Source organism: Streptomyces sp. PH9007 (assembly GCF_059813725.1).
Window position 1 is genome coordinate 2,627,501 of sequence record NZ_CM187440.1, and the last position, 108,972, is coordinate 2,736,472.

Annotated in this window: 116 protein-coding genes (1 of these 116 running past the window's edge); 48 read left to right on the forward strand and 68 right to left on the reverse strand. The window is 72.8% G+C overall.

Annotated features, from left to right (window positions below; all coding sequences use genetic code 11):
• Positions 1-201: 201 nt before the first annotated feature.
• Genes ACTFAP_RS11925 through ACTFAP_RS11935 form a run of 3 tightly spaced genes read left to right on the forward strand, consistent with a single transcriptional unit; the run spans position 202 to position 2,813 of the window.
• Positions 202-1,011: an ABC transporter permease gene (locus ACTFAP_RS11925; RefSeq protein WP_500469038.1), complete on the forward strand. Its 810-nt coding sequence runs from the start codon at positions 202-204 to the stop codon at positions 1,009-1,011.
• Positions 1,012-1,042: 31 nt separating this feature from the next.
• The gene (locus tag ACTFAP_RS11930; RefSeq protein WP_500469456.1) at positions 1,043-1,807 is read left to right on the forward strand and encodes an ABC transporter permease; all 765 of its coding nucleotides are present in this window, start codon (positions 1,043-1,045) and stop codon (positions 1,805-1,807) included.
• Between the two features lies 1 nt (position 1,808).
• On the forward strand, positions 1,809-2,813 hold the full coding sequence (locus ACTFAP_RS11935; RefSeq protein WP_390118716.1) for an ABC transporter ATP-binding protein: 1,005 nt from the start codon (positions 1,809-1,811) through the stop codon (positions 2,811-2,813).
• Positions 2,814-2,888: 75 nt separating this feature from the next.
• On the opposite strand, the gene proC is transcribed toward ACTFAP_RS11935, so the two are convergent.
• Positions 2,889-3,695: a pyrroline-5-carboxylate reductase gene (gene proC / locus ACTFAP_RS11940; RefSeq protein ID WP_500469039.1), complete on the reverse strand. Its 807-nt coding sequence runs from the start codon at positions 3,693-3,695 to the stop codon at positions 2,889-2,891.
• A 197-nt stretch (positions 3,696-3,892) separates the two neighbouring features.
• Positions 3,893-4,396, reverse strand: coding sequence for a hypothetical protein (locus tag ACTFAP_RS11945; RefSeq protein WP_495684541.1), 504 nt, complete (start codon positions 4,394-4,396; stop codon positions 3,893-3,895).
• Positions 4,397-4,467: 71 nt separating this feature from the next.
• On the opposite strand from ACTFAP_RS11945, the gene ACTFAP_RS11950 reads away from it, so the two are divergent.
• Positions 4,468-6,609: a protein kinase domain-containing protein gene (locus ACTFAP_RS11950; protein ID WP_495684542.1), complete on the forward strand. Its 2,142-nt coding sequence runs from the start codon at positions 4,468-4,470 to the stop codon at positions 6,607-6,609.
• A 186-nt stretch (positions 6,610-6,795) separates the two neighbouring features.
• Here the strand turns inward: ACTFAP_RS11950 and ilvD are convergent, their stop codons facing one another.
• The gene (gene ilvD / locus ACTFAP_RS11955) at positions 6,796-8,640 is read right to left on the reverse strand and encodes a dihydroxy-acid dehydratase (RefSeq protein WP_495684543.1); all 1,845 of its coding nucleotides are present in this window, start codon (positions 8,638-8,640) and stop codon (positions 6,796-6,798) included.
• A 42-nt stretch (positions 8,641-8,682) separates the two neighbouring features.
• Positions 8,683-9,630, reverse strand: coding sequence for a DUF3109 family protein (locus ACTFAP_RS11960; protein ID WP_390118702.1), 948 nt, complete (start codon positions 9,628-9,630; stop codon positions 8,683-8,685).
• On the opposite strand from ACTFAP_RS11960, the gene ACTFAP_RS11965 reads away from it, so the two are divergent.
• A complete protein-coding gene (locus ACTFAP_RS11965) occupies positions 9,629-10,573 on the forward strand; it encodes a Ppx/GppA phosphatase family protein (protein WP_495684544.1) in 945 nt (314 codons plus the stop codon). The genes ACTFAP_RS11960 and ACTFAP_RS11965 overlap by 2 nt on opposite strands.
• A gap of 81 nt (positions 10,574-10,654) precedes the next feature.
• Here ACTFAP_RS11965 and ACTFAP_RS11970 read toward each other — a convergent pair whose 3' ends face one another.
• Complete coding sequence (locus ACTFAP_RS11970) at positions 10,655-11,392, reverse strand: ABC transporter permease (protein WP_495684545.1); 738 nt, start codon at positions 11,390-11,392, stop codon at positions 10,655-10,657.
• Entirely contained in the window at positions 11,389-12,180 is a 792-nt protein-coding gene (locus ACTFAP_RS11975) for an ABC transporter ATP-binding protein (RefSeq protein ID WP_500469040.1), read from the reverse strand. Before ACTFAP_RS11975 ends, ACTFAP_RS11970 begins: the two co-directional genes overlap by 4 nt.
• A gap of 55 nt (positions 12,181-12,235) precedes the next feature.
• Between ACTFAP_RS11975 and ACTFAP_RS11980 the strand changes: the two genes are divergently transcribed.
• Both ACTFAP_RS11980 and ACTFAP_RS11985 read left to right on the forward strand, forming a co-directional pair.
• The gene (locus ACTFAP_RS11980) at positions 12,236-13,075 is read left to right on the forward strand and encodes a sugar phosphate isomerase/epimerase family protein (protein ID WP_390118769.1); all 840 of its coding nucleotides are present in this window, start codon (positions 12,236-12,238) and stop codon (positions 13,073-13,075) included.
• Positions 13,065-13,745, forward strand: coding sequence for a TetR/AcrR family transcriptional regulator (locus ACTFAP_RS11985; RefSeq protein WP_500469041.1), 681 nt, complete (start codon positions 13,065-13,067; stop codon positions 13,743-13,745). Before ACTFAP_RS11980 ends, ACTFAP_RS11985 begins: the two co-directional genes overlap by 11 nt.
• 35 nt (positions 13,746-13,780) lie before the next feature.
• On the opposite strand, the gene ACTFAP_RS11990 is transcribed toward ACTFAP_RS11985, so the two are convergent.
• A complete protein-coding gene (locus ACTFAP_RS11990) occupies positions 13,781-15,496 on the reverse strand; it encodes a BACON domain-containing protein (RefSeq protein WP_500469042.1) in 1,716 nt (571 codons plus the stop codon).
• A gap of 117 nt (positions 15,497-15,613) precedes the next feature.
• On the opposite strand from ACTFAP_RS11990, the gene radA reads away from it, so the two are divergent.
• The 3 genes from radA (at position 15,614) to ACTFAP_RS12005 (ending at position 19,721) form a co-directional block, all read left to right on the forward strand.
• Positions 15,614-17,059: a DNA repair protein RadA gene (radA, locus tag ACTFAP_RS11995; protein WP_500469043.1), complete on the forward strand. Its 1,446-nt coding sequence runs from the start codon at positions 15,614-15,616 to the stop codon at positions 17,057-17,059.
• A 40-nt stretch (positions 17,060-17,099) separates the two neighbouring features.
• Positions 17,100-18,254, forward strand: coding sequence for a DNA integrity scanning diadenylate cyclase DisA (gene disA / locus ACTFAP_RS12000; RefSeq protein WP_386540198.1), 1,155 nt, complete (start codon positions 17,100-17,102; stop codon positions 18,252-18,254).
• Positions 18,255-18,974: 720 nt separating this feature from the next.
• Positions 18,975-19,721, forward strand: a complete 747-nt coding sequence (locus ACTFAP_RS12005) for a TSUP family transporter (RefSeq protein ID WP_500469044.1) — start codon at positions 18,975-18,977, stop codon at positions 19,719-19,721.
• A 216-nt stretch (positions 19,722-19,937) separates the two neighbouring features.
• Here the strand turns inward: ACTFAP_RS12005 and ACTFAP_RS12010 are convergent, their stop codons facing one another.
• Positions 19,938-20,798 (reverse strand): hypothetical protein, encoded by an 861-nt coding sequence (locus tag ACTFAP_RS12010; RefSeq protein WP_500469045.1) that lies wholly within the window; start codon positions 20,796-20,798, stop codon positions 19,938-19,940.
• A 151-nt stretch (positions 20,799-20,949) separates the two neighbouring features.
• Here ACTFAP_RS12010 and ACTFAP_RS12015 point away from each other — a divergent pair, with 151 nt between their 5' ends.
• Positions 20,950-21,861, forward strand: coding sequence for an iron-sulfur binding domain-containing protein (locus tag ACTFAP_RS12015; protein ID WP_390118674.1), 912 nt, complete (start codon positions 20,950-20,952; stop codon positions 21,859-21,861).
• Positions 21,862-21,906: 45 nt separating this feature from the next.
• On the opposite strand, the gene ACTFAP_RS12020 is transcribed toward ACTFAP_RS12015, so the two are convergent.
• Together ACTFAP_RS12020 and ACTFAP_RS12025 are read right to left on the reverse strand one after the other, a co-directional pair.
• Positions 21,907-23,190: a sensor histidine kinase gene (locus tag ACTFAP_RS12020; RefSeq protein WP_500469046.1), complete on the reverse strand. Its 1,284-nt coding sequence runs from the start codon at positions 23,188-23,190 to the stop codon at positions 21,907-21,909.
• A complete protein-coding gene (locus tag ACTFAP_RS12025) occupies positions 23,181-23,843 on the reverse strand; it encodes a response regulator transcription factor (RefSeq protein ID WP_500469047.1) in 663 nt (220 codons plus the stop codon). The genes ACTFAP_RS12020 and ACTFAP_RS12025 overlap by 10 nt, the downstream gene beginning before the upstream one ends.
• A gap of 117 nt (positions 23,844-23,960) precedes the next feature.
• Between ACTFAP_RS12025 and ACTFAP_RS12030 the strand changes: the two genes are divergently transcribed.
• From ACTFAP_RS12030 to ACTFAP_RS12040, 3 genes are read left to right on the forward strand one after another with little or no spacing between them, the layout of a single operon-like run.
• Positions 23,961-25,202: an ABC transporter permease gene (locus ACTFAP_RS12030; protein WP_500469048.1), complete on the forward strand. Its 1,242-nt coding sequence runs from the start codon at positions 23,961-23,963 to the stop codon at positions 25,200-25,202.
• 18 nt (positions 25,203-25,220) lie between these two features.
• On the forward strand, positions 25,221-26,591 hold the full coding sequence (locus ACTFAP_RS12035) for an ABC transporter permease (protein WP_500469049.1): 1,371 nt from the start codon (positions 25,221-25,223) through the stop codon (positions 26,589-26,591).
• A 2-nt stretch (positions 26,592-26,593) separates the two neighbouring features.
• Positions 26,594-27,310 carry an ABC transporter ATP-binding protein gene (locus ACTFAP_RS12040; RefSeq protein WP_500469050.1) on the forward strand — a complete coding sequence of 239 codons (717 nt, stop codon included), beginning with the start codon at positions 26,594-26,596 and terminating at the stop codon, positions 27,308-27,310.
• Positions 27,311-27,319: 9 nt separating this feature from the next.
• On the opposite strand, the gene ACTFAP_RS12045 is transcribed toward ACTFAP_RS12040, so the two are convergent.
• Positions 27,320-27,994 (reverse strand): NADPH-dependent F420 reductase, encoded by a 675-nt coding sequence (locus ACTFAP_RS12045; protein WP_500469051.1) that lies wholly within the window; start codon positions 27,992-27,994, stop codon positions 27,320-27,322.
• Between the two features lie 70 nt (positions 27,995-28,064).
• Between ACTFAP_RS12045 and ACTFAP_RS12050 the strand changes: the two genes are divergently transcribed.
• Positions 28,065-28,424 (forward strand): winged helix-turn-helix transcriptional regulator, encoded by a 360-nt coding sequence (locus tag ACTFAP_RS12050; RefSeq protein WP_495684555.1) that lies wholly within the window; start codon positions 28,065-28,067, stop codon positions 28,422-28,424.
• Between the two features lie 164 nt (positions 28,425-28,588).
• Here the strand turns inward: ACTFAP_RS12050 and ACTFAP_RS12055 are convergent, their stop codons facing one another.
• Positions 28,589-29,494, reverse strand: a complete 906-nt coding sequence (locus ACTFAP_RS12055; RefSeq protein ID WP_500469052.1) for an alpha/beta fold hydrolase — start codon at positions 29,492-29,494, stop codon at positions 28,589-28,591.
• A gap of 564 nt (positions 29,495-30,058) precedes the next feature.
• Between ACTFAP_RS12055 and ACTFAP_RS12060 the strand changes: the two genes are divergently transcribed.
• Positions 30,059-30,274, forward strand: coding sequence for a DUF397 domain-containing protein (locus tag ACTFAP_RS12060; protein ID WP_436980249.1), 216 nt, complete (start codon positions 30,059-30,061; stop codon positions 30,272-30,274).
• On the opposite strand, the gene ACTFAP_RS12065 is transcribed toward ACTFAP_RS12060, so the two are convergent.
• Both ACTFAP_RS12065 and ACTFAP_RS12070 read right to left on the reverse strand, forming a co-directional pair.
• Complete coding sequence (locus ACTFAP_RS12065) at positions 30,265-30,846, reverse strand: DNA-3-methyladenine glycosylase I (RefSeq protein WP_500469053.1); 582 nt, start codon at positions 30,844-30,846, stop codon at positions 30,265-30,267. The genes ACTFAP_RS12060 and ACTFAP_RS12065 overlap by 10 nt on opposite strands.
• Positions 30,847-30,888: 42 nt before the next feature.
• Positions 30,889-31,122, reverse strand: a complete 234-nt coding sequence (locus ACTFAP_RS12070) for a hypothetical protein (protein ID WP_030734922.1) — start codon at positions 31,120-31,122, stop codon at positions 30,889-30,891.
• A gap of 84 nt (positions 31,123-31,206) precedes the next feature.
• Between ACTFAP_RS12070 and ACTFAP_RS12075 the strand changes: the two genes are divergently transcribed.
• A complete protein-coding gene (locus ACTFAP_RS12075) occupies positions 31,207-34,362 on the forward strand; it encodes an NACHT domain-containing protein (RefSeq protein ID WP_500469054.1) in 3,156 nt (1,051 codons plus the stop codon).
• A gap of 85 nt (positions 34,363-34,447) precedes the next feature.
• Here ACTFAP_RS12075 and ACTFAP_RS12080 read toward each other — a convergent pair whose 3' ends face one another.
• From ACTFAP_RS12080 to ACTFAP_RS12140, 13 genes are all read right to left on the reverse strand, one after another.
• Complete coding sequence (locus ACTFAP_RS12080; protein WP_030734928.1) at positions 34,448-36,976, reverse strand: ATP-dependent Clp protease ATP-binding subunit; 2,529 nt, start codon at positions 36,974-36,976, stop codon at positions 34,448-34,450.
• Positions 36,977-37,601: 625 nt separating this feature from the next.
• The gene (locus tag ACTFAP_RS12085; protein WP_390118644.1) at positions 37,602-37,943 is read right to left on the reverse strand and encodes a histone-like nucleoid-structuring protein Lsr2; all 342 of its coding nucleotides are present in this window, start codon (positions 37,941-37,943) and stop codon (positions 37,602-37,604) included.
• Between the two features lie 160 nt (positions 37,944-38,103).
• Entirely contained in the window at positions 38,104-38,649 is a 546-nt protein-coding gene (locus tag ACTFAP_RS12090) for an amino-acid N-acetyltransferase (RefSeq protein WP_078635645.1), read from the reverse strand.
• 9 nt (positions 38,650-38,658) lie between these two features.
• Complete coding sequence (locus tag ACTFAP_RS12095) at positions 38,659-39,081, reverse strand: BlaI/MecI/CopY family transcriptional regulator (protein ID WP_495684558.1); 423 nt, start codon at positions 39,079-39,081, stop codon at positions 38,659-38,661.
• A gap of 65 nt (positions 39,082-39,146) precedes the next feature.
• The gene (locus tag ACTFAP_RS12100) at positions 39,147-39,326 is read right to left on the reverse strand and encodes a hypothetical protein (protein ID WP_390118637.1); all 180 of its coding nucleotides are present in this window, start codon (positions 39,324-39,326) and stop codon (positions 39,147-39,149) included.
• Between the two features lie 69 nt (positions 39,327-39,395).
• Positions 39,396-39,647, reverse strand: coding sequence for a hypothetical protein (locus tag ACTFAP_RS12105; RefSeq protein ID WP_386540044.1), 252 nt, complete (start codon positions 39,645-39,647; stop codon positions 39,396-39,398).
• 86 nt (positions 39,648-39,733) lie between these two features.
• The gene (locus ACTFAP_RS12110) at positions 39,734-40,531 is read right to left on the reverse strand and encodes a type III pantothenate kinase (RefSeq protein WP_390118634.1); all 798 of its coding nucleotides are present in this window, start codon (positions 40,529-40,531) and stop codon (positions 39,734-39,736) included.
• A gap of 2 nt (positions 40,532-40,533) precedes the next feature.
• The gene (gene nadC / locus ACTFAP_RS12115) at positions 40,534-41,583 is read right to left on the reverse strand and encodes a carboxylating nicotinate-nucleotide diphosphorylase (protein WP_500469055.1); all 1,050 of its coding nucleotides are present in this window, start codon (positions 41,581-41,583) and stop codon (positions 40,534-40,536) included.
• Positions 41,580-43,322, reverse strand: a complete 1,743-nt coding sequence (locus tag ACTFAP_RS12120) for an L-aspartate oxidase (RefSeq protein ID WP_495684560.1) — start codon at positions 43,320-43,322, stop codon at positions 41,580-41,582. The genes nadC and ACTFAP_RS12120 overlap by 4 nt, the downstream gene beginning before the upstream one ends.
• Positions 43,319-44,320, reverse strand: coding sequence for a pantoate--beta-alanine ligase (gene panC, locus ACTFAP_RS12125; RefSeq protein WP_495684561.1), 1,002 nt, complete (start codon positions 44,318-44,320; stop codon positions 43,319-43,321). The genes ACTFAP_RS12120 and panC overlap by 4 nt, the downstream gene beginning before the upstream one ends.
• On the reverse strand, positions 44,317-45,240 hold the full coding sequence (locus ACTFAP_RS12130) for a DUF2520 domain-containing protein (protein ID WP_495684562.1): 924 nt from the start codon (positions 45,238-45,240) through the stop codon (positions 44,317-44,319). Before ACTFAP_RS12130 ends, panC begins: the two co-directional genes overlap by 4 nt.
• Positions 45,241-45,335: 95 nt before the next feature.
• Positions 45,336-46,016: a response regulator gene (locus ACTFAP_RS12135; protein ID WP_030734959.1), complete on the reverse strand. Its 681-nt coding sequence runs from the start codon at positions 46,014-46,016 to the stop codon at positions 45,336-45,338.
• A 119-nt stretch (positions 46,017-46,135) separates the two neighbouring features.
• Positions 46,136-47,353, reverse strand: a complete 1,218-nt coding sequence (locus tag ACTFAP_RS12140; RefSeq protein WP_495684563.1) for a DUF7134 domain-containing protein — start codon at positions 47,351-47,353, stop codon at positions 46,136-46,138.
• 140 nt (positions 47,354-47,493) lie between these two features.
• Here ACTFAP_RS12140 and ACTFAP_RS12145 point away from each other — a divergent pair, with 140 nt between their 5' ends.
• Positions 47,494-48,570 (forward strand): SAM-dependent methyltransferase, encoded by a 1,077-nt coding sequence (locus ACTFAP_RS12145; RefSeq protein WP_500469056.1) that lies wholly within the window; start codon positions 47,494-47,496, stop codon positions 48,568-48,570.
• On the opposite strand, the gene ACTFAP_RS12150 is transcribed toward ACTFAP_RS12145, so the two are convergent.
• Positions 48,490-49,632: an NADH-quinone oxidoreductase subunit D gene (locus tag ACTFAP_RS12150; RefSeq protein ID WP_030734970.1), complete on the reverse strand. Its 1,143-nt coding sequence runs from the start codon at positions 49,630-49,632 to the stop codon at positions 48,490-48,492. The genes ACTFAP_RS12145 and ACTFAP_RS12150 overlap by 81 nt on opposite strands.
• Positions 49,633-49,698: 66 nt before the next feature.
• Here ACTFAP_RS12150 and ACTFAP_RS12155 point away from each other — a divergent pair, with 66 nt between their 5' ends.
• Positions 49,699-50,178 carry a PH domain-containing protein gene (locus ACTFAP_RS12155; RefSeq protein ID WP_390118614.1) on the forward strand — a complete coding sequence of 160 codons (480 nt, stop codon included), beginning with the start codon at positions 49,699-49,701 and terminating at the stop codon, positions 50,176-50,178.
• 17 nt (positions 50,179-50,195) lie between these two features.
• Positions 50,196-51,551, forward strand: coding sequence for a PH domain-containing protein (locus ACTFAP_RS12160; RefSeq protein ID WP_390118612.1), 1,356 nt, complete (start codon positions 50,196-50,198; stop codon positions 51,549-51,551).
• Between the two features lie 63 nt (positions 51,552-51,614).
• Here ACTFAP_RS12160 and ACTFAP_RS12165 read toward each other — a convergent pair whose 3' ends face one another.
• Positions 51,615-52,109: a nuclear transport factor 2 family protein gene (locus ACTFAP_RS12165; protein ID WP_030734978.1), complete on the reverse strand. Its 495-nt coding sequence runs from the start codon at positions 52,107-52,109 to the stop codon at positions 51,615-51,617.
• A complete protein-coding gene (gene folP, locus ACTFAP_RS12170) occupies positions 52,106-53,002 on the reverse strand; it encodes a dihydropteroate synthase (RefSeq protein WP_500469057.1) in 897 nt (298 codons plus the stop codon). The genes ACTFAP_RS12165 and folP overlap by 4 nt, the downstream gene beginning before the upstream one ends.
• A 476-nt stretch (positions 53,003-53,478) precedes the next feature.
• Between folP and folB the strand changes: the two genes are divergently transcribed.
• The 3 genes from folB to ACTFAP_RS12185 are packed head-to-tail and all read left to right on the forward strand — an operon-like array spanning position 53,479 to position 54,999.
• The gene (gene folB, locus ACTFAP_RS12175; protein WP_500469058.1) at positions 53,479-53,838 is read left to right on the forward strand and encodes a dihydroneopterin aldolase; all 360 of its coding nucleotides are present in this window, start codon (positions 53,479-53,481) and stop codon (positions 53,836-53,838) included.
• A complete protein-coding gene (gene folK, locus ACTFAP_RS12180) occupies positions 53,835-54,446 on the forward strand; it encodes a 2-amino-4-hydroxy-6-hydroxymethyldihydropteridine diphosphokinase (RefSeq protein WP_030734985.1) in 612 nt (203 codons plus the stop codon). The genes folB and folK overlap by 4 nt, the downstream gene beginning before the upstream one ends.
• Before the next feature lie 46 nt (positions 54,447-54,492).
• A complete protein-coding gene (locus ACTFAP_RS12185) occupies positions 54,493-54,999 on the forward strand; it encodes a DUF3180 domain-containing protein (RefSeq protein WP_500469059.1) in 507 nt (168 codons plus the stop codon).
• Positions 55,000-55,008: 9 nt separating this feature from the next.
• Here ACTFAP_RS12185 and ACTFAP_RS12190 read toward each other — a convergent pair whose 3' ends face one another.
• Positions 55,009-56,139, reverse strand: coding sequence for an ABC transporter ATP-binding protein (locus ACTFAP_RS12190; RefSeq protein WP_500469060.1), 1,131 nt, complete (start codon positions 56,137-56,139; stop codon positions 55,009-55,011).
• A 40-nt stretch (positions 56,140-56,179) separates the two neighbouring features.
• Between ACTFAP_RS12190 and ACTFAP_RS12195 the strand changes: the two genes are divergently transcribed.
• The 5 genes from ACTFAP_RS12195 to ACTFAP_RS12215 all read left to right on the forward strand — a co-directional run bounded on the left by ACTFAP_RS12195 (position 56,180) and on the right by ACTFAP_RS12215 (position 60,058).
• Positions 56,180-56,875 carry an ABC transporter permease gene (locus ACTFAP_RS12195; RefSeq protein WP_200366341.1) on the forward strand — a complete coding sequence of 232 codons (696 nt, stop codon included), beginning with the start codon at positions 56,180-56,182 and terminating at the stop codon, positions 56,873-56,875.
• A complete protein-coding gene (locus ACTFAP_RS12200; protein ID WP_495684571.1) occupies positions 56,872-57,720 on the forward strand; it encodes an ABC transporter permease subunit in 849 nt (282 codons plus the stop codon). Before ACTFAP_RS12195 ends, ACTFAP_RS12200 begins: the two co-directional genes overlap by 4 nt.
• Entirely contained in the window at positions 57,717-58,706 is a 990-nt protein-coding gene (locus tag ACTFAP_RS12205; RefSeq protein ID WP_500469061.1) for an ABC transporter substrate-binding protein, read from the forward strand. Before ACTFAP_RS12200 ends, ACTFAP_RS12205 begins: the two co-directional genes overlap by 4 nt.
• An 83-nt stretch (positions 58,707-58,789) precedes the next feature.
• Positions 58,790-59,596, forward strand: a complete 807-nt coding sequence (locus ACTFAP_RS12210) for a hypothetical protein (RefSeq protein ID WP_500469062.1) — start codon at positions 58,790-58,792, stop codon at positions 59,594-59,596.
• 63 nt (positions 59,597-59,659) lie between these two features.
• Positions 59,660-60,058 (forward strand): SRPBCC family protein, encoded by a 399-nt coding sequence (locus ACTFAP_RS12215; protein WP_495684574.1) that lies wholly within the window; start codon positions 59,660-59,662, stop codon positions 60,056-60,058.
• A gap of 43 nt (positions 60,059-60,101) precedes the next feature.
• Here ACTFAP_RS12215 and folE read toward each other — a convergent pair whose 3' ends face one another.
• From folE to dacB, 6 genes are all read right to left on the reverse strand, one after another.
• On the reverse strand, positions 60,102-60,704 hold the full coding sequence (folE, locus tag ACTFAP_RS12220) for a GTP cyclohydrolase I FolE (RefSeq protein ID WP_390118588.1): 603 nt from the start codon (positions 60,702-60,704) through the stop codon (positions 60,102-60,104).
• Positions 60,705-60,769: 65 nt separating this feature from the next.
• Positions 60,770-62,788 (reverse strand): ATP-dependent zinc metalloprotease FtsH, encoded by a 2,019-nt coding sequence (ftsH, locus tag ACTFAP_RS12225; protein WP_390118761.1) that lies wholly within the window; start codon positions 62,786-62,788, stop codon positions 60,770-60,772.
• A 209-nt stretch (positions 62,789-62,997) separates the two neighbouring features.
• Positions 62,998-63,537, reverse strand: a complete 540-nt coding sequence (gene hpt, locus ACTFAP_RS12230) for a hypoxanthine phosphoribosyltransferase (RefSeq protein ID WP_030735016.1) — start codon at positions 63,535-63,537, stop codon at positions 62,998-63,000.
• Positions 63,538-63,580: 43 nt separating this feature from the next.
• A complete protein-coding gene (tilS, locus tag ACTFAP_RS12235) occupies positions 63,581-64,654 on the reverse strand; it encodes a tRNA lysidine(34) synthetase TilS (RefSeq protein WP_500469063.1) in 1,074 nt (357 codons plus the stop codon).
• A gap of 193 nt (positions 64,655-64,847) precedes the next feature.
• Positions 64,848-65,966 (reverse strand): zinc-dependent metalloprotease, encoded by a 1,119-nt coding sequence (locus tag ACTFAP_RS12240; RefSeq protein WP_390118582.1) that lies wholly within the window; start codon positions 65,964-65,966, stop codon positions 64,848-64,850.
• 256 nt (positions 65,967-66,222) lie between these two features.
• Entirely contained in the window at positions 66,223-67,665 is a 1,443-nt protein-coding gene (dacB, locus tag ACTFAP_RS12245) for a D-alanyl-D-alanine carboxypeptidase/D-alanyl-D-alanine endopeptidase (RefSeq protein ID WP_500469064.1), read from the reverse strand.
• Positions 67,666-67,756: 91 nt separating this feature from the next.
• On the opposite strand from dacB, the gene ACTFAP_RS12250 reads away from it, so the two are divergent.
• The gene (locus tag ACTFAP_RS12250; protein ID WP_030735028.1) at positions 67,757-68,251 is read left to right on the forward strand and encodes an inorganic diphosphatase; all 495 of its coding nucleotides are present in this window, start codon (positions 67,757-67,759) and stop codon (positions 68,249-68,251) included.
• Positions 68,252-68,255: 4 nt separating this feature from the next.
• Here the strand turns inward: ACTFAP_RS12250 and ACTFAP_RS12255 are convergent, their stop codons facing one another.
• Positions 68,256-69,935 carry a threonine/serine exporter family protein gene (locus ACTFAP_RS12255; protein ID WP_390118757.1) on the reverse strand — a complete coding sequence of 560 codons (1,680 nt, stop codon included), beginning with the start codon at positions 69,933-69,935 and terminating at the stop codon, positions 68,256-68,258.
• A gap of 230 nt (positions 69,936-70,165) precedes the next feature.
• Between ACTFAP_RS12255 and ACTFAP_RS12260 the strand changes: the two genes are divergently transcribed.
• A complete protein-coding gene (locus tag ACTFAP_RS12260; RefSeq protein WP_495684577.1) occupies positions 70,166-71,155 on the forward strand; it encodes an undecaprenyl phosphate translocase family protein in 990 nt (329 codons plus the stop codon).
• Between the two features lie 115 nt (positions 71,156-71,270).
• Here the strand turns inward: ACTFAP_RS12260 and ACTFAP_RS12265 are convergent, their stop codons facing one another.
• Together ACTFAP_RS12265 and sigJ are read right to left on the reverse strand one after the other, a co-directional pair.
• Entirely contained in the window at positions 71,271-71,720 is a 450-nt protein-coding gene (locus ACTFAP_RS12265) for a carboxymuconolactone decarboxylase family protein (protein ID WP_495684578.1), read from the reverse strand.
• 80 nt (positions 71,721-71,800) lie between these two features.
• Positions 71,801-72,679 carry an RNA polymerase sigma factor SigJ gene (gene sigJ, locus ACTFAP_RS12270; protein WP_500469065.1) on the reverse strand — a complete coding sequence of 293 codons (879 nt, stop codon included), beginning with the start codon at positions 72,677-72,679 and terminating at the stop codon, positions 71,801-71,803.
• 116 nt (positions 72,680-72,795) lie between these two features.
• Here sigJ and ACTFAP_RS12275 point away from each other — a divergent pair, with 116 nt between their 5' ends.
• Positions 72,796-73,836 (forward strand): phosphotransferase enzyme family protein, encoded by a 1,041-nt coding sequence (locus ACTFAP_RS12275; protein ID WP_500469459.1) that lies wholly within the window; start codon positions 72,796-72,798, stop codon positions 73,834-73,836.
• On the opposite strand, the gene ACTFAP_RS12280 is transcribed toward ACTFAP_RS12275, so the two are convergent.
• Complete coding sequence (locus tag ACTFAP_RS12280; protein ID WP_495684580.1) at positions 73,782-74,183, reverse strand: hypothetical protein; 402 nt, start codon at positions 74,181-74,183, stop codon at positions 73,782-73,784. The two genes, ACTFAP_RS12275 and ACTFAP_RS12280, sit on opposite strands and share 55 nt — an antisense overlap.
• 11 nt (positions 74,184-74,194) lie before the next feature.
• Positions 74,195-75,064, reverse strand: coding sequence for a phosphatidylinositol-specific phospholipase C/glycerophosphodiester phosphodiesterase family protein (locus ACTFAP_RS12285; protein ID WP_500469066.1), 870 nt, complete (start codon positions 75,062-75,064; stop codon positions 74,195-74,197).
• A gap of 57 nt (positions 75,065-75,121) precedes the next feature.
• On the opposite strand from ACTFAP_RS12285, the gene ACTFAP_RS12290 reads away from it, so the two are divergent.
• Positions 75,122-75,787, forward strand: a complete 666-nt coding sequence (locus tag ACTFAP_RS12290; protein WP_500469067.1) for a histone deacetylase — start codon at positions 75,122-75,124, stop codon at positions 75,785-75,787.
• Here the strand turns inward: ACTFAP_RS12290 and ACTFAP_RS12295 are convergent.
• Both ACTFAP_RS12295 and ACTFAP_RS12300 read right to left on the reverse strand, forming a co-directional pair.
• Positions 75,781-76,968, reverse strand: coding sequence for a MarP family serine protease (locus tag ACTFAP_RS12295; RefSeq protein WP_500469068.1), 1,188 nt, complete (start codon positions 76,966-76,968; stop codon positions 75,781-75,783). The genes ACTFAP_RS12290 and ACTFAP_RS12295 overlap by 7 nt on opposite strands.
• A gap of 106 nt (positions 76,969-77,074) precedes the next feature.
• Entirely contained in the window at positions 77,075-77,488 is a 414-nt protein-coding gene (locus ACTFAP_RS12300) for a DoxX family membrane protein (protein WP_495684583.1), read from the reverse strand.
• Between the two features lie 282 nt (positions 77,489-77,770).
• On the opposite strand from ACTFAP_RS12300, the gene ACTFAP_RS12305 reads away from it, so the two are divergent.
• Positions 77,771-78,610, forward strand: a complete 840-nt coding sequence (locus ACTFAP_RS12305; protein ID WP_043178101.1) for a SigB/SigF/SigG family RNA polymerase sigma factor — start codon at positions 77,771-77,773, stop codon at positions 78,608-78,610.
• Between the two features lie 228 nt (positions 78,611-78,838).
• Here ACTFAP_RS12305 and lpdA read toward each other — a convergent pair whose 3' ends face one another.
• Together lpdA and ACTFAP_RS12315 are read right to left on the reverse strand one after the other, a co-directional pair.
• The gene (gene lpdA / locus ACTFAP_RS12310) at positions 78,839-80,260 is read right to left on the reverse strand and encodes a dihydrolipoyl dehydrogenase (RefSeq protein ID WP_390118546.1); all 1,422 of its coding nucleotides are present in this window, start codon (positions 80,258-80,260) and stop codon (positions 78,839-78,841) included.
• Between the two features lie 62 nt (positions 80,261-80,322).
• Positions 80,323-80,877, reverse strand: coding sequence for a GNAT family N-acetyltransferase (locus tag ACTFAP_RS12315; RefSeq protein ID WP_400013104.1), 555 nt, complete (start codon positions 80,875-80,877; stop codon positions 80,323-80,325).
• A gap of 155 nt (positions 80,878-81,032) precedes the next feature.
• Here ACTFAP_RS12315 and ACTFAP_RS12320 point away from each other — a divergent pair, with 155 nt between their 5' ends.
• The gene (locus tag ACTFAP_RS12320) at positions 81,033-82,100 is read left to right on the forward strand and encodes a murein hydrolase activator EnvC family protein (RefSeq protein ID WP_500469069.1); all 1,068 of its coding nucleotides are present in this window, start codon (positions 81,033-81,035) and stop codon (positions 82,098-82,100) included.
• 97 nt (positions 82,101-82,197) lie between these two features.
• On the opposite strand, the gene crcB is transcribed toward ACTFAP_RS12320, so the two are convergent.
• The 11 genes from crcB to ACTFAP_RS12375 all read right to left on the reverse strand — a co-directional run bounded on the left by crcB (position 82,198) and on the right by ACTFAP_RS12375 (position 92,630).
• Positions 82,198-82,569, reverse strand: a complete 372-nt coding sequence (gene crcB, locus ACTFAP_RS12325) for a fluoride efflux transporter CrcB (protein ID WP_390118538.1) — start codon at positions 82,567-82,569, stop codon at positions 82,198-82,200.
• Positions 82,566-82,961: a DUF190 domain-containing protein gene (locus ACTFAP_RS12330; RefSeq protein ID WP_500469070.1), complete on the reverse strand. Its 396-nt coding sequence runs from the start codon at positions 82,959-82,961 to the stop codon at positions 82,566-82,568. The genes crcB and ACTFAP_RS12330 overlap by 4 nt, the downstream gene beginning before the upstream one ends.
• Positions 82,958-83,392 (reverse strand): fluoride efflux transporter FluC, encoded by a 435-nt coding sequence (locus ACTFAP_RS12335; RefSeq protein ID WP_500469071.1) that lies wholly within the window; start codon positions 83,390-83,392, stop codon positions 82,958-82,960. Before ACTFAP_RS12335 ends, ACTFAP_RS12330 begins: the two co-directional genes overlap by 4 nt.
• Before the next feature lie 41 nt (positions 83,393-83,433).
• Positions 83,434-84,456, reverse strand: a complete 1,023-nt coding sequence (locus ACTFAP_RS12340; protein ID WP_390118531.1) for a rod shape-determining protein — start codon at positions 84,454-84,456, stop codon at positions 83,434-83,436.
• Between the two features lie 259 nt (positions 84,457-84,715).
• Positions 84,716-85,669: a DUF3048 domain-containing protein gene (locus ACTFAP_RS12345; protein ID WP_500469072.1), complete on the reverse strand. Its 954-nt coding sequence runs from the start codon at positions 85,667-85,669 to the stop codon at positions 84,716-84,718.
• Positions 85,670-85,765: 96 nt separating this feature from the next.
• Positions 85,766-86,626, reverse strand: a complete 861-nt coding sequence (locus ACTFAP_RS12350) for a hypothetical protein (RefSeq protein WP_500469073.1) — start codon at positions 86,624-86,626, stop codon at positions 85,766-85,768.
• A gap of 38 nt (positions 86,627-86,664) precedes the next feature.
• Entirely contained in the window at positions 86,665-87,243 is a 579-nt protein-coding gene (locus ACTFAP_RS12355) for a hypothetical protein (RefSeq protein WP_500469074.1), read from the reverse strand.
• A gap of 212 nt (positions 87,244-87,455) precedes the next feature.
• Complete coding sequence (locus ACTFAP_RS12360; RefSeq protein ID WP_500469075.1) at positions 87,456-88,646, reverse strand: CHAT domain-containing protein; 1,191 nt, start codon at positions 88,644-88,646, stop codon at positions 87,456-87,458.
• A complete protein-coding gene (locus ACTFAP_RS12365) occupies positions 88,643-90,334 on the reverse strand; it encodes a hypothetical protein (RefSeq protein WP_500469076.1) in 1,692 nt (563 codons plus the stop codon). Before ACTFAP_RS12365 ends, ACTFAP_RS12360 begins: the two co-directional genes overlap by 4 nt.
• Positions 90,334-91,278 (reverse strand): hypothetical protein, encoded by a 945-nt coding sequence (locus ACTFAP_RS12370; RefSeq protein WP_500469077.1) that lies wholly within the window; start codon positions 91,276-91,278, stop codon positions 90,334-90,336. Before ACTFAP_RS12370 ends, ACTFAP_RS12365 begins: the two co-directional genes overlap by 1 nt.
• On the reverse strand, positions 91,278-92,630 hold the full coding sequence (locus ACTFAP_RS12375) for a hypothetical protein (protein ID WP_500469078.1): 1,353 nt from the start codon (positions 92,628-92,630) through the stop codon (positions 91,278-91,280). The genes ACTFAP_RS12370 and ACTFAP_RS12375 overlap by 1 nt, the downstream gene beginning before the upstream one ends.
• A gap of 96 nt (positions 92,631-92,726) precedes the next feature.
• Here ACTFAP_RS12375 and ACTFAP_RS12380 point away from each other — a divergent pair, with 96 nt between their 5' ends.
• Positions 92,727-93,566: a hypothetical protein gene (locus tag ACTFAP_RS12380; protein ID WP_500469079.1), complete on the forward strand. Its 840-nt coding sequence runs from the start codon at positions 92,727-92,729 to the stop codon at positions 93,564-93,566.
• A gap of 16 nt (positions 93,567-93,582) precedes the next feature.
• Here ACTFAP_RS12380 and rpsN read toward each other — a convergent pair whose 3' ends face one another.
• The gene (gene rpsN / locus ACTFAP_RS12385; protein ID WP_200366303.1) at positions 93,583-93,888 is read right to left on the reverse strand and encodes a 30S ribosomal protein S14; all 306 of its coding nucleotides are present in this window, start codon (positions 93,886-93,888) and stop codon (positions 93,583-93,585) included.
• Positions 93,888-94,124 carry a 50S ribosomal protein L28 gene (rpmB, locus tag ACTFAP_RS12390; protein ID WP_500469080.1) on the reverse strand — a complete coding sequence of 79 codons (237 nt, stop codon included), beginning with the start codon at positions 94,122-94,124 and terminating at the stop codon, positions 93,888-93,890. The genes rpsN and rpmB overlap by 1 nt, the downstream gene beginning before the upstream one ends.
• A 49-nt stretch (positions 94,125-94,173) precedes the next feature.
• Here rpmB and rpmG point away from each other — a divergent pair, with 49 nt between their 5' ends.
• The 5 genes from rpmG (at position 94,174) to ACTFAP_RS12415 (ending at position 96,451) form a co-directional block, all read left to right on the forward strand.
• Positions 94,174-94,338, forward strand: coding sequence for a 50S ribosomal protein L33 (gene rpmG, locus ACTFAP_RS12395; RefSeq protein WP_030735116.1), 165 nt, complete (start codon positions 94,174-94,176; stop codon positions 94,336-94,338).
• A 21-nt stretch (positions 94,339-94,359) separates the two neighbouring features.
• Positions 94,360-94,608: a type B 50S ribosomal protein L31 gene (locus ACTFAP_RS12400; RefSeq protein WP_030735119.1), complete on the forward strand. Its 249-nt coding sequence runs from the start codon at positions 94,360-94,362 to the stop codon at positions 94,606-94,608.
• On the forward strand, positions 94,605-95,819 hold the full coding sequence (locus ACTFAP_RS12405) for a GTP-binding protein (protein WP_495684596.1): 1,215 nt from the start codon (positions 94,605-94,607) through the stop codon (positions 95,817-95,819). Before ACTFAP_RS12400 ends, ACTFAP_RS12405 begins: the two co-directional genes overlap by 4 nt.
• Positions 95,816-96,061, forward strand: a complete 246-nt coding sequence (gene rpsR / locus ACTFAP_RS12410) for a 30S ribosomal protein S18 (protein ID WP_495684597.1) — start codon at positions 95,816-95,818, stop codon at positions 96,059-96,061. The genes ACTFAP_RS12405 and rpsR overlap by 4 nt, the downstream gene beginning before the upstream one ends.
• Positions 96,062-96,235: 174 nt before the next feature.
• Positions 96,236-96,451, forward strand: coding sequence for a DUF397 domain-containing protein (locus tag ACTFAP_RS12415; protein WP_390118751.1), 216 nt, complete (start codon positions 96,236-96,238; stop codon positions 96,449-96,451).
• 15 nt (positions 96,452-96,466) lie between these two features.
• Here the strand turns inward: ACTFAP_RS12415 and ACTFAP_RS12420 are convergent, their stop codons facing one another.
• The 3 genes from ACTFAP_RS12420 to ACTFAP_RS12430 form a co-directional block, all read right to left on the reverse strand.
• A complete protein-coding gene (locus tag ACTFAP_RS12420) occupies positions 96,467-97,006 on the reverse strand; it encodes a DinB family protein (RefSeq protein WP_500469081.1) in 540 nt (179 codons plus the stop codon).
• 82 nt (positions 97,007-97,088) lie between these two features.
• Positions 97,089-97,400, reverse strand: a complete 312-nt coding sequence (locus ACTFAP_RS12425; protein WP_451747899.1) for a hypothetical protein — start codon at positions 97,398-97,400, stop codon at positions 97,089-97,091.
• A 51-nt stretch (positions 97,401-97,451) separates the two neighbouring features.
• A complete protein-coding gene (locus tag ACTFAP_RS12430; RefSeq protein WP_495684600.1) occupies positions 97,452-97,898 on the reverse strand; it encodes an ATP-binding protein in 447 nt (148 codons plus the stop codon).
• 292 nt (positions 97,899-98,190) lie between these two features.
• Here ACTFAP_RS12430 and ACTFAP_RS12435 point away from each other — a divergent pair, with 292 nt between their 5' ends.
• The gene (locus tag ACTFAP_RS12435) at positions 98,191-99,060 is read left to right on the forward strand and encodes a Sco1979 family transcriptional regulator (protein WP_500469460.1); all 870 of its coding nucleotides are present in this window, start codon (positions 98,191-98,193) and stop codon (positions 99,058-99,060) included.
• A gap of 29 nt (positions 99,061-99,089) precedes the next feature.
• On the opposite strand, the gene ACTFAP_RS12440 is transcribed toward ACTFAP_RS12435, so the two are convergent.
• A complete protein-coding gene (locus ACTFAP_RS12440) occupies positions 99,090-99,710 on the reverse strand; it encodes a PadR family transcriptional regulator (protein ID WP_400013178.1) in 621 nt (206 codons plus the stop codon).
• A gap of 162 nt (positions 99,711-99,872) precedes the next feature.
• On the opposite strand from ACTFAP_RS12440, the gene ACTFAP_RS12445 reads away from it, so the two are divergent.
• A complete protein-coding gene (locus ACTFAP_RS12445) occupies positions 99,873-100,790 on the forward strand; it encodes an ATP-binding cassette domain-containing protein (RefSeq protein WP_500469082.1) in 918 nt (305 codons plus the stop codon).
• Entirely contained in the window at positions 100,787-101,587 is an 801-nt protein-coding gene (locus tag ACTFAP_RS12450; protein ID WP_500469083.1) for an ABC transporter permease, read from the forward strand. The genes ACTFAP_RS12445 and ACTFAP_RS12450 overlap by 4 nt, the downstream gene beginning before the upstream one ends.
• Positions 101,588-101,612: 25 nt before the next feature.
• Here the strand turns inward: ACTFAP_RS12450 and ACTFAP_RS12455 are convergent, their stop codons facing one another.
• The 3 genes from ACTFAP_RS12455 to ACTFAP_RS12465 form a co-directional block, all read right to left on the reverse strand.
• A complete protein-coding gene (locus ACTFAP_RS12455; RefSeq protein ID WP_030735170.1) occupies positions 101,613-101,810 on the reverse strand; it encodes a hypothetical protein in 198 nt (65 codons plus the stop codon).
• A gap of 115 nt (positions 101,811-101,925) precedes the next feature.
• A complete protein-coding gene (locus tag ACTFAP_RS12460) occupies positions 101,926-102,780 on the reverse strand; it encodes a fumarylacetoacetate hydrolase family protein (protein WP_500469084.1) in 855 nt (284 codons plus the stop codon).
• A gap of 18 nt (positions 102,781-102,798) precedes the next feature.
• Complete coding sequence (locus ACTFAP_RS12465) at positions 102,799-103,656, reverse strand: aldo/keto reductase (RefSeq protein ID WP_495684603.1); 858 nt, start codon at positions 103,654-103,656, stop codon at positions 102,799-102,801.
• 162 nt (positions 103,657-103,818) lie between these two features.
• Between ACTFAP_RS12465 and ACTFAP_RS12470 the strand changes: the two genes are divergently transcribed.
• The 5 genes from ACTFAP_RS12470 to ACTFAP_RS12490 all read left to right on the forward strand — a co-directional run bounded on the left by ACTFAP_RS12470 (position 103,819) and on the right by ACTFAP_RS12490 (position 108,548).
• A complete protein-coding gene (locus ACTFAP_RS12470) occupies positions 103,819-104,340 on the forward strand; it encodes a MarR family winged helix-turn-helix transcriptional regulator (RefSeq protein ID WP_500469085.1) in 522 nt (173 codons plus the stop codon).
• Positions 104,337-105,704 (forward strand): MFS transporter, encoded by a 1,368-nt coding sequence (locus ACTFAP_RS12475; RefSeq protein ID WP_500469086.1) that lies wholly within the window; start codon positions 104,337-104,339, stop codon positions 105,702-105,704. Before ACTFAP_RS12470 ends, ACTFAP_RS12475 begins: the two co-directional genes overlap by 4 nt.
• A 73-nt stretch (positions 105,705-105,777) precedes the next feature.
• Positions 105,778-106,344: a TetR family transcriptional regulator gene (locus ACTFAP_RS12480; RefSeq protein ID WP_495684606.1), complete on the forward strand. Its 567-nt coding sequence runs from the start codon at positions 105,778-105,780 to the stop codon at positions 106,342-106,344.
• 60 nt (positions 106,345-106,404) lie between these two features.
• On the forward strand, positions 106,405-107,247 hold the full coding sequence (locus tag ACTFAP_RS12485; RefSeq protein ID WP_495684607.1) for a glucose 1-dehydrogenase: 843 nt from the start codon (positions 106,405-106,407) through the stop codon (positions 107,245-107,247).
• A gap of 104 nt (positions 107,248-107,351) precedes the next feature.
• The gene (locus tag ACTFAP_RS12490; protein ID WP_500469087.1) at positions 107,352-108,548 is read left to right on the forward strand and encodes a cytochrome P450 family protein; all 1,197 of its coding nucleotides are present in this window, start codon (positions 107,352-107,354) and stop codon (positions 108,546-108,548) included.
• Between the two features lie 45 nt (positions 108,549-108,593).
• Here ACTFAP_RS12490 and ACTFAP_RS12495 read toward each other — a convergent pair whose 3' ends face one another.
• Together ACTFAP_RS12495 and ACTFAP_RS12500 are read right to left on the reverse strand one after the other, a co-directional pair.
• Positions 108,594-108,890, reverse strand: coding sequence for a hypothetical protein (locus ACTFAP_RS12495; RefSeq protein ID WP_500469088.1), 297 nt, complete (start codon positions 108,888-108,890; stop codon positions 108,594-108,596).
• Positions 108,891-108,931: 41 nt separating this feature from the next.
• On the reverse strand, positions 108,932-108,972 hold the 3' portion of the coding sequence (locus tag ACTFAP_RS12500) for an FBP domain-containing protein (RefSeq protein ID WP_500469089.1). 457 nt of this gene lie beyond the right edge of the window; 41 of the gene's 498 nt are visible here — the last part of the coding sequence; its start codon lies beyond the right edge, outside the window — the gene reads right to left on this strand; the stop codon is at positions 108,932-108,934.

The following is a 108,972-nucleotide window of genomic DNA, read 5'->3' on the forward strand; positions in this document are numbered from 1 at the left end:
AGCAGCCGTTTCACAAGCACGCGCCGGCGCGGTCCGCGGGCCGCCACGCGTTCCAGGGCGCGCTCCCGTTCCGCGGAGCCGGTAGGGCGTGCGTCACCGCTGGTTCCGGTGGTGGCGGGGCTCCGATATTCGGTAGCGGTCCGCTCCCGCGCGCCCCTAGGCTCCGGCGTTTTGGCTCCGGAGGAAAAGGGGGTTTCTGACATGCGGACGTCCGGGCTGTACCGCGCTGTCGCGGGCAGTAGTTTCCGGCGCTATGCGACGTATCGGGTCGCTACTGCCGCCGGTGTGTTCACCAATACGATGTTCGGCTTCTTCATGAGCTACACGTTTATCGCACTGTGGGATCAGCGCCCCGATCTCGGGGGTTATGACCAGGCGCAGGCGCTCACCTTCGCGTGGGTGGGCCAGGGACTGCTCGCCGCGACCGCCGTCATCGGCGGCGGTTTCCGTGAGGAACTCCAGGAGCGGATCCGTACCGGAGAGGTCTCCATCGACCTCTACCGGCCGGTGGATCTCCAGATGTGGTGGCTTTCGGCCGATCTCGGCCGGGCCGTGTTCCATCTGCTGGGGCGCGGGGTGGTGCCGCTGGCGGTCGGAGCGCTGGTCTTCGAGCTGGCGCTGCCCACCGATCCGCTGCGCTGGCTGTTGTTCGGCTGCGCGGTGCTGCTGGCCCTGCTGGTGAGTTTCGCGATCAACTTCCTGGTGGCCCTGGTCGCCTTCTGGCTGCTGGACGGCAACGGGCTGAACATGGTCAGCAATCTGCTCGGGATGTTCTGTTCCGGGATGGTGATGCCGCTGACGGTGTTCCCCGAACAGCTCGGCACCTTCCTCCAGTGGCTGCCGTGGGCGGCGCTGCTCCAGGTGCCGGCCGATGTGCTGCTGGGCCGGTACTCGGGCGCCGGCGCGTTCGCCGTGCTGCTGTTCCCCCTGGTGTGGGCGGTCGTCCTGCTGCTGCTCGGCCGCGCCGTGCAGGCGGCGGCGACGCGGCGTGTGGTGGTGCAGGGTGGTTGAGGGTCTGCGCGGTTATGCGCTGATCGTCGCGATGTGGTTCCGCTCCACGCTCGCGTACCGCGCCTCGTTCCTGCTGACCACGCTCGGCAACGCCGCGAGCAGCGCGCTGGAATTCGTGGGCATTCTGATCATTTTCTCGCACGTCGACCAGCTGGGTGGTTTCTCGGTCGGCGAGGTGGCGCTCATGTACGCCACCGCCAGTTGTTCCCTGGGGCTCGCGGATCTGTTCCTCGGCAATATGGACCAGCTGGGCGCCCGGATCCGGGACGGCAGCGTGGACACCATGCTGATCCGTCCCGTTCCGCTGTTCGCGCAGGTCGCCGCCGACCGGTTCGTGCTGCGCCGGGTGGGCCGGATCATCCAGGGGGTGCTGGTGCTGTGCTGGGCGATCTCCCGCCTGGACACGACGTTCTCGCCGCTGGAGTACGTGCTGCTCGCCGGGGTGATCGGGTGCGGTGCGGTGATCTTCGGGGCGCTGTGGGCACTCGGCGGGGCGTTCCAGTTCTGGGCGCAGGACGCGGCCCAGGTGCAGAACGCGGTGACCTACGGCGGCAACCGGCTGCTCCAGTACCCGCCGACGATCTACGGCACCGAGCTGCTGCGCGGGGTGACGTACCTCGTCCCGCTGGCCTTTGTGAACTGGATACCGCTGCTGCGGTTGCTGGACCGTGAGAGCCCCCTGGGGCTGCCCGGCTGGGTGGACTTCCTCTCCCCGCTGGTGGCGGTCGCGATGTGTGTGCTGACCGCCGCGGTGTGGCGGGTGGGGATCCGGAACTATCGGAGTACGGGGAGCTGAGATGAGCGGCATGGACACGACGCGGGACGAACTGATCGTGCTGGAGGACCTGGAGAAGGTCTTCCAGGTGCGGCGGAAGGCGGGCCGGTTCCGGCGGACCCGTACCGAGGTGCGGGCGGTGGACGGCATCTCGTTCACCGTGCGGCGCGGGGAGATGGTCGGCTACATCGGGCCGAACGGGGCCGGGAAGTCGACCACGATCAAGATGCTGACCGGGATCCTGACCCCGAGCGGGGGCCGGCTGCGGGTGGCGGGCATCGATCCGCAGCGCGAACGGACCCGGCTGGCCCGCCGGATCGGGGTGGTGTTCGGGCAGCGCACCACGCTGTGGTGGGATCTGCCGCTGCGCGATTCGTACGGTCTGGTGCGGCGCATGTACCGGGTACCGGAGGCGCGGTTCCGGGAGAACCTGGAGCGGTGCGTGGAGCTGCTGGATCTGGCGGAGCTGCTGGACGTACCGGTGCGGCAGTTGTCGCTGGGGCAGCGGATGCGCGGCGACATCGCGGCGGCGCTGCTGCACGATCCTGAGGTGCTGTACCTGGACGAGCCGACGATCGGGCTCGATGTGATCAGCAAGGCGAAGGTGCGCGGGTTTCTGCGGGACCTGAACGCCGAGCGGGGCACGACGGTGCTGCTCACCACCCACGATCTGACCGACATCGAGCAGTTGTGCCGCCGGGTGATGGTGATCGACCACGGCCGGCTGATGTACGACGGCGACCTGGCCGGGCTGCACGAGGCCGGTGCGAGCGAGCGGCAGCTGGTGGTGGATCTGGAGCGCGAGCAGCCGCCGATCAGCGTCGAGGGGGCGCGCACCGTACGGGTGGAGGGCCCGCGCCAGTGGCTGGCGTTCCCGGCCGGGGCGAGCGCGGCACCGCTGGTGGCGCGGGTCGCCGAGGCGTATCCGCTGGTCGATCTGTCGGTGCGGGAGCCGGACATCGAGGACGTCATCGCCCGGATGTACGCCGGGGATGCCCAGGGGGAGGCGGTGGGGGCGACGTCCTGAGGGGGCGGGGCACGCGCGTCGTCGTGCGGGCCCTGCGCGAGGCGTCGCCGGCCGCCGCGCGGGCCCGCGCGGCGGCTACCGTCCGGAGGCGAGTTCGCGGCTGCGGTCGCGGGCCGCCTCCAGCGCCGCGATGAGGGCGGCGCGCACCCCGTGCTTCTCCAGTTCGCGGATCGCGCTGATGGTGGTGCCGCCGGGCGAGGTGACGGCCTCGCGCAGCACGACGGGGTGTTCGCCGCTGTCGCGCAGCATCACGGAGGCGCCGACGGCGGCCTGCACGATCAGGTCGTGCGCCTTGTCGCGGGGCAGGCCGAGCAGGATGCCGGCGTCCGTCATGGCCTCGACCAGGTAGTAGAAGTACGCGGGCCCCGAGCCGGACAGCGCGGTGGCGGCGTCCTGCTGGGACTCCGGCAGCCGCATGGTCGTTCCGACGCCGCCCAGGAGCCGTTCGGCGTGCGCGAGCTGCTCCTCGGTGGCGTGGGCGCCGCCGGAGATGACGGTCATGCCCTCGTCCACCAGCGCGGCGGTGTTGGGCATGGCCCGCACCACCGGCGTACCGGGGGTCAGGCGCTCCTCGACGAAGGCGGTGGGGATGCCGGCGGCGACCGAGATGACGAGCCGGTCGGCGGGGGTGTGCGGGGCGAGTTCGTCGAGCAGGGCGCCCATGTCCTGGGGCTTGACGGACAGGATGAGGGTGTCGGCGGTCTTGGCGGCCTCGGCGTTGGAGACGGCGGTGACCCCGTACCGGGCGCGCAGGGCCTCGGCCCGCTCGGCCCGGCGCGCGGACACCAGCACGTCGCCGGGGGCCCAGCCGCCGCGCAGCATGCCGCCGAGGAGGGCCTCACCGATCTTGCCGGTGCCGAGAACAGCGATCTTCTGAGTCATTCCCCCATGGTGCACCGCGGGCGCAGGGCGTCAGGCCGGTGTCCGCACAGCGGTCAGCCGCACGAGGTACGGCTCGGTGACCTGTCCGTCCGGGAAGACCTCGCGCAGCGCGGCGCGCTCGGCCGCGAGGAGCTCGGCGGTGCGCTCGGCGGGCAGGGTGGCGAGCGTGGAGCAGTCGTACGCTCTCCCCTTCCCGCTCAGCGCCGCTTGCCACCGGCCCCGGCGCGGCCGCCCTTGCGGGAGGGGTTGCGGGAGCGCTTGGAGGTGAGGCGCTCGTACGCCTCGACGGCCGCCTCGTGGTCCATGCGGCGCATCCGCTCGCCCGGTGCCTCCACCGCGCTGCGCAGCGCGTACGCCAGCAGGATCCCGACAAAGCCGATGATCTTGATGCTGCGGAAGGCGGTCTCGTCCTCACCGGCCGCGCGGGGCCGTGTCCAGCCGCTCATGGCGCGGGTGAAGGCCATGGCCGTGCAGCCCGCGAAGGCGACGATCACCAGGATGCGCAGCCAGGACGCGCTCTGCGACAGCGTCAGCCCGTTGTAGCCGAGCTTCAGCCCCAGGACGCCGAGGGCCGCCAGCAGGGACGCCCCGAGGCCGAGCGCGAAGCGCCGGGCCCCGTAACCGCGCGAGTGGTCCACCCAGCTGGTGCCGTAGAAGCGGATCGGGTCCGGCTGGGGTCGCTGTGTCTGGGGTGTGGACATGTTGTCGATTATGACGGGCGGGCCCGCGCCCTTTGTAGGGTGAGTTTCCACTTGTCTCAGGGGGAGCGCCCATGACGGACGGCACCGCGCCGGACAGGCTCGGCGACTACGTGCTGGAACGGCGTCTGGGCAGCGGCGGCATGGGGGTGGTGTACCTCGCCCGCACGGTCGCGGGGCGGCAGGTCGCGGTGAAGGTGATCCGCCGGGAGTACGCCCAGGACCCGGGGTTCCGGGCCCGGTTCCGCCGGGAGGTGGCGGCGGCCCGCAAGGTGGGCGGCGCGTACACCGCCCCGGTGATCGACGCCGACCCGGACGGCGATCCGCCGTGGCTGGCCACGTTGTTCGTGCCCGGCGGTTCGCTCACCGACCGGGTGGGCCGCGACGGCCCGCTGGGGGCGCGCGAGGCGGCGCGGGTGGGCGCGCAGTTGGCGGAGGCGCTGCGGGACATCCACGGCCGGGGGCTGGTGCACCGGGATCTGAAGCCGGGCAATGTGCTGCTGGCCGGGGACGGGGTGCGGGTCATCGACTTCGGCATCTCGCGGGCGCTGTCGGACTCGCACCGGTTGACGGAGACGGGCGCGGTACTGGGCTCGCCGCCGTTCATGGCGCCGGAACAGCTGACCGGCGGCGCCGAGGTGACGCAGGCGGCGGATGTGTTCGCGCTGGGCGCGGTGGTGGCGTTCGCGGCGACCGGGCACAGCCCCTTCGAGTCGGGCGGCGAGCTGCCGGGGCCCGATCCGCTGGCCGTGGCCTACCGGGTGGTGCACGAGGAGCCGGATCTCGCCGCGGTGCCCGAGCCGCTGCGCGAGCTGGTGGCGCTGTGTCTGGCGAAGGACCCGGACCGGCGGCCGGATGTGGCCACGGTGCTGCGGATGGCGGCCTGGGCGGATTCCCGGGCGCAGGCGGGTGAGGTACGGGCGTCGCCGGTGTGGCAGGCCGCGCGGGGTACGGCGGAGCCGGCCACGGGGCCCGGGCCCGTCACGGGCCGGCCGCGCGGGCCGCGCGGGCCGCGCACACCGCGGAGGCTGCTGGTGGCGGGGATCGCGGTGGCCGTCCTGGCGGCGGCCGGGGTCGGGGCGCGGCTGCTGTGGCCGCAGGACGGTTCGACGGCGGCGCCCGCGGGAGACCCCGGCGGGACGTCGGAGGCCCCCGCGCCGGCCGCCGAGCCGTGGGAACTGGACCTGGCCGCGTTCGGGGTGCAGGACGCGCCGACCGAGGGGTTCCGCTGCCGGACGCTGGCCCCGGACGACCTGCTGTGCACGGCGCAGGGGCTGCGTACCGTCGCGCTGGAGGTGTCCGGCGGCGAGCTGTGGCGGCACGACGGGCCGCGCACCGCGATGCTGCCGCCGGAGGGGCTCGCAGCCGGCGAGGTGGTCTTCGCCCGCTCGCAGCAGGGCCTGGTCGCCCTCGATCCGGCCAGCGGCGAGGAGCTGTGGGAGATCGACGCGCCGGAGCTGAACGGGGAGCTGGTGGCCGTGGGCGACCGGATCGCGCTGCGGAACGGCGACAGCACGGTGCGGTTCTACGCCCAGGACGCCCCGGAGCGGGTGGGCCTGTGGGAGGCCCCGGGACGCTATCTGACGGACATGCGGGCCCATAAGGACCAGTTGCTGGTGGTGAGCCGTGAGGAGGAGTCCGGGGGCTTCCCCGAGCTGATGCTGCTGGACGAGTCCGGCAACCCGCGCTGGCACGCCCCGCGCACGCCCCCGGACACCGGGAGCCTGATGGAGCTGGTGGGGCTCGACGCGGAGGCGGCGTACTTCGACGAGTGGGACCCGGACCTGCCGGTGTCGGTGGCCGTGCAGCGGATGGATCTGGACACCGGGGAGTGGACGCGGACGGAGCTGCCGCACACGGCGGATCCGCGCTCGGTGCTCGCGGACGACGGCCTGGTGTACGCGACGGACTCGGCGGGCCGGGTGACGGCGGTGGACGCGGCGGCGGGCGAGATCCGCTGGAGCGAGGACACCGGGGTGAGTGGCGCGTCCGCGCCGACGGTGGCGGACGGCCGGCTGTACACGGTGGACGGGCGGGGGCGGCTGGTCATCGTGGACACCGCCGACGGCAGCACGCTGTGGTCGGGCGAGCCGCACGAGGGCACCCCGGGCCTGGGCAGCGGCGCCTGGGCGCCGGCGCCGGTGGTGGCGGACGGCTGGGCGTACGTGGTGACGCTGGGGAACACGCTCTACTCGGTGCGGCTGCCCGACCTGTGACCCGTGCCCGGGGTGTGTCCTTGTCCCGGACGGCGCCGCCGGGCCGGGGCGGGGCGGCGACTTCTCCCCGGAACGCCGTCGCGGGCCTCGCCGGCCCGGACGAGTGAACCGTCCTGGCCGGCGAGACCCGCGTGGGTACCGCTCCGGCGCCGCCGCCGATCCGGGGCCGGGTGCGGCCCCGGAAGGTCAGCCCTCCAGCTTGCTGATGTCGCGCACCGCGCCCTTGTCCGCGCTCAGGGCCATCGCCGCGTACGCGCGCAGCGCCTGCGACACCTTCCGCTCACGCCCCACCGGCGCGTACCGGCCGCCGAGCGCCTCGCGGCGCGCCGCCAGCTCGGCCTCCGGCACCTGGAGCTCGATGACACGGTTGGGGATGTCGATGCTGATCATGTCGCCGTCCCGGACCAGCGCGATCGCGCCGCCCGAGGCCGCCTCCGGGGAGACATGGCCGATCGACAGACCCGAGGTGCCGCCGGAGAACCGGCCGTCGGTGATCAGCGCGCACTTGGCTCCGAGCCCGCGCCCCTTCAGGAACGCGGTCGGGTACAGCATCTCCTGCATGCCCGGGCCACCCTTGGGGCCCTCGTAGCGGACGACGACCACGTCGCCCTCCTTGACCCGCTTGGCCAGGATCGCGTCGACCGCCTGCTCCTGCGATTCGACGACCACGGCCGGGCCGGTGAAGGTCCAGATCGACTCGTCCACGCCGGCCGTCTTCACCACGGCGCCGTCGGGCGCCAGGTTCCCGGTCAGCACGGCGAGCCCGCCGTCCTCCGAGTACGCGTGGGCCGCGTCGCGGATGCAGCCGCCGGCCGCGTCCACGTCCAGCGTGGCCCACCGCTCGGACTGCGAGAACGCCTGCGCCGAGCGCACACACCCCGGCGCGGCGTGGAACATCTCCACCGCCTCCGGCGCGGGCGAGCCGCCCCGGATGTCCCACTGCTTGAGCCACTCGTCCAGCGAGTCGGCGTGCACGGCGTGCACGTCCTCGTTCAGGTGCCCGGCGCGGTGCAGCTCGCCCAGGATGGCGGGGATGCCGCCGGCCCGGTGGACGTCCTCCATGTGGTACGCCCCGTTCGGCGCGACCTTGCACACGCACGGCACCCGGCGCGAGACGGCGTCGATGTCGGCGAGGCCGAAGTCCAGCTCCGCCTCGACCGCCGCCGCCAGCAGGTGCAGCACGGTGTTGGTGGAGCCGCCCATGGCCACGTCCAGCGCCATCGCGTTCTCGAACGCCGCCCGCGAGGCCAGCGCGCGCGGCAGCACCGTGGCGTCGTCCTGGTCGTAGTACCGCTGGGTGATCTCCACGACGGTACGGCCGGCCGCCTCGTACAGCTCCTTGCGGGCGGTGTGGGTGGCCAGCACCGAGCCGTTGCCGGGCAGGGCCAGGCCCAGCGCCTCGACCAGGCAGTTCATGGAGTTCGCGGTGAACATCCCGGAACACGAGCCGCACGTCGGACAGGCCGCTTCCTCGATCCGCAGCAGGTCCTCGTCCGAGGTGGCGTCGGAGACGGCCTCCGACATGGCGTGCACCAGGTCCAGGTTGGAGCGGACGGTGCCGTCCACCAGGGTCGTCTTGCCGGCCTCCATCGGGCCGCCGGAGACGAAGACGGTGGGGATGTTCAGCCGCAGGGCGGCCATCAGCATCCCGGGGGTGATCTTGTCGCAGTTGGAGATGCAGATCAGCGCGTCCGCGCAGTGCGCCTCCGTCATGTACTCCACGGAGTCGGCGATCAGATCGCGCGAGGGCAGGGAGTACAGCATCCCGCTGTGGCCCATGGCGATGCCGTCGTCCACCGCGATGGTGTTGAACTCGCGCGGGATGCCGCCGGCCGCCTTGATGGCGTCGGAGACGATGCGGCCCACCGGCTGGAGGTGGGTGTGGCCCGGCACGAACTCGGTGAAGCTGTTGGCTACCGCGATGATCGGCTTGCCGAAGTCCTCCCGCTCTACGCCGGCGGCCCGGAGAAGGGCGCGGGCGCCCGCCATGTTGCGGCCGTGGGTGACGGTACGGGACCTCAGGGTCGCCATGATTCTGCTCTCCTTCAGGACATGGAGCTGCGTAGGTCGAGGCTACGCCTCCCGCCCGGGAGGTGGGATGGACATCCCGGAATCCGAGACGGAGCACACAGGGTCGGCGGGGTCGGCGGGGTGCGGCGCCAGCAGCGGAAGCGGGCGCACGCCCGGGGGCACGGCGGCGTGCACGGCCAGCCGCTGCTCGCACAGCCGGGCCAGCTCCTCGTACCCGTCCTTGCCCATCAGCTCGATCAGCTCGGGCCGGTAGGAGACGTACACCGGGCGCCCGGCGCCGTGCGCGCTGGGCGCGCCCGTGCACCACCAGTGCAGGTCGTGGCCGCCGGGGCCCCAGCCGCGCCGGTCGTACTCGCCGATCGACACGTACAGCAGCTCCTCGCCGTCCGGCTGCTCCACCCACTCGTAGGTGCGCCGCACCGGCAGCTGCCAGCAGACGTCGGGCTTGGTCTCCAGCGGCTCGCGGCCCTCGGCGAGCGCCATCGTGTGCAGCGCGCAGCCGGCGCCCGCGCCGAACCCGGGGCGGTTGAGGAAGATGCACGCCCCCTCGAAGCGCCGGGTCTGCCGCTCCCCGTCGTCGTCCAGCTGGACCCAGCCGCGCTCGGAGGTGCCCTCGGCGTGGAACTGCCAGGTCTCGGCGGTCAGCCGGGCGGCGTGCGAGGCCACCCGGGCCTCGTCCTCCTCGTCCGAGAAGTGCGCCCCCAGGGTGCAGCAGCCGTCGGAGGCGCGGCCCGCCTTGATGCCCTGACAGCCGTCGCCGAACACACAGTGCCAGCGGGACGTCAGCCAGGTCAGGTCACAGCGGAAGACCTGCTCGGGGTCGGCGGGATCGGGGAACTCCACCCATGCGCGGGGGTGATCCAGCGCCACCTCGTCGCCGGCGGCACGCCGCCGTGCTCCATCGAGCTGCCTGACTGTTCTGCCCGCCTTCGCCCTCTTCGTGATTGCCACCACGCCAGGGTAAGGGCCCCGGGTAGCGTTGACCCTCATGAGGCTCGGTGTTCTCGACGTGGGATCCAATACGGTGCATCTGCTGGTCGTCGACGCGCATCCGGGTGCGCGGCCGCTGCCGGCCTACTCGCACAAGGCGGAGTTGCGGCTGGCGGAGTTGCTGGACGACAAGGGTGCGATCGACACCGTCGGGATAGAGCGACTGATCGCGGTGGTCAAGGAAGCGCTGGAGGTCGCCGAGGACCAGGGGGTGGCCGAGCTGCTGCCGTTCGCGACCTCGGCGGTGCGCGAGGCGAGCAACGCGGACGTGGTGCTGGAACGTGTGGCGCGGGAGACCGGCGTGGCCCTCCAGGTGCTCTCGGGGGCGGACGAGGCGCGGCTGACGTTCCTGGCCGCGCGCCGCTGGCTGGGCTGGTCGGCGGGGCGGCTGCTGCTGTTCGACATCGGCGGCGGCTCGCTGGAGATCGCGTACGGGGTGGACGAGGCGCCGGACACGGCGGTGTCGCTGCCGCTGGGCGCGGGGCGGCTGACGGCGGCACGGCTGCCCGGGGATCCGCCGGACGCCGCGGCGGTGAAGGCGCTGCGGCGCGAGGTGCGGAGCGAGATCGCCCGGGTGGTCGGCGACTTCACCCGTTTCGGGGCGCCGGACCGGGTGGTGGCCACCTCCAAGACGTTCCGGCAGCTGGCGCGGCTGGCGGGCGCGGCACGGGCGGCGGAGGGGCTGTACGTACGGCGTGACCTGAGCCGTGAGGACCTGCGCTCGTGGGCGCCGAAGCTGACGGTGATGCCGGCGGCGGAGCGGGCCCAGCTGCCGGGGGTCTCGCAGGGGCGGGCTCCGCAGCTGCTGGCCGGGGCGGTGGTCGCGGAGGCGGCGCTGGATCTGTTCGACGTGGATTCGGTGGAGATCTGCCCGTGGGCGCTGCGCGAAGGGGTGATCCTGCGCCGGCTGGACGGGATGCGCAACGGCTCCCCCGAGCGGTGACGACGCCCGGCCGCCCCGCCCGGAGGGGCGGGGCGCGGGTGCCGGGGCGGCCCTGTGCGGTGCGCGGTCCCGTGCGCGGTCCTATGCGGTGCGCCGCCGCAGCGTGGCGGAGCCCAGGATCAAGACGCCGAGCGCGACGGCCGCGACGATGCCCAGGTCGCGCAGGTAGTGGCCGGTGATGCCGCTGTGCTGGAGCACCTGCTGGGCGGCGTCCACGGAGTAGGACATGGGCAGCACGTTGGAGACGTACTGGAGCACCGGCTGCATGGTGTCGCGCGGCGCGAACAGCCCGCACAGCAGCAGTTGCGGGAAGACGAACGCCGGCATGAACTGCACCGCCTGGAACTCGGAGGCGGCGAAGGCCGAGACGAACAGGCCCATCGCCGTGCCGAGCAGGGCGGTGAGGACGGCGACGAGCAGCAGCAGCCAGGGCGATCCGGCGACGGTGAGGTTCAGCAGCCACACGGCGAGCCCGGTGACCAGCCCCGCCTGGAGGACGGCGAGGGTGCCGAAGGCCAGCGCGTAGCCGAGGATCAGGTCGGCCTTGGCCAGGGGCATGGCGAGCAGCCGTTCCAGGGTGCCGGAGGTGCGTTCGCGCAGGGTGGCGATGGAGGTCACCAGGAACATGGTCAGCATCGGGAAGATGCCGAGCAGGGACGATCCGATGCGGTCGAACTCGGCGTTCTTGTTGTCGAAGACGTAGTAAAGCAGCGTCAGCAGCAGCACCGGGACGAGCAGCAGCAGCGCCACGGTGCGCGGATCGTGGCGCAGCTGGCGCAGGACGCGGCGGGCGGTGGCGAGGGTACGGGCGGGGCTCACGTGGACGCGCCTCCCTCGGCGCCGGTGCCGGTGTCGGCGGCGCTGTCGACCAGGTGCAGGAACGCGCCCTCGATGGTGGCGGTGCCGGTGGTGGCGCGCAGTTCGTCCGGGCTGCCCTCGGCGAGGAGGACACCCTCGCGCATCAGCAGCAGCCGGTGGCAGCGGTCGGCCTCGTCCATCACGTGCGAGGAGATCAGCAGCGTGGTGCCGCGTTCGGCGGCCAGCCGGTGGAACAGGTCCCACAGGTCGCGCCGCAGCACCGGATCGAGGCCGACCGTCGGCTCGTCCAGGATCAGCAGCTCGGGGGCGCCGAGCAGGGCGACGGCCAGCGAGACCCGGGAGCGCTGACCGCCGGAGAGCGCGGCGGTGAGCGCGTCCGCCTTGCCGGTCAGGTCCACGTCGCCGAGCGCCGCGGTGACCGCTTCCGCGCGCCGGGCGCGCGGGATGCCGAGCACGGCGGCGAAGTAGTCGAGGTTCTGCCGCACGGTCAGGTCCCGGTAGACGGACGGGTCCTGGGTGACGTACCCGAGCCGGTGCCGCAGCGGCGGGCTGCCGGCCGGCAGGCCGAGCACCTCCAGGGTGCCGCTGACCCGGGCCTGGGCGCCGACGACGGCGCGCATCAGGGTGGTCTTGCCGCAGCCGGACGGGCCCAGCAGCCCGGTGACGCTGCCGGATGGGACGGTGAAGTCCAGCTCCCTGATCACCCGGGCCCCGCCGCGGACGACATCGAGACCGGTGGCCCGTACCGCGGCGGTGACAGCGTCCGCGTCCGGTCGTTTATTCATCATGCGATGAATATTGCTGCGCACGGCTGCGCCCGTCAAGCGAAAGCGGCCCCTTAGGCTGGAGCGCGTGGCACATCAGGCGAAACCGGGGACGAAGGTCGCGCTGTCGACCGCCTCGGTGTATCCGGAGAACACCGCGGCCGCCTTCGCGATAGCCGCTCGCCTCGGCTACGACGGGGTCGAGGTCATGGTGTGGACCGACCCGGTGAGCCAGGACATCGAGGCACTGCGCCGGCTCTCCGACCAGTACGGGGTGCCGGTGCTCGCCATTCACGCCCCCTGCCTGCTGGTGACCCAGCGGGTGTGGTCCACCGACCCGTGGCGCAAGCTGCTCCGGGCCCGCGACGCCGCCGACCGGCTCGGCGCGAGCACCGTGGTCGTGCACCCGCCGTTCCGCTGGCAGCGCGGCTACGCCAGGGACTTCGTGGCCGGCGTCGGCCGGATGGCGCACGAGACGGACGTCAGGTTCGCCGTGGAGAACATGTACCCCTGGCGGTACCGGGACCGCGAGATGCTCGCGTACGCGCCCGGCTGGGACCCCACCGAGGAGGACTTCCGGCACTTCACCCTCGATCTGTCGCACGCGGCGACCTCCCGCAGCGACGCCCTGGCCATGGCCGCCCGGATGGGCGACCGGCTCGGGCACGTCCACATGGGCGACGGCAGCGGCTCGGGACGGGACGAGCACCTGGTGCCGGGACGCGGCACCCAGCCCTGCGCGGAGCTGCTGCACACGCTGGCGGCGGCCGGGTACGACGGGCACGTGGTGATCGAGGTCAACACCCGGCGGGCCATGTCGGCGGCCGAGCGGGAGGCCGACCTGGCGGAGGCGCTGGCCTACACCCGGATGCACCTGCGCGCCGGGGCGGCGGCCGGAGGCCCCGACAGTGAGCGCTGAGGACATCCGGGCCGCCGCGCCGCGGGACGGCACGGAGGGGAGCGAAGGAACGCCGCGCAGGCGGCGGGGCCGGCCGGCCAAGGGCGAGAGCGGCGGCGGGCCCGGCACCCAGGACCGGATCCTGGCATCGGCCCGCGAGCTGTTCGCCGAGCGCGGCTACGAGAAGACCTCGGTCCGGGCCGTCGCGCGCGGCGCGGAGGTCGACCAGGCGCTCGTGCACCACTACTTCGGTACGAAGGAAGGTCTGTTCTCCGCGGCCGTGGCGCTGACGGCGGCGCCGGTGACCGACCGGATCGCCGTCCTGGACCGGGTCGCGCCGGAACGGGCGGGCGAGGAGTTCACCCGGATGTTCTTCCGGATCTGGGAGAACCCGGTGACGCGCGCGCCGCTGCTGGCGATCGTCCGCTCGGCACTCACCCACGAGACGGCGGCCCGGATCTTCCGCGAGTTCATCGCGGGTCAGCTGCTGTCGCGGCTGGCCGGAACCCTGGACGCGGCCGACGCGCAGTTGCGCGCCGAACTGGCGGCGGCCCAGCTGGTGGGCACGGTGCTGCTGCGGTACGCGCTGAAGATGCCGCCGATCGCCACCGAGGACGCCGAGACCCTGATCGCCCGCCTGGCCCCGGTGGTCCAGCACCACCTGACCGGCAGCGCCCCACCGGCGCGCTGAGCGGGCCGTACGCCGCGCCGTCCGGGCGGCTCCGGTCAGGTCGGCTCGGCGGGCGGCGGGTCCGACGGGGCCGGGTCGGGCGCGGGCGGGTCCGTCGGCTCCGGGGTGGGCTCCTCGGTCGGGGGCGGCGGGGTCGGGGTCGGCTCGGGGGACTGCTGGCCGTGGCCCTCGATGGTGACCGTGGCGCCCGCGGGCTCGATGGTGATCCGGCCCTGCCACGGCCCGGACGGCTCCCGCGCCCGGTCCACCGTCACCACCAGCGTGACCGACTCCCCCGGCTGCAACGTGCCCGACGTGGCACTCAGCCACAGCCACTCCGCCGACCACACCGCGCTCCACCGCACCGGCGCGCCGCCCGAGGCGGTCAGCTTGATCTCCGTACCGGTGCCGGTGGACATCGCGTCCACCGTCAGCCGCCCGGGCCGCGCCGGGCGGGTGCCCTCGCCCCCGCGCCCGTCCGACGCGGCGGGCGGGGACGGTGACCGAGGGTCCGCCTCGGGCGAGGCGTCACCCGGCTCCCGCTCCTCCGTCTCCCCGGCGGCCTCGTCCGCCGGTTCGCGCCCGCCGTCCGCCTCCAGCTCGGCCGAGTCCTCCCAGCGCCCGGTGTTCTCGTACGCGTAGTCGTCGCCGCCGGCCGTGCCCAGGCCGCGGTCGTCCTCGGACGCCGACGCGTCCGGCCCGCTCGCCTCCCCCGTCACCGGCGCGCCCCGGTACGCCGCCCACAGCGCCAGCGCGGGCGCCGCCAGCACCGTGGCGACCACCGTCGTGGTCACCGCCCGGCTGCGCAGGCGGTCCCGGCGCGCCGCGCGGTCCTTCTCCGTCAGCGGGAACCCCGAGCGGTCGAACCGCGGCGTGTACTGGGCCCGCGCCCGCTCCACCACCAGCAGCGCGGCGTGCACGGCCGAACGCGGCGCCGCCACGACGGCCAGCCGCGCCTCGCCCGGCGCCGTCCCCGGCCAGGTCACGCCCGCCATCGCCCGCTGGGCCGCCCGCCGGCACACCGCACAGCCGTCCACGTGCCGCACCAGTTCCCGGCGCAGACCGGGACGCAGCAGCATGAGCCGGTCCTCGCCGGCCAAGGAGGCCACCGTGGGGCAGCCGCCCGTCTCCACCGCCGCCAGCGACGCCCGGGTGCGCTCCACCTCGCACGCGCCGCTGGTCAGCAACGCCCGCGCCGCGTCCACGGAGAGCCGCAGCACCAGCGCCACCTCGGCCGGTGACAGCTGGTGACGCACCGCCAGCTCCAGCGCCTCCCGCTGCTCCGGGCTGGTACCCGCCGCCTCCGGCCAGGCCAGCGCCGCCAGTTCACGGCGGCGCAGCTGGGCCTCCGCCCCGGCAGTGCCCACAGTCCGGGGCTCCGCCGGGCCGCCCGCCTCCCGCTGCACGGCGAGCCGCCGCAGACACGTCCAGCGGGCCAGCGCGTACAGCCACGCCCGGGACTGGCCGGGGGCGGCCGGCCGGCGGCCCCGGTCGTGCTGCCGCCGCGCCAGGGCCAGCGCCTCGCCGAGCGCGGCCGTGGCGGTGTCGTGCTCGCACATGATGGACAGGCAGTACGTGAACAGGCCGTCCAGATGGGCGTCCTCGTACGCCGCCGGGCGGCGGCCCCGCCGTTCCGTCCCCTTGCCCGCGGCCTTGCCGGCGGCGGCCTTGTCCGCCGCCGCCCGCCCGCGGGGAACGCGATGAGCGCCGGGCGCCGAGGCGGGGCGGGGGCGCGTCGTGGTGCGTGTGGAACGCTCGGGGCAGCTGTTCATTACCAGGCGACGGTAGGCGCCCGGCGGACGCCCAAGAACCCGACCGGCACAAGGTTCCTCCTAATGGGTGACAAGGGGCGCTGATCCGCTGTCAGTGCCCGGGGTTAACGTCGACGCATGGCTCGTAAATCTGATCGCCCCGCCTACCGGTGTACGGAGTGCGGCTGGTCCACCGCCAAGTGGCTGGGCCGCTGCCCCGAATGCCAGGCGTGGGGCACCGTGGAGGAAGTGGGCGGCGCCCCCGCGGTGCGGACGGCGGCGGTGGCCCGGGTGGTGTCCCCGGCCGTGCCGATCGGCCAGGTCGACACCCAGCGGGTGACCGCGCGCAGCACCGGGGTGCCGGAGCTGGACCGGGTGCTGGGCGGCGGCCTGGTGCCGGGCGCCGTGGTGCTGCTGGCCGGCGAGCCGGGGGTCGGCAAGTCCACGCTGCTGCTCGACGTGGCCGCCAAGGCCGCCTCGGCCGAGCACCGCACGCTGTACGTCACGGGCGAGGAGTCGGCCGGGCAGGTGCGGCTGCGGGCGGACCGGATCGGGGCGGTCCACGACGAGCTGTATCTGGCCGCCGAGACCGATCTGGGGTCCGTGCTGGGCCAGCTGGACGCGGTGAAGCCCTCCCTGCTGGTGCTGGACTCGGTGCAGACCGTGGCCTCCGCCGAGATCGACGGCGCGCCCGGCGGCATGGCCCAGGTCCGGGAGGTGGCGGGGGCGCTGATCAGGGCCGCCAAGGAACGCGGCATGGCCACGCTGCTGGTGGGCCACGTCACCAAGGACGGGGCGATCGCCGGGCCCCGGCTGCTGGAGCACCTGGTGGACGTGGTGCTGCACTTCGAGGGCGACCGGCACGCCAGGCTGCGGCTGGTGCGCGGCGTGAAGAACCGGTACGGGGCCACCGACGAGGTCGGCTGCTTCGAACTGCACGACCAGGGCATCACCTCGCTCGCCGACCCCTCGGGCCTGTTCCTGACCCGGCGCGAGGAGCCGGTGCCCGGCACCTGCCTGACGGTCACCCTGGAGGGGCGGCGCCCGCTGGTCGCCGAGGTGCAGTCGCTGACGGTCAGCACCCAGATCCCGTCCCCGCGCCGTACCACCTCGGGCCTGGAGACCTCCCGGGTGTCGATGATGCTGGCGGTGCTGGAGCAGCGCGGGCAGATCACCTCGCTGGGGAAGAACGACATCTACACGGCCACCGTGGGCGGGGTGCGGCTGTCGGAGCCGGCCGCCGACCTGGCGGTGGCGCTGGCGCTGGCGAGCGCGGCCAGCGACACCCCGCTGCCGAACAACCTGGTGGCGATCGGCGAGGTCGGTCTGGCCGGCGAGGTGCGGCGGGTGACCGGGGTGCAGCGGCGGCTGGCTGAGGCGGCCCGGCTGGGGTTCACGCACGCGCTGGTCCCGGCGGACTCGGGCGAGGCCCCGGCGGGCATGCGGGTGCTGGAGGTCGCGGACATCGGCGAGGCGCTGCGGGTGCTGCCGCGCGGGCCGCGCCGCTCGCGGGGCACCGATGACGGGGGCGGTGAGCGGGCCGGGAGCGGAGCGTCAGAACGGGTGACGGGGGCACGCCGGTAGACTCATCCGGACTCAAGCGGTTTCGTCACCGGAGGAAGAGATGGCAGCCAACGACCGGCCGGCGGGTCCCGGCAGGGCCGGGGGTGCCGGGGGAGGTTCCGGAGCGGACGGACTGCTGCGCGCTTCGCTGAGCGCGGTGGCCCCCGGAACCCAGCTGCGGGACGGCCTGGAGCGCATCCTGCGGGGCAACACGGGCGGCCTGATCGTCCTCGGCGTGGACCGTACCGTCGAATCCCTGTGCACCGGCGGTTTCGTGCTGGACGTGGAGTTCACCGCGACCCGGCTGCGCGAGCTGTGCAAGCTGGACGGCGCGGTGATCGTGGACCGCGACATCACCAAGATCGTCCGCGCGGGCGTGCAGCTGGTCCCGGACGCGAGCATCCCGACCGAGGAGACCGGCACCCGGCACCGTACGGCGCAGCGGGTCTCCATCCAGACCGGGTTCCCCGTGGTGTCGGTCAGCCAGTCGATGCGGCTGATCGCCCTGTACCTGGACGGGCAGCGGCGGGTCCTGGAGGACTCGGGCGCCATCCTGTCCCGGGCGAACCAGGCGCTGGCCACCCTGGAGCGGTACAAGCTGCGGTTCGACGAGGTCGCGGGCACCCTGTCGGCGCTGGAGATCGAGGACCTGGTCACGGTCCGCGACGTGGCGGCGGTGGCGCAGCGGCTGGAGATGGTGCGCCGGATCGCGGCCGAGATCGCCGAGTACGTGGTGGAGCTGGGCACGGACGGGCGGCTGCTGTCGCTCCAGCTGGACGAGCTGATCGCGGGCGTGGAGCCGGAGCGGCAGCTGATCGTGCGCGACTATCTGCCGGAATCGGCGCAGGGCACGGAGCCCCCGGGCGGCAAGCGTTCGCGCCGGGTGGGCACGGCGCTGTCCGAGCTGGACGCGCTGACCCACGCCGAGCTGCTGGAACTGCCCATCGTGGCGCGGGCGCTGGGCCACGGCGCCTCGCCCGAGGCGCTGGACGGCGCGGTCTCCCCGCGGGGTTTCCGGCTGCTGGCGAAGGTTCCGCGGCTGCCCGGTCTGGTCATCGACCGGCTCGTGGACCACTTCGGCGGGTTGCAGAAGCTGCTGGCCGCGAGTGTGGACGACCTGCAGGCGGTGGACGGGGTCGGGGAGACCCGGGCGCGCTCGGTGCGCGAGGGCCTGTCCCGGCTGGCCGAGTCCTCGATCCTGGAACGGTACGTCTGAGGCTGTCGGTCCGGTGAGCGTGGTGTCCGGATGATGTCTCCACCGAGGAGCCACGCGCTGCGAGGCGCGGAGCTGACGCCGTGTCTCCGGCTGCGGCTGGTGGCGAGGGCCATGGCTTTCCCGCGCCGGGTTGGCCGCACCAGCGCATGAGGATTCGCACGGAAGTGACGCATCCATCATTTCCCGGAAGAGAGCCACCGGATCTCGATAAAGCCTTGTCCAGGGACAGGGGTAGGGTGCGCCCCGTGAGCGGGTTGCTCACATGCGCTGCGCGAAGGAGTAATCGGTGCCCAGGTCCCTCTTCACTTACCGGAAGATGAACAGCGGGGCCAAGCAATCCGCCGCCGGACGAGCCGCCGGACGAGAGGCGCCCTCGCAGAACACCGTGGTGAATGAACGTGAGCGGCGTTTCCCGAATTCCTTCGCGCAGGACGGTTCGAGCGTTTCGGCCGGGAACATGCCTCGCGAAATCATTGCGATATTTCCCGCATCTGCCGCGCTCGAAATCAAGGAGGTTTTGTCCTCGGCCGCCGGTGCGCCCGCCCCGGCCTCGGTGACACATGCGGCCCCACCACACCGGAGGGTCGCTGCCCCGGCGCGTCCCACCGATCATCCCGCCGCGACGGGACGGCGCGGGCCCGCCGATCGGCCCGGCAGGTCCGATCCGGATGGCACAGGCCATGAACAGGCCCGTCGCCGGCGAGACGTCGGGCCCTGGCGATGACGGAAGCCCTCGTTCTCTCGCTGATCTTCGCGGGCGCACTGGTTCAACGGGTGGCGGGGCTGGGATTCGCCATGGTCGCCTCCCCCTTTCTCGTGCTCATCATCGGACCGGATCAGGGCGTGCTGGTGATCAACGCACTGGGAGCCGCATCCGCCCTGCTGGTCGTCACCCGGGTATGGCGAGACATAGACTGGCGAATATTCACATGGTTGGCGATTCCCGCCTTCCTCGCCGTTCTGCCCGCTGTCCAGTACGCAGCCGCCAACGAAAGCCCCGTGCTGTTCGTCACCATCGGCGTGATCTCGATCGCCGCCATCACGTTCTCTCTGGGCGTGCGGCGACTCGATGTGCGCTTCTCGGGCCGCGCCGCGATGGTCATCGCCGGCGGCTCTGCCGGCCTGTCGAACGCGATCGCGGGAATGGGCGGGCCGCCCCTGACCGCGTATGCCATTCTCCGTGACTGGCCGCACCGTTCATTCGTCGCGACCATCCAGCCGTTGTTTCTGGTGATGGGAATCGCGTCCCTGAGCGCGAAGCTCTTCTTGTTCCCGGTCACGGTGCCACCGTGGCCCTGGTGGATGTGGACAGCGATCTTCGCTTGCCTCGTTCTCGGTGTTCTGCTCGGTGACCGCGCCGATCAGAGATTCAAGCCTTCCACCCTCCGCACGTGGATCATTGTCATCGCGCTCACGGGGGCTGCCATGGTGCTGATCCGAGGTCTGGTGATGCTGTCCACAGCCTGACCCACCGGACCTTGTCGTGGTGTTGACCGACGAAGGGGCGGCAGGAGCCGACGGCACGCCGCCGGCTGCGGTGGGGGCGCCGACGCCGGGATGCCGCCGCCATCTCTCAAGCCGGGCTCCGCAGCACCGCGGTCCTCATCAGGCCGGGCGAGGGGCCCCACCGGCACGTACCGGAGGACAGGCCCGGGCCCGGAAGGTCGGGGCCCGCGTCCGCGTTCAGTCGCGGTTCAGCCGGAAGGATGTCTTCGCGACGGGGAAACCGTCCACCGCGGCCTCGGCGACGTACGTCCCGGCGGCGGCCGGCGCGCCCGGTTCGCCGCTGTCGCAGTCACCGGCGTTGTGCCGGCGGTCCCACAGCACGGTGTGGGTGGCGCTGTCCCCGGCCGGGACAGCCACCAGCTGACGGCTCTTGCCGGTGGGGCACACCCCGGAGGACCACACTTCCTCGTCCTCGCTGTCGGCGACGGTGAGCGTCAGGGCGCCGTGGCCGAAGTCCAGCGCGCAGGAGTCGCCCGAGGAGTTCTCGGCGCTGAGCCGCAGTTCGGGCTTCTCGCCGGGCGCGTAGGCGTTCTCCGCGCTGCGCAGCGAGAGGGTCACCGCGCCGGGCCCGCAGCCGGGGAGCCCGGCCCCGCTCGTACCGCCGTTCCCGCTGCCGCCGCTCCCCTGGGAGCCGGCCTCCGCGCCGTCGTCGGCGCCGTCCTCGCCGGCCGGGTCGCCGCCGTCGCCGTTCCCGCCCCCGGAGGTGTCGCCCTCCGGGTCGCCGGAGTCGGCGCCGTCCCCCTCGGCGTCGTCCGCTCCGCCGCTGTCGCCCGCGCCGTCCTCCTCGTCCTCCTCGTCCTCCTCACGGCCGCCCGGCCGTTCGTCGATGAGGTCCTCGTCGGCGGTGGGCCCGGGGGTGAGGGACTGCGCGGGGCCGTCCGCGTCGTCCGAGGCGCCGGTGTTCTGCGTGCCGCCGCCCGAGCGGGTGGCCCAGAAGGCCAGCGCCGCCACCAGCGCGACCACCAGCAGCACAATGACCCTCCGCCGCCAATAGATGGAGGAGGGCAGCGGACCGACAGGTGTGCGCAGAGATCCCACGCGGAAACCTTACGAGACGGTGGCGGGGCTCCGACGCCTCACCCGGGTCTGGGCAGGGCACCATTGCGTATCGAACGGTTAGCCCGCAGGGCTGTCACAACGGCGGGGCCGCTTGGGCGCCGTGCGCCGGACATGCCAGGATCATCAGGCCATGACTGCGACGAGCACGACGACGCGAGAAGCCGAACCCACCGCCCTCCACACCCCCGTCATCGACTGGTTCGACCAGCATGCCCGCGATCTGCCCTGGCGGCGCCCCGAAGCGGGGGCGTGGGGGGTCATGGTCAGCGAGTTCATGCTGCAGCAGACCCCGGTCAACCGGGTGCTGCCGGTGTACGAGGAGTGGCTCACCCGCTGGCCACGCCCCGCCGACCTGGCCGCCGAGGCCGCCGGTGAGGCGGTCCGTGCCTGGGGCCGCCTCGGATACCCCCGCCGGGCGCTGCGGCTGCACGGCGCCGCCGCCGCCATAGCGGAACGGCACGGCGGTGATGTTCCCAAGGACCACCATCAGTTGCTGGCGCTGCCCGGCGTCGGGGAGTACACGGCCGCGGCCGTGGCCTCCTTCGCGTACGGGCAGCGGCACGCGGTGCTGGACACCAACGTCCGCCGGGTGTTCGCCCGCGCGGTGAGCGGCTCCCAGTACCCGCCGAACGCCACCACCGCCGCCGAGCGCAAGCTGGCCCGGATGCTGCTGCCGGAGGACGACACCACGGCCTCGCGCTGGGCGGCGGCCACCATGGAGCTGGGTGCGCTGGTGTGCACGGCGCGCACGCCGTCGTGCGGTGGCTGCCCGATCGCCGACCTGTGCGCCTGGCGTGGCGCGGGCTCCCCCGCCCACGAGGGGCCGCCGCGCCGGGGCCAGACGTACGCGGGGACCGACCGGCAGGTGCGCGGCAAACTGCTCGCCGTTCTGCGGGAGTCGACCCGGCCGGTGGAGCGGGCCGCGCTGGACGCGGTGTGGCACGACCCGGAGCAGCGGGCCCGCGCCCTGACCGGGCTGCTCACCGATGGTCTGGTGGAACGTCTCCCGGACGGGCGTTACCGGCTGCCCGGCACGGACTGACGCGGATCGCCGCTCCGGTGCCGGACCGGCCGGCCGCACGGCCGGTCACGGAGCGGCGGCGAACACCACCGAGACGACGAGCCCCCCGTCCGTCCCCGGGCGGGCGGTGACCTTGGCCCGGTGGGCCTCGGCGATCGAGGCGACGATGGACAGGCCGAGACCGTGCCCCGAGACGCTGGTGCGGTCCTGGCCGAGGCGCTGGAACGGTTCGAAGATCCGCTCCACCTGGCCGGGTTCCACCGGGGGGCCGGTGTTGACGACGGTGAGCGTGCGTCCGGCGAGCCGCACCGTCACGGTGCCGCCGGGCCGGTTGTACCGTACGGCGTTGTCCACCAGGTTGGTCACCAGGTGCCGCAGCAGCACCGGGTCCCCGGCCACCGGCAGCGGCCCCCCGGTGTCCAGGGAGACGGCGACCTCCCGTTCCGCCGCCCGTGGCCCCCATTCCCTGATCGCCTGCCGGGCGGCGTCCGCCAGATCGCTCTCCCAGCTCTCCTCCTCGTCCAGGCCGAGATCGCTGCGGGCGAGCAGCAGCAGGGAGGCGATCAGCCGCTCCGCGTCCCGGTTGACGGCGAGCAGTTCCTCCCGTACCTCCGCCAGCCCTTCCGGGAGCGGATCGGCGAGCCCCACCTCCAGGCTGGTGCGCTGGACGGCCAGCGGGGTGCGCAGTTCGTGGGAGGCGTTGGCGACGAAGCGGCGGCGGCTCTCGAAGGACTTCTCCAGCCGGTCCAGCATGCTGTCGAAGGTGGAGGCGAGCCGGTGGAGTTCGTCGTCGGGGCCGGTGAGCGCGAGGCGTTCGTGCAGGTGCTGCTCGCTGATCCGGCGGGCGGTGTCGGTGACGGCGGCGACCGGCCGCAGCGCCCGGCCGGCGAGCCACCAGCCCATGAGGCCGGTCAGCGCGGCGATCAGCAGCAGGCCGATCGCGGACCACAGCAGCAGCTGCCGGAGCACGGTGTCCTGCACCGCGCGGACCGTCTCGTCCACCAGCCGCAGGGCCACGCCGTCCGGCAGGGGCTCGTCCCGGGGCGCGGGCGACGTCCCGGCCCCCGTGGGGCCCACCGGTTGCATCGGGCCCGAGGAGCCGCTCTCCTGACATCCGGCGCCCGCGGGCTGCGTCAGGCAGTCCAGGCGGACCACCTCCATGGAGCTGACCTGCTGGGCCGTGCCGTGCCGGGCCAGCAGCACCACGAAGGTGAGCAGGGCGACGCCGGCGAGCAGGAGCAGGCCGGTGATGGCCAGGGCGAGGCGGGCGCGGAAGGTCGGCCGGGGCAGGCGTCGCCACCGGCTCGGCCCGTTGCGCGGATCCGGCCTCCCCGGGCCCGTCAGCCGCACAGCCGGTACCCCTCGCCGGTGTCCGCGGCGATGAGGTCCGGGGTGCCCAGCTTTCCGCGCAGCCGGCTGACGGTGGCGCGCACGGCGCTGGTCCGGGGGTTCAGGTGCTCGTCCCACACGGCGCGCACCAGTTCCCGGTGGGGCACCGCCTCGCCGCCCGCCTCCATCAGCATCCGCAGGACGGCGAACTCCTTGGGGGTGAGTTCCAGGGGGGTGCCGTCGATCCTGACCTCGTGCCGGGCCCGGTCCAGGACGATGCCGCCGTGCCGCAGGGCGACCGCCGCCGGTTTGGGGGCGCGGCGGCTCAGGGCCCGTACGCGGGCGACGAGTTCGGTGAAGTCGAAGGGCTTGGCGAGATAGTCGTCGGCGCCCAGCTGCTCCAGGCCGTAGACCCGGTCCCCGATCTCCCCGGCGGCCGTCAGCATGAGGATGCGCGGCGGGTCGGCCCGTTCGTTGAGCCGCCGGCACACCTCGTCGCCCGTCAGCACCGGCAGGTCGCGGTCCAGGATCAGCACGTCGTACTCGGTGAGCAGGCACATCCGCTCGGCCTCGTCGCCGGACGCGGCGATGTCGACCGCCATGGACTGCCGGCGCAGGCCGGTGGCGATGTTCCGCGCGAGCACACGGTGGTCTTCGGCTACCAGGATCCGCATGGCGCCGATGAAAGCACGGGCCGGGTTGCAGCGGGGTAAGCGTGCGCGGCGGCGGAGCTTATCCGCGTGTAACGGGCCTTACCCGCCTGCAAACGTCCGCCTGGTGTGCTCTGCGGCATGAACTTCGTCAAGCGCGCGGCCCACAGCCTCGCAGCCAGGAAGGGCAGAACCGCGATGCTGCTGGGGATCTTCCTGGTCATCGGCGTGCTGCTGCTCGGCAGCTCCCTGCTGCGCGGCGCGACGGCCCGGCAGGAGGCGGACGCCCAGCGCCGGATCGGCGTGGACGTCACGGTGCGCGGGGACGGGCTGACCACGGAGACCGCCGCCGCGCTGGGCGGGTCGCCCTTGGTGGAGCGGTACAACCCGACGCTGCGGGGGACGACGGCGCCGCCGGGTCTTGACCCCGTCACCGCGGACGCGCCGGAGCCGGCCGGGGCGGAGGACGACGGCCGGGACGACGCCGGGGGCGACGGGCTGGCGCTGAGCGGGATCCGCGACAGCGGGCTGCTGCTCGACTTCGCCCGGGGCCGTACGGAGCTCGTCGCCGGCCGCGGCATCACCGCACAGGACGCGGACCGCGAGGTTCTCCTGCTGGAGGAACGGCTGGCCGAGCGCAACGGGCTGCGGGTCGGGGACACCGTCGAACTGGCCTCGCCGGACGGCGCGGTACGCACCCCCTTCGAGATCATCGGCCTCTACCGCTCGCCGCTGCCCACCCCCGCCGAGTGGGTGCCGCCCCGGGACATCCCCGCCAACCAGCTCTACGCGCCCCTTCCGGCGGTCTCCGCACTCGGGTTCGGCACCGCGCTGGACGAGGCGGTCCTCAAGGTGGGTTCCCCGGACGAGGCACGGGAAGTGGCGGCGCTGGCGGAACGGCTGCTGGGCCCGGGCGGGTTCCGCGCCGACATCAACGACAAGGCGTACCGGGAGCAGGTCGAGCCGATCCAGCGGGTCGGCGCGCTCGCGGGCGTGTTCGGGTGGCTGGCCTCGCTGGGCGGCGCGGCGGTGCTCGGGCTGATCGTGACGCTGGAGATCCGGTCCCGGCGCGCCGAACTGGGGATGCTGCTCTCCCTCGGTGAGCAGAAGTGGAAGCTCATCGGCCAGCACACGGCGGAGGCGGTGGCCGTCGCCGTTCCCGCCCTGGCGCTGGCGGCCGTGCTCGGGCTGGCCCTGGCCCGGCCGGCGGGCGAGGCGCTGCTGCCGCCGTCACCGGACGGGCCGGCTCCGCTGCTGATGACGGCGGGCGATGTGGGCTCGGTCGCCGCGATCGGGCTCGGCATCGCGCTGGTGGCCACCGTCCTGCCCGGCGCCGGCATCGTGCGCCTGCATCCGCGCTCCCTCCTCACCCACAGCGAATAACCGAAGGCGAACACGGTCATGAATGTCATCACCCGCGCGGCGCTGAGTCTGCGCTCCCGCCCCGGCAGAACCCTGCTCATGCTGCTGACCTTCCTGGTCATCTCCGTCATGGTGCTCAGCGGCGTCCTCATCAGGGACGCCGCGGCGCAGGCCGGACGGGAGGCGAGGGAGCGGGTCGGCGCCGAGGTCGCACTGGAACTCGACATGGACGCGCTGGTGAGCGGCGGGCAGCTGACCGCGCCGCGGATCGGCGCGGAGACGGTGGACCGCATCGGCGGTTCCCCGCTGGTCGAGAAGTACACCTACCGGTCCTTCGACGGCACCCGGCTGCTCGGCGGGCACTCCACCGTCGGCGACGGGTTCGGCGACGGCCACACCCTGGTGCACGGTGTCCTGGACTCCTCGCTGCTGCCCGACTTCAGCGGCGGAACCTGGCGGCTGCTGTCCGGCGCGCCGATCACGGCCGAGGACCAGGACCGGAACGTGATCCTCATCGAGGAGCGGCTGGCGCGGCACAACCAGCTCGCGGTGGGCGACACCCTCACCCTCACCGAGAACGACCCCGCGGGCGACAACCAGGCGGACTTCACCGTCCAGGGCATCTTCCGCAACCCCTCCGACGAGCCGGACCCGGAGTACTGGCAGGAGCCGGGTGACTGGCTGATCATCCCGGCGCGGGCGCTGAGCCGGTTGAACTCCGGGGGTGACGACGTGCCGGTGCAGGTCGGCTCGGCCACCTTCCAGCTCAAGGACCCCGGGACGTTCGACGCGTTCACGGCGATGGCCCGCGAGACGGCGGGGGCGGAGCTGGAGGGGTTCGCGCTCACCGTCAACGACAAGGCGATCCAGCAGATGACCGGCCCGCTGCGCGGCATCACCTCGTCCGCGACGGCCGCCATGTGGCTGATCGGTGGGGCGGGCGCCGTCGTGCTGGGCCTGTTCACCGCGCTCACGGTCAAGGGCCGTCGCCGGGAGTGCGGCATTCTGCTGGCGATGGGCGAGCGGAAGGGGAAACTGATCGCCCAGCAGACCCTGGAGATCGTGGTGGTCGCGGCGTTCGCCATCGCGATGAGCGCGGTCCTCGCCGAGCGGGTGACGCAGTGGGCGGGCGATGCGCTGCTGCGGCGGGAAGTCACCGCCGCCCACGAGGAGATCGACGCATGGCAGGCCCCGGCGCCCGGCTCCACCGGGCTCGCCGAAGGCATCGACCCCCTGGACGCGCCGGTCGAGAACGCCGACCCCATCGACACGATCACCGTACGTCTTGACCCCTCGGCCGTGGGCGCCCTCGCCGGCGTCGGACTCGGCATCGGGCTGCTCGCCGCCGCCGTACCGGCCACCGCCGTCCTGCGGCTGACCCCCCGTACGATCCTCACGAAGGGCATCTGACCGTGACCGCGACGACCTCCACCACCGCGCAGCAGCCCGTCCTGTCCCTGACCGAGGTCAGCCACACGTACCAGGACCGGGGCCGCAAGAGCACCGTGCTGCGGCAGATCAGCCTCGACTTCGAACGGGGCACCTTCTCCACGATCCTGGGCCCCTCGGGCAGCGGGAAGACCACGCTGCTCAGTCTGGCCAGCGGTCTGGACAGCCCCACCAGGGGCACCGTCCGCTTCGACGGGCAGGATCTGTCCGCGCTGGGGCTGCAGCGCTACCGCAACCGGCATGTGGCGACGATCTTCCAGCAGTACAACCTGCTGACGTACATGACGGCGTTGCAGAACGTCACCACCGCCATGGAGATCACCGGGTCCCGGCCCGCCGGCGGAAGCCGCAGGTCCCACGCGCTGGAGCTGCTGGCGAAGGTCGGCCTGGACGGCGACCTGGCCCGCCGCAACGTGCTGAAGCTGTCCGGCGGTCAGCAGCAGCGCGTCGCCGTCGCCCGGGCGCTGGCCTGCGACGTCGATGTGCTGTGCGCGGACGAGCCCACCGGGAATCTCGACGAGGAGACGGCCGAGGGCATCGTCGCGCTCTTCGGGGAACTGGCTCACGAGCAGCACAAGTGCGTCATCGTCGTCACCCACAACCAGGCGCTGGCCGCCGCGTCCGACCGGGTGCTGCAGCTGCGCAAGGGCAAGGTCAGCGCGGTGACGCGGAAGCGGTGAGGGCGGCCGTCACCGGTGGGCGGGGCGGTGCTCGGGGCGGTGGCCGGGGTCGAAGGGCGGGAACATCCCCCGTACGTCGGCCCCGCCGGCCCACGCCCCGATCACGAACGCCGCGGTCGCCTCCAGCAGGCCGGCCCTCGCCAGGCCCCCGCCGTCCACCGGCCGGCAGCCGATGTCGGCGATCAGCGACCGTACGCGGGCCAGGGCCGCCGGGTCGTCCCCGCACAGCGGCACCCCGAGCGGTGTGCCGTCGAAGGCGGGGGGCCGCATCCGCCAGATGTCCACGTGACAGAGGTTGAACGCCTTGACGACGTGCGCCCCGGGCGCCGCGTCGGCGATCCGCCGGGCCATGCCCGGCCCGCCCTCCGTGGCGAGGGTGAAGCGGCCCGGTACGACGGCGTTGACGCAGTCGATCAGCGTCCTCCCGCGCAGCGCGCCCGCCCCGGCCCCGGCGGCTTCCAGCACCTCGGGGACGGCATGGTCCCGTACCGCGAGCAGCACCACCTCCCCGAACGCCGCCGCCTCCGTCCAGCTCCCCGCGTACGCCCCCGGCCCGATCCGGCCGGCCAGCGCCCGCGCCTTCGCCGGATCGCGCCCGCTGACCAGCACCTCGTGCCCGGCCCGCACCCACTGGGTGCCGAGGGCGTCCGCCATGTTCCCCGTACCGAAGATCCCGATGCGCATCCCCGCCTCCTTCACCGCGCCGCTCTGGCACGCTGAAGGGAACGGTAGGCACCCCGAAAGGAACCATTCGGTGCCCGACTTCCTCGCCGACTGCCGCACGCGGCTCGCCTTCGACCTGCTCGGGAACACCTGGACCCCGGTGGTCATCTGGTCCCTGCGGCACGGCCCCGCCCGCCCGCACGATCTGCGCCGCCGGATCGGGGGCATCAGCGGCAAGGTCCTCACCGAGACCCTGCGGCGCCTGGAACACAACGGCCTGGTGGCCCGCCGCACCTACCGCGAGGCGCCGCCCCGGGTGGAGTACGCGCTGACGGAACTGGGGCGCACTCTGCTGGCGCCCATCGAGGGCTTCGGCGCCTGGGCAGCCGCTTACGGGGACGAGGTCGTGGCGGCCCAGGACCGCGCCGCCGACGCGAGGCCCTCCGGATGAGGCAGCGCACTTGACCGGGGGTCAAGGGGTCGCAGGTTCACTTGCCGCTGCTCCTGGGTGACACACGGACCGGGCCCGCCCCGGGGCCGGTGACGTCCCGGGGCCGGTGACGTCCCGGGGCGGGTCCGGCGACACCGGCAGCACCCGCCCCGTCCGGCGGTCCGTCAGCCGGCCGCCCGCGCGGTGACCTCGTCGATGGCGGCGACGGCCACGTCGGGCTCATCGACGTAGATGTAGTGCCCGCTGTTCTCCGCGGTGCTCAGCTCACTGTCCTCGGAGAGTGCCAGCCACTTGTTCTGGCCGGCGGTCCAGTCCTCCTCCAGGCCCTCCCCGTACTCGGGCACCTCGGCCAGGTACCGCTGGCCGTGCTGGATGAGCCGCACCGGGATGTCGCCGGCCGAGTCGACGTCTCCGTCGGTGAAGACGAGCAGCTCCGGGTTATCGCCGTCGAAGACGGCGAGGGTCTCGGCGCGCAGTTCACCCGCGGGGCCGGTGTCGGACTCGGGGATCCGGTTGCTGACGTCGGCGCCGGCCGTGGGCGAGGTGCTGTCCAGCAGCACCAGCCCGGCGACCCGGTCCTGGTGGTCGGGGGCGTACCGGCCGGCGATCAGCCCGCCCATGGAGTGCCCGACGAGGACGACCGGTTCGTCACCGGCCACCTGGTCCAGCACCCCGGTCAGCGTCTCGCCGACGCTGTCGTAGTCCTGCGGGCCCTCGGGCTGGTCGCTGCCGCCCGCGCCGAGCCGGTCGTACGAGCAGACCCGGCCGTCCGCGCTCAGCGTCTCCTGGAAAGCGGCCATGGTGGTCAGATCGTCGCCGCCGCCGTGCAGCAGGACGACGAGCGGCCGGCCGTCCGCCGGTTCGCCCGAGCAGGACACCTTCACCGTGTGGTCACCGACGGTGATCGTCTGGGTCCCGGTGAGGAGGTCCCCGCCGGACCCCTCCTCGGGGGCGGGGGCCGGGGCCGAGGAGTCACCGTCCGTGTCCGAGTCGCAGCCGACCAGCCCCACCCCGACGACGGCACAGCACAGGGCGATTCCGGCGGTTGTCGCGAACTTCTGACGGCTCATGAGGTCCTCCGTGGGGGATGGCACAACTGAATGGGCACCGCGTGCGGCGCGCGCCGGCATCCGGTGCCTGCCAGGTCAACAACCCGGCGCACACGCTGGATTCGGCCACGCGCTCCACCCTAGGGGACGGCTTTCCCGGCCTGCCATGGTCCAGGATCCCCGCCTCCGGGTGGCGCTGGCACCACCCCCGCAGCGGCTCCGGCGGGGGGCGGTCCGGGCCGGGAGGGCAACACAGCGTGCCCGCCGGGGGATACGGAGCTGCCCTTCCCATGACGGATCGGTCGGTCGCGCGCCGCGCCACGGACACCGGCCCGCCCGTCGAGCGATCACGCGACGTCATCGCTGTGCCGTGCCCGGCGACTTGAATGACGGCACACGGACGGTGCTGCCCGGGCGCCTCGTCAGCACAACGCCGGGGCCGCCAACCTGTGGAACATCTACAAAGTGAGTGCCGACTCGCGGCCCGGCGTTAAGCGGAATGCCTTGCGGGGAAGGGTCGTTCGGGGCCTCCCGGCCCCCAATCGTCCCCTCAGCATCTGCTGTACACCTTGTAGGAAGGGAACCATGCGTCATCTGGCCTGGCAGAAGTCCAGTTTCAGCGGATCCGGCGGTAACGGAGCCTGCGTCGAACTGGCCGCCACCACCGCCGCGGTCTGGATCCGGGAGAGCGACATCCCGGCCATCACGCTCACCGCCTCACCCGCCGCCACCCGGGCGTTACTGACCCGCATCAAGACCGGCGGGCTCCACCTCCGGGACCACGCGCCGCGTCAGCGGTAGGCGCAGTCCGCCAGGTGGTCGTTGACCAGACCGCACGCCTGCATCAGGGCGTACGCCGTGGTCGGCCCGACAAAGCGGACGCCGCGCTTCTTGAGGTCCTTGGCCAGGGCCGTCGACTCGGCCATCGTGGCCGGTATGTCATCGTGCCCCCTGGGCGCGGGACGGCCCTGGGCCACCGGGGCGTGCGACCAGATCAGCTCGGTCAGCTCGCCCTTCTTCCACTCCGCGAGCACCCGCGCGTTGTGCAGCGTGGCGTCGATCTTCATCCGGTTCCGGATGATCCCCGGGTCCGCGAGCAGCCGGGCGGCATCCTCCTCCGTGTACGCCGCCACCTTCCCGATCCGGAACTGCGCGAAGGCGGACCGGAAGCCCTCCCGACGGCGCAGGATCGTCAGCCAGGACAGCCCGGACTGGAACGCCTCCAGGCACAGCCGCTCGAACAGCTCGTCGTCCCCCCGGACCTCCCGGCCCCATTCCGTGTCGTGATACGCGCGGTAGTCATCCGGCTGTACGCCCCAGGGGCAGCGCAGCCGCCCGTCCGGGCCGGCCACCGCACGCGTTGTGTCGCTCATGCCCCACAGTGTGCATCAGGGCACTGACAATCCCGCCCGGGCTCAGGCCGCCGCCCGGTACGGGACCTCCCGCAGATACATCGCGCCACAGGTGTGGCAGGACGGCTCCGCGGTGTTCCCCCACTCCCGGTCCGACCGCCGCTCCACCCCGTCCCCCATCTCCTTGCCGCACATGGCGACGTTCCCGTCCCCCTCACGCACCATGTGCCACCACTTCACAGCCCCGGGTTCGCCGGGATCGACGTACTCGGCCCACATCGTGTGCGACGAAGCCATGGCGGCTCACCTCCTCGAACTGCCTCCCTTCCATGATGAAACTCCCCCGCACGGGATGCGAGCCGAACGCCTACGCTCCTGTCCATGGATCCGACCGGGGGCGGGCTCCGACTCGCATCGAGCGCCATCGCGCCGCTGATCAAGAAACTCTTCCACCAGGACGGCCCGGGCGCCGGCCTGGTCGGCCGCCCGGTGCGGATCTCCGCACTGGTGTCCTTCCGTGGCGAGACCCGTACGTTGGGTGAGAGGGAACTGCGCAAGCTCAGCGGGGAGCTGGTCGCCCGCGCTGCGAAGACCTGGGGCCCGCACGACGGCCCCACCGCGGACGAGCGGGAGGAGCTGACCGACGCCCTGACCCGGTCGCTGCTGTCCCTCGGCAGGCTGGAAATGGAGGACGTCCAGGCGGTGCGGCTGGGGCCCACCGGTCTGGCGCGCCTGCTGCGACAGACCGCTGGCCTGTCCCTGGCGGGTGAAGCACTCTACGACGGGCTGCTGCACGCCGCCTGCGTCCACATCCTGAACTTCTTCACCCAGCGCTCCACGTTCGTCGCCCGGACGCTGGTCGAGCAGAGCCGCGACCTGGACCTCCTGATCCGGAAACTCGACCTGCTGGCCGAGCGCATCCCCCTCCAGACGGTGGAGGACGCCCGCTTCGAGAAGCGGTATCTCCGCTACATCACCGACAAGCACAGCACACTCACCATTTACGGAATCGACCTCCACCAGTCCCGGGACTGGCCGCTGGACACCGCCTATCTGAGCCTGCGGACGACGGAGCGCGAGGCCCCTCACCCGGTCGGGGAGAGCGAGGCCGAGGAGTCGGCGCGCCCGCCGAGCCCGCCCCAGCCGGCCGACCGCGCCCTGGCGGGCCGCGACCGGGTGCTGCTGCGCGGCGAGGCCGGATCCGGCAAGACCACCCTCGTCCAGTGGCTCGCCACCACCACCGCCCGCCAGGAGACGGCGGACGGTATGACCCATCTCCTGGGCCGTATCCCCTTCGTGCTGCCGCTGCGGACCCTCACCCGGGGCGGCCGGGATCTCCCCTCCCCCGACGCCTTCCTGTCCGCCGTCAGCTGCCCGTTCCACACCGCCCAGCCGGCCGGCTGGATCGACCGGGTTCTCGCTTCCCGGCGCGGGCTGCTGCTGATCGACGGCATCGACGAGATCCCCGAGAAGGACCGCGAGCCCGCCCGCCGCTGGCTGCGCGAGCTGCTGCACGCGTACCCCGGCAACCTGTGGCTGGTCACCTCCCGGCCCTCGGCGGTACGCGACAACTGGCTGGCCGGGGAAGGGTTCACCGACCTCGCCCTCGCCCGGATGAGCCGGCAGGACATCGCCGCCTTCACCGACCGCTGGCACCGGGCGGCTCGGACGGAGCCCGCGCTCGGCGAGCACCTGCTGAAGGCGATCCGCACCCAGCGGGACCTCGGACGGCTTGCCACCAACCCCCTGATGTGCGGCCTGATCTGCGCCCTGCATCGCGAACGGCGCGGCTATCTCCCGCACGGCCGCAAGGGGCTGTACGACGCCGCCCTGCTGATGCTGCTGGAACGCCGGGACCGCGAACGCGGCATGCCCAGCACCGGCGTCGAACTGGACGCCGAATCCACCTCCCTGCTGCTCCAGAAACTCGCCTACTGGCTGATCCGCAACGGCCAGTACGAGATGGAGACGGACATCGCCCTCGACCTGATCCGGCGGGTCCTGCCGGCCATGCCGCATGTCGCCGGCCAGGGCACGCCCGAGGAGATCTTCCGCCATCTCCTCAACCGTTCGGGCCTCCTGCGCGAGCCGGGCCCGGGCACCATCGACTTCGTCCACCGCACCTTCCAGGACTACCTCGGTGCCCGGGAGGCCGTGGAGGAACGGGACTTCGGCGTGCTGCTGCGCAACGCCCACCTGGATCAGTGGGAGGACATCATCCGCATGGCGGTCGCCCACGCCCGCCCCGACGAACGCGCCGCTCTCCTCGAGTCCCTGGTGCGGCGGGGCGACGCGGAAGACGGACACCGGGTCCGCCTGCATCTGCTGGCCATGGCCTGCCTGGAGCAGGCCACCCAGTTGGACCCCGCTGTCCGGGAGCTGGTGGAGCGGCGGGCCTCCGCGCTGATCCCGCCGCGCCTGGAGTCCGAGGCCAACCGACTGGCCGACCTCGGCCCCGTGGTCCTGGAACTGCTTCCGGGGCCGGAAGGGCTGTCCGAGCAAGAGGCACGCGCCGTGGTCATCACGGCCACCCGTATCGGCACGGATGCCGCGATTCCCCGGCTGGTGCCCTACTGCCGTCACCCTTCGGCCTCCGTACGGAGCTGGCTGGCCTCCGAGTGGAGCTCCTTCGACACCGAGAGGTACGCGCGGGAAGTGCTGTCCCAGCTCTCCCGGGAGGGCAACTACCGGATCGCCGCGTCCACCCGGCGAGAGCTGGAGCTGCTGCGTGACCTGCCGGACCACCGGTACTACTCGCTGCGCGGGAACTTCACAGCCGCCGAGGTCAGCCGGGCCCTGGATGGAAAGGACGTGGCCGAAGTCCATCTCTTCCTCGGTGACCGACTGTACGAACTCGGCTTTCTCCACCGGTTTCCCGGACTCCAGCGGCTGCTCCTGTCCAATGTGACCGGACAGGACGACCTCTCGATACTCGCCGGCCTCCCGATCAGCAGCCTGAATCTGCGGGGCCCGGGGGACGCCGGCGACCTGGGATGGATGAACGAGCTCCCTCATCTCTCCGAGCTCTATCTGTGGGACGTCGTCATCCATGGCGATCTGGCCGCGCTCCCCGCCCGGGCGGGGCTCGTGCAGTTGAGCCTGCCCGGCTACGTCGAGGATCTGACCGGCATCGGCAGCTGGCCGACGCTGCGCGGCCTGAGGCTCCAGGAACGGCACAGCCGGATGGGCTCCGCGAGCTGGAACGCCGTCGCCGCCCTGCCGGCGCTCTCCGCCCTGGCTGTCTGCGCCGCGGGGTTCTCCGAGCTGACCGGCACCGGCCTGCGCTTTCCGACGGTCACCGCGTTGACGGCCGACATCTCCGACGCACCGCACGGGCTTACCGCCGTCGCCGACAGCTTCCCGTCGCTGGCCACGCTCAACCTCACCGGCGGGCGTCGCGCCCCCGTCTCCCTGGCACCGCTCGCCGCGCTCCCCGACCTGCGCCGGATCACCTGTGCCGACACCGTCCCGGTCGCCGACGCCGATCAGCTCCCTCCCCACATCAGCGTCCTCCTGCATCCCCCGGCCCGCTACTGACCTCGCCCACCCCCGCACACGCCGAGGCCCCCGCAACCCTGACGGGTTGCGGGGGCCTCGGACCGGCTCAGTGGCCAGGGTCGCCCTATGCCTCCTTGGAGAGGTTCGGGCCGCCCTTCGCCGCCTGCTCGACCGGGGGGGTGTCCGGCAGCGAGGACTTCTCCTCGCCGCGGAAGGTGAACTTCTTGTCGTCCCCTTCACCCTCGGTGTCGACCACCACGATGTGACCGGGGCGCAGCTCGCCGAAGAGGATCTTCTCCGACAGGATGTCCTCGATGTCGCGCTGGATCGTCCGGCGCAGCGGGCGGGCGCCGAGGACCGGGTCGTAGCCGCGCTTCGCCAGGAACTGCTTGGCGTCCGTCGACAGCTCGATCCCCATGTCGCGGTCCTTCAGCCGCTCGTCCACCTGGGCGATCATCAGGTCCACGATCTGGATGATGTCGTCCTGCGTCAGCTGGTGGAAGACCACCGTGTCGTCGACACGGTTGAGGAACTCCGGCCGGAAGTGCTGCTTCAGCTCGTCATTGACCTTGGCCTTCATCCGGTCGTACCCGGTAGCGACATCGCCGGCCACCGCGAAGCCCATGTTGAAGCCCTTGGAGATGTCACGCGTCCCCAGGTTGGTGGTCATGATGATGACGGTGTTCTTGAAGTCCACGACCCGGCCCTGGGAGTCGGTCAGGCGACCGTCCTCCAGGATCTGCAGCAGCGAGTTGAAGATGTCCGGGTGCGCCTTCTCGACCTCGTCGAAAAGGACCACCGAGAACGGCTTGCGCCGCACCTTCTCCGTCAGCTGGCCGCCCTCTTCGTAGCCCACGTATCCGGGCGGGGAACCGAAGAGACGGGAGACCGTGTGCTTCTCGCCGAACTCCGACATGTCGAGCGCGATCAGCGCGTCCTCGTCGCCGAACAGGAATTCGGCGAGCGTCTTGGACAGCTCCGTCTTACCGACACCGGAGGGGCCGGCGAAGATGAACGAGCCACCGGGGCGCTTCGGGTCCTTCAGGCCCGCCCGCGTACGGCGAATGGCCTGCGAGAGCGCCTTGATGGCGTCCTTCTGCCCGATGACGCGCTTGTGGAGTTCGTCCTCCATGCGCAGCAGCCGGGAGGTCTCCTCCTCGGTCAGCTTGAAGACCGGAATACCGGTGGAAGCCGCCAGCACCTCGGCGATCAGTTCTTCATCGACCTCGGCGACGACATCCATGTCGCCGGACTTCCATTCCTTCTCGCGCTGCGCCTTCGCCGTCAGCAGCTGCTTTTCGTCGTCGCGCAGCGAAGCGGCCTTCTCGAAGTCCTGCGAATCGATCGCGGACTCCTTCTCCCGGCGCACGTTCGCGATCTTCTCGTCGAATTCCCGCAGGTCCGGCGGCGCGGTCATCCGGCGGATGCGCATCCGGGAGCCGGCCTCGTCGATCAGGTCGATCGCCTTGTCCGGCAGGAAGCGGTCCGAGATGTACCGGTCGGCCAGCTGGGCCGCCGCCACCAGCGCGGAGTCGGTGATGGACACACGGTGGTGCGCCTCGTACCGGTCCCGCAGACCCTTGAGGATCTCGATGGTGTGCGGCAGGGACGGCTCGGCCACCTGGATCGGCTGGAAGCGGCGCTCGAGGGCCGCGTCCTTCTCCAGGTACTTGCGGTACTCGTCCAGGGTGGTGGCACCGATGGTCTGCAGCTCGCCGCGGGCCAGCATCGGCTTGAGGATGCTCGCCGCGTCGATGGCGCCCTCGGCGGCACCCGCGCCGACCAGGGTGTGCAGCTCATCGATGAACAGGATGATGTCGCCCCGGGTGCGGATCTCCTTGAGCACCTTCTTCAGGCGCTCCTCGAAGTCACCGCGGTAGCGGGAGCCGGCGACCAGCGCGCCCAGGTCCAGGGTGTAGAGGTGCTTGTCCTTGAGGGTCTCGGGCACCTCGCCCTTGACGATGGCCTGCGCCAGGCCCTCGACGACGGCGGTCTTGCCGACGCCGGGCTCGCCGATGAGGACCGGGTTGTTCTTGGTGCGGCGGGACAGCACCTGCATGACCCGCTCGATTTCCTTCTCGCGCCCGATGACGGGGTCGAGCTTGGTCTCCCTGGCGGCCTGCGTGAGGTTGCGGCCGAACTGGTCCAGGACGAGGGAGGTGGACGGCGTGCCCTCGGAGGGGCCGGCGCCCGCGGTGGCCGCCTCCTTGCCGCCCGAGTAACCGGAGAGCAGCTGGATGACCTGCTGCCGCACCCGGTTGAGATCGGCGCCCAGCTTCACGAGGACCTGGGCGGCGACGCCCTCGCCCTCGCGGATCAGGCCGAGCAGGATGTGCTCGGTGCCGATGTAGTTGTGGCCGAGCTGAAGGGCCTCGCGGAGCGACAGCTCCAGGACCTTCTTCGCCCGGGGGGTGAAGGGGATGTGGCCGGAGGGCGCCTGCTGGCCCTGGCCGATGATCTCCTCCACCTGCTGACGGACCGCCTCAAGAGAGATCCCGAGGCTCTCCAGGGCCTTAGCGGCGACACCCTCACCCTCGTGGATCAGGCCCAGGAGGATGTGCTCGGTGCCGATGTAGTTGTGGTTGAGCATCCGGGCTTCTTCCTGAGCCAGGACGACAACCCGCCGCGCACGGTCGGTGAACCTCTCGAACATCGTTAATCGCTCCTCAGAGCGGTCAGGCAGTAAAGGGGTCGGTCCCCTCCCTGTCCTTCCGCAGCTTAGTCCCGCAACGGGGGACCGCTCATTCCGACTGTCTGCTCCTGTCCCCGGCCCCGGTGCCCCGAACAGGCGACATCAGTTCCAACCCGATGGTGCGAGACGATGTTCCCGCTGGCCAAGCTCTTGACCCCCGGATGAGTACGCCGACGGCGAACGCCGCCGGGCAACACACCCGGACCTACGGAAATCGCCCCTTCAGTCATGGGCAACCATGTGGGATTCCTACCCGTCAAGACTGACACTCCATGCCGCCGCGGCAACGGACATCCGCTACAGGCGAACGCGAATAATTCCTCGCCGCGTTCCGGCCGGTCGGGGGACACCCGCGGCGCGCGCACACTGTGCGCCCGTCTGCGGACTGTGCGTAACCCTCGCACGCCGCGGTCGGCCGCTCAAGACATGACACCGGTGAACCGGCGGCCCCGGGACACACCGCGGGGGGCCGCCCACGGGGGTACGGCCCCCCAGGTCAGGGAAGCGCTTGGTCCGCCGGGAGAGGCCCCGGCGGGGCGACTGAGCGCGGCCGGGGGATGCAGGCCCCCGGCGCCCGGCCGCTGAATCAGACGCCGGCCTTCTCGTAAGCCTCGCGAATGTTGGCGGGAACCCGGCCCCGGTCATTCACGTCGAATCCGTTTTCCTTCGCCCACGCGCGGATTTTCGCGGTGTCCTGACCGCTTCCCGCCGCCGGAGCCGCGGTACGGCCACGGCCACGCGTGCCACGACCGCTCCCGGCACGCCGGCCGGCCTTCACGTAGGGGTCGAGAGCGTCACGCAGCTTGTCCGCGTTTTCGGAGTTGAGGTCGATCTCGTAAGTCTTGCCGTCAAGGGCGAACGTAACGGTCTCCTCCGCCTCGCCACCGCTGAGGTCATCGAGGAGAAGGACCTGAACCTTCTGTGCCACCGGGCTGCTCCTCATTCATAGTCGCCGAATACCAATACATGCTTGCGGTGTAATCAAACCGCCATTCCTGGGAAAACACAAACCCCGAGTGCTGATTACCCGGCAACTCCATAAGACACAGAGGGACGATTCGGACATAACTCCCGCGCCTCTGTTGCTATCAGAGATGCAGCAGCATCCGACTGTTACCCAATGTGTTGGGCTTCACTCGCTCGAGACCGAGGAACTCCGCCACTCCCTCGTCATTGGAACGGAGCAGCTCGCTGTAGACATCCCCCGCGACCGGGGCTTCACCGATCTCGGTGAAGCCGTGGCGCATGAAGAACTCCACTTCGAAGGTCAGACAGAAAATGCGCCGAACACCGAGCCAGCGCGCCGTCTGGAGCAACTTCTCCAGTACCCGGTGCCCGACGGCATGCCCCTTCAACTGGGGATCGACGGCCAGGGTGCGCACCTCCGCGAGGTCCTCCCACATGACGTGCAGGGCGCCGCAGCCGACCAGGCGGGCATCGGAGTCGCGTTCGGCCACCCAGAACTCCTGAATGTCCTCGTAAAGGGTCACCGTCGCCTTGTCGAGGAGGATGCGGTCACGCGCGTAGAGATCGATGAGACGGCGCACCTCGGGCACATCCGAGGTCCTGGCCCGGCGGACCGTGACTTCCGTTACCCGGCGCGGGGCGTTCTTGGCTTCCGATGCGTCTGACACGAACGGAGGCTATCGCTGGGAAGGTCCCTCTTCCGGCCCGGGGGGCCGCTCGCGGGTTCCCTCCCGTGAGCCGTCCAGGGCGGTAACCCGGAGCGCGTCGCGCAATGCCTCGGTCTGCTCGGCCGACATCATCCCGAAGAATGCGACGAGGGCAGCCGCCGGGTTGTCCGACTCGGACCAGGCGTCATTCATCAATGCCGCAGAGTAAGCGGCGCGGGTGGAGACGGCCTCATAGCGATAGGCCCGCCCCTCCTGCTCGCGGCGGACCCAGCCCTTCTGGTGCAGGTTGTCCAGGACCGTCATCACCGTCGTATAGGCGATCGAACGATCCTGGCGCAGATCTTCGAGAACTTCCCGGACCGTCACAGGACGGTTCCACTCCCATACGCGGGTCATCACCGCGTCTTCAAGTTCACCCAATGGCCGAGGCACAACTGAAGAATAGCCGCCGGGCGGCGGAATATGGCTTTGGTCCGGTTTGGTGAGCGCGCTCCCGCTCAGTCGCGGGTCTCGCCCGCCCCCGGCTCCGCCTTCGTCCGCGCGGCGAACGCCGCGTCCACGGCGGCGTCTTCCTTGTACTTGTTCGCCCCGCCCTGCGACTTGACCATCGTCACGATGACCCCGATGAAGGCGATGGCCATCACCGTGGGAGGGAAGAGTGCGGCGATGTAGTCCATGAGTGACCGGCCTCCTGTGTCCGTGCGGGACCACACTACCGACCGCACCGCGCGGCGCCGGACCCGGCGTCACCCCTCGCCCGGACCGCCCCCCTGCTCCGCGCCGTCCTTGTCCGGCGGCGGAGCGGCGGGGGCCGGCGGCTGCTGCGCCGGGGCGGGCTTGCGCCGGTGCGGCGGGAAGACCTCCGCGGGGGTCGGTACGGGCCGCTTGGGCTTCGCACCGGGCGCGGGCGCCTTCCCGGGGCGGCGCGGCTCCTGCTCGCCCCTGCCGCGCTCGTCACCGGCCTTCGCGAAGACGGGAGAACCCTTTGACGTGAACATAATCTGACATTAAGTGCTTAGCAGACAATCTGCACTTATTGCTCTGCCATACGGCGTGGCGCCCGCTCCGCCCGGATCCCGGAGCGTCAGGAACGGGAGACGTTCCGCTCGTACACCAGCCGCAGCCCCACCAGCGTCAGCCACGGCTCGTGCTCGTCGATCACCGTCGCCTCGCGCAGCACCATCGGCGCCAGCCCGCCGGTCGCGATCACCGTCACATCGTCCGGATCGTCGGCCAGCTCCCGCGCCATCCGCTCCACCACGCCGTCCACCTGCCCGGCGAAGCCGTACAGGATGCCGGACTGCATGGACTCCACGGTGTTCTTGCCGATCACATGGCGCGGCCTGGCCAGCTCCACCTTCCGCAGCTGCGCGCCGCGCAGTCCCAGCGCCTCCACCGAGATCTCGATGCCCGGCGCGATCGCCCCGCCCGCGTACTCGCCGCGCGCCGAGACCGCGTCGTACGTCGTGGCGGTGCCGAAATCGACCACGATGCAGGGGCCGCCGTACAGCTCCACCGCCGCCACCGCGTTGATGATGCGGTCCGCGCCGACCTCCTTGGGGTTGTCCGTGAGGATCGGCACCCCCGTCTTCACGCCCGGCTCCACCAGCACCGCCGGGATGTCCCCGTAGTAGCGCCGGGTCACCTCGCGCAGCTCGTGCAGCACCGAGGGCACCGTGGAGCACACGCAGATGCCGTCGATGCCGTCCCCCAGCTCCTCCCCCAGCAGCGGGTGCATGCCCATCAGCCCCTGGAGCAGCACCGCCAGCTCGTCGGCGGTGCGGCGGGCGTCGGTGGAGATCCGCCAGTGCTCGACGATCTCCTCGCCGTCGAACAGGCCGAGCACCGTGTGGGTGTTGCCGACATCGATGGTGAGCAGCATCGTCAGCCCCGCCCCTCGGCCGCGCGCAGGTCGAGACCGATGTCCAGGATGGGCGCGGAGTGGGTGAGCGCCCCCACCGCGAGGTAGTCGACGCCAGTGGCCGCGTACCGGGCCGCGTTCGCGAGGGTGAGCCGGCCCGAGGACTCCAGCGTGGCGCGCCCCGCGGTCAGCTCCACGGCGCGCGCGGTGTCCTCGGGGGTGAAGTTGTCCAGCAGGATCAGGTCGGCGCCCTCCTCCAGCACCTCGGCCAGCTGGTCAAGGCGGTCCACCTCGACCTCGATCGGCACCCCGGGGAACTCCTCGCGCACCCGCCGGAACGCCTCCCCGACCCCGCCGGCCGCCACCACGTGGTTGTCCTTCACCAGGGCCGCGTCCGACAGCGACATCCGGTGGTTGACGCCGCCGCCGCAGCGCACCGCGTACTTCTCCAGGGCGCGCAGCCCCGGGGTGGTCTTGCGGGTGTCGCGGACCCGGGCGCCGGTGCCCTCCAGCACGTCCGCCCACGCCCGGGTGGCGGTGGCCACGCCGGAGAGCCGGCACAGCAGGTTCAGCGCGCCGCGCTCGCCGGTGAGCAGATCGCGGGTGCGGGCGGTCACCGAGAGCAGTACCTGTCCGGCCTCGACCCGGTCCCCGTCCTCGGCGTGCCGTTCGACCTCGAACTCGTCCGTGCAGACCACGGACAGCACGGCCTCGGCGATCCGCAGTCCGGCGACCGTACCGGCCTCGCGGGCGGTGAAGTCGGCCGTCGCGACGGCGTCCTCGGGGACGGTGGCCACGGTGGTGACGTCGACCCCGTTGTCGAGGTCCTCCTCGATGGTGAGGTGCGCGATGTCCTCGACGAGCACCGGGTCAAGACCGGCGTCCGCCAGCAGCGCCGCCAGATCGGGGTCCAGGCCGCACTCCAGCGGGTCGTGGGCCGGGCCGGCGCCGTCGTCGCCACAGCCGCAGCCGTCGCCGCAGCCTCCGGGAGCGGGGCCGGATGCGCCCGGGGCGGTGCCGAAGGGCAGCAGGGTCAGCTCCACGGGGGCCGGCCGGGGCGGTGGGGTGGTCACGGGGTTTCTCCTCGGAACGAAAGCTCTGACTGATCGGGGCGTATGTACGGGTCGCGGGCGCCGTCGCCGCCCGGCCGCAGGGCGAGCACGAGGTGGTGCCGCCAGTTCTGGTCGTCCCGCCCCGGATGGTCCTCGCGCCAGTGGCAGCCGCGCGTCTCGGTGCGGCGCAGGGCGGCGGTCACCAGGACCCGGGCGACCAGATGCAGATTAGCGGTCTCCCAGGTGTCGGCGCCGGGCTCGGCCGGCTTGCGGTCGGCCTCCGCCGGGCCGCCGGCCAGCTCGTCCAGGGCGCGGGCGGCGGCGGTGAGGCCCGCGTGGTCGCGCAGCACCCCGGCCCCCTCGGTCATGATGCGCTGGATCGCGGTCCTGGCCTCGGGGGGCAGCAGCCGTACGGGCGGGGCCGCCGGCCGGGCGCCGGTGGGAGAGGTGGCCGGCGTGCGGGGCGCCGACGCGATGTGCGCCGCGATGCGCTCGGCGAAGACCAGTCCTTCGAGGAGGGAGTTCGAGGCGAGCCGGTTGGCGCCGTGCACCCCCGTACAGGCGGTCTCGCCGCACGCGTACAGGCCGGGCACCGTCGTGCGGCCGTGCAGATCGGTACGGACCCCGCCCGAGGCGTAGTGGGCGGCGGGCGCGACGGGGATGGTGCCGGTGACCGGGTCGATGCCGTGGGCGCGGCAGGCGGCCAGGATGGTGGGGAAGCGGCGCTCCCACATGGCCGCCCCGAAGTGCCGGCCGTCCAGATACATGTGGTCGGTGCCGCGCTCGCGCATGCGCCGCATGATGCCCTTGGCGACGATGTCGCGCGGGGCCAGTTCGCCCAGCTCGTGCTGCCCGGTCATGAAGCGGACGCCGTCGGCGTCGACCAGATGGGCGCCCTCGCCGCGCACCGCCTCGGAGATGAGCGGCTGCTGTCCCTCGGCCCCGGGGCCCAGGTACAGGACGGTGGGGTGGAACTGCACGAACTCCAGGTCGGAGACCTCGGCGCCGGCGCGCAGCGCGATGGCGACGCCGTCGCCGGTGGAGACCGGGGGGTTGGTGGTGGCGGAGAAGATCTGCCCCATGCCGCCGGTGGCGAGCACCACGGCGGGGGCCCGTACGGCTCCGACGCCGTCGTGCCGGCCCTCGCCCATGACGTGCAGGGTGACGCCGGCGGCGTGCCCTTCGGCGTCCTTGAGGAGGTCGAGCGCGAGGGCGTTCTCGATGGTCTCGATGCCGGCCGCGCGGACGGCGGCGAGCAGCGCGCGGGAGATCTCGGCGCCGGTGGCGTCGCCGCCCGCGTGGGCGATGCGGCGCCGGTGGTGGCCGCCCTCGCGGGTGAGGGCGATGGACCCGTCGTCGGTGGTGTCGAAGCGCGCGCCCTCGGCGATGAGCCGGCGCACCGCGCCGGGGCCCTCCGTGACCAGGGCGGTGACGGCCGCGTCGTCGCACAGCCCGGCGCCGGCGGTGTGGGTGTCGGCGCGGTGCTGCTCGGGGGTGTCGCCCTCGCCGAGGGCGGCGGCTATGCCGCCCTGGGCCCACCGGGTCGAGCCGTCGGTGAGCCGGGCCTTGGTGACGATGACGGTGCGCTGTCCGGCGGCGGCGCAGCGCAGCGCGACGGTGAGGCCGGCGACGCCCGATCCGACCACGACGACGTCGGCGGCCACCTCCCACCCGGCGGCGGGGGCGGGCAACAGCGCGAGGGCGGGCAGCGGCCCGTCGGGGGACGCGGGCGGGGCCGGGGTCGTGCCGGGTGCCGTCATCTCGGGGCTCCCAGGGTCAGCCGGGTGTTGTCGATCAGCCGGGTGGTGCCGACCTTCGCCGCCACCGCCATGATCGCCTCGCCGGTGTGGGTGTCGGGGACCTCGCGGAAGGTGGCCGGGTCCACCAGGGCCAGGTAGTCCAGGTCCAGGGGCGGGTTCAGCCGGGCCGCCTCGGTCAGGACGGTGTGCGCGGCGGCCCGCGCCGAGGCGGCGGAGCCGGTGCGCACGGCCGTCGCGGCGGCCAGGGCGGCGGCGTCGGCGGAGGCGCGTTCCTCGTGCAGGGCGGCCAGGGCCTGGGCCCGGTCGCCGAAGGGCGCCTTGCCGGCGGCGGCCCGGTCGGCCAGCGCGGCCTCGGCCGACAGCCGGTCGCGGGCCGCGAACAGCGCCCGGGACAGCGCCAGCGCGGTGCGCCGCTCCGCCGCGTTCAGATAACGGTTGCGGCTGGACAGCGCCAGGCCGTCCTCCTCGCGCACCGTGGGGACGCCGACGATCTCCACCGGGAAGTTCAGGTCGGCGACCATCCGCCGCACCAGCGCCACCTGCTGCGCGTCCTTCTCGCCGAACATCGCGTAGCGCGGGGCCGTCAGGTGCAGCAGCTTGGCGACCACCGTCAGCATGCCGTCGAAGTGACCGGGCCGGGTGGCGCCCTCCAGCGGTTCGCCCATCGGCCCGGCGCTCAGCCGGACCAGGGGCTCGCCCGACGGGTACATGAGCGCGTCCGACGGTGCGAAGATCACATCGGCGCCGGCCGCCTCGGCCACCCGGGCGTCGGCCTCCAGGGTGCGCGGGTAGCGGTCGAAGTCCTCGCCCGCCCCGAACTGGAGCGGGTTGACGTACACCGTCACGATCACCTGGCCACCGGGCGGCAGCAGCGCGCGCGCCGCGCGGATGTTCGCCGCGTGCCCCTCGTGCAGCGCGCCCATGGTGGGGACGACCGCGCGCGGCGGCCCGGCACCGTACGGCTCACCCAGCTCCCGCGGTGTGTGCACGATCCTCATCGGTCCTCGTCTCCTTCCGCCCCGCCCTCGCCCGGAACCGGGCCGTCCGCCAGCACGCCCAGCAGTTCCTGGGCCGCTTCCGGGCGCAGCAGCCCGTGGTCCAGGGCCCGGTCGGCGGTGGTGCGCGCCATCGCCAGGTAGCCGGGCAGCGCGCCGGGGGCGTGCGCCCGCAGTTCGGCCAGATGCGCCGCGACCGTACCGGCGTCGCCGCGCGCCACGGGGCCGGTGAGAGCCGCGTCCCCGGAGCGCAGCGCGTTGTCCAGCGCCGCGCCCAGCAGCGGGCCGAGCATCCGGTCGGGGGCCTCGACCCCGGCGGTGCGCAGCAGTTCGAGGGACTGGGCGACGAGGGTGACCAGATGGTTCGCCCCCAGCGCCAGCGCCGCGTGGTACAGCGGACGGTCGCGCTCCTCGATCCACTCGGGTTCGCCGCCCATCTCGATGACCAGCGCCTCGGCGGCCAGCCGCAGCTCCATCGGGGCGGTCACCCCGAAGGAGCAGCCGGCCAGCCGCTGCACGTCCACCGCCGAGCCGGTGAAGGTCATCACCGGGTGCAGGGCCAGCGGCAGCCCGCCGGCCCGGGTCGCGGGGTCGAGGACGGCGGTGCCGTACCGCCCCGAGGCGTGCGCGATCAGCTGGCCCGGGCGCACGGCCCCGGTCTCGGCCAGCCCGGCGACCAGCGCCGGCAGCGCGTCGTCCGGGACGGTCAGCAGGACCAGTTCGGAGCGGGCCAGGACCTCGGCGGGCTCGACCAGCGGCACCCCGGGCAGCAGCGCCTCGGCGCGCCGCCGGGAGGCGTCGGAGACCCCGGAGGCGGCGACCGGCCGGTGTCCGGCCAGGGCGAGGGCGGCGGCCAGCGCGGGGCCGACGCGGCCGGCGCCGACCACGCCCACGCGGAGCCGGGCGGGGCGGGAGGTGGTCACGACTCGTTCACGGCGCTCGCTCAGCCTCTTTCGCATCCGTTCCGGTCCGTGTGCTCGGTACCGGACGTCGACGCCATGCTACGGGCCCATCGCGGTTACGGGCCCAGCCGCCTTTCGTTCCCGCCCGCCTGCACCAGGCCCGTCTCGTACGCGAGCACCACGGCCTGCACCCGGTCGCGCAGCTGGAGCTTGGCGAGGATCCGGCCGACATGCGTCTTCACGGTGGCCTCGGAGACGAACAGCTGCCCGGCGATCTCCCCGTTGGACAGGCCCTGCGCGATCAGCAGCAGCACCTCGCGCTCGCGGTCGGTGAGCTGCTCGATCTCGGGGTGGGCGGGCTGCCGCTCGGCCGGAATCAGCGTCATGAAACGGTCCAGCAGCCGCCGCGTGGTGGAGGGGGCGACCACCGCGTCGCCGCTGTGCACGGAGCGGATGGCGGCCAGCAGTTCGTCCGGGGGCACGTCCTTGAGCATGAACCCGGCCGCGCCCGCCTTGAGGCCGGAGAAGGCGTACTCATCGAGGTCGAAGGTGGTCAGGATCAGCACCTTGGGGTCGCCGGGGCCGCCCGCGCCCTCCTTGCAGATCCGGCGGGTGGTCTCCACCCCGTCCAGCCGCGGCATCCGCACATCCATCAGGACCACGTCCACGGTGGTGGAGCGCAGCACCTCCAGCGCCTCGACGCCGTCCCCGGCCTCGGCGGCGACCGTCATGTCCTCCTGGGCGTCCAGCACCATCCGGAAGCCGGTGCGCAGCAGGACCTGATCGTCCACCAGCATGACTTTGATGGGCGGCTGCGGTGTCGTGGTCACCAGGGGGTCCTTCCTCGGGGCCCGGGGCCCGGGGGTCGTGGCGCGCGGAGTGTGGCTCGGGTGGTCGTGGCCGGGGACGGCGGGGCTCAGGGATGGGCGGCCAGCGGCAGTGTGGCGGAGATCCGGAAGCCGCCGCCGGGCCGGGGCCCGGCGAGCAGTTCGCCGCCGACCATCCCGACCCGTTCGCGCATCCCGATCAGCCCCTGCCCCAGACCGTCGACGCCACGCTCCTCGTACAGCTCGCGCTGCGCGCCGCGCCCGTCGTCCTCGGCGAGCACCGTCAGCGCGTCGCCCGCGTAGTCCAGGCAGACCCGGGCGCCGGCGTCGGGGCCGCCGTGCTTGCGGGTGTTGGTCAGCGCCTCCTGGACGATGCGGTACGCGGTCAGCTCGACGCCGCTGGGCAGCGGGCGCGGGGTGCCGCTGATCCGGAAGTCGACGGGCAGCCCGGTGTCGCGGACCTGGTCGACGAGTTCGGCGAGCTGCTCGACGCCGGGCTGCGGCACATAGTCCTGCGCGGTGGCGGTGCTCGCGCCGTCCCCGCGCAGCACGCCCAGCAGCCGGCGCATCTCGGTGAGCGCCTGCCGCCCGGTGCCGGAGATGGTGGCCAGGGCGGTGCGGCACTGCTCGGGGTGGCTGTCCAGGACGTAGGCGGCGCCGTCGGCCTGCACCACCATCACGGACACGTTGTGCGCCACGACGTCGTGGAGTTCGCGGGCGATCCTGGCGCGTTCGGCGGCGACCGCGATCCGCGACTGGGTCTCGCGTTCGCGCTCCAGCCGGGCGGCGCGCTCCTCCAGCTCGGCGTAGTAGGCGCGGCGGGTGCGCAGCGAGTCGCCCAGCACCCAGGCGAGCAGGAACATCACGGTGACGAAGACAGTGGAGATGATGGTGCCGGCCAGGGACTCCTCGTTGGTGTCCGGCCAGCGCACGGTGGCCAGGCCCGGCGCGGTGAGCGAGGCCCCGAGGGCGAGCCGGGAGGCCCAGCGCACCGGCCGGGACGCCACGGTGAACACGAGGACCAGGAAGACGAAGTCGGAGGGGATCGGCGGGACGTCGGCGGCCAGCTGGAACAGGCCCGCGGCGATGCCGAGCAGCAGCATCTTCTCCGGCGCCCGGCGGCGGAAGGCCAGCGCACCGGTCAGCGTCAGGGAGACGATCACGGCGGCGGCCTCGGAGCCGCGGTACATCGAGTCCTCGCGGCCCGCCGCCGTCAGCATCACAACGGTGCCGAACAGCCATACGACGCCCCAGGATCCGTCCACCCAGCCGGGGTGACGGCGCACGAGGTCGTAGAGCCGGTTCATGTCACCCAGAGTAGGGAGCGCGCACGGCTCGGGAGTCAGCCGATGGGCCGATCCGTGCGGCCGTCGGCTACTCCTCAAGGTGGACACGGCGGGCCGGGGGCGCCCCATGCCGGGAGCTGGGGGAGCGTACCGTGAGGCCGGTGAGCGGTGAGGTGACACGGTGGCGGGCGGCGGCGGAGCGCGCGCTGTACGGGCCAGGCGGCTTCTATGTGCGGCACGCCCCCGCCGCGCACTTCCGCACCGCGGTGCACGCCTCGCCGCTGTACGCGCGGGCCGTCGCCCGGCTGCTGGAGGGCGTCGACACTGCGCTGGGGCACCCCGCGGAGCTGGCCCTGGTGGACCTGGGCGCCGGACGCGGCGAGTTGACGGCCGGGGTCCTGGCGGCGCTGGAGGCACCGGTGGCGGCGCGCGTGGTGCCGTACGCAGTGGAGCGGGCGACGCGGCCGGCCGGGCTCGACGCCCGGGTGCGCTGGTGCGCGGAGCCGCCGCGCGGCGTGCGCGGGCTGCTGTTCGCGAACGAGTGGCTGGACAACGTCCCGGTGGAGGTGGCCGAGGTGGACGGGGACGGCGTCCCCCGGTACGTGCTGGTCTCCCCGGACGGCGAGGAGCGGCTCGGCGACCCGGTGACCGGCCCGGACGCCGACTGGCTGGCCCGCTGGTGGCCGCTGCCGCCGGAACCGGGGCTGCGCGCCGAACCGGGCGGGCCGCGCGACGCCGCCTGGGCCGCGGCCGTGGACACCCTCACCGACGGCCTGGCCGTGGCGGCGGACTACGGGCACACCGCCGCGAGCCGCCCGCCGCTGGGCTCCCTCACCGGGTTCCGGGACGGGCGCGAGGTGCCGCCGGTGCCGGACGGCGGCTGCGACCTGACCGCCCACGTAGCACTGGACGCCTGCGCCGCCGCCACCGCGCCCGGCGGCGCCCCGTCCTGGCGGCTGACCCAGCGCACGGCGCTGCACCGCCTCGGGGTGCGCGGCGACCGGCCGCCGCTCGCGCTGGCCGCCACCGACCCGGCCGGGTACGTACAGGCCCTGGCGCGGGCCGGACAGGCGGCGGAGCTGACCGATCCCGGCGGGCTCGGCGACTTCGGCTGGCTGCTGTCGGCGGCCGGCCCCGCCGGGACGGCGGCGGCCCGGCTACTTGTCGATGTCGCCGACGACGAAGAAGAACGAGCCGAGGATCGCCACCATGTCGGCCACCAGGGTGCCGGGGAGTAGCCGGCTGAGCGCCTGGATGTTGTTGAAGGAGGCGGAGCGCAGCTTCAGCCGGTACGGGGTGCGCTCGCCGCGCGAGACCAGGTAGTAGCCGTTGAGGCCCAGCGGGTTCTCGGTCCAGGCGTAGGTCGCGCCCTCGGGGGCCTTCAGGACCTTGGGCAGCCGCTGGTTGACGGGCCCCGGCGGCAGTTCGGCGAGCCGGTCCAGGCAGGCGTCGGCCAGCTCCAGGGAGTTCTTGGTCTGCTCCAGCAGCACCTCGAAGCGGGCGAGGCTGTCCCCCGCGGTGCGGGTGCTCACCCTCAGCACGTCCCCCAGCTCCCCGTACGCCAGGTACGGCTCATCGCGGCGCAGGTCGAAATCGACGCCGCTGGCGCGGGCGATGGGGCCCGAGATCCCGTAGGCGTGGGCGGTCTCCGGGGACAGCACGCCGATGCCGCGGGTGCGGGCCCGGAAGACCTCGTTGCCCAGGATCAGGCCGTCCAGCCGGTCCATGCCGCCGCGTACCGCCGCGACCGCCTGCCGGGCCCGCCCGGTCCAGCCGGCCGGCAGGTCCTCCTTGAGGCCGCCGACCCGGTTGAACATGTAGTGCATCCGCCCGCCGGACGCCTCCTCCATCACGTGCTGGAGGGATTCGCGCTCGGTGAAGGCGTAGAACATGGGGGTGATGCCGCCCAGCTCCAGCGGATAGGAGCCGAGGAACATCAGATGGTTGAGCACCCGGTTCAGCTCGGCGAGCAGGGTGCGCAGCCACACGGCCCGCTCGGGGACCTCCATGCCCAGCATCCGCTCGACGGCCAGCACCACGCCCAGCTCGTTGGAGAACGCGGACAGCCAGTCGTGGCGGTTGGCCAGCACGATGATCTGCCGGTAGTCGCGCGCCTCGAAAAGCTTCTCCGCGCCCCGGTGCATGTAGCCGATCACCGGTTCGGCCGCCGAGATCCGTTCCCCGTCGAGCACCAGGCGCAGCCGCAGCACGCCGTGGGTGGAGGGGTGCTGAGGGCCGATGTTGAGCACCATGTCGGTGGACTCGGCGGCGCCGCCGACCCCGACCATCGTCTCCGTCATGGCCACAGTCTGACAGCTCACCCGGACAGCCCACCACGATCAGTGAGCGCGCTCTAAGCTTTTGGCATGGACGAGGTAGGGGAAGAGGCCGCCTGGCACGGGGTACGGCCGGGACTGCTGACCATGCGGCGGCTGGTACTGGCGCTGTGGCTCGGCCCGCTGGTGCTGGCCGCGGCCGTCGTACCGGCGGTGCTCGGGGCGCCGGTGTGGTCGCTGCCAGCGCTGGCGCCGCTGCTGCTGGGCGCGTGGGGGTGGCGGGCGCTGGGGCGCAATTTCCGCTCCTGGCGCTACCAGGAACGGGACGACGACCTGCTGATCAGCCGGGGCGTGCTGTGGCGGCAGCTGACCGTGGTGCCCTACGGCCGGATGCAGCTCGTCGAGGTCACCTCCGGGCCGCTGGACCGCAAGTTCGACCTGGCCAGACTTCAGCTGCACACCGCGGCGGCGGCCAGCGACGCCACCATCCCCGGCCTCGAACCGGCCGAGGCGGAACGGCTGCGCGACCGGCTCACCGCGCTCGGCGAAGCCCGGTCGGCGGGACTGTGAACACGAACGGGGTGACCATGACCGCGGACCCGACGGCCCCGCCCACCGAGCCCTCGCTGGAGAACGACGGCAAGCGTCTGCACCCCGTCACCCCCTGGCGGCGGGCCTGGGCCCCCCTGGCCGGGCTGTTCGCGGTCGGTCTCAACAACGCCGAGAACATCCGGTCCTGGACCACCTCCCTGGGCCTGGGCTGGCTCGCCGCCCTGCTGGTCGCCCTCATGCTGTGCGGCGCCGGCTACGGCTTCCTGTCCTGGCGCGTCACCCGCTATCTCGTCACCGACACCGAACTGCGCATCCGTACCGGTCTGCTGTTCCGCCGCACCGCGCACCTGCGGCTGGACCGCATCCAGTCCATCGACGTCACCCGGCCCCTGCTCGCCCGTGCCGTCGGCGTCGCCAAGCTCAAGATGGACGTGGTCGGCTCCGGCGACTCCGACGAACTCGCCTACCTCGGGGAGTCCGAGGCCACCGCGCTGCGCGCCGAACTCCTCGCCCGCGCCGCCGGCATCGACCCGCTCACCGCGCCCAGCGCCGGAGAGGCCCCGGCCCGCCGGGTGGCGGCCGTGCCGACCCCGGTGCTGGCCAAGGCCCTCGCCCTGGAGTCCCTCAGCGGCGGCTGGGCCCTGCTGCTGGTCGCCGGGATCGCCCTGCCCGTGACGCTGTACGTGCTGGGCGCGGGCCTGTTCGTCGCGCTCACCGTCGCGCTGCCGATGCTGGCCGGCGTGTGGGGCGGCACCCTGGGCCGCTTCCTCACCCAGTACGGCTGGACCGTCAGTGAGTCCCCGGACGGGCTGCGGCTGGACCACGGGCTGCTCCAGCGCGACCACGCCACCGTGCCGCCCGGCCGGGTGCAGTCGGTGCGCATCGTCGAACCGCTGCTGTGGCGGCGTCAGGGCTGGGTGCGGGTGGAGCTGTCGGTGGCCGGTGAGGGCAACGAGAGCGGGCTGCTCGTCCCGGTCGCCGGCCGCGCGCAGGCGGGTGAGCTGATCGGGCGGATCCTGCCCGAGGTCGACATCGACAAGACGATGGCCTCCATCACCGCCGTGCCGCGGCGCTCGCGCTGGGCGGTCCCGGTGTGGCGGCACGGGTACGGGCACGGGGTGACCGACGCCGTGTTCGTGGCCCGCGCGGGACGGCTGAGCCGCCGCTACACGCTGGTGCCGCACGCCAAGGTGCAGAGCGTACGGATGACGCAGGGGCCGTGGGAGCAGCGGCTCGGTCTGGCCGACATCCATGTCGACCACGGCGCCAACGGGACGGCCACCGCCCGGCTGCGGGACGCCGCCGAGGCGGCCCGGGAGGTCGCCGCGCAGGCGGACCGCTCCCGGCTGGGGCGCCGCAACGCCGCCCCGGAGCGCTGGCTGACGCGCTGACGGCCGCCGGGCGGCGGGGCGGTGCTGCGGCGGGGTGGTGGTGCGGCGCCGCGCCGCCGCCCGTCAGATCACCGTGCCGCCACCGCCGTCGTCCGGCTGCTGCTCCTCGTCGCCCTCGTCCTCCTCCTGATCGATGAGGACCGGCGAGCCGTGGTGCGACCACAGCTTCCACTCGCCCTCACCGCCCTCGGCGCGCCGGAAGAGGTTGGTGGCCACCACCAGACCGCCCACCAGCGGCCCGGCACTGCCGTCCTCCTCGGCGGGCCCGCCGCTGAGGATGTTCTCGGTGCAGGTCACCAGGGCCGTGTCGCCCATCACGGAGACCTCGACATCGGTGAGGAAGAACTGGATGTACTCGGTGTTCGCCATGATCAGCGCATAGGAGCGCAGCACCTCCCCGCGGCCGGTGATCACCGGCCAGCCCGGATGGATGACGCTGATCTCCTCGGCGTCGATCCAGCGGTCCGCCATGGCGTCCAGATCGCCCTGCTCCAGCGCGTCGTACAGCGCGGTGTTGGCGGCTTCCACCGCTTCGATGTCCGTCCGGGTACCACTCATGTATGGGCCGTATCCCCTTCCGTTCCGGCGTGCACGTGCGTCGCGTCCTCGACGGCCTGGGCCACCCGGACCGCGTCCGCGCTGGCTCGTACCTCGTGTACCCGCACCGCCCATGCCCCCACACGGGCCGCGAGCGCCGAGATGGCGGCGGTGGCGTGATCCCGCTCGGCGGCGGGCGGCGGAGTGCCCCCGGGACCGGCCAGCACCCGGCCGAGGAACCGCTTGCGGGAGGCCGCCACCAGCAGCGGCCACTCCAGCTCCCGGCGCAGCCGGTCCAGGCCCGCCACCAGGGCCAGATCGTGCTCGGCCCGCTTGGCGAAGCCGAGCCCGGGATCGGCGATGATACGGGCCGGGTCGATGCCGCCGGCGACGGCACGCTCGATGGAGGCGCGCAGTTCGGCGATGACCTCGCCGGTGACGTCCGTGTACCGGGCGCGGTCGTTCATGTCGATGCTCTGGCCGCGCCAGTGCATGACGACGAACGGCACCCGGGCGTCTGCGACCGCGGGCACCATCCGGGCGTCGGCGCGGCCTCCGCTGACATCGTTGACGATCCGGGCCCCGGCGGCGATGGACTGCTCGGCGACCGAGGCGCGCATGGTGTCGACGCTCACGATCACCCCCTCGGCGGCCAGCTCGCGCACCACGGGCAGCACCCGGCGCAGTTCCTCGCCCTCGTCCACCCGGGTGGCGCCGGGGCGGGTGGACTCGCCCCCGACATCGACGAGATCGGCTCCGGCGGCCACCAGGTCGAGGCCGTGCTTGACGGCTGTCTCCGGGTCGAACCAGCGCCCGCCGTCGGAGAAGGAGTCGGGCGTCACGTTGACGACCCCCATGACCGCACACCGATTCCACTCCGGCAACCCGGCCACCCGACGACGCATCTCAGCCATGCCTCCACCCTAGGGCTTGTCCGACGGATCCCGCCTGGCCCGCAGCGCCTGGCACGGCACCTCGCTGCACTCCGCTTCGCTCCGTCTCTGCTCTTTTACAAGACCTTGGAGGCAGAGCTGCCGAGACGCCCAAGTAGCCCACTACGAGGCCGCCCCCGCGCCTTGCGATCCTCCCCCAGCCTTCGGCCGGGAGGTGCCCCCAGCACCAGACACCGCGGGCCTGACCGGCGCCATCCGTCGGACAAGCCCCCGGGCGCACCGCTGATCCACGCACCCCGCCCGGTCCGCCGGGGCGCCGGCGGTCCGCGGCGACCCCGGCCCGCCGGCGCCCCGGACCTCGTGATGGGGTGGCGGCGGGGCTTAGCCGTTGCGGTGCGCGGGTAGCCGCCGCTGACAAGGGCTGTCACCATCCGCAGGTAGATTCGAATGTGCCGGCGGCAACACGCCGGTGAACGACCGGGAGAAGGGAGCAGACCATGGATCGCATCACGCTGAGCGGGCTGCGGGTCAGGGGGTTCCACGGTGTGCTCCCGCACGAACGGGAGGGGGGCCAGTGGTTCACGGTTGACCTCACACTGGGCCTGGACACCCGTCCCGCCGCGGCGACCGACGATCTGGCGAAGACCGCGGACTACGGGAGGGTGGCCCAGGAGGTCACCGCCGTCGTCGCCGGCGAGCCCGTCGATCTTCTGGAGACGCTCGCCCAGCGGATCGCCGATCGTTGCCTCGCGTTCACCCCGGTGCGCGAGGCAGAGGTCACCCTCCACAAACCGCAGGCGCCGATCACCGTTCCCTTCGACGACGTGACCATCACCATCAAGCGGAGCCGAGCATGACCCCCAGCAATGCCGCGTCCACTCCCGACCCGACCGTCCAGCCGGTGCCCGCCTCCGTGGTGCAGCAGGTCGACGCCGCCGACACCACCCTGCACAACCCCAAACGCGCCGTCCTGTCCCTCGGCAGCAACCTCGGCAACCGCCTGGAGACCCTCCAGGGCGCCATCGACGCGCTGGAGGACACCCCGGGGCTGCGGGTGAAAGCCGTCTCCCCGGTGTACGAGACCGAGCCGTGGGGGGTGCCCACCGGCAGCCAGTCCACGTACTTCAACGCGGTGATCGTCGTGAAGACGACGCTCCCGCCGGCCTCGCTCCTGGAGCGCGCGCACGCCATCGAGGAGGCGTTCGAGCGTGTACGCGACGAGCGCTGGGGGCCGCGCACCATCGACGTGGACATCGTCGCCTACCAGGGCGTCATCTCGCGGGACCCGGACCTGACCCTGCCGCATCCGCGGGCCCACGAGCGCGCCTTCGTCCTGGTGCCGTGGCACGATGTCGATCCGGCGGCCGAAGTGCCGGGGCACGGCCCGGTCGCCGATCTTCTGTCGACGCTGCCGGAGCAGGGCATCACCGCGCGCGCCGACCTGAAGCTGGCCCTGCCCGACTGAGCGGGGCGAGCACGGAACAGCTGACGGACGAGGGGCACGCACAGCGGTGAATCAACTGCGGATCAGAAATCTGGCCGGACTGTTCGCCGCCGCGTTCGCCTTCGGCTGGGCCGGGGCCGGGCTGTGGGACTCGCTGGGCACGCTGCCCGCGGTCCCGCTGCTCGCCCCGGTCATCCTGGCGCTGATCGCCGCCGTCCTGCTGGCGACCGCGCTGTCCCTGCGCGCCCGGCTGCGGGCGCAGCGCGAACGTCGGGCGGGCGCCCGCCCGGTGGAGCCGCTCGTGGCGGCCCGCGCGGTGGTCTTCGGCCAGGCGAGCGCGCTCGTCTCGTCCCTGGTGGCCGGGTTGTACGGGGGCTTCGGACTGTTCTTGCTGCTGGAGCGGATGGAGGTTCCCAACCGCCGCGAACAGGCCCTGTACGCGGGCCTGTCCGTCATCGCGGGCATCGCGGTGTGCGCCGCCGCCCTGTATCTGGAACGGGTGTGCAAGCTCCCGGACGGCAACGGCGACGACGACCACCGCGACCGGCACGGCCCGATGGGCTCCCCCATCTGATCCGCCGCGCTACACCTCCACGGCGGCCGACTCCTGGACCGAGCGCCGCAGCGCCGCGTGCAGGCTCGCCGGGGTGAGCACGCCCAGGAACCGGTCTCCGTCCAGCACGGCGATCCACCCCGCGTCGTACTGGAGCATCGTGGCGAACGCCTGCTTCAGCGAGGCGCCCACCGGCAGCCACGCCTCCATCCGCCGGGCCCGCGCGGCGACCGTGCCCTCGGGCTGCGGTCCTGCGCCGTCGGGCGGTATCGGCACCCAGCCGTGCAGCCCGTCGTGCTCGTCCAGCACCACGGCCCAGCGGGCGCCCTCGGCCCGCATCCGGTCGCAGGCCAGCGCCATCGGATCGGCCAGATGGACCATCGGCGGCTGCTCCAGGTCGGCGGTCTCCACCGGGGTCACGGACAGCCGCTTCAGCCCCCGGTCGCTGCCGACGAAGGACGCCACATAGTCATTGGCGGGCGCGCCGAGCACCGTGGCCGGGGTGTCGAACTGTTCGACCCGTCCCTGCCCGAAGACCGCGATCCGGTCCCCGAGCCGTACCGCCTCCTCGATGTCGTGCGTCACGAACAGCACGGTCTTGCGCACCTCGGCCTGCAGCCGCAGGAATTCGTTCTGGAGGTGCTCGCGCACCACCGGGTCCACCGCGCCGAAGGGCTCGTCCATCAGCAGCACGGGTGGGTCGGCGGCCAGGGCCCGTGCCACGCCGACCCGCTGCCGCTGCCCGCCGGAGAGCTGGTCGGGGTAGCGCCCGCCGTACACGGCCGGGTCCAGGCCGACCAGTTCCAGCAGTTCGGCGGCGCGCCGCCGGGCCGCCGTGCGGCGCTCGCCCAGCAGGACGGGGACGGTGGCGGTGTTGTCGAGCACCGTCTTGTGCGGGAAGAGGCCGACCTGCTGGATGACGTACCCGATCCGGCGCCGCAGCCGCACCGGGTCGTGGCCGGCGATGTCCTCGCCGTTCAGCAGCACCCGTCCGGAGGTGGGCACCTCCAGCCGGTTGACCATCTTCATGGTGGTGGTCTTGCCGCACCCCGACGGCCCGACGAGGGTGACCAGTTCGCCCTCCGCCACCTCCAGACACAGATCGTCCACCGCGAGGGTGCCGTCCGGGTAGCGCTTGGTGACGTGGTCGAAGAGCAGCATGTTCATGAGTTTGTCAGGTTTACCGCCTAGGGTCATGGACATGAGTGCGAATAGCTGTCTGGTGGCGAACGACTGGATCTGCGGGGAGTACGTACGCACCCGCGGCCAGGAGCTGACCGACGCCACCGTGCAGCACCTCGCCATCACGGCCTCCGCGATCGCCATCGCCGTCGCGGTCGCCTTCCCGCTCGCCCTGCTGGCCCGCCGCTGGCGGCCGGCGGCCGGCTCACTCCTGGGGCTGACCACCGTCCTGTACACCATCCCCTCGCTCGCCATGTACGCGCTGCTGCTGCCCTTCTTCGGCCTGTCGATGTCGGTCGTGGTGTGCGGCCTGGTGCTGTACTCGCTGACGGTGCTGGTGCGCAACATGCTCACCGGGCTGCGCTCGGTCCCCGCCGAGGTACGGGAGGCGGCGCTCGGCATGGGGTACGGACGCGGACGGCTGCTGCTCACCGTCGAACTGCCCCTGGCCCTACCCGCCGTCATGGCCGGGATAAGGATCGCCACCGTCTCCGCCGTCTCCCTGACCACCGTCGGCGCCATCGTCGGCCACGGCGGGCTCGGCAACCTCATCTACAGCGGCATGCAGAGCTACTTCAAGGCCGAGGTGCTCACCGCCTCCGTGCTGTGCGTCCTGCTCGCCGTCACCGCCGATCTGCTGCTGCTCGGCGTCCAGCGGGCCCTCACCCCCTGGTCGCGGGCCGCCGCCGGCCCGTCGAAGGGCGCTGTCGCGTGAACGCCATGACCGGGGCCTGGAGCTGGCTCACCACCGCGGCGCACTGGAGCGGCGACGGCGGCATCACCCAGCGGCTGGGCGAACACCTGTATCTGACCGCCCTCGCCCTGCTGGCCGCCTGCGCCATCGCGCTGCCGCTCGCCATGTGGCTGGGCCACGGCGGGGGCCGCCGGATCGGCGGGGCGGTGGCCATCAACATCTCCAACGTCGGCCGCGCCGTGCCCACCTTCGCCGTGCTGGTGCTGCTCACCCTCACCCCGCTCGCCCGCTACGGCGAACTCCCCACCCTCATCGCGCTGGTGCTGTTCGCGGTGCCCCCGCTGCTCACCAACGCCTACGTGGGGATCGCCGGCACCGACCGGGACATCGTGCAGGCCGCGCGCGGCATGGGCATGTCGCGCGGCCAGATCCTGGCCCGGGTGGAACTCCCGCTCGCCTTCCCCCTGCTGATGACCGGGGTACGCACCGCCGCCGTCCAGATCGTGGCCACCGCCACCCTGGCCGCGCTGCCCGGCGGCGGCGGTCTCGGCCGGATCATCACCGCCGGCTTCGCCACCTACCGCACCTCCCAGGTGGTGGCGGGCGCCATCCTCGTCGCGCTGCTGGCGCTCGCCGTCGAAGGACTGATGGCACTGCTCCAGCGGCTGCTCGACCCCCGCTCGCCCCGGCGCCGCCGCACCACCGCCGCCCCGGCCGGCCCGCATGACACCCAGGACACACCGCCGGAGCCGGCACCCGCCGCTCCGGCGCCCGCCGCGGCCGGCGCCTCCCTGACGAAGACGTCCCAGGGAAACCGCCCGGCCCCGGGCCGGGCACCATCCACCGTCGAAGGGCAAGACACGTGACCGCGACCACCCCCCGTACCCCCCTGCGCCGGCTGCTGGGCGCCACCTGCGGCAGCGCCGCGCTCGCCCTGGCCCTCACCGCGTGCGGCGGCGGGGACAGCCTGGAGTCGGAGGGCGGTGGCGGCGGGGACCAGGACGCCTCGCAGTCCGCCGACACCCTCACCATCGGCGGCGGCGACTTCACCGAGGCCACCATCATGGCCGAGCTGTACTCCCAGCTGCTCACGGACGCCGGCTACACCACCGAGGTCATCACGGTGCAGAGCCGCGAACTGTACGCGCCGGAGCTGGAGAAGGGTTCGATCGACATCGTGCCCGAATACGCCGCCACCCTGGCCGAGTTCCTCAACGCCCGGGTCAACGGCGAGGACGCCCCGCTGATCGCGTCCTCCGACCCGGTCGCCACCGTGGACGCGCTGCGCGAACTGGCCACCCCGCGCGGGCTGACCGTGCTGGAGCCGGGCGACGCCGTCAACCAGAACGCCTTCGCCGTCACCAAGGATTTCGCCGAGGAGCACGGGCTGACCACGCTCTCCGACCTCGGTGCCTCGGGGCTGCCGATCAAGCTGGCGGCCGGCGATGAATGCTCCGAACGTGCGTTCTGCCAGCCGGGACTTGAGGACGTCTACGGCATCGACATCACCGGCATAGACCCCAAGGGTGTCGGCACCGTCCAGGCCAAGCAGGCCGTCAAGGACGGCACCGACGACCTGGTGCTGGTCTCCACCACCGACGCCACCCTGGACGACTTCGGCCTGGTGTTGCTGGAGGACGACCAGAACCTCCAACTCGCAGACAATCTGCTGCCCGTGCTCCACTCCGGCATCGGCGACGACGAGAAGATCACCGCCGCCCTCAACCGCCTCACCGAGACCCTCACCACCGACGATCTGATCGAACTCAACCGCCAGGTGGACTCCGAGCGCCTCAAGGCCGTTGACGTCGCCGGGAGTTACCTGCACGACAAGGGGCTGCTGAGCCACTGAGCCGCCACAGCGGAATGTAACCACCTGAGAACGGTCCGCCGGGTGGGTCCCGGCAGCCCCGGGCGTCACGGTAAGTTTCGGGCATGGCACGTGGACGTCACCGCAACGCACCACTGCACCGGGTGCTGATTCCTGCCGCGCTGGGCGGCGCCGCCGTACTGAGCGCCGGCGCCGCCTGGTTCGTGGGCACCGGCAGCAGCGACGGCGCGGTCGTCGTCCTGCGCTCCCTGACCGCGCTGGCCGCGGCGGCCGCCGTGGGCGCGGCCCTCCTGCTGCGCCGCTGGGACCTGGAGGCCGGGCGGAAGGTCGCCCGCGAACGTGCCGCGAAGGCCGGTATCAGCTGGCAGATCGAGGAGAAGCAGGCCGAGCTGGAGGAGTCCCAGGAACTGGTCTCCACCCTGGAGGCCAAGGTCCGGGCCAAGCGCATCGAACTGGGCCGGCTCCGCTCCGAACACGCCGACCTGCTGCGCCGGTACGCCAACGCCGAGACCGAGCGGGCCAAGGCGCTGGAGGGCCGCCGGCAGCTGGCGCTGGAGGCGGCCGAGCCCGCCAAGGCACTGCCCTCCCGGGCCACCGACCACCGCACCTCGGGCGGCGCGCCGACCCAGCTGACCTACCTCCAGGCGTACGAGGCACTCGGCAAGCTCTCGCGCAACGGCGCCCGTCAGGAGGAGAGCCGCCAGCAGGAGAACCGGGAGCAGGAGCGGCAGCACGAGCCGCGGGACGCCGGGGCCGCCGAGTCCCCCGGCACGGCGGACGCACCGCCCGCCCGCCCCGCGCCGCCGGTCGCGGTACCGCCGCAGGGGGCGCCGGCCGGCGCCGGCCGGGAGAGCACCGAGCCCGCCGGCGGGTTCGACTTCTTCGGCAAGCCGCGCACCGCCAAGCAGTGAGCCGCCGCGGCGCGTCCGTTTCGTTCAAGGCCGGGCCACCGGCCGCTGGATAGCGTGACCGGCATGGAGTCGACACACCTCAGCATCCACATCGACCGCGCCGCCGACGAGGTCTACGCCTACGCGGCCGACCCGGTCAATCTGCCCGCCTGGGCCGCCGGACTCGGCGGTTCCATCGAACTGATCAAGGGACGGTGGATCGCGACGTCCTCCCCCATGGGCCGGGTGGAGGTGGCCTTCGTCCCGCGCAACACGTTCGGTGTGCTCGACCACGAGGTGACCCTGCCGAGCGGCGAGACGGTCCTCAACCCGATGCGGGTGATCCCGGACGAGGAGGGCACCTGCGAGGTGGTCTTCACCCTGCGCCGGCAGCCGGGAAGCACCCCCGAGGACTTCCGCCGCGACGCCGAGCTGGTCGAGGCCGACCTGGCCACCCTCAAGGGCATCGTGGAACGCGGATAGCCCCCGGCGCGCGCCGCCCTCAGCAGCTCGACCGCTCGACCGCTCAGCGGGAGAGGATCAGGCTCATCGCCTCGGCACGGGTCGCCGCGTCCCGCAGCTGGCCGCGTACCGCCGAGGTGGTGGTCTTGGCGCCCGGCTTGCGGACCCCGCGCATCGTCATGCACATGTGCTCGCACTCCACGACCACGATCACCCCGCGCGGCTCCAGGATCCGCATGAGCGAGTCGGCGATCTGCGTGGTCAGCCGCTCCTGCACCTGCGGGCGGCGGGCGAAGACGTCCACCAGCCGGGCCAGCTTCGACAGCCCGGTGATCTTCCCGCTGGAGGACGGGATGTACCCGACGTGGGCCTTGCCCACGAACGGCACCAGGTGGTGCTCGCACGAGGACATCACCTCGATGTCCTTCACCAGCACCATCTCGTCGTGGCCCAGGTCGAAGGTGGTGGTCAGCACATCCTCCGGCTCCTGCCACAGCCCGGCGAATATCTCCCGGTAGGCCCGGGCCACCCGGGCCGGGGTGTCCCGCAGCCCCTCGCGGTCCGGGTCCTCGCCGACCGCGATCAGCAGCTCACGGATGGCGTTCTCGGCGCGCTTCTCGTCGAACGTGCCCACCTGGCCCGCTTCCGCCGTCACCGGGTCCGTCATGTACTTCCCGCCTTGTTTCTGTCAGGCAATGCGGCTGATCGGCCGGTACGACGTGGTGACCAGGTTCACTCGGCGCCGGGGCGCTCCCCCGGCTCGGTGCCGATGACCTTCTCCAGGGAGGTGGTGCCGTTCTCCCCGCTGCCGTTGGCCAGCTGCACGTTCTTCACCGGAACGGACACCGGAGGCCGGGTCGAGGGGGTGCGCCGGGCGGAGCCGGTCCACGCCGGGCGGGCCGGACGCTTGATGACCGGGCGGAAGATCTCCGCGAGCTCCTCCTTGTTGAGGGTCTCCCTCTCCAGCAGCTCCAGCACCAGGTTGTCGAGCACGTCCCGGTTCTCCACCAGGATCTCCCACGCCTCGTTGTGCGCGGTCTCGATCAGCTTCTTGACCTCCTCGTCCACCAGCCCGGCGACCTCCTCGGAGTAGTCGCGCTGGTGGGACATCTCCTTGCCCAGGAAGGGCTCGGACTGGTCGGAGCCGAACTTGATCGCGCCGAGCCGCTCGGTCATCCCGTACTGGGTGACCATGGAGCGCGCCGTGCCCGTCGCCTTCTCGATGTCGTCGCCCGCGCCGGTGGTCGGGTCGTGGAAGACCAGTTCCTCGGCGGCGCGACCGCCCATCATGTAGGCGAGCCGGTCCAGCATCTCGTTGCGGGTGGTGGAGTACTTGTCCTCCTCCGGCAGCACCATGGTGTAGCCCAGCGCCCGGCCGCGGGACAGGATCGTCACCTTGTGCACCGGGTCGCTGTTCGGAGAGGCCGCCGCGACCAGGGCGTGTCCGCCCTCGTGGTACGCGGTGATCATCTTCTCCTTGTCGCTCATGATGCGGGTGCGCTTCTGCGGACCGGCCACGACGCGGTCGATCGCCTCGTCGAGGAACTTGTTGTCGATCAGCTTGGCGTTGCCGCGGGCGGCCAGCAGCGCCGCCTCGTTGAGGACGTTGTTCAGATCGGCGCCGGTGAAGCCGGGGGTACGCCGTGCGACGGCCCCCAGGTCGACGTCCGGGGCGACCGGCTTGCCCTTCTGGTGAACCTTGAGGATCTCCAGACGGCCCTGCATGTCGGGGCGGTCGACCGCGATCTGCCGGTCGAACCGGCCCGGCCGCAGCAGCGCCGGGTCGAGGATGTCGGGGCGGTTGGTGGCGGCGATCAGGATGACGCCGCCCTTGACGTCGAAGCCGTCCATCTCGACCAGCAGCTGGTTGAGGGTCTGCTCGCGCTCGTCGTGCCCGCCGCCCATGCCGGCACCGCGGTGCCGGCCGACGGCGTCGATCTCGTCGACGAAGACGATCGCCGGGGCGTTCGCCTTGGCCTGCTCGAACAGGTCACGGACCCGGGAGGCGCCGACACCCACGAACATCTCGACGAAGTCGGAGCCGGAGATCGAGTAGAAGGGCACCCCGGCCTCGCCGGCCACGGCGCGCGCCAGCAGCGTCTTGCCGGTGCCGGGCGGGCCGTACAGCAGCACACCCTTGGGAATCTTGGCACCGACGGCCTGGAACTTGCCGGGCTCCTGGAGGAACTCCTTGATCTCGTGGAGCTCCTCGACGGCCTCGTCCGAACCGGCCACGTCGGCGAAGGTGGTCTTCGGGGTGTCCTTGCTGATCAGCTTGGCCTTGGACTTCCCGAACTGCATGACCCGGGAGCCGCCGCCCTGCATCTGGTTCATCAGGAACAGGAAGACCACGATGATCAGCAGGAACGGCAGGATGGACAGCAGCATCCCGACGAACGGGTTCTGCGACTTCGGGGAGACGGTGTAGCCGCCCTCCAGGTCGCCGGCGGCGAGCTTGTCCTGGAGCGTGCCGGCCAGGTTCTCGCCCTGACCGTCGATGTAGTTGGCCTGGACCTTGGTCGTGCCCTCGATCTCCTGGCCGCTCTTCAGCTCGATCTTGATGGTCTGCTCGTCGCCGGTGGTGAGCTCGGCGGACTGGACGTGGTTCTGGGCGATCGCCTGGACGACCTTGCCCGTGTCCACCTTCTTGTAGCCCTCGGACGAGGTGAACACCTGCATCAGCAGAACCACGGCAAGGACGGCCAGTACGATCCACATCACTGGCCCACGGAAATAGCGCTTCACGTCTATTCACACGGGGCGGTGCGGCCCCGTCCCTCCTGCCATGTAGAGGCACAGCCCCCGGCTGGGATCCGCTGTGCGCGGCGGTGTCCTACGTCTCGTTCAACCGCGACCGTACCCCAAAGCGGCCCTCCGGCGGCGCCGGGGACAGTGGGATATGGCCGCTTGTCCATAAACACGCAACGCCGGACGGCCCCGATGCGTTCCGCGCGGTCCGCTCAGCCCTGGTAGACGTGCGGCGCGAGCGTACCGACAAAGGGGAGATTCCGGTACTTCTCGGCGTAGTCCAGGCCGTATCCCACCACGAATTCATTCGGGATGTCGAAGCCGACCCACTCCACCTCTATGTCGACCTTCGCCGCGTCGGGCTTGCGCAGCAGCGTCACCACCTTGAGCGACGCCGGCTCGCGCGAACCGAGGTTCGACAGCAGCCAGGACAGGGTCAGCCCCGAGTCGATGATGTCCTCGACGATCAGGACGTCCCGGCCCTTGATGTCGGCGTCCAGGTCCTTGAGGATCCGCACCACCCCGGAGGACTGGGTGCCCGCGCCGTAGGAGGACACCGCCATCCAGTCCATGGTGACGGGTGAGGACAGGGCCCGGGCGAGGTCCGCCATGACCATCACCGCTCCCTTGAGCACTCCGACCAGGAGCAGGTCCTTGCCCGCGTACTCCGTGTCGATCTTCGCGGCCAGCTCGGCCAGCTTCGCGTCGATCTCTTCCTTGGTGATGAGCACCGACTCCAGGTCCGCGCCCATGTCCTTCTCGTGCACCCGCGTCACTCTCTGCCGCTTGCCGCTCTCAGCGGTCCGCCCGGTCTGCTCGGTCCGCCTGCCGGAGAACCAGTCTGCCACCCTGCCTCGCGACCTCCACGCGGCCGGGCAGGTTCAGGGGCCGCTGACCGTGCCAGTCGGTGATGAGCCGGTCGGTCTCCTCGATGTGCCGGGCGAAGAGCGAACCCGCCGGGGCGCCCGCCGCGACGGCCGCCCGGCGCAGCACCCGGCGCCGTACGGCCGGGGGCAGCGGGGCGAGCGCGGCGATGGTGAGGGTGCCGTCCTCGGCGGTGGCGGTGCCCTCGGCGTCGGCGGCCCACAGGTCGAGCGCGTCGGCGTCGTCGCGGGCGAGGGCGGCGGTGCGGGCCAGCGCCTCGACGACGCCTCGGCCCAGGGCCTTCTCCAGGATGGGCAGGGCCTCGTGGCGGACCCGGGAGCGGGTGTAGGACGGGTCGGTGTTGTGCGGGTCGTCCCACACGGGCAGGGACTGCACCAGGCAGGCCTTGCGGGTGGTCTGCCGGTCGATGCCCAGGAACGGGCGGCGGTAGCGGCCGGTGTGCCCCGCGGTGCCGCCGGAGACGGCGGCCATCCCGGACAGCGAGCGGACGCCGGAGCCGCGGGCGAGACCGAGCAGGACGGTCTCGGCCTGGTCGTCGCGGGTGTGGCCGAGGAGGACGGCGGCGGCGTGGTGGCGGTCGGCGGCGGTGTCCAGGGCCCGGTAGCGAGCGGTGCGGGCGGCGGCCTCGGTGCCGCCGGAGCGGCCCACGGTCACGGTGGCGATGTCCACGGGGGCCAGGCCGAGGGCGGTGAGGCGGTCGGCGACCTCGGCGGCGCGGGCGGCGGAACCGTCCTGGAGGCCGTGGTCGACGGTGACGGCGCCGGCCCGCAGGCCGGCCCGGGGGGCCTCGAAGGCGAGCGCGGAGGCCAGGGCCATGGAGTCGGCGCCACCGGAGGCGGCGACCAGGACGAGCGGGGGGTCGTGCGGCGGATCGAGCGGATCGTGCGGATCGAGTGGGGAGGGCTCCGGGGCTTCGTTCAGCAGATCGTGGAGCACACGGCGGACTGCCAGACGTATCGCCGCGACCGCGGGGTGGGGACCCATGTCCGAATCACTTCTTCCTGGGGAAGCTCGGGGGAGCTGGGGAGGGTGGGGGCTCGGGGAGCAATGTCACGCTGGGTGCGTAAATGGTGACAGAGGAGCCCTGGTACCCGAGCATCGCACGCCAACTATCGCCCGACGGTCCCTCGTACGAGTGATATCGGTGCGTATGCCTGCCGCCGGGCCCGCCGGTGGCTCACCCCGCGGCGGGCCGCACCCGGGCCACCCACTTCTCCGGGTCGGTGATCTCCTCCTTGGTGGGGAGGGTGTTCGGGGAGGTCCACACCTTGTTGAAGCCGGTCATGCCGGCCTGCTCCACGACGGTGCGCACGAACCGCTCGCCCTCCTGGTACTGGCGCAGCTTGGCGTCCATGCCCAGCATCTTGCGCAGCGCCCGGTCCAGGCGCCCGGCGCCGGCGGCGCGGCGGCGGGTGAACTTCTCCCGGATCTCGGCGACGGAGGGCACGATGGCCGGCCCGACGCCGTCCATGACGTAGTCGGCGTGGCCCTCCAGCAGGGACATCACGGCGGTGAGCCGGTCGAGGATCTCGCGCTGGCGCGGGGTCTGCACGAGATCGACCAGGCCGCGCCCGCTGTCGGCCCCGGACTCGGGGGCGCGGCCGGTGACGGACTGGGCGGCCTGCCGGAAACGCTCCACCAGGGTGCCGGGGTCGACGTCGGACTCCTTGAGGAAGCCCTGGATTTCGCCCTCCATGTGGTCGCGCAGCCAGGGCACGGCGGTGAACTGGGTGCGGTGGGTCTCCTCGTGCAGACACACCCACAGCCGGAAGTCGTGTGGCTTGACGGCGAGTTCGCGTTCGACCTGGACGATGTTGGGGGCGACGAGGAGCAGCCGGCCGCCGCCGGGGCGGGCCGGCAGACCGGCCGTGGGCGGCGCGAAGGTCTCGTACTGGCCCAGCACCCGGGAGGACAGGAAGGACATCAGCATCCCGACCTCGACGCCGGTGACCTTGGAGCCGACGGCGGTCAGAGCCGCGCCGCCGGGGACGGTGGAGCGGCGTTCGCGCATCCGGACCATCACCGGGGAGAGCAGTTCGCGGAACCCGGCGACGTTGGCGCGGATCCAGCCGGGCCGGTCCACGACCAGCACCGGGGTGTCGGCGGCCCCGTTGTCGAGGCCGGTGAAGCCGTTCACGTGCAGCTGGGCCGCCTCGGCGTGCCTGCGCAGCTCCGCGACGGCGGCGCGGGCCTCGTCGCGGCTCACCTCGGGCCCCGGCCGCGTCATCCGGGCCGCCGTGGACACGGCGAGATTCCAGTCGACCAGATCCGTACCGCCACCGCCGAAACTCGTCATGCGCCCCACGGTACGGCGCCGCTCCCGGGACCGGTAGCCGCCGCCCGCCCCCTCCTGGCCCGCCTCACCGCCGTGGGCGGGGCGGGGCGGGCCCGGAGGTGACTGCGCCGTACGGGGGACGGCCGCCCGCCCGGGGCCCCGGAGGGCCGGGGGTGGTCGGCCCGACGGCGCCGGCCGGGCGGAGTCCGTCCCGGGGCGGTCCGGGCGGGCCCGGCCTTCGGCGGGCGCGGCCCCGCGGAGGTCCGAAAGGGAGGGCCTATCCGCAGTGGCAGGTCGCCAGGCCCGTCGCCGCCGTGTCCAGGGCGTTCTGGGCGGCGTTCGCGTCGCGTGTGTCGTTGGCCAGGAAGGCGAACGCCAGGACCCGGCCGTCGGCGGTGACGGCCGTGCCGGCCAGGGTGTTGACGCCGGTCAGCGTGCCGGTCTTGGCCCGGACCACACCCGCGCCGTCCCCGCTGCCGCCCGCCGCGTCCGTCCCGGCCCCGTACCGTCCGGTCAGCGTGCCGGTGAAGCCCGCCACCGGCATCCCGGTCAGCGCGGGCCGCAGTTCGGGCCGCTGGGGGTCGGCCGCGGCGGTCAGCACACCGGTCAGCAGCTGCGCGGTGACCACGCCCTCGCGGTCCAGGCCGCTGGCGTCCGCGATCCGCACGCCGGCCATCGGCAGCCCGAGCCCGGCGAGTTCGCCGGTGATCGCCCGGCCGACCCCCTCGAAGGTGACCGGCTGTCCCGCCTTGAGCGCGGTCGCCCGGCCCAGCGCCTCCGCCAGGTCGTTGTCGCTGTACGTCAGCATCCGCTCCACCAGGACCGACAGCGGCGCCGAGCGGTGCCGGCCCAGCCGTTCGGTGTCCTGGCCGCTCGCGGCGGCCGGCTCCCCCACGACCGTCACCCCCGCGGCCGACAGCGCGTCGGTGAAGGCACGGACCGCGTCTGCGGCGGGTTCGGTGGAGCGTACGGTCGGGCCGTGCGTGGAGCCGTCCAGCCGGCCCTCGTTGACCTGGAGCGCGGTGAGCGCGGCGATGTTGTCGTTGAAGCCGATCGGGTGCAGTGCCTCGCCGCCGTCCCACAGCGAGAGGTCGTAGCCCACGCTCACCTCGCTGACGCCGCGTTCCGTCAGCGCCTGGGCCGTCTCCTCGGCGAGCCCCTGGTAGTCCTCGGCCATCACCGTCGGGTCGCCGCCGCCCACCAGCACCACCCGCCGGGCGGCCTCGTCCCAGCCGGTGGTGGTGGACAGCCGGTGGTCGGGGCCCAGGGCCTGGAGCGCCGCCACGGCGGTGACGAGCTTGACGGTGGAGGCGGGGGTCCTGCCGGTGTCGGCGCCGGAGGCGTACAGCACGGTGCCGTCCGCGATGTCGACCACCGAGACGGCGGCGCCGCCGCCCAGCGCCGCGTCGTTCAGGGGGGACAGGACCCCGCTCAGGTCGGTGACCGCGTCCGGTCCGGAGCCCGCGACGCGTTCGCCCAGCGGGTCCAGGACGGGCGGCGCGGAGGGCAGGCCGGCGACGATCTTCTCCAGGTCGGCGACCTCGCGTTCGGCGGCCAGCCCGGCGGCGGCCTGCCGTTCGGCCGTACGCTGTCCCGAGTCCCACGGTCCGGCCAGCGCGACGGTCAGCGCGGCGGCTGCCAGACCCGCGGCTCCGGCCGCGGTGACCAGCCGCCGGGTGGGCGCGCCCAGCACCACATGCACCGCTCTTGACCACCGCACCGGCACAGCGACCAGCCCCTTTCGCGAGCACACACTTGCGTGAGGGAAACTTAACCCCTGTAGCCAGCACAGATCGCTTAAGGAGCCCCCTGTGGAGTTCGACGTCACCATCGAGATTCCGAAGGGTTCTCGGAACAAGTACGAGGTGGACCACAAGACCGGCCGCATCCGCCTGGACCGGCACCTGTTCACCTCGACCGTCTACCCGGCGGACTACGGCTTCGTCGAGGGCACCCTCGGCGAGGACGGGGACCCGCTGGACGCCCTGGTGCTGCTGGACGAGCCGACGTTCCCCGGCTGCCTGATCCAGTGCCGGGCCATCGGCATGTTCCGGATGACCGACGAGGCGGGCGGCGACGACAAGCTGCTGTGCGTGCCCTCGGCCGACCCCCGGATGGAGCACCTGCGGGACATCCACCACGTCAGCGAGTTCGACCGCCTGGAGATCCAGCACTTCTTCGAGGTGTACAAGGACCTGGAGCCCGGCAAGTCCGTCGAGGGCGCGAACTGGGTGGGCCGGGTCGAGGCGGAGGCCGAGATCGAGCGTTCGTACAAGCGTCTCGCGGAGCAGGGCGGCGAGCACTGAGCGGTTAGAACCCGCGCGTCCGTTTGGCTCCCCGCCTGCCCAGCGGGGACAGCGGAGTGGTCTGGCCCGGCGTCTTGATGAAGAGCCGGGCCATTTCGCTGCCCAGATTCACCCCGATGGCGATGGCGAGCGCCAGCGAGACCGCCAGCAGCAGGTTCTGGATGCCGGTGTCGACCTGGCCCTGTGCGAAGCCGAGCAGGCCCAGGTACGTGGCGGAGCCCGGCAGCAGCGGCCCGATGGCGGCCGTGACGTAGGGCAGCGAGGACGTGAACCGGTACCGCGACTGCAACTGTCCGAACAGGCCGACGAGTCCGGCCGCCACGGCGGTGGCCGCGAACGGCGACAGGCCGCCGGTGTCCCGCATCGCCCCGTAGATCAGCCAGGCGATCCCGCCGTTGACGGTGGCGGCGAGCACGGTGGAGCGCTCCTGCTGGAGGAGGACGCAGAACGTCAGGGACAGCAGCAGCGCGGCGCACAACTGGATGACGGGCCGGCTGTGCCGTACCACTACCTCGGGCTCCAGGCTGACGCCGGACACCTCGCCCAGGTACAGCACCGCGAGCACCCCGCACACGATGCCGACGATCAGATAGACCACTTCGAGGAGGCGGGCGGAGGCGGTCAGGTAATAGCCCGTCAGCCCGTCCTGCACGCCGGCCACCAGGGCCCGTCCGGGGATCAGCGCGAACAGGCCGCCGGTGATGATGGCTGCCGCCTGGATCTTCCCGGCGGCGTTGTCGTGCCCGGCCGCCCAGCCCACCCCCATCAGGGCGGGGGCCATGGCGGCGGCCACGAACTGGTAGAACTCCGGCAGCCCGCGTCCGGACGCCAGCCACGCCAGCCGGTCGCCCAGCATGGCGCCGGCCATCGCCAGCAGGAAGACCACCCAGTTGCCGCCCACCAGGGTGGAGGCGGCGCCCGCCAGCAGTCCGCTGGCGAAGGTCAGCTGCCACTTGGTGTACGGGTGCCGGTTGCGCCGGATGGTCGCCAGCCGGCCGTACGACTCCTCCATCGTCACCTCGCCGGAGGAGATGTCGTCGATGAGCCGGAAGACGGCCGCCAGCCGGGTGTAGTCGGTGCCCCGGCGGCGCACGGTGCGGCTGAGCGTGAACGGCGGGTCCACCAGCGAGGGCTGATAGCTGATCGAGATGAGGGTGAAGGTGACGGTGGCGTCGCAGCGGTCCAGGCCGTACGCGTGGGCGACCGCGAACATCGCCGTCTCCACGTCCTCGGCGCCCTCGCCGCCCGCCAGCAGCAGCTCGCCGATGCGCAGCGTCAGATCCAGCACCCGGGGCACGGCCGGCTGCTCGCCCGTCTCCTCGTCGGCGCGGGACGGCGGCAGCTCCGGGGTGATGCGCTCGGTGGTGGGGGCGGCGCGCACGATGGACCGCATCCGGTCCTGCCACAGGATCCCGGGCGCGGCGCGGCGCAGCGTCACGGGCAGCTGGGCCGTACCGCTGGGCGGGGTGGCCCCGCCGGGGGTGCGGAACTCACTGCGCTCCTCGACGGGCGCGCTGGTGGTGAGGCCCTCGGGGACGGTGAACCCGGAGGCCTCCTCCTCTTCGGGCTCGGTCGCGGGCGGCCTGGCCAGGCCCTCGGGGAGCGCGAACTCGGAGGTGGGGTGGTCGTCGGCCTCGGGCACCGGCTGCGGGTGACCGTAGCCTTCGGGTCGCAGCACGGGCATGAGCTGCGGGGTGGTCAGACGCCGTGGATCGCCCTCGCCACCCTCGCCGTCCTCGCCGAATCGTTTGTGCTCGCCGGCCACTCCGCTGCTCTCCTCGCCTCCCGGAATTGTGGGGTTGGCCCCACTGAGGGACCCACGATGCGAAGCATAGGATGTTCCTCACCGCAACGCCTCAAGAGCGCCCCAGGGCGCCTTCCGCCATGCCCGGCGTGTACCGAGAGTGGAGATTCATGGCGAAGCAAGCCAGCAGCAGCCGTGTGGCCGATGCCTTCAAAGGTTCCCTGGTCGGAGCGTCGGAGGCACTGCCAGGGATCAGCGGGGGCACGGTCGCGCTGATCGTCGGCGTCTACGAACGGCTGATCGCCGGGGCGAGCCATGTGACGAGCGCGATACGTCTGGGCATCGCGGACGTGCCGCGCGGGCAGGGTCTGCGCCGGGCGGGCGCCGAGTTCCGGCAGGCCGACTGGCGGATGATCGTGCCGCTGATGATCGGCATGGTGGTGGGTCTGCTGCTGTCCAGCGCGCTGCTGGCGCCGCTGGTGACGGACCACAAGCAGTACGCGTACGCCGTGTTCTTCGGCCTGGTGCTGGCCTCGCTGTGGGTGCCGTTCAGCGGCTCGGGGCGGCACTGGGGCCTGCGTGAGTGGCCGCTGGCGCTGGTGGGCGCGGGCGCCGCGTTCTGGCTGACGTCGCTGTCGGCGTCGGTGTCGCCGGACAACATGCTGGTGGTGTTCTTCTCCGGCGCGATCGCGGTCTCCGCGCTGATCCTGCCGGGGCTCTCCGGGTCGTTCCTGCTGCTGGCGCTGGGCATGTACGAGCCGACGATCGAGGCACTGAACGAGCGTGACTTCGGCTACCTCGGCGTCTTCATGGGCGGACTGCTCGTCGGTCTGGCGATCATTGTGAAGGTGCTGCGCTGGCTGCTGGAGAACTTTCACCGGGTGACGCTGGTCATCCTCACCGGTGTGATGGCGGGCGCGCTGCGGGCGCTGTGGCCCTGGCAGGGTGAGGACGAGCACGACACCTCGCTGTACGCGCCCACCGAGGGTGTGCCGCTCACGCTGGCGCTGGGGGTGGCCGGTTTCGTGGTGGTGGCCACGGTGCTGGTGATCGGTCACCGCAAGGAGCGGGCGGCCGCGGCGGCCGGGGACGGGCACGACGACGGGGACGGCACCCCGCCGCCCGCCCAGCGGGCGCGCCGCCGGCACGCGCGGGTGTGACGACGGAGCAGACCGTGGTGGCGGTCCTGCCCCCCGAGGGGGGCGGGACCGCCACCTTTTTCGTGCGCGAGGCCGCTCCGGCGCGGGCGGTGACCTCTCCGGCCGGGCCGCCGGCTCACGCCGTGGGAGGCCCGAGCAGCGGTTCCGTGCGCAGCGGGATGGCGAGCCGGTTGAGGGCGTTGATCAGGGCTACCTGGAGCACCAGGTGGCCCAGTTCCTCCTCGGCGGGGAAGCGGGCGCGCAGATCGGCCCACTGGGCGTCGCCGACGTTCTCGCAGCGGGTGACGGCCTCGGCGTAGGCCAGCGCGGCGCGCTCGCGCTCGCTGTAGAGCGGGGACTCGTGCCAGGCGGCCAGATGGTGCAGCCGCTGCTCGCTCTCGCCGTCCCGGCGGGCCTGGGTGGTGTGCATGTCGATGCAGAACAGGCAGCCGTTGAGCTGCGAGACGCGGATCTTGACAAGTTCGCAGAGCGCGGTGTCGAGCGGACTGTCGTGCACCGCGCGCTGGCTGCGGATGAGCGCTTGGTAGGACGCCGGGGCGGCCTCGGCGATGTTCAGACGGGACATGGGTGGGTGCTCCCTCGCTGGTGGGTGGTGCTGTCGGCAGGGAGACGGGGCGGGTTCCGCGGATGTGACAGTGACGGCGGTCACAGGCCGGCCGGCAGGTGGCGGAGCTTGTCCGGGTTGAGGAGCCGGTGCAGGACGGTGATACGGCCGGCCTCGACGCTCAGGGTGTCCACGCACAGGGGACGCCCGGCGTGGACGACGAGCAGGGCGGGTTCGCCGCCCGCCTCGATGGGGCGCAGGGCGCGCGTGCCGTCGCCGAACCGGCGGGCCACGCGCAGCAGCACCTCGGCGATGCGGGCGCCGCCGGTGATGGGTTTGCGGGCGGCGTGCACCTGGCCGCCGCCGTCGGTGAGGTAGACGGCGTCGGGGTGCAGCAGCCGCACGAGGGCGGGCAGGTCCCCGTTCTCGTAGGCGGACTTGAAGGCGGCCAGGACGCGGGCGTGGTCGGCGCGGTCGGCCGTGACCTGCCGCTCGCGGGCGGCGGCGATCCGGCGCCGGGCGCGGGAGGCGTGCTGCCGGGCGGCGGCCGGGGTGCCGCCCAGGACGGGGGCGATCTCGGCGAAGGCGAGCCCGAAGGCGTCGTGCAGGACCAGGGCCACACGCTCGGAGGGGGTCAGCTCCTCCATGACGAGGAGCACGGCGGTGGACACCAGCTCGTCCAGCAGCACCGGTTCGGCGGCGTCGGGACCGGTGAGCAGCGGCTCGGGCAGCCACGGGCCGACGTAGGTCTCGCGGCGGGCGCGGGCCGAACGCAGTTCGTCGTAGGACCGCCGGGCGGCTACGGTCACCAGCCACGCGCGCAGGTCCCGCACCTGCGACAGATCGGCGCGGTGGGCGCGCAGCCAGACCTCCTGGACGATGTCCTCGGCGTCCGCGACGCTCCCCAGGATCCGGTAGGCGGCCCCGAACACCGCCGCCCGGTGCTCGGCCCACACGGCGCTGTCCAGGAGGCTCGGCATCGCCCCACGGTAGCGGCACGGCGGTTTGCGGGGCGGCGGGTTCCGGGTGGGCGGGTTCCGGGCGGGCGGCGCCGACCGCCCGGCCGGTCTCCGGGCCATGGGAGCCTGTTCCTGTGATGGAGGAGAAGGTACGGCGATGGGTGCGGGCCGACTTCGGGGTGGGCCTTGTCTCCTTGGAGGACGTGGCGGGCGGCGCCGATGAGAACGCCCGGCTGTGGCGCGGGCGCACGGACGAGGGCGCGGCGTACGCGGTCAAGCTGAGCGGCGGTGGTTCCACCGCGGGACTGAGGGTGGCCGGGCTGCTGGCCGCGGAGGAGGTGCCGGGGGTGCCGGGCCCGCTGCCCGCCCGGCGCGGCGGGTGGTGGAGCGTGCGCACCGGGCGCCGGCTGTCGGTGGTGCCGTGGATCGACGGCACCCCGGCGCTGGAGGGCCCGATGAGCGCCGGGCACTGGCGGGCGTTCGGCCGGCTGCTGACACGGGTGCACGCCGCGCCGGTGCCGCCGGGGATGCCGCCGGCACAGAGCCACCGGCCGATGGCGGACGCCGTACGCGCGCTGGAGCGCTGGCTGTTGCCCGCGTCCGGGGCCGCGTCGGCGCCGGCCGCCGACCAGCTGGTGCGGGGGCTCGCCGACGCCTGGCGGGAGGGATCGGGCCGGCTGGCCGCGCTGGTGGCCCGGGCCGGCGCGCTGCGTCCCGCAGCCACCGACGCGGCCGCGCCGGGGGTGATCTGCCACGCCGATCCGCATCTGGGCAATGTGCTGCTGGGGGACGGTGACCGGGTGTGGCTGATCGACTGGGACGACGCGGTGTGCGCGGCGCCCGAACAGGACCTGCTGTTCGTGCTGGGCGGGGTGCTGCCCTTCGCGCAGGTGACGGACGAACAGCGCACGTGGTTCTTCGAGGGGTACGGCCCGGCCGACCTCGACCCGGACCGGCTGACGTACTACCGCTGCGTGCGTGCCCTGGAGGACGTGGCGGTCCCCGCGGCCCAGGTGCTGGACCGCGAGGGGCTGCCGGAGGGCGAGCGCGCCGGGGCGCTGGAGATCGTCCGCAGCGTGCTGTCGCCCACCGGCCTGCTGGACCAGGCGCTCTCCTCCCCGGGTCAGGTGTCGTACAGGCCGTCCCAGGGTGCGGAGAATCCCAGCCGGTCGGGGTAGAGCTCCACCCATTCCCGGTCCTCCTCCACCACGAGGCCGAACAACTGCCCCTCGTGGTGGACGGAGAACGGGCCTATCGCGATGTCCGCGAACCGGCGCCCGGGCAGCGCCGCCAGCCAGTCGTCGAGCCGGGTCAGCCCGTCAGCCGCGGTGCCGGTGGCCTCGATCCGGGAGGAGCGGTGCCGGCCGGCCCCGTCGAACAGGTGGAGCACGGCGTACCAGCGCCTCTCCTGCTCGTCGAAGGTCGCGGTGACGGAGGCGAGGAACTGTCCGTGCTGGTAGTGGCCGATGGTGTCGGTGCGGTGGCCGGGCTCGTGCTGGATGGGGATGACCGCGGGGATCGTCATACGCACTGAAGTTAGCGGTCGCCACTGACAGTGTCGTGGGTGCGCAGGAAGGCCGCGAGCCCGGGCAGGTCGTCGGTGTTGATCCAGTCGGCGCCGGCCGCCAGGAGTTCGCGCCACACCGCGTCCCTGGCCGGGCCGGGCGCGTCCGGGGTGGCCCAGAACCGGACGGTCTGCCCGGCCACGTGCGCCCGGCCCGTGAGGTCGTGCAGCGCCGCCCGTTCGGCGGCCGGGATCGGTCCGTAGCCCTGCCAGCGGAAGGAGTTGTTCCAGTTGCCGCTGATGAGCGGGATGAAGGAGGCGGGGGCAGGGCCGCCCAGGTCCTCGATCCTGCCGTCGTAGAAGGCCCACCGGGTGGGCTCGGCCTCCATCGGAGCGCGCGCCGCCCGGTCCCCGGAGACGACAGCGGTGACCGCCCCGCGCCGTACCCGCCCTGCGGCGGTGGCGGAGCCGAGGATCGACCGGTACGGGCGCAGCGCCCGGGACAGCGCGCGGTAGGTGGGGTCGCCCGCGGTCTTGAGGTCGATGAGGAGTTGCAGGGACTGCCGGGGCGCGGAGCGGTACACCGAGCCGCCGTTGGCGCGGATCCGGGCGGCGAGCGGATCGAGGTAGAGGGACTGGAGGGTGCGTGCCGGGTCGAGGTCGATCGCGTCGTGGGCGACCAGGAGCTGACCGTCCACCAGCCAGATGTCGGCCTCGACACTGGCGAAGCCGTGGTCGAGGGCGTCGTGGAGCGGGCGGGGGTGCTCGTAGTCGTTGTGCGCGTGGGCGCGGCGCGCGAAGGGGGGTTCGGCGGGCGGGGTCGGTCGGGCACCGATGAGGACGGGGACGGCGAGCGCGCCGGCGGTGGCGGTGAGGGCGAGCCGCCTGCTGGGATGGGCCACGATTCCTCCAGGACGCGGGGGTACGGCCTGGCTGAGTATCGTGCGGAGGAGGCAGTGATGACAGGGTCCGCGGCGGAGTTCGACGAGCCTTCCCGGGTTGTTTCCCGGCTGTGGTACGTGGCGTACGGCTCCAATACGCACCGGGCGCGGCTGGACGCGTATCTGCGGGGCGGGCGCTCGGCGGACGGGGGCGACCGGACGTACCCGGGCTGCCGGGATCCGCGCCCGCCGGAGCGCACCGTGGGCGTCATGCTGCCGGGGGCGCTGTACTTCGCCACGCGGTCACCGGTGTGGGGCGGCGGCCGGGCCTTCTACGATCCCGCGGTGGCGGGGGAGATCCCGGCGCGCGCCTATCTGCTGACGGTGAGCCAGTTCTCGGACATCGCGCACCAGGAGATGTTCCGCGCGCCGGGGACGGATCTGGACCTGGGCCGGGTGCTGCGGCACGGCCGGGACCGGCTCGGTCCCGGACGGTACGAGACGCTGGTGCGGGCCGGGACGCTGGACGGGCTGCCGCTGCTGACGTTCACGGCGCCGTGGGGTCTGCACGAGGTCCCGCCGGTGGCGCCGACGGGGCCGTATCTGCGGCAGCTGGGCTCGGGCATCGCCGAGGCGCACGGCTGGCCGGCGGCGCGTGTCGCGCGCTTCCTGGCGTCCTGCCCGGGGGCGGCCGGGCACTGGTCCGCGCGGGAGGTGGAGGCGGTGCTGCCGGCCGGTCAGTGACCGGTGCCGGCGCTCTGGGACGCCTCCTTGGCCTGCGGTCTGATCTGGTCGGCGGTCAGCGCGTAGCCGGTGTCGGCATCGGTGGAGGAGCGGGCGAAGACCATGCCGTAGACCTTGCCGTCCGAGGTGAGGAGCGGACCGCCGGAGTTTCCGGGGCGGACGTTGGCCCGCAGCGTGTAGACGTCGCGGGTGACGACGTTGGTGCCGTAGATGTCCTGGCCGCGGGCGTCGGTGCGGCCTGCGACGGTGGCGCCCCGGAGGTCCAGGCCCTGGTTCTCGGGGTAGCCGGCCACCACCGCCTTGTCGCCGCGCTTGGCCTCGCCGGCGAAGTCGAGGGCGGGGGCGGTGAGTCCGGGCACCTGGAGGACGGCGACGTCGGTCTCGGGGTCGAAGAGGACCACATCGGCGCCCTGGACGGCGCCCGAGCCGCCGACCTGCACGGTCTGGGTGATGGCGCCCTCCACGACGTGGGCGTTGGTCATCACCAGTTCGTCGTCGAAGACGAAGCCGCTGCCCTCCTGGATCTGGCCCCCCGAGGTGGCGACGATCTTGACCGTGCTGTCCTCGGCGGCCTGCTGGGCGGCGGCCGTGACCTCGTCGGCCATCGGCACGGTGGCGGTGTCGAGGGCGGACGCGTCGCGTTCGAAGGGGTTGAAGACCCGGGGGAAGCCGGCCTCGCTGAGCGCGCCGGCGGCCCGGCTGAACCAGGTCGGCGCCTGGGCGGGCATCCGGTCCTGCACGCCGGTGAGCACCCGCGACTCCCGGATCGCCTGGTTGAGCCCGGGGTAGGGGGAGCTGATCAGCGCGCTGGCGGCGATCCAGGCCACCAGCAGGACGGCGGTGGCGTTGAGCACGGCGCCGCCGGCTCCGTCGGCCCAGCGGACCGGGGTCCAGGTGAGGCCGTCCCGCAGCCGCACGGCGAGCGCCCCGGCCAGGGCCTGGCCGATGGCGGCGGGCACCAGCACCAGCAGCAGGGCGGTGAGGGTGACGGTGAGGGTGCCCGGCGCCATGTGTTCCACGGCCAGCGGCAGCAGCCACACCCCGATCGCCGCACCCCCGACGAATCCGGCGAGGGTGATCAGGGCGGCGACCAGACCCAGCCGGTACCCCGATATGGCGAAGACGATCGCGGCGATCACAAGGATGACATCGAGCAGATTCACCGGGGCCCCTCTCGTCATGATGGGAAACGTGGGTGAATGCCCTGCTGGTTCCCGATGTCTTCCTTGTGAGCGGGTGTCCGCCGGGGCGATGCGCGATGCGCGCCGGGGCGGCGCGCGGCGCGCGTCAGCCGAAGAGCGGCCCGGTGAAGGTGAAGCCCACCTCGTGGCCGGCGATGGCGAACAGGCCCAGCAGCGCCAGGGCGGCGCCGGCCAGCGAGATGTCCTTGAGGAACTGCGTCATCTCGTTCTGCCGGGTGCCGGCGTCGCTCTCCTTCCAGAAGGGGTGCATGAGGAACGCCGTGGGGATCAGGAAGATCACCAGCAGGAGCGCGCCCAGGTCGGCCCAGATGCCGAAGGCGACGCTCAGCGCGCCGAGCAGCATGACGATGCCGGAGCCGCGTACGAGGTTCTCCCCCGAGGGCAGGCCCTTGGATTCGACATAACCCGCCATCGCTCTGCTCTGCGACAGGTGGTTGAAGGCCGATCCGAGGAACAGCAGCGCGAAAAGAATCCGGCCGATCAGTACGAGAATATCCATGCCGAAAACCTCCAGAAAAGCGGAGGAGGAACGAGCGGGGATCGGGGATGGAACCGGGCAGCAACCACCGTATAGCGGCCCGCCGCACTCCGCATCTTCAGCGGAAATCTTCCCCATTCTTCCGCGACTTTGTCAGGGGTGGCGTTTATGCCCGCACCGGTCGGGCATGGGCACAAAGTGCCGTGGATGCAGGGGGATCCCCGGGGGAATGGCTCCGCCGCAGTATCTTGCGGAAACAACAGAGAGTAGCCGGCTGACTGCCCTCGACCTCAGGGAGGTGCCATGAGCACGTCCGCACGGAGTACCCCGCACACCGCTGCCGCCCCCCGGCGGCGGCGTGGACGCCACCCGCACGACGACGCCCCCGACACCGCTCGCCAATTCGACCGCATCGCCGCCCTGCCCGACTGCCCCGAGCGGGAGGAGCTGTGCCAGGAGGTGATCTGCGCCTGGATGCCGATGGCGGGACGGCTGGCCCGCAACTTCCGCGACCGGGGCGAGGCCCTGGAGGACCTGGAGCAGGTGGCGGCTCTCGGCCTGGTCAAGGCCGTGCACCGCTATGATCCGGGGCGCGGCAGCGCCTTCGAGAGCTTCGCGGTGCCCACGATCGTCGGCGAGGTGAAACGCCACTTCCGCGACCACCTGTGGGGCGTGCACGTGCCGCGCCGCACCCAGGAACTCCGCAATCAGGTGCGGGCCGCCAGCCGCCAGCTGGAATGCCGCCCCGATGACCGGCGGCCCACCGTGGCAGAACTCGCCGAGTTCAGCGGACTGAGCCCCGAGGAGGTCATGACCGGCCTTGAGGCGCTGGAGAGTTACAGTCCGCTGTCCCTCGACGCGGAACTCCCGGGAACGGATGACGGATACTCCCTCAAGGACACGCTCGGGGTCCCGGATCCCGGATATGACCAGGTGGTCTTCCGGGAAGCGGTCAAACCGAAACTCCGCTGCCTTCCCGAGCGGGACCAGCACATTCTGTATCTCCGTTTCTTTGACGAGTTGACACAGAGCAAGATTGCCGACCGTATGGGCATTTCCCAGATGCATGTATCCCGGCTGCTGACCCGCATCTGTGAGCGCCTCCAGGAAGAGATCGAGGAGGACCGCGAGGAGCGGGAATGACCCGGCGGGCCGGAGCGTCCGACGCAGGGCGCCGACCGGTCCGGCCCGGCGAACGGGCGGCGCGCCGTGCCGGGCACGCGCAGCGGGTGGAGCCCGGCAGCGCGCCCTCAGGCGTCCCTGCGGCCCAGAGCGGTATCGGCCGCCAGCAGGAGCAGCACGGTGTACCCGCCGACCAGGGCCAGGGACGGCCAGGCCGCCGGCCCGGCCGGAACGACAGCCCTCCGCGCGCTACATGTTGATCATGTGTCCCGAGAGTCCGTGGATGGCCTCCTTGACGGCCTCGCCCAGCGTGGGGTGCGCGTGCACGTTCCGCGCCACCTCATGGACGGTCAGGTCCCACTGCTGTGCCAGGGTCAGCTCCGGCAGCAGCTCGGTCACCTCGGGGCCGATGAGGTGCGCGCCGAGCAGCTCGCCGTGCGTGTCGTCCGAGATGATCTTGACGAAACCGGTGGCCTGCCCCAGCCCGTGCGCCTTACCGTTGGCGGTGAAGGGGAACTTCACCACCTTCACGTCCCAGCCCCGCTCCGCCGCCTGCTCCTTCGCCTGCGCCTCGGTCCAGCCGAAACTGGCGATCTGCGGCTGGCAGTAGGTGGCGCGCGGGATCATCACGTAGTCGAGCTCCATCGTCTCGGCGCCCGCGATCGTCTCGGCCGCGATGATGCCCATGGACTCGGCGGCGTGCGCCAGCATGAGCTTGGCGGTGACGTCCCCGATCGCGAAGATGTGCGGCACCGAGGTACGCAGCCGCCCGTCGACGTCGATGGCGCCGCGCTCGGTCAGCCGTACCCCGGTGTTCTCCAGACCGAAGCCCGTCACCCGCGGCGCGAAGCCGATCGCCTGGAGCACCTTGTCGGCCTCCAGCACCTGCCGGGTGCCATCCGCGCGGGTCACGGTCACCCGCACCGGCGCGGCCGGGTCGCCGTCGTCGATCGATTCGACCCGGGTGGAGGTGAGCGCCTCGATGCCCAGCTTGCGGTACTGCCGCGCCAGTTCCTTGGAGACGTCCGCGTCCTCCAGCGGCACCAGGCGGTCCAGGAACTCCACGATCGTCACCTTGACGCCGTAGGAGGCCAGGACGTACGCGAACTCCACCCCGATCGCCCCGGCACCCGCGATGATGATGGAGCCGGGCAGCTCCGACTCCAGGATCTGCTCCTCGTAGGTGACCACGCGCTCGCTGAGGCTGGTGCCCGGCAGCAGCTTGGTGGTGGCGCCGGAGGCGATGACGCAGTGGTCGAAGGTGACGGTCTCGGTGCCGCCGGAGTTCAGCTCCACCCGCAGCGTGTGGTCGTCGGCGAAGGTGCCGCGGCCCTGGTACTCGGTGATGCCGTTCTTCTTCATCAGGTAGTGCACGCCGGCCACCCGCCCGTCGGCGACCTTGCGGCTGCGGCTGTACGCCTCGGTGTAGTCGAAGCTGACCCGGCCCTCGACCTTGATCCCGAAGGTCTGCGCCTCATGGGTGAACAGGTGGGCCAGCTCCGCGTTGCGCAGCAGGGCCTTGGAGGGGATGCACCCGACGTTCAGACAGACCCCGCCCCAGTACTTCGCCTCGATGACCGCGGTCCGCAGTCCGAGCTGGCTGGCGCGGACGGCGGCGGTGTAGCCGCCGGGTCCGGCGCCCAGGACGACGACGTCATAGTGCGTGCTCATGCGTCTCACGCTTTCTGGGTGAAGAGGTGGCTGATGGCTGTGCCACCGACACTACGCCGCCCCTACCACACGTCGCCGTCCCGCCAGTCGCAGGACAGCTCGCCGGCCAGGTCGAGCGGGATGTCGGCCGGAGGCCGTACCGGCAGGACGAACACCCCGCCGTCGTCCTCCGCCGTACGGACCAGGCCCTCGGCCGTCAGCGCCGAGGTGGGCCCCTGCCACTGCCGCCAGCCGCGCGCCGCGTAGAAGTCCAGGGCGTCCTCGGAGGAGCCGAGCGCGCCCAGGTCGTACGCACGGCGCACGATCTCCTCCAGCACGCGCAGCAGCGCGGCGCCGTGACCGTGCCCGCGGTGCCCGGCGCGCACCGCCACCCCTTCGAGGTAGCCGGTCCGGATCGCCCGCCCGCCGTGCAGCAGCTGGCGCTGGATGACGGCGCCGTGCCCGATGACGAGCCCGTCCGGCGTACGGATCAGGGCGTGCAGCCCGCCCAGGGTGTGGGACCAGTCCTCGTCGGTGAAGTCACCGTCGAACGCCTCGTCGAGGAGGGCGCGGACCGCCGTGCGGGTGCCGGCGTCCAGCTGCGCGGTGTGAAGGATCTGCGGTTCGGGTGCGGCCATGGCCGTCATCCTGACAGCAGGGGGCGGCTACGGCATCCGGGTTCTGGTCGGGGGCTGAAGGTGTGTCAGCGGCGGCCGTACGGTGTGGCGGCGCCAGCATCGGCGACGTGCGTCAGCGAATCCGTACATTTCAGCGAGGCGTCGCCCTCGCGGTGGTGCTCGCCGCAGCGTGTCCCTCCCCCGGGGCGGCCGCGACGCCACCGACGGTCGAGTCCCTGACCGCCGAGGTCAGGGAGCTGCGGGCGGAGGCGGCCAGTGCCACCGCCACCCATGAGCGGCTGCGAAGACGGCAGATCGACCAGCGCGCCGAGGTGGCCGAGGTGCGCGAGCGGCTGACGGCGGAGCGCGAACGGCTGGCCGCCCTGCGGGACATCGCCGGGCAGCGGGCCCGCGAGCAGTACCGCTCGGGCGGCGGCGGCACCGGGCTCGCCCAGCTGATACTGGCCGACTCCCCCGACATCTTCCTGCGCCGGGTCTCCCTGCTGGGGCGCGGCGACCACGCGGCCCGCCAGCTGCTGGAGGAGGTGCGCGAGGCCGAGGCGGCACTGGCCAGGGACGAACTGCGCGCCTCCCGTACCTACACCCGCATGCGGCAGGAGGCCGAGCGGCAGCGGGAGGTGCGCGAGGAGGTCGAACGGAGCCTCGCGGAGGCGGAGCGGCGGCTGACCGAACTGCGTCAGCTGCGCGAACGGCAGGAGGCCAAGAAGCGGCGCACCACCGCGCAGCCCGCCGCCGCGCTGCCCGCCCTCGTCCCGGCCGGCGACTGCGCGACGCGGGTCCGCGACGCGGCCGAGCTGGCCGAACCGGCGGGCGGCGGCGCGTCCTGGGTGGCGCCGGTGGAGCGGTACACGCTCTCGGCGTCGTTCGCGCAGAACGGCGGGATGTGGTCCTCGGCCCACACCGGCCAGGACTTCGCGGTGCCCACCGGAACCCCCGTACGGGCGATCGGCTCCGGCACCGTCGTCTCGGTGAGCTGCGGGGACGCCTTCGGCAACAGTGTGATCATCGACCACGGGAACGGCTACTACAGCCAGTACGCGCATCTCTCCCTCACCGAGGTGGCGCAGGGCAGCCGCATCGCCGTCGGTCAGCGCCTGGGCCTGTCCGGCAGCACCGGGAACTCCACCGGGCCGCACCTGCACTTCGAGATCCGCCTGACCCCGTACGTCGGGTCGGCCATCGACCCGGCCCCGTGGCTGCGCGACCACGGCGTGAGTCTGTGACCCGGTGACCCTGTGGGCGTGCGGTGGCACGGTGCCGTGCCACCCGTCCGCCGTCCCCCGGTCTGTTGTCCGCCCGCCGCGCGTCACGCACCTGGGTTCACAGCAGCCGCTCGGCCAGCGCGTGCGCCGCGAAGACGGCCGCCGTGCCGGTGATGACGCTGACCGCCATGTTGAGGGCCGCCAGCAGCCTGGCCCCCGACTCGGCCAGCCGCAGCGTCTCGTAGGAGAAGGTGGAGTACGTCGTCATCGCCCCCATCATCCCCGTGCCCAGCAGCAGTTGCGCGGAGGAGGAGGCCGCCCCGGCAGCCGCCGCGCCGGTCAGCGCGCCGAACACCGCGCAGCCGGCCACGTTCACCGTGAAGGTGCCCCACGGAAAGAGCTGATCGTGCCGCGCCTGCACCGCACGGTCGGTGAGATAGCGCAGCGGCGCGCCGACCATGCCGCCCACGAACACCAGGATCCAGTTCACCGGACGATCTCCACCTCGTCCACCCACGCCACCAGGGTCTCCCCCACCACTTCCCGCAGCTCCGCCACGAACGCCCGTACCCGTTCCGCCACATCCACGACGACCACCGCGACCGGCAGTTCCTCGCTCAGCGACAGCAGCCGGGTGGTGTGGATCAGCGAGGACGCGCCGAAGCCCTCGATGCCGCGGAAGACGCTCGCCCCCGCCAGCCGGGCGCGGTGCGCCCGGTGCACGATCTCGCTGTACATGGGACGGTGCCCGTGCAGGTCGCCCTCACCGACCAGTACGGTGAGCCGCAGTCCCGCCGTCGTGCGTCCCGCCGTTCCCGCCGGTCCCGCGCCCGCGCCCGTGGCCGCCGTCGCGCCGGACGCCCCGGACGACCCGGATGTCATGCCGGCCTCCGTCGCCGGGCCAGGACCGCGCGCGTGGACGCCGTGCCCGCCCACACGGCGGCCAGCGCCGCCGCCAGGGTCGCCACCAGATATCCCAGCGCGGGCCCCACCCGCCCCGCGTCCGTCAGGGCGCGGATGCCCTCGGCGTACGCGGAGAAGGTGGTGAAGCCGCCCAGCACGCCGGTGCCCAGGAAGGGCCGTGCCAGCGGGTGCCCGCGTTCCTCGGTGATCACCATCAGCGCCCCGATGAGGGCACACCCGAGGGCGTTGACCGCGAGAATCGTCCAGGGAAAGCCGCTCTCGGCGGGCATGTCCCACAGCCGCGTCGCGCCGTACCGCGCCGTCGCGCCCAGTCCGCCGCCCACCGCCACGGCGAGTACCACCGTGGGCGCGGGCCCGGCGGACGGGTGCGGCGGCCTGAGCTTGTCCATGGTGGCGTCATGTTAACGCCGGGACCCACGCCGGCCACGGGTCAGTTCGCCGGCTCGGGAACGGGCAGCGGCCGTACCCGGCCCTCCAGCATCGCGCCGAGCCCCTGGACCGCGCACAGTCCCGGGTCCTCGGCGACGTTGACCGGCATGCCGGTGTTCTCGCGCAGCGTGGTGTCCAGGCCCGGCAGCTGGGCGGCGCCGCCGGTGAGCATGATGCCGCGGTCGGCGAGGTCGGCCACCAGGTCGGGCGGGCAGCGGTGCAGGACGGCGCGGATGGCGTCCAGCAGGGAGGTGAGCGGGGTGCGCACCGCCAGCCGCAGGCTCTCGGGGTCGACCTTGACCGTACGGGCCAGACCGGTGGCGACGTCGCGCCCGTGCACCTCGGTGATCTGCGGGATGTCGCCGTTGAGCACCTGGTGCAGTGGCCGGACCGCCAGCGAGGGCAGCAGCAGCTCGTGGTGGTTGCGCAGGTGCTGGACGAGCGCGCGGTCGAACGTCTCGCCGCCGATCGGCACCTTCTCGGCGGCGACGATGGAGCCGAGGGAGAGCACCGCGACCTGAGTGGTGGCCGCCCCGACCTGCACGATCATGGTGGCCTCGGGCTGCTCGACCGGGAGCCCGCAGCCGATGCCGGCGGTGACGAGGGAGTCGACGAGTTCGACACGGCGGGCGCCGAGCCCGATGAGGGTCTCCAGCGCGGCGCGGCGGGCGAGCGGGTCGGCGTCGTGCGGGATGCACACGGCGGCGCGCAGCAGCGGCTTGCGGCGAAAGGCGCGGCGCAGCTTGGGGCCGACCATGGCGCGCAGCATGCGCTGGGCCATGTCGATGTCGACGACGGTGCCGCCGTTGATGGGGCGCACGACGCGGATGTTGGCGGGGGTGCGTCCGGCCATCCGCTCGGCGGGGGAGCCGACCGCGAGCAGGGCGCCGGTCTTGGTGTTGACGGCGACGACTGACGGCTCGTCGACGATGAGTCCTGACTGCTTGAGGTAGACGCGGGTACGGGACGCGCCCAGGTCGGCGGCCACGGTGCAACGACGGAGATGGTCAAGACTGAGGGTCATACTGATCATCTTGTGTACCCGCCACCTGGGACGCCCGCTGGAGTGCTCCGCACGGGGCGTCCAACACTCCGTCAGAGCACGTGGAACCACCGGCATGGCCGTATGAAGTACATACGATGACACTGGTGGCGAGGGCTTGACCGGTCTACCGGCGCGCGACGGCTTCGGCCCGCACGCCCCGCGGACGTGGCCCGGACAGAGCGCCGGACCCGCACCACGACGGGTGCGGGTCCGGAGGTACGGGCACCGGGCGTCCGCGTCACGCTTCGGCGAGCACCACCCAGACCTGGCCGGTGGCGAACCGGAGGGGTTCACCGTCCGGGGTGGTGAAGGTGGTACCGCTGTCGGCGTCCGGCCGTGACCAGCGGCCCTCGTACTTCTTGCCGTCCCGCAGCACCGTGGCGGCGCCCTCACCCGTCGTCTGGGTGAACGGGGTGAACGCGCCGGAACTGTCGTGGAACTCCGACTGAGAGATCGTCACGTGCTGCACGACCACCGTGGCCGGGGCCAGGTCGGTGCTGTCCCCGTCCAGGCTCACCTTCCAGCGCTTGTCCTCCGCCGACCAGCTGAAGCCGAACTCGGCCGCCGGGAACGACACCTTCTCCTCGCCGGTGTCGGTGCCGCCGGAGGCGGGGGCCTCGCCGAAGCGGAAGCCGATGTCGGCGGCGTCGGAGGCATCGGGTGCGGCGGCGAGCAGTTCCTTGGGCTTGCCGAAGAGATTGTGCGGCGCGTCCCGGTCGTCGTGCCGCTCGTACGCCTCGGGGGCCATCCCCGGCGTCAGCTGGATCAGCCGGGCGTCGTCCAGTTCGGGCTGGAGCGCGCTCTGCACCCCGGAGTAGGCCAGCGCCGGGGTACCGAACTGCCGCAGCAGCTCCAGATCCGACTGCCGCGCCGAGCGGACGGGACCGACCTCGTCGGGAAGCGTCCCGGAGAACACCGCGAGGAAACGGCTCAGCCCCGCCTCGACCTGCTCGGCGTACACGATGTCGGCGTCCCCGAGGCCAACCTGCGGCCTGGCCTGCGGGGCGTTGTCCACCTTGACGGCCAGGACCGGCCCGGCCGGAACGTCCTCCCCGGTGAACGGTGAGGCCTCCTTGGCCCCACTGGTCTCACCCCCGTCGCTCTGACCCCCTCCACCATCCCCGCCGCCACCACCACACCCGGCCACCAGAACGCCCAGCACCATGGCCAGGACCAGCGCACGTACTCTCATGCGGGGAAGTTCATCACAAATGACCGTTATGAACGCAGAAGGTGACCCGCCGGGATCCGGCGGGTCACCTCGGTCGCGCTGCGCGGTACGGGTCGGTCAGGGAACGACGACCGCCTGGGACTCGGCCACGGTGATGGCGCTCTCCTGCCAGCCGCTCTCCAGGGAGTCGGGCAGACCGGCGATGTCGAGCGGGGAGCCGCCCTGCTCGAAGTGCACGTCGTAGACCAGCCGCCCCCGCGACGTGTAGTCGCCCGCCCGGTCGTAGGTGTACGAGCAGGCGTCGCTCTCGGACGTGACGAAGTCACAGGTCATCACGCCACTGCCGTCGCCGGGATCGACCTCGATGTGCGAGGGGGTCCCGATGGCGACGACGCCGAGGGCTGCGCCACTGGAGATCTCACCGTTGGACGGACCGTCCGCCCACCACCAGGTGTCGATGAAGATGATCGAGTTGCGGGGCGGGCTGTGGGCGAGCGAGAAGCCCGGGGTCTCCAGCGCGGCGAACGCCTGGAGCGCCAGTTCCTCGATCGACGGACCTTCGTCCTCGGGCCCCGTGTACCAGGTGTAGTCGTCGAAGGTCTTGGTGCCATCAGGAGCGGTGCAGCTCTTGTAGACGTAGACAGCCCCCTCGGACGGCGGCTCCTCCGGCCAGTCCTTCGGATCCGGGTACTGGGCGGTGGGGTTGTTCACCCAGCAGGCGTCCTGCCCCTGGCAGTACCACTCGTCGGCGCCGGGAGCGCTTTCCTTCACTCCGTCCAGATCGCAGGCGGGCTTCGTGCTGCCACCGCCCCCATTTCCCTCGCCGCCACCCGAGCCGTCATCACCCGGGCTGCTCTCGGAGCACCGGTAGACGAACTTGCCGTCCCCCGACTCGACCATGCCGCATTCTGGATCGGCGAACGCCGGGCGAGCGCCGACGAACATCAGGGCGCCCGCCATCAGCGCGACCGCAAGCATCAGTCTGATTCCTGCCGCGGTTCCCCCGCGCACGGCCATCAGCATGAGATGGTCGCCTCATCCGTCGCCAACGACGCGTTGATCAGCCAGTTTCCTGACGTGCGCTCGGCAGTGACCACGTTGGGATGGGGCACAGTGAGACTCTCGGGCAAGCTGTCCTCCAACTCCTCACCGTCCTGGATGAGACGCCAGTCGGCCTCGTTCTTGCAGGCTTCGATGCGCGCGGTGTCACCGTCCACCGTGACCGTGATGTTCTCGATCACCGGTGCCCCCTCACGACTGCCGCCCACGTCCTTCCATGTGCCGATCCGGCTCAGCTCCTGCTCCATCACGCTGTTGGTCGTGAGGCCGTCGAAGAGAGCCGCGTCCAGTTCCTCGCCGTTCTCCGAAGCGATCACCGCGTCCCAGTACGCCTCGTACAGCGCCACCAGAGCCGCCTCGTCCTCCGCTTCCCCGCCCTCCGCGTCCGGGGAAGCGGACGACTCGTCGCCCGTGTTGATGGGTTCGTCGTTGTCGCCGCCGTCGGATGAGCAGCCGGCGACCGTGGCCAGGGTGAGGGCCAGGCCGGCTGCCAGACCCGCGCGCCTGATTTGCTTTTCACGCATCCTGCTCGTCACGCGCGCCACCCTAGCGATGGCCGGAACCCGGCGGGAGATCTGGGCGAATCCAGGTGCGAAGTCGTGACAGAAGACCCGCCCCGCAGACAACCCGCCCTCCCCTCTCAGCCGGAATACCCAGCATGTGGCAGGTGCGTTCGCCGGCCCCACCGTCGGCCGGAACAGGCGCCGGCACCTGCGGCATGTACCACCACAGCGTCGGCCGGGGGCCGTCACGCGGTGAGGGTCGCGAACGCACCCCACAGCACCGGGGAATGCTCGACCGTGCGCCGTTCCCGCCACGCCGCGAGCCGTTCGCGCTGCCAGTCGGCCAGCGCCCGTACCGGGTCGTCGCTCTCGTGCGCGGCGTCGATCGCGCGGATCGCCTCCCGCAGGGGGTACTCCGTACGGTCGGCGCCGGCGAGTGCGAAGGCGTGGTCGGTGGGCAGCGACCAGCGGGTGGAGGTCACCAGTTCGGCGCCGCCGCTGATCATCGCCGCCGCCAGGCCGAGCGCGTCGCCGAACCGCAGGTCGCCGCCGCTCTCGCAGGCGATCAGCGCCACTCTGGCGGGCACCGGCCAGCGGTCGGCGTCCAGCATCAGGTCCTTGGCGGACAGCGGGCGGTGGCCGCGCAGCGCCGGGGCGTGGCCGGGGTGCGCGTCCGTGCAGGCGAGGTGGAGCCGGGCGTCCTCGCTCTGCCCGGAGCCGGGGTCGGCGGCCGTCACATGGCCGACGTACAGCAGCCGGCCGGCGCCCGCGGTGAGCGCGGCGGACAGCCAGGCGCGGTCGGTGTCGGTGCGGCGGAACAGCCCGCCCGGCGGGGCGGGCACCAGCCGGCCGGCGGACGCGTAACCGGCCAGCTGCCGGGCGAGCGGCGCGTCGGAGGGCACCGGCCCGAGGACGGAGCCGAGCCGGGAGCCGGTGCCGTAACCCGGCACCCGGGGGTCCAGTACGGCGACCACCGGCAGCGTGCGGGTCGCCGCCCACGAGCGGGGGGTGCGCCCCGGGGCGTGCACGACGCTGGCCGGCGCCAGCACGCTGACGTCCGCCACCTCCAGCAGCCGGATCTCGGGAGCGGAGTCGAGGGCGAGGAGTTCCCAGGGCACCTGGGCGATGCGCGGGGAGGGCTGCACGCGCAGCAGCGGGCGGATGCCCTGCTGGTACAGCTGGTGGAGCTGGTAGGCGAGGCCGTACGGGACGAGGGTGCGGGCGAGTTGCTCGGCGAGCGCGCGTTCCGTGTCGTACACCGTGAACCCGCCGGCCGGGTCCCCCGGGCGGGCGGCGGCGAGCGCGGCCATGGCGGCGGTGACCTGGGCCTGCGGGATGACGGTGACGCCCACCTCGGACAGGGCGTGGGTCCAGCGCCAGGAGACGTACAGGTCCCCGGCGTCCGCGAAGCGGACCTGCACGGTGTAGCGGGTCACCAGCTCGGCACCGTTCGCGTGTCGCGCACGGGAAGGCCGTACCGCTGTTCGGCGAGCGCGATCCGGTCGGCGAGCGCCACCGCGCCGTCCCCGTCCCCGTCGCCGTCCGGGGTGAGCAGCAGCCGGGGCGGCGGCGCCACGGCGAAGGCGTGGGCGGGCGGGGGTGGTTCGTCCAGGTAGGAGCCGAGCGGGCCGGGGCCGTCCGGGCGCGGGACGGCGTCCTCGCGCAGGATCGGCGTGGTCGCGCACTGCACCTCGATCAGGTGCGCGACGAGCAGCGCCTCGCCGGCGCGTGCGGCCAGCCGGAAGACGAGCTGGAGCGCGGGTTCGGCGACGTTGCGCCGCCAGCGGTCGCGCTGCCGCCCGGCGGCCAGCCCGTACCGTACGGCGTCGATGGCCAGCGCCGCCGGGACGGCCAGGTCCAGGGCGCGGGCCAGTTGCCCCGGGTCGCCGCCCCGTTCGAGGAGAGCGGCGTGGGCGAGGTGGGTCTGCGCGCGGCGCAGTCCGAGGCCGAGCGCGGCGAAGGTGTCGGCGGCGTGGGTGAGCAGTTCCTCGGCCTCGGCCGGCCGCCCGGCGAGGTGGGCGACCTCGGCGCGGCGTACCGCCAGCGCCGCCTCGGTGGGGGTGGCGCCGGCCCGACGCAGGAGGGTCTGGGCGCGGCCGTACAGCGCCTGGGCCTCGTCGAGTTCGCCGCGGGAGGCGGCGAGCAGACCGAGCTGTTCCCAGCCGACGGCGGTCTCCACCGTCAGCCCGGCCGGCTCGGTGTGGGCGAGTGCGGCGTGCAGCAGGGGTTCGGCCTGCTCCGCGCGGCCGGTCGCGGTGTACAGCTGGGCGAGCATGAGGCGTACGGAGGCGGCGCCCGCCGGTTCGCGGCCGGCCTCGCAGGCGGCGAGGGCCGCTTCGGCGAAGTCCTCGGCGGGTTCGTACCGTCCGGTGGCGAGCGCGAGGGCGGCGACGTTCATCAGGGGGCGCCCGACCAGATCCGGCCTGATCCGGGTCACCACCTCCAGCGCCTCGGCCGTGAGCCGTTCGGCCCGTGGCCAGTCCTCGCGCTGGATGGCGACGGTGCTGAGGGCGACGAGGCAGGCCATCAGCAGTTCGGCGGCGTCGGACGGGGGGCCGTCGGGGGCGGGTTCAGGGTCGGCGGGGCCGGTGCCCGGGACGCCGTACGTGGCGGCGGGGTCGGGCCACTCCGGGGAACCAGCGGCGGCGGCAAGGGAGTCGCCCGCCGCGATGCCCCGGTCGCCGGGCCCGGGGAGCGGCTCCGTCGCCGCTGTGTGCACCGCGGCGGGCCCGGCGCCGGGGAGCGGGTGGGGAAGCGCCGCCGTCGCCAGGGCGTGGCATTCGGTCAGCGCTGCCTCCGCCTCCTCGTACGCCCCGGTTTCCAGCAGGGACTGGGAGAAGTTGATCAGGATCGCCGGACGCAGCGCCGGGTCGGCGTCGGGGGCGTCCAGGATCTGCCGGAGGGCGGCGATCGCCGCCGGGTGATCGCCCAGGTGGGCGGACGTGGTGGCGAGGTTGACGAGGACCTGGAGGTACTGGCCGGCCAGTTCGGGGTGGGGCTCGGCCGCGCGGGCGGCCCGCTCGAACAGGTCGTGCGCGGCCCGCGGCGCGCCCCGCCGGAACTCCTCGATGCCCGCGTCGGCCAGTTCGGCGACCGTGACGGAGACCGCGAACGGATCGGTCATCAATACTCCTGCTCGGCGGCACGTTCGGCGCGCAGCGGGGCGAGGTCCGAGGGGGCCCCGGCGAGGCGGGCGCGGGCCAGCGCGCGGACCCGCTCCCGCAGGGCGCGCTGCGCGGCGTCGTCGGGGGTCGGCGGATCGGGGAAGGCGGGCAGGTGGACGGCGAAGGTCAGCGGTCCCGCGCCGGGGAGTCCGGTGGTGCCCGTCCAGCTGTCGTCGGTCAGGCGCAGCGGCACCTCGGCGGTGCTCCCGTCGGCCGCCGTGACGGTGGCGCGGGGCAGCAGGTGGGCGGGCACCGGCACCCGGTCGGTCAGTCCCGCTCCGGCCACGACGCTCACCGCGACCTCCGTGCGCCGTGTCGCGGAGCGTACGATCTCCCAGCTCAGCGCCTGTTCCGAGGCGTCCAGCAGGCCGGGTGGGACCCGGCGCCAGTCGGTGCCGGCCGTGCCGCGCGCCAGGACGCGGGCGCTCCCGGATGCGCCGGGCCCGGCCGCCAGGGCGTAGTCCGTACGGGGCGGGGTGCCCACCGGCGAGGTGGCCGCCGCGCCGTCCCTGTACTCCTCGGACGCCCCGTGCTCTCCGTACTCCTCGCCGCCGGACAGCAGTTCGCACTCCTGCTCCAGTTCGGTGATCTCCGCCGCCAGCAGCCGGTCGTCCAGTGGCGGGATGCCGTCGATGACGGAGGCCGGCCACCAGCGGGCCGCCCAGTGCGCGTACGCCAGCCGCCGTGCCGCGCGGGCGAGCCCGGGCAGCGCGGGCTCCGCCGGGCCGAGCGGCTCCCCGGCCGCCGCGCGCAGTGCCGCCGCCTCGCCGTACAGGGCCCACAACCAGCCCTGCGCGGCCGGCAGGTCGTCGAGCACCGCGACCGGGTCGGCCGCGATATCCCCCACCGTCCAGGTGAGATGCCCGCCCGCCACCTCCAGGACCGCGCTGTCCGCACCGGCCATCAGGCCTTCACCGTTTCCGTGTCCGTTTCCGTGTCCGTGCCCATCTCGGTCACCGCGTCCGGCCGCGTCATCCGTACGGTCAGGGCCCGGCGTACCCGCGTGCGGTGGTCGAGGATCACCGAGCGGGCCACCCCGTCCAGCAGATCCCACAGCTCGTCCGACGCCTCGACGGGCGCCTGCCGTACGTCCCGGCCGTGCAGCCGGGCCCACAGCCGGCGCAGGTAGCCCTGCCAGGGGTGGCGCAGTTCCCGTGCGATCCGGTGCAGCGGATCGTCCGGTCCGGCGGCGGGCGCGTCCGGCCGGATCAGCATGCGGCGGGCCCGCAGGACGTACGCCTCGCGCCGCCAGCGGGCGTTGAGCGCCCGCTCGGCCGTGGTGTCACCGGGGGCGGCGCCCAGCGGGCGCAGTCCGAGGGCGAGGCGTTCGCCGACCGCGGCCGTCACCCGCAGCGTCTCGTCCGTCAGCCCCCACGGCGCGCAGCCGCGGGTGATCTCCTCGGTCACCAGGGTGGGCAGCGGCGGCAGCGCGGACCGGTCGGCGCTGGCCCGCAGGGTGGTGAAGACCCGTTCGTGGACGGTGCGGTCCAGGGGGGCGCCGAAGCTCATGGTGCTCGCCGTGAGCCGGGGCCGGCCGGGTGCCGTCCGCTCGGTGAGGCCCAGCCGGCGGGCCGGGGGGAGGCGGCCGGGGTCGGTCAGCGAGGTGCCGGTGGCCGACCCGGCCCGGCGGGCGGTCAGTTCGGCCAGGGGTGCCACGACGTCTCCGCCCGCGCCGTCGAGCACGGCCGTGATCAGCGCGGCGGTCCCGGCCGGGTCCGGGTCGGCCGTCCGCTCACGGCGCGTCCAGGTGGTGTCGATCAGTTCCGTCAGCCGGGCCGCCCGCGCGGGGTCGGCCAGGTGGTCCCGCAGGTCGCGTGTGGTGCGGCCGTCCGCCGTCCCGTGGAGTGCGCGCAGGACGTGCTCCGCCGTGGCCCGGTCGCGCGGTTCCCCCGTGGTGGCCAGTTCGAAGCAGCGCTGGAAGTAGCGGTCCTGCGGATGTCCGTCCGTGATCCGCAGCTCGCGCCGTACCCGCTTGAGCAGTTCGTACCAGCGCGCCGTCTCGCCCAGGACGTCCCCGGCGGCGTAGAGGAGGGAGGCCAGCAGGACGGCGCCGTCCGCGCCGACCACGCTCCCGGCGCACTGCGGGTGCTGGAGCGGGCGGATGACCAGCGGATCCAGGATCAGCTTGACGGTGCGGCTGAGCGGGCCGCCGTGCGCGCCGCTGAGCGGGGCGACGCCCTCCAACCGCTGCCACGCCTCGTGGATCACGGCCGCGCGCGGCCGTGCCCCCGCCTGTATGTCCGGTAGGTGCGCCACGTCCGCCAGCCTAAGCGGCGGCCCGCAAACCTGGGATCGGTAGCGCGGATTCCCTTTCTACCGTCACGGCATCACGTCGATGAAGGAGTGCGCGTCATGGTCAGCAAAGTCTCCGTACTGGTCCGGGTCCTGCTCGCCCTGGCGGCGCTGGGTGCGATCGGCTACTACCTGTGGTACGGGCTCACCGGTCAGGGCGACACGGACCTGTACCCGAGTGCGTGGGTCGGGCCGCACCTGGCGCTGCCGATCGTGGGCGGCATCGTGCTGTCGAGTCTGAGCGCCGCCGCGTTCGCCCGCCGGCTGCTCAGCACGCTCGGCGCGGGCGGCAACAGCGCGAAGATGCGCAAGGAGGGGCTGTTGGGGGTCGGCACGGTGCTGTCGGCGCGGCCGACCGGGGTGGAGATCAACGGCCGTCCGGTGCTGCGGGTCGCGCTGAGCGTGCTGGGGGCGCGGGACGAGACGTTCGAGGCGTACGCGAAGGTCACGCTCGGGCCGATGGACGGCACTCAGCTGGTGCGGCCGGGTGCGATGCTGCCGGTGCGTTATCTGCCCGGTCACCGTCCGGGGGAAGTGGTGCGGGTGGAGATCGACTTCTCCGGGGACACCGCCGAGGCGCAGGCCGCGATCAACCGCGCGATGGTCAAGCGCGGGGTGACGACCGAGCGCCGGCTGGACATCGCGGCGCGCGGGGTGGCGGCGCAGGCGGTGGTGCGGGCGCTGGAGGTGACGGGCGCGGTGCGGGACGGGATGGCGGAGCTGGCGCTGGAGCTGGTGGTGACCAGCCCCGGCGACGGCTCCACCTTCCCGGCCACGGTGCGGCGTTTCCTGCCGGCGGACGCGGTGCCGAAGGTGCAGGTGGGGCGGATGGTGAAGGTGCACTATCTGCCGGGTGCGGAGGACGAGGTGGTGCTGGCGTTCAGTCTGCACACCGACTGAGGCGCCGGCCGCCCCGTTACCAGCTGGACTTGCGCACGCCGGGCAGATACCCGGCGTGCGCCTGCTGCCGCAGCGAGATGCGGGAGAGTCCGAAGGCCCGCAGGTGGCCGCGGGGGCGGCCGTCGGTGCTGTCGCGGTTGCGGATCCGGGTGGCGCTGGCGTCGCGCGGCTGGGCGCGCAGTTCGCGCTGGGCGGCGGCGCGTTCGGCGTCGCCGGTGTGCGGGGAGCGGATCAGCTCCTTGAGTTCGGCGCGGCGGGCGGCGTAGCGGGCGACGACGGCCTTGCGCCGTTCGTTCTGCGCGATCTTGCTCTTCTTGGCCATCAGACCTTTCCTCCCCGGGCGCGGATGCGGGCGACGGCGGCCTCGATGCCGAGGGTGTCAACAGCCTTGATGCCCTTGGTGCTGAGGGTGAGCCGGACGTAGCGGCCCTCGCTGGGGAGCCAGTAGCGCTTGCGCTGGATGTTGGGGTCGAAGCGGCGCGGAGTGCGCACGTGGGAGTGCGAGATGGTCTTGCCGAAGCGGGGCGCGCGGCCCGTCAGCTGGCAGTGCGCGGACAAGGCAGAACTCCTTAATGAAAATGGTTACCGTTTCTGTATAGTAGCTGGCATGCCCAGGAACGACATCCGCCCGGTCATCAAGCTGAAGTCCACGGCCGGCACCGGCTACACGTACGTCACCCGCAAGAACCGCCGCAACGACCCCGACCGCCTCGTCCTGCGCAAGTACGACCCGGTCGCGCGCCGCCACGTCGAGTTCCGCGAAGAGCGCTGAGGAGCAGGAGCACCCACGACCATGAAGCCAGGCATCCACCCCCCGTACCGGCCCGTCGTCTTCCGTGACCGCGCCGCCGGCTTCGCCTTCCTCACCCGCTCGACCGCCACCAGCGACAAGACGGTGGAGTGGGAGGACGGCGCCACCTACCCCGTCATCGATGTGGAGATCTCCTCCGCCAGCCACCCCTTCTACACGGGCAACGCACGCGTCGTGGACACGGCGGGACGGGTCGAACGGTTCGAGCGCCGCTACGGGCGGCAGCGATGACCGGCGCCGGCCGCAGCCCGGAGCCGGCGGCGGGCCTGCCCGTCGTCATCGTCGCCGGGCTGCACGCCGACGCCCGCCGCGCCGCCGTCGACGCGCTGCTGCGCACCGTGCCCGGCTCCGTCGCGCTGCACCACGACCTGACCGACGGCGCCGCCCGGGGCACCGTCACCCGGACCATCCGCAACGGCCCGCTCGGCGTCATCGGCAGCGGCGAGGCACCGCTGGTCAACGACTGCGCCTGCTGCGCGCTGCGCGAGGACCTGGTCCCCGAGCTGGCCCGGCTGGCGGCCGGCGGCGACTGCGCGCTGGCGGTCGTCGAGCTGTGGGACTCGGTCGAGCCCAAGTCCATGGCCGAGGTGATCACCGAGCACGCCGACCCGGACGCGCTGCGCGTGGTTGGGGTGGTCACCGCCGTGGACCCGGCGCTGGGACTGCCCTTCCTGGGGTGCGGCGACGACCTGGCCGAACACGGGCTGGCCGCCGCCGCGACCGACCAGCGCACGGTGGGCGACACCTGGGCGCGACAACTGGAGTACGCGACGCTGCTCGCCCTCGCGCCGGGCGCGGAGAGCGAGGAGGCGGACGACGCCGACCACGCGCTGCTCGCCCAACTGCATCCGACCGCGCGGCGGGTGGAGGTCACCGAGCCGGAGTTCGCGGCACTGGCGACGGCCGGGTTCGACCCCGCGGCGGCGGCCGACCGGCTGCACCCGGCGTCCGCGCTGCTGCCGCAGGCCGCCGACGCGTCGGGGATCACCACGCTGGTGTGGCGGCAGCGGCGGCCCTTCCACCCCGACCGGCTGTACGCGGCGCTGGAGGATCTGACCTGCGCCGCCGCCCGCAGCCGGGGCCGGTTCTGGCTGGCCGACCGGCCCGATGTGCTGCTGTCCTGGGACGCGGCGGGCGGGGCGCTGTGCGTGGAACCTGCCGGGCCGTGGCTGGCCTCGCTGCCAGACGCCGCCTGGGACCTGGTGCCGCCGGTGCGCCGCGCCGCCGCCGCGCTGGACTGGGACCCGGTGTGCGGGGACCGCGTCCAGCATCTGGTGTTCACCTCGCCCGGTCTCGACAGCGGCGGGCTGACGGACCTGCTGGACTCCTGCCTGCTGACGGACGCCGAGTACGCGGCCGGGCGCACCGCCTGGGCCGGCCTGCGGCCGTCCTCCTTCGACGAACTGCTCGACCCCACCACCTCGGGAGTGCCGGAACGATGAACCAGCGCCGTACGTCCAAAGACCGCAGGCAGTCGGCGAACCCCCGCCCCAACCCGCTGGACGCGGCGGGGATCACGTACATCGACTACAAGGACACCGAGCTGCTGCGGAGGTTCATCTCGGACCGGGGAAAGATCCGCAGCCGCCGGGTCACCCGGGTCACGGTGCGGCAGCAGCGGGCGCTGGCGCGCGCGATCAAGAACGCGAGGGAGATGGCGCTGCTGCCGTACGCGACCCGCTGAGCCGATCGGCGGGGATGGGCTCTGACCAGGGGTGATGAGGCGACGACTGCCCGTTGTGCACGTGCATCCTCACGTGCACCTGCACATGAACGACGTTATGCTGTCCGGGAGTTGAGACTTTGCACGTGTCGCACGACCCCCGGGAGAGCCTCAGTGCCCGACGTTTACAACGGCATGGCCGCGCAGCAACTGGAAGATGTGCAGTGGCTCAAGAGCAGCCACAGCAACTCCCAGGGCACCTGCGCCGAGTTCGCCCAGCTCCCCAGTGGTGAGGTGGCGATGCGCAACTCCCGCTTCCCCGACGGCCCGGCGCTGGTCTACACGCGTGCGGAGGTCGCCGCCCTCCTGCTGGGTGTGAAGGACGGCGAGTTCGACCACCTGGTGCACTGACGCGCGGCGCCCGGCCTAGCTGGAGGCGGCGGAAGCTGCGCGCAGCATGCGGAGCTGGCCGATCTCCGCGACGTTCTTCATCAGTTCGGCGTTCGCCCAGCTCAGCATGTGGGCGACCGTGTGGGCCGGGTCGTTCTGCCACGGGAAGGGAGCGGTGGCGTCCAGGTCCGTGCCGGTCAGCTCCTCCAGCAGGGCCAGCCATCCCGTCCGCAGCTCGCGGAGCCGGGCGATGGCGGCAGGACCGTCGCCCGCCCAGTGGACCTCGGTGCGGTCCCTGGGCGCACGGCCTCGCGCGTGGTCGAGGGTGACGCTCCACCACCAGTCGATGTGCCAGCTGACCCAGCCGATCGTGGGCACCGGGACGGGGTCGGGCTCGATGTCCGACCAGTCCGGGAGCCAGCGGCCCTCGGCGTCGGGCCGTACCGTCCAGCAGTGGGCGAGCCCGGCCGGCTCCCACAGGAAGTCCTCGGGCTCCAGGCGCTCCAGGTGGTACTCGAACAGCGACCAGGTCATCTCGAACTGCCAGCGCAGCAGCTCGGTGCGGGAAGCGTGCATCCGCCGACCCTCGCACAGCGGTTGCCCGCCGGACAGTGAATATCGTCCCGGCGGGGCGGGGCGGTAAGGGGTCGCGGGCCGGTCAGGGCCGGAACGCCGGCGCGCTGGGCGTCGGAGTGGGCGAGGGGCGCGGGCAGTCGTCACCGCCCGAACCGCCGCTGCTACTGCTGCCGCCCGTGGTCGCGATGCCGCCGGGCCGGGTGCGGCCACCACCGCGCCCGCCGCCCGAACCCCCCGATGAGCGTCCGGGGTGCGCGACGGTGCCGACCTCCCCGGTCTCGCACTCCTTGTCGCCGCCGCTCCCGCAACCGCCCACCGCCAGGGCGGTGAGCAGGGTGAGCAGCACCGCCCCCGATGTGGTCGCCCGTATGGATCCTTTTGCCTGGCGCCGCATGATCGTCCCCCCGACACGGCCGTCCGTAACGCGCCCATGGTACGGGGGTGTTCAGATGCGGAAGACCGCCCAGACCACTTTGCCGCCGGTCCCGGCCTGATGGCGCCAGCCCCAGCCGTCGCTGAAGCTCTCCACCAGCTGCAGCCCGCGCCCCGATTCCGCGCCCGGGTCCGCCTCGGTGCGGCGGGGCGCGGTGGCACTGGCGTCGCGCACCGCGCACACCAGCCGCCGGCTGCCGCGCACCAGTTCCAGTTCGATCGCGGGGTCCCCGTACCGCAGCGCGTTGGTGACCAGTTCCGACACCACCAGGGAGACGGAGTCGAACTGCTCGCTCAGCCGCCAGAAGCGCAGCGTGCTGCGGGTGAAGTCCCGTGCGCTGCGGACGGATTCCGGCCGGTCGGGGAGATCGAGGGTGGCCGTACCGGCCACGGTGCGGCTGTCGAAGGCGGGGAACGACGGCCCTAACACATCGAGCACCGGCGTTCTCTCGTTCCCCATGCGGCACTCCTGGCGATCACGGCGGCGGTGGTCCGGGCAGGCTCGTACAGACGCACCGGCTCCCAGCGCGTAGATCCTCATGCTTCCCAACGCCCCGGCCGAATGCAAGGGCAGATGCACGTGCATGTTCAAAAATCGATTGACTGTAATCAAGCCACCACCGAATGAAGCCTGGAGATGGCAGACTTCGCACAGTCCGAAGTGGAGGGCTGACCGAATGACCGCACCGACCACCACCCACCGGCAGCGACAGCCGCAGCAGCGGAGCACAGGGGGCAGTGCCAGCATGGCCATGGCCGAGCGAGATGACAGCGGCTCGATGGTCCGCCGGATCCTGCTGGGTTCACAGCTGCGCCGGCTGCGTGAATCGCGCGGGGTGACCCGCGAGGCGGCCGGCTACTCGATCCGCGCCTCCGAATCCAAGATCAGCCGGATGGAGTTGGGGCGGGTCAGCTTCAAACAGCGGGACGTGGCGGACCTGCTCACGCTGTACGGGGTGGTGGACGAGGCCGAGCGCGAATCGCTGCTCGGCCTCGCGCGTTCCTCCGGCCACGCAGGCTGGTGGCACAGCTACAACGACGTGCTGCCGGGCTGGTTCCAGACCTACGTGGGCCTGGAGGCGGCGGCCGCCCGGATCGCCACCTACGAGGTGCAGTTCGTGCACGGGCTGCTCCAGACCGAGGCGTACGCCGAGGCCGTGATCATCAGCGGCCACCGGGGCGGGCTGCCGCGCACGGAGATCGAGCGCCGGGTCGAACTGCGCATGCAGCGCCAGAAGCTGCTGTTCGGCGAGCGGGCCCCGCAGCTGCACTGCGTGCTGGACGAGGCCGCGCTGCACCGGGGGTACGGCGGCCGGCAGGTCATGGCGGACCAGATCAAACTGCTGCTGGAGTTCTCCGAGCTGCCGCACGTCACGCTCCAGGTCGTGCCCTTCGCGTACGGCGGGCATGTCGCGGAGAGCGGGGCGTTCACCGTCCTGCGCTTCGCCGAGCGGGAGCTGTCGGACGTGGCCTACGTCGAGCAGCTGACGGGCGCGCTCTATCTCGACAAGCGTGAGGACGTCGCCTCCTACCAGGCGGTCCTGGACCGGCTCTCCGACGCGGCGCAGCCACCGGCGGAGTCGCGGGAGCTGCTGAACCGCGTCGTGCGGCAGCTTCTCTGAGCAGGCCCGGCACCGCGCCGGCCCCCGGTTCAGTTCTTCGCGTACGGATTCGGTACGCCGGGCGGCAGCACGTCCGTCTGCCGTTCGCCCTCGTCCGCGAAGACGTACGCGCCCGCCTCGATCCGGTCGATCAGGCCGCGCGTCCACTCCTCGTCGCTGGACGACTCATGCACCCACAGCCGCATGATCTCGCCGATGTGTCCCCACTGCTCCGGGGTGTCGTCGGGCGGGCTCCAGTGCTTGCGCACCTCGGCGCGCCAGCCCTCCAGTGCCGCGACCCGTTCCCGCAGCAGGCCGACGGCCTCGGCGCGCGGGAGGTCGACGATGAAGCCGACGCCCGCCGTCAGGACGTCGATCCGCTCGTCGTGGGCGCGCAGCGCGTGCCGGAGCAGGTCGAAGAACACGTCCTCGCCGGCGTCGGTGATCTCGTACTCGGTACGGGGCGGGCCGCCGGCCGGGCTGGGGGCGGCCTCGTGGGCGAGCAGCAGTCCCTGTTTGGCCATGGCCTTCAGCGCGTGGTAGATCGAGCCCGGCTTGGCGTTGGACCACTCGTGGGCGCCCCAGAACTCCAGGTCGTTGAGGACCTGGTAGCCGTGGGTCCGCCCGTGCTGGCGCACCGAACCCAGCACCAGCAGCCGGATGACCGACATCACTCGCCCTCCCCTTGCGCGGATCGTCTGGGGTGTGTCTGTGCGGACAGTCTCTCATCGGGCCCACTCTTCAAGTTTGACTAGCCGCACCGCGCCCTCTACCCTCGACCCTCGCTCATCAAGTTTGAATAGCGAGAGGAGTGAGGACACGCAGTGCGCCAGATGATCAGAGTCCGCGAACTCACCAGGACCTACGGAGACCGGAACGCCCTCGACAGGCTGGACCTCACCGCCGGTGAAGGCACCGTGCACGCCCTGCTCGGCCCCAACGGGGCGGGCAAGACCACCGCCGTCCGCATCCTCACCACCCTGCTGCGCCCCACCTCCGGGCTGGCGGAGGTGGCCGGGCACGACGTTGCCCGCGCGCCGGACGAGGTACGCCACCGCATCGGCCTGGTCGGGCAGCACGCCGCCCTGGACGAGGGGCTGAGCGGACGGCAGAACCTGGAGCTGTTCGGCCGCCTGCACCACCTGGGCGGGAAGGCCGCCGCACGGCGGGCCGACGCGCTGCTCGCGGAGTTCTCGCTCGCCGACACCGGTGACCGCCCCGCCGGCACCTACAGCGGCGGCATGCGCCGACGGCTGGACCTCGCCGCCTCCCTGATCGTGCACCCACTGGTGCTCTTCCTCGACGAACCCACCACCGGGCTCGATCCGCGCGGGCGGGCCGAGGTGTGGCAGGCGGTGCGCCGGCTGACCGGGAGCGGTACGACCGTCCTGCTCACCACCCAGTACCTGGAGGAGGCCGACCAGCTCGCCGACCGGATCTCGGTCATCGACCGGGGCCGGCGCATCGCGGACGGCACCGCCGACGAGCTCAAGGCGCTGGCCGGCGCCGACCGGATCGACATCGTGGTGCGGGAACGGGACCGGCTGGACGCTGCGGCGGCGGCCGTCGGCGGAACCGTCGTGGACACGGACCGCCGGCTGGTCAGCCGCCCGGCGCCGGACCGGATGACCGCCCTGACCGCCACCGTGACGGCGCTGGCGGCGGCCGGCGTTGAGGCCCAGGACATCGCCCTGCGCCGGCCCACCCTCGACGAGGTCTTCCTCACTCTGACCGGAACGGAGACGGCATGACCACCGCACACCCGGGACCGCGCCAGTGGGCCGACTCGGTCACGATGACCCGCCGGGGCCTGGCCCACTGGGCACGGCAGCCGGGCCAGTTCGCCGCCCAGCTGGTCTTCCCGGTGATGCTGCTGGTGATGTTCGCGTACTTCATCGGCGGCGGGATGGAGGTGGCCGGCGGCGGGGACTACAAGGAGTTCCTGATCCCGGGGATGCTCGCGCTGACCATGGCCTTCGGCCTGGAAAGCACGATGGTGGCGCTCACCCAGGACATCAACAAGGGGGTGCTCGACCGGTTCCGTTCGATGCCGATCGCCCCGTCCTCGTTCCTGATCGGGCGCAGTCTGCTCGACATGCTCAGCTCGGCCGCCGCGCTGCTGGTCATGATCGGAGCCGGGCTCGCCATCGGCTGGCGCTGGCACGGCGGAGCGGCGGCGGCGCTGGCTGCCGTGGGGCTGCTGTTTCTACTGCGCTTCGCGATGCTGTGGGTCGGCATCTGGCTGGGTCTGGTCGCGGGGCGGCCGGAGATGGTGCAGACCGTACAGATCCTGGTGTGGCCGGTGGGGTTCCTGTCGAGCGCCTTCACCTCACCGGAGACCATGCCGGGCTGGCTGGGGACGGTGGCCGAATGGAACCCGATGTCGGCCACGGCGAGCGCGGTGCGCGAACTGTTCGGCAACCCCACCTGGAGCAGCACCTCCTGGTCGGCCGAACACCCCGTCGCACTGGCGGTGGCGTGGCCCCTCGTCCTGCTGGGCCTGGCCGTCCCGCTGGCGCTGCGCCGCTTCCGGTCCCTGGGCCGCTGAGCGCCGGGCCGCCACTGCGGAGGGGCTACTTGCGGACCGGGACGTCGTCGATCCAGGTGTAGCGGGTGCCCCGGCCCTCCGTGCAGCGCAGTTCGTACAGGCCGTTGCTGTCGGGGCGGCCGGAGAGCATCAGGGGGACATGGCCGGTGATGACGAGATCGATCGTCCGGCCGTGACGGGGGCCGCCGTCGAAGCGGACTTTGATCACGTGGGGGGAAGCCATGGCGCCCAACCTAACCAGGTGTCACCTTTGGCTTCCCCCCGTGAATCATGTCAAGGACCGCCAAATCGGACGGCCGCTCCCGATTCCTCACTCGGACGGATGACGGCCATCCCGATTACGGAGCGGCCCGCAGCGGCGATCGCTGGCGGCCGAGACCGGTGATCTCCAGCTCCATCACGTCACCGGCGGCCAGGTAGGGGAAGTTGCCCGACATCGCGACACCCTGCGGCGTTCCGGTGTTGATCACATCGCCGGGCTCCAGCACCAGGTACTGGGACAGGTGGTGGACCAGGTGCGCCACGCTGAAGATCATGTCGGCCGTGGTGGAGTCCTGCCGCGGCTCACCGTTGACCCAGGAACGCAGCGTGAGGTTCTGCGGGTCCGGCACCTCGTCCGCCGTCACCAGCACCGGGCCCAGCGGGTTGAACGTCTCACAGCTCTTGCCCTTGGACCACTGCCCGCCCGACTCGTCCTTCTGGTAGGTGCGCTCCGAGACGTCGTTGGCGATCGTGTACCCGGCGATGTGCGCGAACGCGTCCTGCGGGCTGTCGAGGTAGCGGGCGCGCCGGCCGATGACGACGGCCAGTTCGACCTCCCAGTCGGTCGTCGAGGCCCCGCGCGGGATGTGCACCGCGTCGTTCGGTCCGACCACGGTGTTCGGCGACTTGTAGAAGAGGATCGGCCACTTCGGCGGCGCGGACCCCGACTCGGCCGCGTGTGCCGCGTAGTTCTGCCCGATGCACAGCACCGCCGAGGGGCGGGTGATCGGGGCGCCGATCCGTTCCCCCTCGATGCTCGTCTCCGGGAGGGTGTCCACGGCCGGGACGATCCCCGGGTTCTCCGTCACCGCCGCCAGGAAGGCGGCGTCGATGTCCTGCGTGACGCCCCGCAGATCGTAGTGGCGGGAGCCGTCGGCCGCCGCCAGTACCGGGCGCTCCTGGCCCGGTTCGCCTATGCGCATCAGTCGCATCGTGTCACCCATTCCTGCTCAGTCGAGTGTTGCCAGCTCGTCCGCCGTCAGTGTCAGCTCCTGGGCTGCGGCCGAGTCCGTGATCGTCTCCGGGCGGCTGGCGCCGGGGATCGGGACGACCACCGGGGACTTCGCCAGCATCCAGGCCAGGCACACCCGTTGCGGACTCACCCCGCGATCGCGCGCCACCTGGGCGAACGGCGCGAAGCGCGAACCCAGGTCGCCCGCCTGCGCGATGCCGCCCAGCGGGCTCCACGGCAGGAACGCGATGCCCAGCTCCGTGCACAGTTCGAGCTCCGCCTCGCTGGAGCGGAAGGCAGGCGAGTACTGGTTCTGGACGGACATGAGCCGTCCGCCCAGGATCGCGTTGGCCTGCTCGATCTGTTCCGGGTCGGCGTTGGAGATGCCGGCCATCCGGATCTTGCCCTCGTCCAGCAGTTCGGCCAGCGTGCCGACCGACTCGGCGTAGGGCACGGCCGGGTCGGGCCGGTGGAACTGGTAGAGGCCGATCGCCTCCACCCCCAGCCGGCGCAGCGATGCCTCGCACGCCGAACGCAGGTACTGCGGGGAGCCGTTCAGCCCCCAGGCGCCGTCGCCGGGCCGGGTGTGGCCGCCCTTGGTGGCGATGAGCACGTCGTCCCGGCGCGGGTCCCCGGCGAGCGCCCGGGCGATCAGTGACTCGTTGTGCCCCGCGTCGTGGGCGTCGCCGAGGCTGTACGCGTCGGCGGTGTCGATGAGGGTGATGCCCGCGTCCAGCGCGGCCTTGATGGTGGCGATCGAACGGCTCTCGTCCTGCGGCCGTCCCTCGATCGACATCGGCATCGCGCCGAGGCCGATCTCGCTGACCTGCGCGGCTCCGATCATGCGGTACTTCATGGCTGTGCACCTGCCCTTCCATACCCGTCCATTCCCGCTGGATCCTAACGGCCCGCGCCCCGGGGCCCTCAGCAGCAACAGCCCCGACACCGGGCGCCGCCGGGGGCGGGCGGCGGGTTCCGACCCGGATCCGAGTTACATGAGCGCTGTTATATTAGCGCTATGACATCTCCCGAGCCTCCCGAGCCCCCTGAACCGGCCGGTGGCGACCCCACCTCCGCGCCGGACCGCTGGGTGCCGCTGCACCAGCTCTTCCGCGCCATGGACGACGAGATCGGCGAGGTGTACGCGCTGCGCGGCATCCACGGCGTACGGCCCCGGTTCGCCTATCCGCTGATCCGCCTCGCGCACACCGGACCGCTCACCATCCGGGAGCTGGCCGACTCCCTGGACCGCTCGCACTCCGCCGTCAGCCAGACCCTGACCGCCATGCGCCGCGAGGGCCTGATCGACTCCGCGCCCGGCGAGGAGGACGCCCGCACCCGCAAGATCACGCTCACCGAACGCGGGCGCGCGCTGGTGCCGTTTCTGGAGGCGGAGTGGCGGGCCACCCACGCGGTGGTCGCCGAGCTGGACGAGGAGCTGCCGCACCCGCTCAGCGCCGCCGCCGTCGCGCTGGCCCAGGCGCTGGAACGCCGGTCGATGAAGGACCGGATCCTCGACCGCCTCGAAGAACCGTCGTGAGCCGCCGGATCCGGTTCCTGGACGTACGGCCGCTGCGCACCAGCCCGCCCTTCCGCGCGCTGTGGATCGGCGCCTCGCTGGGCTCGGTCGGCCAGCAGATCGCCACGGTGGCCGTGCTGGCGCAAGTGTGGGAACTGACGGGCAGTCCGCTGTGGACGGGGGCCATCGGCCTGGCCACCGCCGGGCCCGCCATCGTGCTGGGCGTGGCCGGGGGTTCGCTCGCCGATGCGATGGACCGGCGGACCCTGGTACGGGCCACCACCGCGATCCAGTTGCTGGCCGCGCTGGCGCTGGTGGGGCAGGCGGCGGCCGGGAACCGTTCGGTCCTGCTGCTGCTCGCCCTGGTGGGGGCGAGCAGCGGGGCGAGCGCGCTGGGGGCCCCCGCCCGGCGTACGTTCCCGGTGCGGCTGCTGCCGTCCGGCCAACTCGCCGCGGGGCTGGCCCTGCAGGGCATGGCGTTCCAGGTGTCGATGCTGGCCGGGCCCGCGCTGGCCGGCCTCGTGCTGGCGCAGTGGCGATTTCCGGCGGCGTACGGGCTCCAGGCGTGCGCCGTCCTGATCTCCCTGCTCGTTCTGTTCCGGCTGCCGCCGATGCCGCCCCTGAGCGCGACGGCGGCCGGCGCGGGGGACGGCGGCGGAGCCGGCCGGATGCGCCGGCCCGAACGCGGCGGCTGGCTCTACATCCTGCGCCGGCCCACCCTGTGGGGCGCCTTCGCCACGGACCTGTCCGCGACGCTGCTGGCGATGCCGATCTCCCTGTTCCCGCTGATCAACGAGATCAGGTTCGACGGGGATCCGCGCACGCTCGGCCTGTTCCTGTCGGCGGTGGCGGTCGGCGGGATCACGGCGGGACTGTTCTCCGGGACGGTCACCCGGCTGCGGCGGGCGGGGGCGGTGCAGTTGACGGCCGCGCTGGTGTGGGGGCTGGCGCTGGCCGGGTTCGGACTGGCGGGGCCGCTGTGGCTGGCGCTGGGCTGCCTCGCGGTGGCGGGCGGCGCGGACACCATCTCGGTGGTGACGCGGGGGGCGCTGGTCCAGTTGGAGACGCCCGACGCGTACCGGGGGCGGGTGTCCTCCGTGGAGCACGTCATCGGCATGGCGGGACCCGAGGTCGGCAACTTCCGGGGCGGCCTGGTCGCCTCGCTCACCTCGGCACCGGTCGCGCTGGTGACGGGCGGTCTGGCGGGGGCGGTCGGGGTCGGTGTGGTGGCGCTGACGAACCGGCCGCTGCGCACGTACACCCTGCCCGACACCCTGCCCGGTCCGGAGCCGGAGGCCGGCCCCGCCGCCGTTCCGGGACCGGAACCGGCGCCTGACCCCGCCGCACCGGCCGCCGCAGCCGGGCAGCCGGAGCGCACCGGCTGACGCCCGGAGGCGTCCCGTGGCTCACCTCCGCTCCCCCTGGCAGATTCTGCCACCCGGGCGTAGGGTGCGAGCCATGGGACGCGTCAGGGACGACGCCACGATGAGGGCGTCCGAGAAGTGCTGCGAGCTGTACATCAGCCGCGGCACCACCTCCCTCACCGTCGCCGAGCTGACCGCGGCCATCGGCATCTCCGCGCGCTCGTTCCACCGCTACTTCCCGACCAAGGCCGACACCGTCCAGCCGGTCTTCGACTGGACGACGGACACCTTCAACACGCACGTGCGCACCGCCCCGCCCGGGCCGCTGACCGGCGTGCTGCGGGACGGCTTCCGCGTCATGCTCGGCGGTCCGCACGCCGCCCGCACCCGGGCCCTGTTCCCGCTGGTCTTCGCCGATCCCGGCATGTGGTCCGTCTTCCTGCGCGCCGTCCACCACGGTGAGACCACGCTGGCCGAGGCGCTCGCCCCCCGGCTCGGCAGCGCGCCCGACGCCGTCGGCACCCGAACGGCCGCGGCCGCCGTGGCCTCCGCCACCCGGCTCGCGTTGGAGGGGATGGCCCGCACCGGCCAGGACCCCGAGCCGTTATTCGACGCCCATCTCGACGCCTTCGTGTCGGGCGTCCTCGCCGGGGCCCGCTGACCCCCACTCCCCCACACCACCCAACGCATCGCATCACAGCGCAGGAAAGCCGGTACCACCATGTCAGGACTTCTGGAGAACAAGGTCGCCATCGTCACCGGCGGCAGCAGCGGGATCGGAGAGGCGACCGTCGAGCGGTTCATCGCCGACGGGGCCCGCGTCACCATCGCCGACATCCAGGACGAGGCCGGCGAGGCGCTCGCCGCCCGGCTGGGCGAGCGGGCCCTGTACGTCCGCACCGACGTCACCGACGAGGCGGCCATCGAGAACGCCGTGCGCCGCACCGCCGAGCACTTCGGCCGGCTCGACGTCATGTTCAACAACGCCGGCGCGCAGGGCGACCCCTCGCCGCTGACCGAGATCGGCGCCGAGGGCTTCTCCCGCACCATCGACCTGCTCACCCGGTCCGTGGTGCTGGGCCACAAGTACGCCGCCCGCCAGTTCCAGGCACAGGGCGGCCCCGGCTCGATCATCAGCACCGCGAGCGCCGCCGCGCTCCAGGGCGGCTGGAGCGCCGCCGGCTACACGATCGCCAAGCACGCGGTGGTCGGCGTCGTCCACCAGGCCGTCGCCGAACTCGCCCCGCTCGGCATCCGCTCCAACGCGATCGCGCCGGGCATCATCATGACGCCCATCATGGCCCGGTCCTTCGGGGTGCCGATGGAGGAGGCCGAGGCGTTCACCGGGTTCCTCGCCGACCGGCTCGGCGGCAGCCAGCCCTTGGGGCGGGTCGGCACCGGGGACGACATCGCCCGCGTCGCCGCGTTCCTGGCCAGCGACCTGGCCCAGTTCGTGACCGGCGCGATCATCCCCGTGGACGGCGGCGCCACCTCGGTCACCCAGGGCACCTTCGCCGTCGATGTCGCGGCGGCGGCAGCGGAGTACACCGCCGGCGCCCGCTGATCCCGGGCCCGCGACGGCCCGGCGCGCACCCGGCACAGAACCGGCCGGCACCGAAGCACCGCGCGCCGGGCCGCGCCGCCTGCCGCCCCCCCTACGCTGGGCACATGACGCTCGCTCAGGCACCGATGCCCTTCGACCCCGAGGTCTTCGCCGCCGACCCGCACGGCACCTTCGCGCGACTGCGCCGGGACACCCCCGTCGTGCGGGTCACCCTCCCCGAAGGCACGGCGGCCTGGGTGATCACGCGCGAGGCCGATGTGCGGGCCTGGATGGGCGATCCGCGGCTGTCGCTCGACAAGTCGCACTCCACCACCGGCTACCAGGGCTTCTCCCTGCCGCCCGAGCTGGACGCCAACCTGCTCAACATGGACGGCGCCGACCATCTGCGGCTGCGCCGGCTGGTGTCCAAGGCGTTCACCCCGCGCCGGGTGGAGGCGCTGCGGCCCCGGATCGAGGAGGCGGCCGGACAGCTCGCGGAGGCGGTGGCCCTCGCGGGACGGTCCGGCCCGGTGGACCTCGTCCGCGCCTACGCGGGACCGCTGCCGATGACGGTCATGGGCGAATTGTTCGGGCTGCCCGCCGAGGGCCGGCGGTCGTTCGCCGCGCTGATCGGCACCGTCATCTCGGCCCGCAGGCCGCAGGAGGCGGCCGAGGCGGTCGAGGCGATCGCCGCGTTCATGCGCGCGCTGATCGCCGACCGGCGCGCCACGCCCGGCGAGGACCTGCTCTCCGGACTGATCGCCGCCCGTGACGAGGGCGAACAGCTCAGCGAGAGCGAACTGGTCTCGCTCGCCTTCCTCATCGTGGGCGCCGGCATCGAGAACGTCACCCACCTCATCTCGGGCGGCCTCTACACCCTGCTGACCCACCCGGAGCAGCTGACCGCCGTGCGCGACGCCCCCGACGCGCTGCTGCCGGAGGCCGTGGAGGAACTGCTGCGCTACGTGCACCCCAACGTGACGGCCATCCGCCGCTTCCCGGTGGAGGACATCGAGGTGGGCGGTACGGTCATCCCGCGCGGCGAGACGGTCCTGCTCGGTCTGGCCGCCGCGCACCGTGACCCGGCCCGGTACCCGGAGCCGGACCGCTTCGACATCCACCGTGCCGAGAAGTCCCATCTGGCACTGGGCCAGGGGCTGCACTACTGCCTGGGCGCGCCGCTGGCCCGCACCCAGATCGAGATCGCGCTCGGCACCCTGCTGCGCCGTTTCCCCGGCCTGCGGCTCGCGGGCGAACCCGCGTGGCGGACCACCTTCCGCAGCCACGCGCCCGCCCGGCTGCCGGTGCTGGGCCTGGACTGACGGCCCGGCCCGGACACGAGTGGCCGGCGCGGGTGGCTGCCGCTGCTACCCGGGGATGACCTCGATGGCGTCGCCGCGCACGGTGGCGGTGTCGCTCCGGTGGCCGGTGTCCAGGAGCGCGGAGGTGGCGGTCTCCCCCGCGACGCGCTTCGCCTCCTGGTCGTCGGCGGCTTCGACGATGATGCTGAAGGTGATGTCTCCGGCGTCGGTGCGACGCGTGACGATCCTGCCCCTGGTGCCGCGGGGATCGCAGGCGGCGAGGGCGTCGTTGAAGTCGTTCAGTACGTCCTCGGCGGGCTCGCGGGTGAAGCGGACGGGAACGACGGCGAGGTAACGGGCCATGCGGGAAACGTACTCCCACACGACCGGTGACCGGGCGGGGCCTACGGCGCGGCGGTGACCTTGGCGATGAACGCGGCCAGGT

Bases quoted from the DNA above. Each gene is read 5' to 3' on its own strand.
- rpsR (WP_495684597.1), top strand. From the start codon at position 95,816: ATGAACCAGCGCCGTACGTCCAAAGACCGCAGGCAGTCGGCGAACCCC.
- ACTFAP_RS11935 (WP_390118716.1), top strand. From the start codon at position 1,809: ATGAGCGGCATGGACACGACGCGGGACGAACTGATCGTGCTGGAGGAC.
- ACTFAP_RS12135 (WP_030734959.1), bottom strand. From the start codon at position 46,016: ATGCTGGTGGACGATCAGGTCCTGCTGCGCACCGGCTTCCGGATGGTG.
- ACTFAP_RS12045 (WP_500469051.1), bottom strand. From the start codon at position 27,994: ATGCGCATCGGGATCTTCGGTACGGGGAACATGGCGGACGCCCTCGGC.
- ACTFAP_RS12195 (WP_200366341.1), top strand. From the start codon at position 56,180: ATGAGTGCGAATAGCTGTCTGGTGGCGAACGACTGGATCTGCGGGGAG.
- ACTFAP_RS12290 (WP_500469067.1), top strand. From the start codon at position 75,122: ATGACAGGGTCCGCGGCGGAGTTCGACGAGCCTTCCCGGGTTGTTTCC.
- ACTFAP_RS12485 (WP_495684607.1), top strand. From the start codon at position 106,405: ATGTCAGGACTTCTGGAGAACAAGGTCGCCATCGTCACCGGCGGCAGC.
- ACTFAP_RS12350 (WP_500469073.1), bottom strand. From the start codon at position 86,626: ATGCTTGCGGTCGCGCTGATGGCGGGCGCCCTGATGTTCGTCGGCGCT.
- folP (WP_500469057.1), bottom strand. From the start codon at position 53,002: ATGGCTGAGATGCGTCGTCGGGTGGCCGGGTTGCCGGAGTGGAATCGG.
- ACTFAP_RS12150 (WP_030734970.1), bottom strand. From the start codon at position 49,632: ATGACGGAGACGATGGTCGGGGTCGGCGGCGCCGCCGAGTCCACCGAC.
- ACTFAP_RS12380 (WP_500469079.1), top strand. From the start codon at position 92,727: ATGGTCAGCAAAGTCTCCGTACTGGTCCGGGTCCTGCTCGCCCTGGCG.
- ACTFAP_RS12110 (WP_390118634.1), bottom strand. From the start codon at position 40,531: ATGCTGCTCACCATCGATGTCGGCAACACCCACACGGTGCTCGGCCTG.
- ACTFAP_RS12420 (WP_500469081.1), bottom strand. From the start codon at position 97,006: ATGCACGCTTCCCGCACCGAGCTGCTGCGCTGGCAGTTCGAGATGACC.
- ACTFAP_RS12255 (WP_390118757.1), bottom strand. From the start codon at position 69,935: ATGCCCGTGCTGCGACCCGAAGGCTACGGTCACCCGCAGCCGGTGCCC.
- ACTFAP_RS12415 (WP_390118751.1), top strand. From the start codon at position 96,236: ATGGCCGCGCAGCAACTGGAAGATGTGCAGTGGCTCAAGAGCAGCCAC.
- ACTFAP_RS12305 (WP_043178101.1), top strand. From the start codon at position 77,771: ATGAGCACGTCCGCACGGAGTACCCCGCACACCGCTGCCGCCCCCCGG.
- ACTFAP_RS12005 (WP_500469044.1), top strand. From the start codon at position 18,975: ATGACGGAAGCCCTCGTTCTCTCGCTGATCTTCGCGGGCGCACTGGTT.
- ACTFAP_RS12425 (WP_451747899.1), bottom strand. From the start codon at position 97,400: ATGCGGCGCCAGGCAAAAGGATCCATACGGGCGACCACATCGGGGGCG.
- ACTFAP_RS11990 (WP_500469042.1), bottom strand. From the start codon at position 15,496: ATGAACAGCTGCCCCGAGCGTTCCACACGCACCACGACGCGCCCCCGC.
- folB (WP_500469058.1), top strand. From the start codon at position 53,479: ATGGATCGCATCACGCTGAGCGGGCTGCGGGTCAGGGGGTTCCACGGT.
- folK (WP_030734985.1), top strand. From the start codon at position 53,835: ATGACCCCCAGCAATGCCGCGTCCACTCCCGACCCGACCGTCCAGCCG.
- ACTFAP_RS12470 (WP_500469085.1), top strand. From the start codon at position 103,819: ATGACATCTCCCGAGCCTCCCGAGCCCCCTGAACCGGCCGGTGGCGAC.
- ACTFAP_RS12275 (WP_500469459.1), top strand. From the start codon at position 72,796: ATGGAGGAGAAGGTACGGCGATGGGTGCGGGCCGACTTCGGGGTGGGC.
- ACTFAP_RS12335 (WP_500469071.1), bottom strand. From the start codon at position 83,392: ATGGACAAGCTCAGGCCGCCGCACCCGTCCGCCGGGCCCGCGCCCACG.
- tilS (WP_500469063.1), bottom strand. From the start codon at position 64,654: ATGGGTCCCCACCCCGCGGTCGCGGCGATACGTCTGGCAGTCCGCCGT.
- ACTFAP_RS12265 (WP_495684578.1), bottom strand. From the start codon at position 71,720: ATGTCCCGTCTGAACATCGCCGAGGCCGCCCCGGCGTCCTACCAAGCG.
- ACTFAP_RS12055 (WP_500469052.1), bottom strand. From the start codon at position 29,494: ATGAGCCGTCAGAAGTTCGCGACAACCGCCGGAATCGCCCTGTGCTGT.
- ACTFAP_RS12340 (WP_390118531.1), bottom strand. From the start codon at position 84,456: ATGACCCTCAGTCTTGACCATCTCCGTCGTTGCACCGTGGCCGCCGAC.
- ACTFAP_RS12490 (WP_500469087.1), top strand. From the start codon at position 107,352: ATGACGCTCGCTCAGGCACCGATGCCCTTCGACCCCGAGGTCTTCGCC.
- ACTFAP_RS12495 (WP_500469088.1), bottom strand. From the start codon at position 108,890: ATGGCCCGTTACCTCGCCGTCGTTCCCGTCCGCTTCACCCGCGAGCCC.
- ACTFAP_RS12035 (WP_500469049.1), top strand. From the start codon at position 25,221: ATGAATGTCATCACCCGCGCGGCGCTGAGTCTGCGCTCCCGCCCCGGC.
- ACTFAP_RS12440 (WP_400013178.1), bottom strand. From the start codon at position 99,710: ATGTCGGTCATCCGGCTGCTGGTGCTGGGTTCGGTGCGCCAGCACGGG.
- ACTFAP_RS12295 (WP_500469068.1), bottom strand. From the start codon at position 76,968: ATGACGAGAGGGGCCCCGGTGAATCTGCTCGATGTCATCCTTGTGATC.
- ACTFAP_RS12120 (WP_495684560.1), bottom strand. From the start codon at position 43,322: ATGACGGCACCCGGCACGACCCCGGCCCCGCCCGCGTCCCCCGACGGG.
- ACTFAP_RS12240 (WP_390118582.1), bottom strand. From the start codon at position 65,966: ATGACGAGTTTCGGCGGTGGCGGTACGGATCTGGTCGACTGGAATCTC.
- rpmG (WP_030735116.1), top strand. From the start codon at position 94,174: ATGCCCAGGAACGACATCCGCCCGGTCATCAAGCTGAAGTCCACGGCC.
- ACTFAP_RS12100 (WP_390118637.1), bottom strand. From the start codon at position 39,326: ATGGACTACATCGCCGCACTCTTCCCTCCCACGGTGATGGCCATCGCC.
- ACTFAP_RS12365 (WP_500469076.1), bottom strand. From the start codon at position 90,334: ATGACCGATCCGTTCGCGGTCTCCGTCACGGTCGCCGAACTGGCCGAC.
- proC (WP_500469039.1), bottom strand. From the start codon at position 3,695: ATGACTCAGAAGATCGCTGTTCTCGGCACCGGCAAGATCGGTGAGGCC.
- lpdA (WP_390118546.1), bottom strand. From the start codon at position 80,260: ATGAGCACGCACTATGACGTCGTCGTCCTGGGCGCCGGACCCGGCGGC.
- ACTFAP_RS12060 (WP_436980249.1), top strand. From the start codon at position 30,059: ATGCGTCATCTGGCCTGGCAGAAGTCCAGTTTCAGCGGATCCGGCGGT.
- ACTFAP_RS12280 (WP_495684580.1), bottom strand. From the start codon at position 74,183: ATGACGATCCCCGCGGTCATCCCCATCCAGCACGAGCCCGGCCACCGC.
- ACTFAP_RS12160 (WP_390118612.1), top strand. From the start codon at position 50,196: ATGACCGCGGACCCGACGGCCCCGCCCACCGAGCCCTCGCTGGAGAAC.
- ilvD (WP_495684543.1), bottom strand. From the start codon at position 8,640: ATGGCGACCCTGAGGTCCCGTACCGTCACCCACGGCCGCAACATGGCG.
- ACTFAP_RS12215 (WP_495684574.1), top strand. From the start codon at position 59,660: ATGGAGTCGACACACCTCAGCATCCACATCGACCGCGCCGCCGACGAG.
- ACTFAP_RS11960 (WP_390118702.1), bottom strand. From the start codon at position 9,630: ATGAGGGTCAACGCTACCCGGGGCCCTTACCCTGGCGTGGTGGCAATC.
- ACTFAP_RS12450 (WP_500469083.1), top strand. From the start codon at position 100,787: ATGACCACCGCACACCCGGGACCGCGCCAGTGGGCCGACTCGGTCACG.
- ACTFAP_RS12080 (WP_030734928.1), bottom strand. From the start codon at position 36,976: ATGTTCGAGAGGTTCACCGACCGTGCGCGGCGGGTTGTCGTCCTGGCT.
- ACTFAP_RS12435 (WP_500469460.1), top strand. From the start codon at position 98,191: ATGGCCGAGCGAGATGACAGCGGCTCGATGGTCCGCCGGATCCTGCTG.
- ACTFAP_RS12015 (WP_390118674.1), top strand. From the start codon at position 20,950: ATGACTGCGACGAGCACGACGACGCGAGAAGCCGAACCCACCGCCCTC.
- ACTFAP_RS12455 (WP_030735170.1), bottom strand. From the start codon at position 101,810: ATGGCTTCCCCCCACGTGATCAAAGTCCGCTTCGACGGCGGCCCCCGT.
- ACTFAP_RS12075 (WP_500469054.1), top strand. From the start codon at position 31,207: ATGGATCCGACCGGGGGCGGGCTCCGACTCGCATCGAGCGCCATCGCG.
- ACTFAP_RS11965 (WP_495684544.1), top strand. From the start codon at position 9,629: ATGAGGCTCGGTGTTCTCGACGTGGGATCCAATACGGTGCATCTGCTG.
- ACTFAP_RS12405 (WP_495684596.1), top strand. From the start codon at position 94,605: ATGACCGGCGCCGGCCGCAGCCCGGAGCCGGCGGCGGGCCTGCCCGTC.
- ACTFAP_RS12155 (WP_390118614.1), top strand. From the start codon at position 49,699: ATGGACGAGGTAGGGGAAGAGGCCGCCTGGCACGGGGTACGGCCGGGA.
- ACTFAP_RS12210 (WP_500469062.1), top strand. From the start codon at position 58,790: ATGGCACGTGGACGTCACCGCAACGCACCACTGCACCGGGTGCTGATT.
- ACTFAP_RS11925 (WP_500469038.1), top strand. From the start codon at position 202: ATGCGGACGTCCGGGCTGTACCGCGCTGTCGCGGGCAGTAGTTTCCGG.
- radA (WP_500469043.1), top strand. From the start codon at position 15,614: ATGGCTCGTAAATCTGATCGCCCCGCCTACCGGTGTACGGAGTGCGGC.
- ACTFAP_RS12260 (WP_495684577.1), top strand. From the start codon at position 70,166: ATGGCGAAGCAAGCCAGCAGCAGCCGTGTGGCCGATGCCTTCAAAGGT.
- ACTFAP_RS12445 (WP_500469082.1), top strand. From the start codon at position 99,873: ATGATCAGAGTCCGCGAACTCACCAGGACCTACGGAGACCGGAACGCC.
- ACTFAP_RS12330 (WP_500469070.1), bottom strand. From the start codon at position 82,961: ATGACATCCGGGTCGTCCGGGGCGTCCGGCGCGACGGCGGCCACGGGC.
- folE (WP_390118588.1), bottom strand. From the start codon at position 60,704: ATGACGGACCCGGTGACGGCGGAAGCGGGCCAGGTGGGCACGTTCGAC.
- ACTFAP_RS12430 (WP_495684600.1), bottom strand. From the start codon at position 97,898: ATGGGGAACGAGAGAACGCCGGTGCTCGATGTGTTAGGGCCGTCGTTC.
- ACTFAP_RS12345 (WP_500469072.1), bottom strand. From the start codon at position 85,669: ATGAGAGTACGTGCGCTGGTCCTGGCCATGGTGCTGGGCGTTCTGGTG.
- ACTFAP_RS12400 (WP_030735119.1), top strand. From the start codon at position 94,360: ATGAAGCCAGGCATCCACCCCCCGTACCGGCCCGTCGTCTTCCGTGAC.
- ACTFAP_RS12460 (WP_500469084.1), bottom strand. From the start codon at position 102,780: ATGCGACTGATGCGCATAGGCGAACCGGGCCAGGAGCGCCCGGTACTG.
- ACTFAP_RS12065 (WP_500469053.1), bottom strand. From the start codon at position 30,846: ATGAGCGACACAACGCGTGCGGTGGCCGGCCCGGACGGGCGGCTGCGC.
- ACTFAP_RS11930 (WP_500469456.1), top strand. From the start codon at position 1,043: ATGTGGTTCCGCTCCACGCTCGCGTACCGCGCCTCGTTCCTGCTGACC.
- ACTFAP_RS12190 (WP_500469060.1), bottom strand. From the start codon at position 56,139: ATGCTGCTCTTCGACCACGTCACCAAGCGCTACCCGGACGGCACCCTC.
- ACTFAP_RS12030 (WP_500469048.1), top strand. From the start codon at position 23,961: ATGAACTTCGTCAAGCGCGCGGCCCACAGCCTCGCAGCCAGGAAGGGC.
- ACTFAP_RS11950 (WP_495684542.1), top strand. From the start codon at position 4,468: ATGACGGACGGCACCGCGCCGGACAGGCTCGGCGACTACGTGCTGGAA.
- sigJ (WP_500469065.1), bottom strand. From the start codon at position 72,679: ATGCCGAGCCTCCTGGACAGCGCCGTGTGGGCCGAGCACCGGGCGGCG.
- ACTFAP_RS12105 (WP_386540044.1), bottom strand. From the start codon at position 39,647: ATGTTCACGTCAAAGGGTTCTCCCGTCTTCGCGAAGGCCGGTGACGAG.
- ACTFAP_RS12370 (WP_500469077.1), bottom strand. From the start codon at position 91,278: ATGGCCGGTGCGGACAGCGCGGTCCTGGAGGTGGCGGGCGGGCATCTC.
- ACTFAP_RS12025 (WP_500469047.1), bottom strand. From the start codon at position 23,843: ATGCGGATCCTGGTAGCCGAAGACCACCGTGTGCTCGCGCGGAACATC.
- ACTFAP_RS12480 (WP_495684606.1), top strand. From the start codon at position 105,778: ATGGGACGCGTCAGGGACGACGCCACGATGAGGGCGTCCGAGAAGTGC.
- ACTFAP_RS12165 (WP_030734978.1), bottom strand. From the start codon at position 52,109: ATGAGTGGTACCCGGACGGACATCGAAGCGGTGGAAGCCGCCAACACC.
- ACTFAP_RS12465 (WP_495684603.1), bottom strand. From the start codon at position 103,656: ATGAAGTACCGCATGATCGGAGCCGCGCAGGTCAGCGAGATCGGCCTC.
- panC (WP_495684561.1), bottom strand. From the start codon at position 44,320: ATGAGGATCGTGCACACACCGCGGGAGCTGGGTGAGCCGTACGGTGCC.
- ACTFAP_RS12315 (WP_400013104.1), bottom strand. From the start codon at position 80,877: ATGGCCGCACCCGAACCGCAGATCCTTCACACCGCGCAGCTGGACGCC.
- ACTFAP_RS12070 (WP_030734922.1), bottom strand. From the start codon at position 31,122: ATGGCTTCGTCGCACACGATGTGGGCCGAGTACGTCGATCCCGGCGAA.
- ACTFAP_RS11975 (WP_500469040.1), bottom strand. From the start codon at position 12,180: ATGATGAATAAACGACCGGACGCGGACGCTGTCACCGCCGCGGTACGG.
- ACTFAP_RS12300 (WP_495684583.1), bottom strand. From the start codon at position 77,488: ATGGATATTCTCGTACTGATCGGCCGGATTCTTTTCGCGCTGCTGTTC.
- disA (WP_386540198.1), top strand. From the start codon at position 17,100: ATGGCAGCCAACGACCGGCCGGCGGGTCCCGGCAGGGCCGGGGGTGCC.
- ACTFAP_RS12140 (WP_495684563.1), bottom strand. From the start codon at position 47,353: ATGAACCGGCTCTACGACCTCGTGCGCCGTCACCCCGGCTGGGTGGAC.
- hpt (WP_030735016.1), bottom strand. From the start codon at position 63,537: ATGGGCGCGGACCTGGAGTCGGTGCTCATCACCAAGGAAGAGATCGAC.
- ACTFAP_RS11945 (WP_495684541.1), bottom strand. From the start codon at position 4,396: ATGTCCACACCCCAGACACAGCGACCCCAGCCGGACCCGATCCGCTTC.
- rpsN (WP_200366303.1), bottom strand. From the start codon at position 93,888: ATGGCCAAGAAGAGCAAGATCGCGCAGAACGAACGGCGCAAGGCCGTC.